The 115,343-nt window shown below is 59.9% G+C and carries 98 protein-coding genes, 2 pseudogenes and 1 riboswitch (2 of these 101 running past the window's edge); of the genes and pseudogenes, 46 read left to right on the forward strand and 54 right to left on the reverse strand.

Features of this window, described 5'->3' with window-relative positions; all coding sequences use genetic code 11:
- Positions 1-80: the end of an RNA polymerase sigma factor gene (locus LOY43_RS26175; RefSeq protein WP_095050274.1), read on the forward strand. 556 nt of this gene lie to the left of the window's left edge; only the last 80 of its 636 coding nucleotides appear in the window; the start codon falls outside the window, past its left edge; it ends in the stop codon at positions 78-80.
- A complete protein-coding gene (locus LOY43_RS26180) occupies positions 77-751 on the forward strand; it encodes an anti-sigma factor domain-containing protein (RefSeq protein ID WP_258708914.1) in 675 nt (224 codons plus the stop codon). The genes LOY43_RS26175 and LOY43_RS26180 overlap by 4 nt, the downstream gene beginning before the upstream one ends.
- A 252-nt stretch (positions 752-1,003) precedes the next feature.
- Here LOY43_RS26180 and fdhA read toward each other — a convergent pair whose 3' ends face one another.
- From fdhA to LOY43_RS26220, 8 genes are all read right to left on the reverse strand, one after another.
- Positions 1,004-2,203, reverse strand: coding sequence for a formaldehyde dehydrogenase, glutathione-independent (fdhA, locus tag LOY43_RS26185; protein WP_034155015.1), 1,200 nt, complete (start codon positions 2,201-2,203; stop codon positions 1,004-1,006).
- 199 nt (positions 2,204-2,402) lie between these two features.
- Positions 2,403-3,260, reverse strand: a complete 858-nt coding sequence (gene purU / locus LOY43_RS26190) for a formyltetrahydrofolate deformylase (RefSeq protein WP_064589552.1) — start codon at positions 3,258-3,260, stop codon at positions 2,403-2,405.
- Between the two features lie 213 nt (positions 3,261-3,473).
- Positions 3,474-4,106 (reverse strand): sarcosine oxidase subunit gamma, encoded by a 633-nt coding sequence (locus LOY43_RS26195; RefSeq protein WP_008086919.1) that lies wholly within the window; start codon positions 4,104-4,106, stop codon positions 3,474-3,476.
- 132 nt (positions 4,107-4,238) lie between these two features.
- Entirely contained in the window at positions 4,239-7,256 is a 3,018-nt protein-coding gene (locus LOY43_RS26200) for a sarcosine oxidase subunit alpha (RefSeq protein ID WP_258708915.1), read from the reverse strand.
- Positions 7,253-7,582 (reverse strand): sarcosine oxidase subunit delta, encoded by a 330-nt coding sequence (locus LOY43_RS26205; RefSeq protein WP_007913119.1) that lies wholly within the window; start codon positions 7,580-7,582, stop codon positions 7,253-7,255. Before LOY43_RS26205 ends, LOY43_RS26200 begins: the two co-directional genes overlap by 4 nt.
- Positions 7,583-7,596: 14 nt before the next feature.
- Positions 7,597-8,847, reverse strand: coding sequence for a sarcosine oxidase subunit beta (locus LOY43_RS26210; protein WP_034155011.1), 1,251 nt, complete (start codon positions 8,845-8,847; stop codon positions 7,597-7,599).
- A gap of 20 nt (positions 8,848-8,867) precedes the next feature.
- Positions 8,868-10,121, reverse strand: a complete 1,254-nt coding sequence (locus LOY43_RS26215) for a serine hydroxymethyltransferase (protein WP_007913117.1) — start codon at positions 10,119-10,121, stop codon at positions 8,868-8,870.
- Between the two features lie 285 nt (positions 10,122-10,406).
- Positions 10,407-11,117, reverse strand: coding sequence for a TraX family protein (locus LOY43_RS26220; RefSeq protein WP_220557094.1), 711 nt, complete (start codon positions 11,115-11,117; stop codon positions 10,407-10,409).
- A 126-nt stretch (positions 11,118-11,243) separates the two neighbouring features.
- Between LOY43_RS26220 and LOY43_RS26225 the strand changes: the two genes are divergently transcribed.
- The 3 genes from LOY43_RS26225 to LOY43_RS26235 all read left to right on the forward strand — a co-directional run bounded on the left by LOY43_RS26225 (position 11,244) and on the right by LOY43_RS26235 (position 14,246).
- On the forward strand, positions 11,244-12,284 hold the full coding sequence (locus LOY43_RS26225) for a low specificity L-threonine aldolase (RefSeq protein WP_093429910.1): 1,041 nt from the start codon (positions 11,244-11,246) through the stop codon (positions 12,282-12,284).
- A 309-nt stretch (positions 12,285-12,593) separates the two neighbouring features.
- Positions 12,594-13,127: an REP-associated tyrosine transposase gene (locus LOY43_RS26230; protein ID WP_258708916.1), complete on the forward strand. Its 534-nt coding sequence runs from the start codon at positions 12,594-12,596 to the stop codon at positions 13,125-13,127.
- A gap of 294 nt (positions 13,128-13,421) precedes the next feature.
- A complete protein-coding gene (locus LOY43_RS26235) occupies positions 13,422-14,246 on the forward strand; it encodes an NAD(P)-dependent oxidoreductase (RefSeq protein WP_095050269.1) in 825 nt (274 codons plus the stop codon).
- A gap of 209 nt (positions 14,247-14,455) precedes the next feature.
- Here LOY43_RS26235 and gbcB read toward each other — a convergent pair whose 3' ends face one another.
- Positions 14,456-15,556, reverse strand: coding sequence for a glycine-betaine demethylase subunit GbcB (gene gbcB / locus LOY43_RS26240; RefSeq protein ID WP_007911227.1), 1,101 nt, complete (start codon positions 15,554-15,556; stop codon positions 14,456-14,458).
- A gap of 297 nt (positions 15,557-15,853) precedes the next feature.
- On the opposite strand from gbcB, the gene gbcA reads away from it, so the two are divergent.
- A complete protein-coding gene (gene gbcA, locus LOY43_RS26245) occupies positions 15,854-17,149 on the forward strand; it encodes a glycine-betaine demethylase subunit GbcA (RefSeq protein ID WP_095050268.1) in 1,296 nt (431 codons plus the stop codon).
- Positions 17,150-17,272: 123 nt separating this feature from the next.
- On the opposite strand, the gene LOY43_RS26250 is transcribed toward gbcA, so the two are convergent.
- The 9 genes from LOY43_RS26250 to LOY43_RS26290 form a co-directional block, all read right to left on the reverse strand.
- On the reverse strand, positions 17,273-18,517 hold the full coding sequence (locus LOY43_RS26250) for a metallophosphoesterase (RefSeq protein WP_095050267.1): 1,245 nt from the start codon (positions 18,515-18,517) through the stop codon (positions 17,273-17,275).
- A 25-nt stretch (positions 18,518-18,542) separates the two neighbouring features.
- The gene (locus LOY43_RS26255) at positions 18,543-20,411 is read right to left on the reverse strand and encodes a hypothetical protein (RefSeq protein ID WP_258708917.1); all 1,869 of its coding nucleotides are present in this window, start codon (positions 20,409-20,411) and stop codon (positions 18,543-18,545) included.
- A 139-nt stretch (positions 20,412-20,550) separates the two neighbouring features.
- Entirely contained in the window at positions 20,551-24,003 is a 3,453-nt protein-coding gene (locus LOY43_RS26260) for an alpha/beta fold hydrolase (protein WP_258708918.1), read from the reverse strand.
- A gap of 1,129 nt (positions 24,004-25,132) precedes the next feature.
- Entirely contained in the window at positions 25,133-25,903 is a 771-nt protein-coding gene (locus tag LOY43_RS26265) for an electron transfer flavoprotein subunit beta (RefSeq protein WP_064119206.1), read from the reverse strand.
- A gap of 9 nt (positions 25,904-25,912) precedes the next feature.
- The gene (locus LOY43_RS26270) at positions 25,913-27,133 is read right to left on the reverse strand and encodes an electron transfer flavoprotein subunit alpha/FixB family protein (RefSeq protein WP_258708919.1); all 1,221 of its coding nucleotides are present in this window, start codon (positions 27,131-27,133) and stop codon (positions 25,913-25,915) included.
- On the reverse strand, positions 27,133-29,082 hold the full coding sequence (gene dgcB, locus LOY43_RS26275) for a dimethylglycine demethylation protein DgcB (RefSeq protein ID WP_095050262.1): 1,950 nt from the start codon (positions 29,080-29,082) through the stop codon (positions 27,133-27,135). Before dgcB ends, LOY43_RS26270 begins: the two co-directional genes overlap by 1 nt.
- A 163-nt stretch (positions 29,083-29,245) precedes the next feature.
- A complete protein-coding gene (gene dgcA / locus LOY43_RS26280; RefSeq protein WP_095050261.1) occupies positions 29,246-31,306 on the reverse strand; it encodes a dimethylglycine demethylation protein DgcA in 2,061 nt (686 codons plus the stop codon).
- Positions 31,307-31,321: 15 nt separating this feature from the next.
- Positions 31,322-31,852, reverse strand: coding sequence for a DUF5943 domain-containing protein (locus tag LOY43_RS26285; protein ID WP_008083165.1), 531 nt, complete (start codon positions 31,850-31,852; stop codon positions 31,322-31,324).
- A 214-nt stretch (positions 31,853-32,066) separates the two neighbouring features.
- Positions 32,067-33,044, reverse strand: a complete 978-nt coding sequence (locus tag LOY43_RS26290) for a dipeptidase (protein ID WP_007962626.1) — start codon at positions 33,042-33,044, stop codon at positions 32,067-32,069.
- Positions 33,045-33,278: 234 nt separating this feature from the next.
- Here LOY43_RS26290 and LOY43_RS26295 point away from each other — a divergent pair, with 234 nt between their 5' ends.
- Positions 33,279-33,680 carry a lysozyme inhibitor LprI family protein gene (locus tag LOY43_RS26295; protein ID WP_077574880.1) on the forward strand — a complete coding sequence of 134 codons (402 nt, stop codon included), beginning with the start codon at positions 33,279-33,281 and terminating at the stop codon, positions 33,678-33,680.
- Between the two features lie 47 nt (positions 33,681-33,727).
- Positions 33,728-34,144 (forward strand): DUF3010 family protein, encoded by a 417-nt coding sequence (locus LOY43_RS26300; protein WP_258708920.1) that lies wholly within the window; start codon positions 33,728-33,730, stop codon positions 34,142-34,144.
- Between the two features lie 94 nt (positions 34,145-34,238).
- On the opposite strand, the gene LOY43_RS26305 is transcribed toward LOY43_RS26300, so the two are convergent.
- The gene (locus LOY43_RS26305) at positions 34,239-35,183 is read right to left on the reverse strand and encodes a GlxA family transcriptional regulator (RefSeq protein ID WP_258708921.1); all 945 of its coding nucleotides are present in this window, start codon (positions 35,181-35,183) and stop codon (positions 34,239-34,241) included.
- A 207-nt stretch (positions 35,184-35,390) separates the two neighbouring features.
- On the opposite strand from LOY43_RS26305, the gene LOY43_RS26310 reads away from it, so the two are divergent.
- From LOY43_RS26310 to LOY43_RS26335, 6 genes are all read left to right on the forward strand, one after another.
- Positions 35,391-36,335 (forward strand): choline ABC transporter substrate-binding protein, encoded by a 945-nt coding sequence (locus LOY43_RS26310; protein ID WP_095050254.1) that lies wholly within the window; start codon positions 35,391-35,393, stop codon positions 36,333-36,335.
- 120 nt (positions 36,336-36,455) lie between these two features.
- Entirely contained in the window at positions 36,456-37,343 is an 888-nt protein-coding gene (locus LOY43_RS26315) for a 3-keto-5-aminohexanoate cleavage protein (protein ID WP_016983621.1), read from the forward strand.
- 158 nt (positions 37,344-37,501) lie between these two features.
- Positions 37,502-38,467, forward strand: coding sequence for an L-carnitine dehydrogenase (locus tag LOY43_RS26320; RefSeq protein WP_095050253.1), 966 nt, complete (start codon positions 37,502-37,504; stop codon positions 38,465-38,467).
- A gap of 226 nt (positions 38,468-38,693) precedes the next feature.
- A complete protein-coding gene (locus LOY43_RS26325; RefSeq protein ID WP_220557102.1) occupies positions 38,694-39,170 on the forward strand; it encodes a thioesterase family protein in 477 nt (158 codons plus the stop codon).
- A 23-nt stretch (positions 39,171-39,193) separates the two neighbouring features.
- Positions 39,194-40,357, forward strand: a complete 1,164-nt coding sequence (locus tag LOY43_RS26330; protein WP_095050251.1) for a gamma-butyrobetaine dioxygenase — start codon at positions 39,194-39,196, stop codon at positions 40,355-40,357.
- 396 nt (positions 40,358-40,753) lie between these two features.
- Positions 40,754-41,017: a hypothetical protein gene (locus LOY43_RS26335; RefSeq protein WP_095050250.1), complete on the forward strand. Its 264-nt coding sequence runs from the start codon at positions 40,754-40,756 to the stop codon at positions 41,015-41,017.
- Between the two features lie 125 nt (positions 41,018-41,142).
- Here the strand turns inward: LOY43_RS26335 and LOY43_RS26340 are convergent, their stop codons facing one another.
- Positions 41,143-42,246, reverse strand: coding sequence for a GlxA family transcriptional regulator (locus LOY43_RS26340; RefSeq protein WP_007949927.1), 1,104 nt, complete (start codon positions 42,244-42,246; stop codon positions 41,143-41,145).
- A gap of 514 nt (positions 42,247-42,760) precedes the next feature.
- A complete protein-coding gene (locus tag LOY43_RS26345; protein WP_034153599.1) occupies positions 42,761-44,137 on the reverse strand; it encodes an L-serine ammonia-lyase in 1,377 nt (458 codons plus the stop codon).
- Positions 44,138-44,573: 436 nt separating this feature from the next.
- On the opposite strand from LOY43_RS26345, the gene LOY43_RS26350 reads away from it, so the two are divergent.
- The 3 genes from LOY43_RS26350 (at position 44,574) to choV (ending at position 47,605) form a co-directional block, all read left to right on the forward strand.
- On the forward strand, positions 44,574-45,518 hold the full coding sequence (locus LOY43_RS26350) for a choline ABC transporter substrate-binding protein (RefSeq protein WP_007918300.1): 945 nt from the start codon (positions 44,574-44,576) through the stop codon (positions 45,516-45,518).
- Between the two features lie 66 nt (positions 45,519-45,584).
- A complete protein-coding gene (gene choW / locus LOY43_RS26355; RefSeq protein WP_016983941.1) occupies positions 45,585-46,430 on the forward strand; it encodes a choline ABC transporter permease subunit in 846 nt (281 codons plus the stop codon).
- Positions 46,427-47,605 carry a choline ABC transporter ATP-binding protein gene (gene choV / locus LOY43_RS26360; RefSeq protein WP_016772804.1) on the forward strand — a complete coding sequence of 393 codons (1,179 nt, stop codon included), beginning with the start codon at positions 46,427-46,429 and terminating at the stop codon, positions 47,603-47,605. Before choW ends, choV begins: the two co-directional genes overlap by 4 nt.
- 186 nt (positions 47,606-47,791) lie before the next feature.
- Here choV and betT read toward each other — a convergent pair whose 3' ends face one another.
- Both betT and LOY43_RS26370 read right to left on the reverse strand, forming a co-directional pair.
- Positions 47,792-49,789 carry a choline BCCT transporter BetT gene (gene betT, locus LOY43_RS26365; RefSeq protein ID WP_095050249.1) on the reverse strand — a complete coding sequence of 666 codons (1,998 nt, stop codon included), beginning with the start codon at positions 49,787-49,789 and terminating at the stop codon, positions 47,792-47,794.
- Positions 49,790-49,852: 63 nt separating this feature from the next.
- Positions 49,853-50,047 carry a hypothetical protein gene (locus LOY43_RS26370; protein WP_258708922.1) on the reverse strand — a complete coding sequence of 65 codons (195 nt, stop codon included), beginning with the start codon at positions 50,045-50,047 and terminating at the stop codon, positions 49,853-49,855.
- Between the two features lie 171 nt (positions 50,048-50,218).
- Here LOY43_RS26370 and betI point away from each other — a divergent pair, with 171 nt between their 5' ends.
- The 9 genes from betI (at position 50,219) to yccS (ending at position 64,083) form a co-directional block, all read left to right on the forward strand.
- Positions 50,219-50,812, forward strand: a complete 594-nt coding sequence (gene betI / locus LOY43_RS26375) for a transcriptional regulator BetI (protein ID WP_008085771.1) — start codon at positions 50,219-50,221, stop codon at positions 50,810-50,812.
- 88 nt (positions 50,813-50,900) lie between these two features.
- A complete protein-coding gene (gene betB / locus LOY43_RS26380; RefSeq protein WP_077574839.1) occupies positions 50,901-52,373 on the forward strand; it encodes a betaine-aldehyde dehydrogenase in 1,473 nt (490 codons plus the stop codon).
- A gap of 178 nt (positions 52,374-52,551) precedes the next feature.
- The gene (gene betA / locus LOY43_RS26385) at positions 52,552-54,255 is read left to right on the forward strand and encodes a choline dehydrogenase (RefSeq protein ID WP_095050248.1); all 1,704 of its coding nucleotides are present in this window, start codon (positions 52,552-52,554) and stop codon (positions 54,253-54,255) included.
- A 256-nt stretch (positions 54,256-54,511) separates the two neighbouring features.
- Positions 54,512-55,954, forward strand: coding sequence for a TldD/PmbA family protein (locus LOY43_RS26390; RefSeq protein WP_258708923.1), 1,443 nt, complete (start codon positions 54,512-54,514; stop codon positions 55,952-55,954).
- Positions 55,954-57,291, forward strand: coding sequence for a TldD/PmbA family protein (locus LOY43_RS26395; protein ID WP_095126240.1), 1,338 nt, complete (start codon positions 55,954-55,956; stop codon positions 57,289-57,291). The genes LOY43_RS26390 and LOY43_RS26395 overlap by 1 nt, the downstream gene beginning before the upstream one ends.
- Positions 57,292-57,441: 150 nt before the next feature.
- Entirely contained in the window at positions 57,442-58,869 is a 1,428-nt protein-coding gene (mdtD, locus tag LOY43_RS26400) for a multidrug transporter subunit MdtD (RefSeq protein ID WP_093429880.1), read from the forward strand.
- Between the two features lie 80 nt (positions 58,870-58,949).
- Entirely contained in the window at positions 58,950-60,335 is a 1,386-nt protein-coding gene (gene dbpA, locus LOY43_RS26405; RefSeq protein ID WP_008085781.1) for an ATP-dependent RNA helicase DbpA, read from the forward strand.
- Positions 60,336-60,466: 131 nt separating this feature from the next.
- A complete protein-coding gene (locus tag LOY43_RS26410) occupies positions 60,467-61,645 on the forward strand; it encodes an NAD(P)/FAD-dependent oxidoreductase (RefSeq protein WP_095050245.1) in 1,179 nt (392 codons plus the stop codon).
- 254 nt (positions 61,646-61,899) lie between these two features.
- Entirely contained in the window at positions 61,900-64,083 is a 2,184-nt protein-coding gene (yccS, locus tag LOY43_RS26415) for a YccS family putative transporter (RefSeq protein ID WP_095050244.1), read from the forward strand.
- 142 nt (positions 64,084-64,225) lie between these two features.
- On the opposite strand, the gene LOY43_RS26420 is transcribed toward yccS, so the two are convergent.
- The gene (locus LOY43_RS26420) at positions 64,226-64,963 is read right to left on the reverse strand and encodes an ABC transporter substrate-binding protein (protein WP_095050243.1); all 738 of its coding nucleotides are present in this window, start codon (positions 64,961-64,963) and stop codon (positions 64,226-64,228) included.
- Between the two features lie 255 nt (positions 64,964-65,218).
- Here LOY43_RS26420 and LOY43_RS26425 point away from each other — a divergent pair, with 255 nt between their 5' ends.
- Entirely contained in the window at positions 65,219-65,671 is a 453-nt protein-coding gene (locus LOY43_RS26425; RefSeq protein WP_034153611.1) for a GNAT family N-acetyltransferase, read from the forward strand.
- A gap of 187 nt (positions 65,672-65,858) precedes the next feature.
- On the opposite strand, the gene LOY43_RS26430 is transcribed toward LOY43_RS26425, so the two are convergent.
- The 3 genes from LOY43_RS26430 to LOY43_RS26440 are packed head-to-tail and all read right to left on the reverse strand — an operon-like array spanning position 65,859 to position 68,841.
- Positions 65,859-66,155 (reverse strand): helix-turn-helix domain-containing protein, encoded by a 297-nt coding sequence (locus LOY43_RS26430; RefSeq protein WP_008081019.1) that lies wholly within the window; start codon positions 66,153-66,155, stop codon positions 65,859-65,861.
- Positions 66,156-66,179: 24 nt separating this feature from the next.
- The gene (locus tag LOY43_RS26435) at positions 66,180-66,674 is read right to left on the reverse strand and encodes a M48 family metallopeptidase (protein ID WP_095050242.1); all 495 of its coding nucleotides are present in this window, start codon (positions 66,672-66,674) and stop codon (positions 66,180-66,182) included.
- Between the two features lie 43 nt (positions 66,675-66,717).
- Complete coding sequence (locus tag LOY43_RS26440; protein ID WP_258708924.1) at positions 66,718-68,841, reverse strand: bifunctional diguanylate cyclase/phosphodiesterase; 2,124 nt, start codon at positions 68,839-68,841, stop codon at positions 66,718-66,720.
- Between the two features lie 321 nt (positions 68,842-69,162).
- Here LOY43_RS26440 and LOY43_RS26445 point away from each other — a divergent pair, with 321 nt between their 5' ends.
- The 4 genes and pseudogenes from LOY43_RS26445 to LOY43_RS26455 all read left to right on the forward strand — a co-directional run bounded on the left by LOY43_RS26445 (position 69,163) and on the right by LOY43_RS26455 (position 71,764).
- The gene (locus LOY43_RS26445; protein ID WP_258708925.1) at positions 69,163-69,831 is read left to right on the forward strand and encodes a polysaccharide lyase family 7 protein; all 669 of its coding nucleotides are present in this window, start codon (positions 69,163-69,165) and stop codon (positions 69,829-69,831) included.
- A gap of 448 nt (positions 69,832-70,279) precedes the next feature.
- Entirely contained in the window at positions 70,280-70,642 is a 363-nt protein-coding gene (locus LOY43_RS26450) for a DUF6124 family protein (RefSeq protein ID WP_095050239.1), read from the forward strand.
- A 101-nt stretch (positions 70,643-70,743) separates the two neighbouring features.
- Positions 70,744-70,996, forward strand: a pseudogene (locus LOY43_RS28745) (helix-turn-helix domain-containing protein).
- Positions 70,997-71,401: 405 nt separating this feature from the next.
- Positions 71,402-71,764: a hypothetical protein gene (locus tag LOY43_RS26455; protein ID WP_095126244.1), complete on the forward strand. Its 363-nt coding sequence runs from the start codon at positions 71,402-71,404 to the stop codon at positions 71,762-71,764.
- 107 nt (positions 71,765-71,871) lie between these two features.
- Here LOY43_RS26455 and fba read toward each other — a convergent pair whose 3' ends face one another.
- From fba to tkt, 6 genes and pseudogenes are all read right to left on the reverse strand, one after another.
- A complete protein-coding gene (gene fba, locus LOY43_RS26460) occupies positions 71,872-72,936 on the reverse strand; it encodes a class II fructose-bisphosphate aldolase (protein ID WP_007913760.1) in 1,065 nt (354 codons plus the stop codon).
- Between the two features lie 252 nt (positions 72,937-73,188).
- On the reverse strand, positions 73,189-73,521 hold the full coding sequence (locus tag LOY43_RS26465; RefSeq protein ID WP_008081029.1) for an MliC family protein: 333 nt from the start codon (positions 73,519-73,521) through the stop codon (positions 73,189-73,191).
- A 57-nt stretch (positions 73,522-73,578) separates the two neighbouring features.
- Positions 73,579-73,799 (reverse strand): annotated as a pseudogene (locus tag LOY43_RS26470) (hypothetical protein).
- A gap of 34 nt (positions 73,800-73,833) precedes the next feature.
- Positions 73,834-74,997, reverse strand: coding sequence for a phosphoglycerate kinase (locus tag LOY43_RS26475; protein WP_258708926.1), 1,164 nt, complete (start codon positions 74,995-74,997; stop codon positions 73,834-73,836).
- 12 nt (positions 74,998-75,009) lie between these two features.
- Complete coding sequence (gene epd, locus LOY43_RS26480) at positions 75,010-76,062, reverse strand: erythrose-4-phosphate dehydrogenase (protein ID WP_064388120.1); 1,053 nt, start codon at positions 76,060-76,062, stop codon at positions 75,010-75,012.
- Between the two features lie 178 nt (positions 76,063-76,240).
- A complete protein-coding gene (gene tkt / locus LOY43_RS26485; protein ID WP_093429867.1) occupies positions 76,241-78,238 on the reverse strand; it encodes a transketolase in 1,998 nt (665 codons plus the stop codon).
- A gap of 259 nt (positions 78,239-78,497) precedes the next feature.
- Between tkt and LOY43_RS26490 the strand changes: the two genes are divergently transcribed.
- The 4 genes from LOY43_RS26490 to LOY43_RS26505 all read left to right on the forward strand — a co-directional run bounded on the left by LOY43_RS26490 (position 78,498) and on the right by LOY43_RS26505 (position 83,132).
- Positions 78,498-79,493 (forward strand): metalloregulator ArsR/SmtB family transcription factor, encoded by a 996-nt coding sequence (locus LOY43_RS26490; protein ID WP_258708927.1) that lies wholly within the window; start codon positions 78,498-78,500, stop codon positions 79,491-79,493.
- An 18-nt stretch (positions 79,494-79,511) separates the two neighbouring features.
- On the forward strand, positions 79,512-80,702 hold the full coding sequence (metK, locus tag LOY43_RS26495) for a methionine adenosyltransferase (protein WP_095049497.1): 1,191 nt from the start codon (positions 79,512-79,514) through the stop codon (positions 80,700-80,702).
- Positions 80,703-80,962: 260 nt separating this feature from the next.
- Complete coding sequence (gene ligB / locus LOY43_RS26500) at positions 80,963-82,639, forward strand: NAD-dependent DNA ligase LigB (protein WP_095049496.1); 1,677 nt, start codon at positions 80,963-80,965, stop codon at positions 82,637-82,639.
- A gap of 97 nt (positions 82,640-82,736) precedes the next feature.
- Positions 82,737-83,132, forward strand: a complete 396-nt coding sequence (locus LOY43_RS26505) for a DUF1090 domain-containing protein (RefSeq protein ID WP_095049495.1) — start codon at positions 82,737-82,739, stop codon at positions 83,130-83,132.
- A 78-nt stretch (positions 83,133-83,210) separates the two neighbouring features.
- On the opposite strand, the gene LOY43_RS26510 is transcribed toward LOY43_RS26505, so the two are convergent.
- A complete protein-coding gene (locus LOY43_RS26510) occupies positions 83,211-83,660 on the reverse strand; it encodes a cytochrome c (protein ID WP_095049494.1) in 450 nt (149 codons plus the stop codon).
- Positions 83,661-83,788: 128 nt separating this feature from the next.
- Here LOY43_RS26510 and LOY43_RS26515 point away from each other — a divergent pair, with 128 nt between their 5' ends.
- Positions 83,789-84,967, forward strand: coding sequence for a murein transglycosylase A (locus tag LOY43_RS26515; RefSeq protein WP_095049493.1), 1,179 nt, complete (start codon positions 83,789-83,791; stop codon positions 84,965-84,967).
- A gap of 120 nt (positions 84,968-85,087) precedes the next feature.
- On the opposite strand, the gene LOY43_RS26520 is transcribed toward LOY43_RS26515, so the two are convergent.
- Positions 85,088-85,471 (reverse strand): MAPEG family protein, encoded by a 384-nt coding sequence (locus LOY43_RS26520; protein WP_008081053.1) that lies wholly within the window; start codon positions 85,469-85,471, stop codon positions 85,088-85,090.
- Positions 85,472-85,509: 38 nt separating this feature from the next.
- Positions 85,510-86,343: an EamA family transporter gene (locus LOY43_RS26525; RefSeq protein WP_258708928.1), complete on the reverse strand. Its 834-nt coding sequence runs from the start codon at positions 86,341-86,343 to the stop codon at positions 85,510-85,512.
- A 212-nt stretch (positions 86,344-86,555) separates the two neighbouring features.
- On the opposite strand from LOY43_RS26525, the gene LOY43_RS26530 reads away from it, so the two are divergent.
- Together LOY43_RS26530 and LOY43_RS26535 are read left to right on the forward strand one after the other, a co-directional pair.
- Positions 86,556-87,725: an MFS transporter gene (locus LOY43_RS26530; RefSeq protein ID WP_095049491.1), complete on the forward strand. Its 1,170-nt coding sequence runs from the start codon at positions 86,556-86,558 to the stop codon at positions 87,723-87,725.
- A gap of 266 nt (positions 87,726-87,991) precedes the next feature.
- A complete protein-coding gene (locus LOY43_RS26535) occupies positions 87,992-89,257 on the forward strand; it encodes a sodium:proton antiporter (protein ID WP_093429858.1) in 1,266 nt (421 codons plus the stop codon).
- On the opposite strand, the gene LOY43_RS26540 is transcribed toward LOY43_RS26535, so the two are convergent.
- On the reverse strand, positions 89,258-90,145 hold the full coding sequence (locus tag LOY43_RS26540) for a formate/nitrite transporter family protein (RefSeq protein ID WP_095049489.1): 888 nt from the start codon (positions 90,143-90,145) through the stop codon (positions 89,258-89,260).
- Between the two features lie 174 nt (positions 90,146-90,319).
- On the reverse strand, positions 90,320-90,727 hold the full coding sequence (locus tag LOY43_RS26545; RefSeq protein ID WP_016984776.1) for an acyl-CoA thioesterase: 408 nt from the start codon (positions 90,725-90,727) through the stop codon (positions 90,320-90,322).
- Between the two features lie 198 nt (positions 90,728-90,925).
- Positions 90,926-91,024, forward strand: a riboswitch (S-adenosyl-L-homocysteine riboswitch).
- Positions 91,025-91,047: 23 nt separating this feature from the next.
- Between LOY43_RS26545 and ahcY the strand changes: the two genes are divergently transcribed.
- The 4 genes from ahcY to LOY43_RS26565 all read left to right on the forward strand — a co-directional run bounded on the left by ahcY (position 91,048) and on the right by LOY43_RS26565 (position 96,524).
- Positions 91,048-92,457, forward strand: a complete 1,410-nt coding sequence (gene ahcY, locus LOY43_RS26550) for an adenosylhomocysteinase (RefSeq protein WP_008083099.1) — start codon at positions 91,048-91,050, stop codon at positions 92,455-92,457.
- 156 nt (positions 92,458-92,613) lie between these two features.
- Entirely contained in the window at positions 92,614-93,459 is an 846-nt protein-coding gene (metF, locus tag LOY43_RS26555; RefSeq protein WP_095049506.1) for a methylenetetrahydrofolate reductase [NAD(P)H], read from the forward strand.
- A 146-nt stretch (positions 93,460-93,605) separates the two neighbouring features.
- On the forward strand, positions 93,606-94,418 hold the full coding sequence (locus LOY43_RS26560; protein WP_194935197.1) for an ABC transporter substrate-binding protein: 813 nt from the start codon (positions 93,606-93,608) through the stop codon (positions 94,416-94,418).
- A 222-nt stretch (positions 94,419-94,640) separates the two neighbouring features.
- Positions 94,641-96,524 carry a DEAD/DEAH box helicase gene (locus LOY43_RS26565; RefSeq protein WP_258708929.1) on the forward strand — a complete coding sequence of 628 codons (1,884 nt, stop codon included), beginning with the start codon at positions 94,641-94,643 and terminating at the stop codon, positions 96,522-96,524.
- Positions 96,525-96,783: 259 nt separating this feature from the next.
- On the opposite strand, the gene LOY43_RS26570 is transcribed toward LOY43_RS26565, so the two are convergent.
- Entirely contained in the window at positions 96,784-97,359 is a 576-nt protein-coding gene (locus LOY43_RS26570; protein WP_007913714.1) for a YceI family protein, read from the reverse strand.
- A gap of 31 nt (positions 97,360-97,390) precedes the next feature.
- Positions 97,391-97,942, reverse strand: a complete 552-nt coding sequence (locus LOY43_RS26575; RefSeq protein ID WP_095049486.1) for a cytochrome b — start codon at positions 97,940-97,942, stop codon at positions 97,391-97,393.
- Positions 97,943-98,262: 320 nt separating this feature from the next.
- Here LOY43_RS26575 and LOY43_RS26580 point away from each other — a divergent pair, with 320 nt between their 5' ends.
- A complete protein-coding gene (locus LOY43_RS26580) occupies positions 98,263-98,760 on the forward strand; it encodes a hypothetical protein (protein ID WP_258708930.1) in 498 nt (165 codons plus the stop codon).
- Positions 98,761-99,133: 373 nt separating this feature from the next.
- Here the strand turns inward: LOY43_RS26580 and LOY43_RS26585 are convergent, their stop codons facing one another.
- A complete protein-coding gene (locus LOY43_RS26585) occupies positions 99,134-100,897 on the reverse strand; it encodes a flavin monoamine oxidase family protein (RefSeq protein WP_095049485.1) in 1,764 nt (587 codons plus the stop codon).
- A 223-nt stretch (positions 100,898-101,120) separates the two neighbouring features.
- Here LOY43_RS26585 and LOY43_RS26590 point away from each other — a divergent pair, with 223 nt between their 5' ends.
- Together LOY43_RS26590 and LOY43_RS26595 are read left to right on the forward strand one after the other, a co-directional pair.
- Complete coding sequence (locus LOY43_RS26590) at positions 101,121-102,527, forward strand: adenosylmethionine--8-amino-7-oxononanoate transaminase (RefSeq protein WP_095049484.1); 1,407 nt, start codon at positions 101,121-101,123, stop codon at positions 102,525-102,527.
- Between the two features lie 132 nt (positions 102,528-102,659).
- The gene (locus LOY43_RS26595) at positions 102,660-103,379 is read left to right on the forward strand and encodes a 16S rRNA (uracil(1498)-N(3))-methyltransferase (RefSeq protein WP_007913710.1); all 720 of its coding nucleotides are present in this window, start codon (positions 102,660-102,662) and stop codon (positions 103,377-103,379) included.
- Positions 103,380-103,490: 111 nt separating this feature from the next.
- On the opposite strand, the gene LOY43_RS26600 is transcribed toward LOY43_RS26595, so the two are convergent.
- Positions 103,491-104,108, reverse strand: coding sequence for a PAQR family membrane homeostasis protein TrhA (locus tag LOY43_RS26600; protein WP_047596560.1), 618 nt, complete (start codon positions 104,106-104,108; stop codon positions 103,491-103,493).
- Between the two features lie 209 nt (positions 104,109-104,317).
- Here LOY43_RS26600 and LOY43_RS26605 point away from each other — a divergent pair, with 209 nt between their 5' ends.
- Positions 104,318-105,238: a LysR substrate-binding domain-containing protein gene (locus tag LOY43_RS26605; RefSeq protein ID WP_258708931.1), complete on the forward strand. Its 921-nt coding sequence runs from the start codon at positions 104,318-104,320 to the stop codon at positions 105,236-105,238.
- Between the two features lie 195 nt (positions 105,239-105,433).
- Here the strand turns inward: LOY43_RS26605 and madM are convergent, their stop codons facing one another.
- The 12 genes from madM to LOY43_RS26665 all read right to left on the reverse strand — a co-directional run.
- On the reverse strand, positions 105,434-106,198 hold the full coding sequence (madM, locus tag LOY43_RS26610; RefSeq protein WP_095049482.1) for a malonate transporter subunit MadM: 765 nt from the start codon (positions 106,196-106,198) through the stop codon (positions 105,434-105,436).
- A gap of 1 nt (position 106,199) precedes the next feature.
- Positions 106,200-106,616 carry a malonate transporter subunit MadL gene (gene madL, locus LOY43_RS26615; RefSeq protein WP_095049481.1) on the reverse strand — a complete coding sequence of 139 codons (417 nt, stop codon included), beginning with the start codon at positions 106,614-106,616 and terminating at the stop codon, positions 106,200-106,202.
- A 65-nt stretch (positions 106,617-106,681) separates the two neighbouring features.
- Positions 106,682-107,602 carry a malonate decarboxylase subunit epsilon gene (gene mdcH / locus LOY43_RS26620; RefSeq protein WP_258708932.1) on the reverse strand — a complete coding sequence of 307 codons (921 nt, stop codon included), beginning with the start codon at positions 107,600-107,602 and terminating at the stop codon, positions 106,682-106,684.
- Entirely contained in the window at positions 107,599-108,219 is a 621-nt protein-coding gene (locus LOY43_RS26625; protein WP_258708933.1) for a malonate decarboxylase holo-ACP synthase, read from the reverse strand. The genes mdcH and LOY43_RS26625 overlap by 4 nt, the downstream gene beginning before the upstream one ends.
- Entirely contained in the window at positions 108,213-108,998 is a 786-nt protein-coding gene (gene mdcE / locus LOY43_RS26630; protein ID WP_095049478.1) for a biotin-independent malonate decarboxylase subunit gamma, read from the reverse strand. Before mdcE ends, LOY43_RS26625 begins: the two co-directional genes overlap by 7 nt.
- Positions 108,995-109,846, reverse strand: a complete 852-nt coding sequence (locus LOY43_RS26635) for a biotin-independent malonate decarboxylase subunit beta (protein WP_258708934.1) — start codon at positions 109,844-109,846, stop codon at positions 108,995-108,997. Before LOY43_RS26635 ends, mdcE begins: the two co-directional genes overlap by 4 nt.
- A complete protein-coding gene (locus tag LOY43_RS26640) occupies positions 109,839-110,138 on the reverse strand; it encodes a malonate decarboxylase subunit delta (protein ID WP_007913697.1) in 300 nt (99 codons plus the stop codon). The genes LOY43_RS26635 and LOY43_RS26640 overlap by 8 nt, the downstream gene beginning before the upstream one ends.
- Positions 110,138-111,010 carry a triphosphoribosyl-dephospho-CoA synthase gene (locus LOY43_RS26645; protein ID WP_258708935.1) on the reverse strand — a complete coding sequence of 291 codons (873 nt, stop codon included), beginning with the start codon at positions 111,008-111,010 and terminating at the stop codon, positions 110,138-110,140. The genes LOY43_RS26640 and LOY43_RS26645 overlap by 1 nt, the downstream gene beginning before the upstream one ends.
- A complete protein-coding gene (mdcA, locus tag LOY43_RS26650) occupies positions 111,010-112,680 on the reverse strand; it encodes a malonate decarboxylase subunit alpha (RefSeq protein ID WP_007913685.1) in 1,671 nt (556 codons plus the stop codon). The genes LOY43_RS26645 and mdcA overlap by 1 nt, the downstream gene beginning before the upstream one ends.
- Before the next feature lie 302 nt (positions 112,681-112,982).
- Complete coding sequence (locus LOY43_RS26655; protein ID WP_123454276.1) at positions 112,983-113,345, reverse strand: DUF6124 family protein; 363 nt, start codon at positions 113,343-113,345, stop codon at positions 112,983-112,985.
- Between the two features lie 504 nt (positions 113,346-113,849).
- Complete coding sequence (locus LOY43_RS26660) at positions 113,850-114,320, reverse strand: chemotaxis protein CheW (RefSeq protein WP_038358796.1); 471 nt, start codon at positions 114,318-114,320, stop codon at positions 113,850-113,852.
- Positions 114,313-115,343, reverse strand: the end of a protein-coding gene (locus tag LOY43_RS26665) for an Hpt domain-containing protein (protein ID WP_258708936.1). Its footprint extends 4,867 nt past the window's final position; the window shows 1,031 of its 5,898 coding nt (coding positions 4,868-5,898); its start codon lies beyond the right edge, outside the window; the stop codon is at positions 114,313-114,315. The genes LOY43_RS26660 and LOY43_RS26665 overlap by 8 nt, the downstream gene beginning before the upstream one ends.

Consider the following 115,343-nt stretch of genomic DNA (forward strand, 5'->3'; position numbering starts at 1 on the left):
ATCTCGCCACGCCACTGGGGACAGTCAAATCTTGGATTCGCCGTGGCCTCGAACGTCTGCGCCGGTGCCTTGAATCATGAACTACCAGACCCCTGCCCTGCGCCGCGCCCTCGCCGCCGATTACGCGATTGGCCTGATGTCTGCACCTGCGCGGCGGCGCTTTGAACAGTTGCTGCTGGATGACGCGGCATTAAGGGCTGAACTGGCGCAATGGCAGGAAAGCCTCGTCTCTCTCACCGAAGCGCTGCCGGAACATCCGGTGCCCGACCGCGTGTGGCAAGGCATCACCGCGCGCATCGAACCGCAGGTGCTGCATGTGCCTGAGAAACGGCCATTCTGGAACTGGCTGCGACTCACCGCTGCGATCTGCTCCATTGCCGTGCTGGTGCTCCTCGGCTCGCTGTACAACCGCGACGACGCCCGCTACCGCGCCACGCTGCTGACCGCCGATGCGCAACCGGCGCTGAAGGTCGAAGCGCATGCGGATTATCTGCAAGTCGAGCCGCTGACGCTGGCGGCGGTTGATTCGGATCGTAGCCTGGAGCTGTGGGCGATTCCGGCGGATGGCAAACCGATTTCCCTCGGCGTTATTCCGGCGGGCGGCAAAGGCAAGGTTGAGTTGAACGAGGCGCAGAAGGTGTTGATCGGCAAACCGATTGCGCTGGCAGTGAGCCTGGAACCGAAAGGTGGTTCGCCGACCGGGCAGCCGACGGGGCCGGTGCTGTATCAAGGGACGTTGGCGGCCTTGTAAAGCCCCTCACCCTAGCCCTCTCCCAGAGGGAGAGGGGACTGACCGTGGTGTTCTCTCGAGTTTCATCGACCTGAATTACCGAGCCGATTATGGATTCACAGCGGTATTTTCAGGTCGGCGTAAATTGTGAGCATCCCTCGGTCGGCCCCCTCTCCCTCCGGGAGAGGGCTGGGGTGAGGGGTAGCTTTTGACCTTGGCTCTAAACAAAAAAACGGCGCCCCTGAAGTCGCCGTTTTGTATCGAACTTAAGCCTTACGCCGCACTAAACAACTTATGCGGATCAATCACAAACTTCTTCGGCACGCCCGCATCGAACTCGCCGTAACCTTCCGGCGCCTGATCAAGGCTGATCACCTGCACCCCCACCACTTCGGCGATGTTGATCCGATCCCACATGATCGCCTGCATCAGTTGGCGGTTGTACTTCATCACTGGGGTTTGCCCGGTGTGGAAGCTGTGCGACTTGGCCCAACCCAGGCCGAAGCGAATGCTCAGGCTGCCCATTTTTGCGGCGGCGTCCACGGCACCCGGATCTTCGGTGACGTACAGGCCCGGGATACCGATCTTGCCGGCCACGCGCACCACGCCCATCAGTGAGTTGAGCACGGTGGCCGGGGCCTCGGCTTTGACGCCGTCATGGCCGTGGCCGCGGGCTTCGAAACCAACGCAGTCCACTGCGCAATCCACTTCCGGCTCGCCCAGCAGTGCGGCGATCTGTTCGTGCAGCGGGGTGTCCTTGGACAGGTCGACGATTTCAAAACCCTGGGATTTGGCGTGAGCCAGGCGGATGGTGTTGACGTCGCCGACGATCACCACCGCCGCACCGAGCAGACGCGCGGAAGCGGCAGCGGCCAGACCGACCGGGCCGGCGCCGGCAATGTAAACGGTGCTGCCCGGGCCAACGCCGGCAGTGACGGCGCCGTGGTAACCGGTAGGGAGGATGTCGGAGAGGCAGGTCAGGTCGCGGATTTTCTCCATGGCCTTGTCGCGGTCCGGCAGTTTCAACAGGTTGAAGTCGGCGTATGGCACCAGCACGTACTCGGCTTGGCCACCGGTCCAGTCGCCCATGTCGACGTAACCGTAAGCACCGCCGGCACGGGCCGGGTTGACGGTCAGGCACACGCCGGTGTGTTGCTCTTTGCAGGAACGGCAGCGCCCGCAAGCCACGTTGAACGGTACGGAGACCAAGTCACCGATTTTCAGGTTTTCGACGTCGGAGCCTTTTTCGATCACCTCGCCGGTGATCTCGTGCCCCAGCACCAGACCGGTTTGCGCCGTGGTACGGCCGCGCACCATGTGCTGGTCGGAGCCGCAGATGTTGGTGGAAACCACTTTGAGAATGACCCCGTGCTCGATCTTGCGACCGCGCGGGTCCTGCATTTTCGGATAGTCGATTTTCTGTACTTCGACCTTGCCAGCGCCGAGATACACCACACCACGATTGCCAGACATGCTTTCACCTCGCTGTTGTTTTTATGGAACCGCGTTGCCCAGGCAGGCAGCGCGTTGAGTGCTCGGGTACAGATGCTGTTTATGTGTTGCCTGTCAGGGCCTCATCGCTGGCAAGCCAGCTCCCACAAGGTTCGGATTGGATTCAAATCCTGTGTACGACACAAATCCCTGTGGGAGCTGGCTTGCCAGCGATGGCGGCCTAAAGAACGACCGTACGATTGGCGTTGAGAAACACCCTCCGCTCAATGTGATACCCAACCGCCCGCGCCAGCGTCAGGCCTTCAATATCGCGCCCCTTGGCAATCAGATCCTCAGGGTAATGACTGTGATCCACCGCCTCGACACCCTGGGCAATGATCGGCCCTTCATCGAGGTCGTTATTGATGTAATGCGCCGTCGCGCCAACCAGTTTCACGCCCTTGTTGTATGCCTGGTGATACGGCTTGGCGCCCTTGAAACCCGGCAGCAGCGAGTGGTGAATGTTGATCGCCTTGCCATCGAGCTTGCGGCACAGCTCCGGCGACAGCACCTGCATATAGCGCGCGAGGATCACCAGTTCGGCGCCGGACTCTTCGATCACCTGCCACACCTGACGTTCCTGCGACGGTTTGTCGTTGGGGTCGAGGGGGAAATGGTAGTAGGGAATCTGGTGCCAGTCGGCCAGCGGTTTGAGGTCCGGGTGATTGGAGACCACCGCCGCGACGTCCATCGACAACTGGCCGATGCGCTGGCGGTAGAGCAAGTCGTTGAGGCAGTGATCGGCCTTGGAGACCATGATCACCACTTTCGGCCGGTAGTTCGGCGCGGTTAGTTCGAAGACCATGCCAAAGGCCTGACCACGTTCGGCTAAACCGGCGCGGAAGGATTGTTCGTCGAAGCCGTCGGGCTGACGGAATTCCACGCGAATGAAGAAACGCCCGGAGAGGCGGTCATCGAACGAGTGGTGCTCGGTGACGTAGCAGCCCTGCTCGAACAGAAAACGCGTCACCGCGTCCACGGTGCCGAGGACGCTGGGGCAGTCGGCGGTCAGAATCCATGTGTCTGGGGCGCGGCTCATGGTGCGGTGACTCCTGTTCTTTGTGCGGGGTGTCAGGTTTTTCCCTCACCCTAGCCCTCTCCCAAAGGGAGAGGGGACTGACCGAGGTGTTCATTCGAGCTACGCCGACCTGAAATATCGCGTCGAACTCAGGCTCGAAAAACACACAAATCCGCTCCCTTTCCCCCTCTCCCCCCTGGGGGGAGAGGGCTGGGGTGAGGGGGTGGCTTTTGATCAGGCCTGAACGCTCAACCCGTACTCAGCCGAAGCATCCTGCAACCACAACCACCAGTAATCCGAGAAGCTGCGACGAATCAGCAATTCCCAAGTGTCTTCAGCGGTGTGGCGAATCATCAGTTGCGACTTGGCGAATACCGTGCCGACCGCTTTACCCACCGGGAAATTGTTCGGGTGCACGTCATAGCTGGTCGATTTCATCAGCACTTGACGCACGTTCGGGCCGCTCAGTTCGAGCACCTGCTGGCCACCGCTGACGTTGACGATCGCGATGTGCAGATCGCCCAGGGCTTCACGCAGTTTCTGTTCGGCGGCGAATTCTTCACCGCTCGGCACGATCAGTAGCCACTCATCCGGGCCCATCCATTGCAGGCTGGTTTCGCCTTTGACGATCACGCTCAGAGCGCCGGGCAGTTCGATACCCAGGGCCTTGTGCACACCGGCGGCGAACGCGGCATCGTGGCCATCGCCACGAATGGTCAGGTGGCCGAGGAGTTTCTTTTCCCGCACGATCACGCCGGCGTTCTTGCGGCCCTTGCCGACCAGGCTGGCGAGGTCGGCATGGTGCAGCGACGACTCGGCCTTGGCGCCGGTGGTCGGGCGTTGTTGGTAAACATTGGCTGTGGTCATAAAGCACCTTCCTGAATTCTTGATCGTTCCCACGCTCTGCGTGGGAATGCCGCCATGGACGCTCTGCGTCCGCTCTTGGGACGCGGAGCGTCCCGGGATGCATTCCCACGCAGAGCGTGGGAACGATCAGTGTCAGATGTTCTGGCGATCACCCTTCGGATCAAAGAACACCGAAGAAACAATCTCCGCCTCGATCACGCTGCCATCGGCCAGCGGTGCAAACACCCGCTCACCCATGCGCTTCAGACCACCCTTGACCACACCCATGGCAAACGAATAACCGAGGGAGTTGTGCGCGTAGCTGGACGTCACGTGGCCGACCATGGTCATCGGGATCGCCTGCTTGGTGTTGAACACCAATTGCGCGCCTTCCGGCAGCCAGACATTCGGATCAATCGGCTTCAGGCCGACCAACTGTTTACGCTGATCCTTCACGCAGTCTTCACGGTTCATCCCACGCTGGCCGATCCACGAGAACGGTTTGGTGCGACCGACGCACCAGCCCATGTTCAAGTCATCCGGGGTCATCGAGCCGTCCGTGTCCTGACCGACAATGATGAAGCCCTTCTCGGCACGCAGGACGTGCATGGTTTCAGTGCCGTACGGGGTCAGGTTGTACTGCTTGCCGGCCTCGACGATTTTCTCCAGCACGCCCATCGCATAGTCGGCCTGCACGTTGACTTCGTACGACAGCTCACCGGTGAACGAGATGCGGAACACCCGCGCCGGCACGCCGCCGACCAGACCTTCTTTCCAGGTCATGAACGGGAACGCTTCGTTGCTCAGATCAATGTCGGTCACGGCGCTGAGCAGCTTGCGGCTGTTCGGCCCGGACAGGGTCATGGTCGCCCAGTGGTCAGTCACGGAGGTGAAGTAAACCTTCATGTCCGGCCATTCAGTCTGGTGGTACAGCTCCAGCCACTGCAGCACGCGCGCCGCGCCGCCGGTGGTGGTGGTCATGACGAAATGGTTGTCGGCCAGGCACGCCGTCACACCGTCGTCGAAGACCATGCCGTCTTCTTTGCACATCAAACCGTAGCGAGCCTTGCCCACGTCAAGTTTGGTCCAGGCGTTGGTGTACACGCGGTTGAGGAACTCGCGGGCATCCGGGCCTTGAATGTCGATCTTGCCGAGGGTCGAGGCGTCGAGCAGGCCGACGCTGTCGCGCACAGCTTTGCATTCACGCTTCACGGCGGCATGCAGGTCTTCACCGTTTTTCGGGAAGTACCATGGACGCTTCCACTGACCGACGTCTTCAAACTCGGCACCGTTCTTCACATGCCAGGCATGCAGCGCGGTGTAACGCACCGGCTCGAAGATGTGCCCACAGTGACGACCGGCCACGGCGCCGAAAGTCACCGGCGTGTAGTTCGGACGGAACATGGTGGTGCCCATCTGCGGGATGGTCACGTTCAGCGAGCGGGCCGCGATGGCCAGACCGTTGACGTTGCCGAGCTTGCCCTGATCGGTGCCGAAACCCAGCGCGGTGTAGCGTTTGACGTGTTCGACCGATTCGAAACCTTCGCGGGTCGCCAGTTCGATCGCAGCAGCGGTCACATCGTTTTGCAGATCGACGAATTGCTTCGGCGCCCGTGCGGTGTTCTTTTCATGCGGCACCTGGAACAGCGCCAGCGTCGGTTCTTCGTGACGGCTCAGGGCTTTTGGCAGCACGCCTTCGACAGTCTGGAAACCGGCTTCAGCGGCAGCGCGCACGCCACCTTCAAAACCGTCAGCGAGCGAATCGCCGAGACCGTACACGCCGTTGATGCCACCAACGCACACGCGCTTCTGCGGTGCTTCGCCCGGTACGAAACCGAGGATGTCTTCACGCCAGGTCGGCTTGCCACCGAGGTGCGAGGCCAAGTGAACGACCGGGCTGTAACCGCCGGAACTGGCGATCACATCGCAGTCGAGCCACTCGCCAGGACTGGTCACGGCGTGCGCTTTAACATCAATCGCCGCCACGCGGGCAGCAGTCACGCGCTTGCTGCCACGGGCTTCGATCACGGCGCTGCCGGTGAGAATGCGGATGCCTTTGGCGCGGGCTTCTTCCACCAGCGCACCACGCGGATTGCTGCGCGCATCGGCGATGGCCACCACTTGCAGACTGGCGTCGAGCCAATCCAGTGCCACGCGGTAGGCGTGATCGTTGTTGGTGCTGAGGACAAGCTTCTTGCCCGGTGCTACGCCGTAACGACGCACGTAAGTCGACACCGCACCGGCAAGCATGTTGCCCGGCACATCGTTGTTGCCGTAAACCAGCGGACGCTCGCAAGCACCGGTCGCCAGCACGACACGCTTGGCGCGAACACGGTGAATACGCTGACGCACCTGACCGATGGGCGCACGGTCGCCGAGGTGATCGGTAAGGCGTTCGTGAATGGTCAGGAAGTTGTGGTCGTGGTAACCGTTGACCGTGGCGCGCGGCAACAGCAGCACGTCCGGGGTGTTCTTCAGTTCCGTGATGACGCTGGCGACCCAGTCCATCGCCGGTTTGCCGTCGAGGCTTTCGCGGGAATCGAGCAGGCTGCCACCGAACTCTTCCTGCTCATCGGCCAGAATCACTCGGGCACCGCTGCGCGCAGCGGCCAGGGCAGCGGCCAGACCGGCCGGGCCAGCGCCGACGATCAGCACGTCGCAGTGCTGGTTCATGTAGTCGTAGGTGTCCGGATCATTCTCGGTCGGCGAACGGCCCAGACCGGCAGCCTTGCGAATGTACTTCTCGTAGGTCATCCAGAACGACTGCGGGTACATGAAGGTTTTGTAGTAGAAACCCGGCGGCATCAGCTTGCCGCCGACCTTGCCGAGAATACCCATCATGTCGTTGTTGACGCTCGGCCAGCCGTTGGTGCTGGTCGCAACCAGACCTTGATACAGTGCCTGTTGCGTGGCGCGCACGTTGGGAATCTGCGTGGCTTCGGTAGCACCGATCTGCAGCACCGCGTTCGGCTCTTCGGCACCAGCAGCGAAAATGCCGCGCGGACGCGAATACTTGAAGCTGCGGCCGATGATATCGACGCCGTTGGCGATCAGTGCGGCGGCCAGCGAGTCACCCTCGAAGCCTTTGTAGCTCTGACCGTTGAAGGTGAAGCTCAGCACTTTGTTGCGGTCGATCCGTCCACCGTTGGACAGGCGATTGGTCTGGCTCATACCTTCTCTCCCAGCGCCGTCGTGGCTGTTTTCGCCGAATCAGCCTTGTCGGTGAATTGCGGCTTGGTGCCGATCTTGTAGGTTTCGAGAATCTCGTAAGTCACGGTGTCGCGGGTGACGTTGAAGTACTGGCGGCAACCGGCGACGTGATCCCACAGTTCGTGGTGCAGTCCGCGCGGGTTATCGCGGAAGAACATGTAGTCGCCCCACTCCTCGTCGGTGCAGGCGCCTGGATCGAGCGGGCGCGGAATGTGCGCCTGGCCGGATGCGTGGAATTCCTCTTCGGAGCGCAACTCGCCGCAGTGAGGACAGAAGATATGCAACATGGGGATTTCTCCTGTTAGTGGGCGACGGCAGCAGCGCCGTGTTCGTCGATGAGTGCGCCGTTGTGGAAACGGTCGATGGAAAACGGTGCGGCCAACGGGTGCATTTCACCCTTGGCCAGACTCGCGGCAAACACGTTGCCCGAGCCAGGTGTGGCCTTGAAGCCACCGGTGCCCCAACCGCAGTTGAAGAACATGTTCGGTACCGGGGTTTTCGAAATGATCGGGCAAGCGTCCGGGGTGGTGTCGACGATGCCGCCCCACTGGCGGTTCATGCGTACGCGGGACAACACCGGGAACATCTCGACGATGGCCTGAATGGTGTGTTCGATCACCGGGTACGAACCACGCTGGCCGTAGCCGTTGTAGCCGTCGATACCGGCGCCGATCACCAGGTCGCCCTTGTCGGACTGGCTGATGTAACCGTGCACGGCGTTGGACATGATCACGCTGTCGATAATCGGTTTGATCGGCTCGGACACCAGCGCTTGCAGCGGGTGGGATTCGATCGGCAGGCGGAAACCGGCGAGTTTGGCCATGTGCCCGGAGTTACCGGCCGTGACCACGCCGACGCGCTTGGCGCCGATGAAGCCCTTGTTGGTTTCGACACCGATGCACACGCCGTTTTCCTTGCGGAAGCCGATCACTTCGGTCTGCTGGATCAAGTCGACACCGAGGGCGTCAGCGGCACGGGCAAAGCCCCAGGCCACGGCATCGTGACGGGCAACGCCGCCGCGACGCTGAACAGTCGCGCCCAACACTGGGTAGCGAGTATTTTTCGAGCAGTCGAGGTACGGAATCTCGTCAGCGACTTGCTTGGCGTTGAGCAGTTCGCCATCGACGCCATTGAGGCGGTTGGCGCTGACCCGACGCTCGGAATCACGGATGTCCTGCAGGGTGTGGCACAGGTTGTAGACGCCACGCTGGGAGAACATCACGTTGTAGTTGAGATCCTGCGACAGGCCTTCCCACAATTTCATCGCGTGTTCGTACAGGTGCGCCGACTCGTCCCACAGGTAGTTGGAGCGCACGATGGTGGTGTTGCGCGCGGTGTTACCGCCGCCCAGCCAGCCCTTCTCGACCACGGCGACGTTGGTGATGCCGTGTTCTTTGGCCAAGTAGTAAGCCGTCGCCAGACCGTGCCCGCCGCCGCCGACGATGACCACGTCGTAGACCTTCTTCGGCGTCGGCGTGCGCCACATGCGCTGCCAGTTTTCGTGGTGGCTGAGGGAGTGTTTGAAGAGGCCGAAGCCCGAATAGCGTTGCATAGTCAGTTACTCCAGAACACTCAGCGATAAACCGGGAAGTCTGCGCACAAGGCCGACACTTGCTGGGCAACATTGGCCTCGACATCGGCATCGCCGAGGTTGTCGAGGATGTCGCAGATCCAGCCGGCCAACACTTCGCACTGGGTCACCTTGAAGCCACGAGTTGTGACGGCCGGGGTGCCGATGCGCAGGCCCGAGGTCACGAATGGCGACTGCGGGTCGTTCGGCACGGCGTTCTTGTTGACGGTGATGTGCGCGCGGCCAAGGGCGGCGTCGGCGTCTTTGCCGGTCAGGCCCTGACGGATCAGGCTGACCAGGAACAAGTGGTTGTCGGTGCCGCCGGACACTACATCGTAGCCACGTTTGATAAACACGCTGGCCATCGCCTGAGCGTTGTCGATCACTTGTTGCTGATACGCCTTGAAGCCGGGCTCCAGCGCTTCCTTGAAGCACACGGCTTTACCGGCGATGACGTGCATCAGCGGGCCGCCCTGGGCGCCGGGGAACACGGCAGCGTTGAGCTTCTTCTCGATTTCTTCGTTGGACTTGGCCAGGATCAGCCCGCCACGTGGACCGCGCAAAGTTTTGTGCGTGGTGGTGGTGACCACGTCGGCGTACGGCAGCGGGTTCGGGTACAGACCGGCGGCGACCAGACCGGCAACGTGGGCCATGTCGACAAACAGCAGCGCACCGACCTTGTCAGCGATCTGACGGAAGCGCGGGAAGTCCAGCGTCTTCGAGTAAGCGGAGAAACCGGCGACGATCATTTTCGGCTTGGACTCAACGGCCAGACGCTCGACTTCGTCGTAATCGATCAGCCCGGTGTCGGTGTTGATGCCGTACTGCACGGCGTTGTAGAGCTTGCCCGAAGACGACACTTTCGCGCCGTGGGTCAGGTGCCCGCCGTGGGCCAGGCTCATGCCGAGGATGGTGTCGCCCGGCTGGATCAGCGCCAGGTAAACAGCACTGTTGGCCGATGAACCGGAGTGTGGCTGGACGTTGGCGTAATCGGCGCCGAACAGTTGCTTGGCGCGTTCGATGGCCAGTGCTTCAACTTTATCGACGTGCTCGCAGCCACCGTAGTAGCGCTTGCCCGGATAGCCTTCGGCGTATTTGTTGGTCAGGCCGCTGCCTTGCGCTTGCATCACGCGTTTGCTGGTGTAGTTCTCCGACGCGATCAGCTCGATGTGATCTTCCTGACGTTGCTCCTCGGCATTCATCGCCGCCAGCAGTGCATCGTCGTAACCCTGGATCTGGTCTTGCTTGCTGAACATCGCGTCTCTCCCAGCGGCATCTGTGCGCCATTCGTCTCGGTAAGGCACTGGCAATGAAGGCAGTGCCCTTTGATGCCGATGGTATGACCGGCGCAGACAGCTCAAATGCCTGCGCGCGCCACGCAAAGGTGCGTTTACGACATGGCTGGAAATGCCATTACCAGACTCGATCTCGAAAACACTGGAGAACCTTGTGGGAGCTGGCTTGCCAGCGATGGCGGCGGCACATCCGGCATTGATGGTGGCTGACCCACCACTATCGCTGGCAAGCCAGCTCCCACAGGGTTATGCGGCGACCTGGCGGATAAGTAGCAAGAGGAGAAAATGCGCGGGATAAAGGGTATAGGCCCAGCGCCGCATCGGTGTCGGCTGGAGATGTCGCCCATGTCGCAACAGGAACATTCCTAGCATTGGCGCAAACAGGCATGTCGCAATACCGAGAATGGCGACGCTACTGCCGAACCTCGCCGAGTCGTACAGCACTTGCCATTGATTCGCTGCGAGGCATATCAAACCCGGCAGCAAGCTGAAGTACCACGGACGGCGAAACACCAACAGCATTGCCAGCGGTAGCAGAATCCCGAAGAAACCGAACATCAGCCGTTCCGGAAACATGGCGGCCAGCACCAGCACAGCAACACCGAGCAATCGCGACATGATCGAGGGATCCTGCCACCCCCGCGCCACCAGCAAGCCCAACGCCAGCGTCGGCATCACGTTCAACGTATCGGGCTCAGGAATGTACAGCCGATAGGGAATCTCACTGACTGCACTGAACAGCATCAACCAGCCCAGATAGCGCCATTCCATCCTCCGCGACCCTGCGCGCGCCAGATTCGCCGCCATCGCCAGGCAAAACCACGGAAACGCCAGCCGCCCAGGCACATACAGCCAATCGGCGGAGAACCCGGCATATCGCAGGTGATCGAGCAACATGCACAGCAGCGCCAGCCACTTGAGCAGATCCAGTGCGCCGTCGCGTTTGCTCAAGTGCATAATCGTCCTACAAACTGGTAATTTCCTGAACGTGACATCCCGTGTGCTCCCCGGAAGATCTTCGGTAAAGTGCGCACCCTCATTGACCACGAGCCTTCACAAGAGTCTCGACCACGGAAGCCGGCCATGACCGACAAGAGCCAACAATTCGCCAGCGACAACTACTCCGGTATCTGCCCTGAAGCCTGGGCTGCAATGGAACAGGCCAACCACGGCCACCAGCGCGCGTATGGCGACGATGAATGGACCGCACGCGCGGCCGACCATTTCCGCCAATTGTTTGAAACCGACTGCGAAGTGTTCTTCGCCTTCAACGGCACCGCCGCCAACTCGCTGGCCCTGTCGTCGCTGTGCCAGAGTTACCACAGCGTGATCTGCTCGGAAACCGCCCACGTCGAAACTGACGAATGCGGCGCCCCGGAATTTTTCTCCAACGGCTCGAAACTGCTGATCGCCGGCACCGAAAACGGCAAGATCACCCCGCAATCGATCCGCGAAGTCGCGCTCAAGCGCCAGGACATTCACTACCCGAAACCGCGTGTGGTGACCCTGACCCAAGCCACTGAAGTCGGTAGTGTCTACACCCCGGAAGAAGTCCGCGCCATCAGCGCCACTTGCAAAGAACTGGGTCTGCACCTGCACATGGACGGCGCGCGTTTCTCCAACGCCTGCGCCTTCCTCGGCTGCTCGCCGGCGGATCTGACCTGGAAGGCCGGTGTCGATGTGCTGTGCTTCGGCGGCACCAAGAACGGCATGGCCGTGGGTGAAGCGATCCTGTTCTTCAACCACAAACTGGCCGAAGATTTCGATTACCGCTGCAAACAGGCCGGACAACTGGCGTCGAAAATGCGTTTCCTCTCGGCACCCTGGGTCGGCATTCTCGAAAACGGCGCCTGGCTGAAATACGCCCGCCACGCCAACCACTGCGCGCAACTGCTGGCCGAGCTGGTCAGCGACATTCCAGGCGTCGAACTGATGTTCCCGGTCCAGGCCAACGGCGTGTTCCTGCAACTGTCGGAACCAGCCATCGCCGCGCTGACCGCGAAGAACTGGCGCTTCTACACCTTCATCGGCAAGGGCGGCGCGCGCTTCATGTGCTCCTGGGACACCGAAGAAGAACGCGTCCGCGAACTGGCCCGCGACATCCGCGAAGTCATGTCCGCCTGATCCCCCTGCACTGATCGTTCCCACGCTCCGCGTGGGAATGCCTCCCGGGACGCTCCGCGTTCCCGCCTCACCACTGTCGACATGCTTAACACCGCTATGACGCAGAGCGTCGACGGCTGCCTTCCCACGCAGAGCGTGGGAACGATCTTCGATCGGGAATGATTTTTCCCACCGCAACACCAGACTTCTCTTCTAGCGAGAACATGCCACCCGCCTCATCCTGATCGCTCCCACGCTCCGCGTGGTAACGCATCCCGGGACGCTCCGCGTTCCATCTCCAATGCACCGCAAGATTCAAGGAAGAATCCCATGGGCCGCAGCCGCTACACCCTTACCGAAACCGAAAAGCCACATTTTCTGACCTGCACGGTCATGGAGTGGTTGCCGCTGTTCATCCGTCCCTACATCGTCGACCACCTGCTCAACTGCTGGCGTTATCAACAGACCCACCATGACTTGAAGCTGTACGGCTACGTGATTCTGGAAAACCATCTTCACTTCGTCGCTCAGGCGCCCGACCTGAGTAAATGCCTCAGCCAGTTCAAATCTTTCACCGCGCGACAAATCATCGATGATCTGCAAAGCAAAGGTGCAGACAAAGCCCTGCAACGTCTGCGCTTTAGCAAACGTGCGCACAAGCAAGACCGGGTTTACCAGTTGTGGCAGGAAGGCTCCCACGCAGAGATGGTTTATAGCGAATCGGTCATGCGCCAGAAGCTTGAATACATCCACAACAACCCGGTGAAACGCGGGTATGTGGATTTGCCAGAGCATTGGCGTTATTCGAGTGCCAGAAACTACACGGGAATGCCGGGGCTGACTGAGGTTCAGTGCTGGTATTGAAATGGGACGCGGAGCGTCCCGGGCTGCATTCCCACGCAGAGCGTAGGAACGATCAGATCCGACTCCACCCCACTGATCGTTCCCACGCTCCGCGTGGGAATGCCTCTCCGAACGCTCCGCGTTCCAGCCTCACCACTGTCGACATGCTTAACACCGCTATGACGCGGAGCGTCGACGGCTGCATTCCTACGCGGAGCGTGGGAACGATCAAACGCCTTCCTTCTGCCCTGAAAGACTTGGTCTACATTGTCTGTCGAGCCCTCCGCTCACATAACAATAAGCAGGAGCATCGGCATGTCGTTACAAGGCAAAACCCTGTTCATCACCGGCGCCAGCCGTGGCATTGGCCGTGAGATTGCGCTACGGGCCGCCAGGGACGGGGCCAATATCGTGATTGCGGCGAAGAGCGCCGAACCCCACGCAAAGTTACCCGGGACCATTCACAGCGTCGCAGCGGAAGTCGAAGCAGCGGGCGGCAAGGCTTTGGCCCTGCAAGTCGATGTGCGTGATGAAGACGCCGTACGCCAGGCACTGGCTCAGGCCAACGAACATTTCGGCGGCATCGATGCATTGGTGAACAACGCCGGGGCGATCAAACTCACCGGTGTGCAACACATCGAGCTCAAACGCTTCGACCTGATGCACCAGATCAACACCCGCGCGGTGTTGCTGTGCAGCCAGGCCGCCCTGCCTTATCTGAAAAAATCCGCCGGGCACATTCTCAACCTGTCGCCGCCGCTAAATCTGGCGAGCAAATGGTTTGCACAGTTCAGCCCTTACACCGTGACCAAATACGGCATGAGCATGCTGACGATCGGGATGAGCGAGGAATTTGCCAGTTACGGGATCAGTGTCAATTCGTTGTGGCCGCAGACGATGATTGCGACGGCGGCGATTGAATTTCAGTTGGGTAATCGGGAGTCGTTCAAGCAGGCGCGAACGCCAGCGATCATGGCGGATGCGGCGCATGTGATTCTGGATAGCAGCGGGCGGCAGATTACCGGGCGGTTGTTGATTGATGAGGAGATTTTGCGGGAGAGCGGTGTGACGGAGTTCGGTCAATATCGCTTTGATCGAGAAAGCGACGCGGCACTCATGCCGGATTTGTTTATCGACTGAAAAGCCCCTCACCCTAGCCCTCTCCCGGAGGGAGAGGGGACTGATTGGGAGATATTTGAGAATTACGCCGACGTGAAACTGCTTTACTGAATCCATAGTCGACTCGATCTTTCAGGTCGATGGATCCCTCAAGACACCTCCGTCGGCCCCCTCTCCCTCTGGGAGAGGGCTGGGGTGAGGGGCATGCCGTACGCAAAAATTCGCCCCACTCAAAAATCGATTCGCACATCCCCTTTAGGCACACTGCAGCACGACAAGATAAACCCTTCCGCCTCATCGTCCTCGGTAATCCCGCCGTTGTGCTCCATCTCCACTTCACCACCCAGCTTGAGCACCTTGCACGTCCCGCAAATCCCCATGCCGCACGCCTTCGGAATCATCAACCCCAGCTTGGCCGCCGCCGCATGCACCGTCTCGCCCGGTGCAACACGAATGCTCTTGCCCGACGAAGTGAATTCGACCTGATGCAGATCCGCTGCATCGATTTCTGGCGCATCGGCTGCCTGTTCGGCTTGCTCGACCGCATCGGCACGAGCTTCCGGTGGCGTAGCACCGAAGGATTCCTCGTGATAACGCGACATGTCGTAACCGGCCACTTCCAGCAGGCGCTTGACCGCGTTCATGTACGGCGTCGGGCCGCAGCAGAACACTTCGCGCTCAAGGAAGTCCGGCACCATCAACTCAAGCATCTTGTGATTGAGGTAGCCGCGATACCCGGCCCACGGCTCGCCCAAGCCGTGCTTCTCGCAAATCAGGTGCAGGCTGAAGTTGTCAATCCGCGACGCCATGTGTTCCAGCTCGCGGTGGTAAATGATGTCTTTCGGCGAGCGCGCGCTGTGGATAAAGGTCATGTCAACGTTGGCGTTGGTGTCGTAGAACCAACGCGCCATCGACATGCACGGCGTGATGCCGACGCCGCCGCTGAGGTACAGCACTTTCGGGCTCGGAAAGTCGATGGCATTGAACAGCCCGACCGGCCCGTGCACCGCCAGCTCCTGGCCTTCATGCAGCGTATCGTGCAGCCAGTTGGAAACCTTACCGCCCGGCACCCGTTTGATCGTCACCGAAAAGCTGTACGGCACCGACGGCGAACTGGAGATCGTGTACGAGCGCATGATCGGCTGGCCTTCGATTTCCAGCTCCAGGGTCACGAACTGCCCGGGCTTGAAGAAGAACAGGATCGGCTGATCGGCCATAAAGCAGAAGGTGCGCACGTCCCAGGTTTCCTGGATGACTTTGACGCAACGGACGATGTGTCGGCCATTGGCCCAGGTCTGGGTGGTGACCGGATTCAGGAAGCTGTTGGACATGCTGTTCTCCACGGCCGACTGTCGGCCTCATGTCGGCGATTCTGCGTATAGCGCGAACCGCCCGTTTACCTATCCGCGACATCGGCATACTTATCGCGACCAGCCCCCAACCACCGGGGGTTGCGCGTCGGGAACAGATTGCACCATGTCGCCCATGGATAAGGTTCGCGGCAGCGCCGGCCCCACACTCGCCCCAACACCAATACAGATTCTTTACACCTTGCGTAGCAACCGTTAGCAGCACACCTGATCAGCCACTTTTCGCCGGCCACGCAGATGGCCATGAGGATCACATCGATGGACGTCACCGCAAAAATCAGCCTGGGCGATCCGCTGGAACCCGCACGCAAGGCCACCGCACAAATGCTCCAGGAGCGCGAGCGCACGTTTTCGCTGCCGCAACCGTTCTATAGCGACGAGCGGCTGTTCGATATCGACATGCAGGAGATCTTCCAGAAAGAGTGGTTGATCGCCGGCATGACCTGCGAGATCCCGGCCAAGGGCAACTACCTGACCCTGCAGATCGGCAAAAACCCGATCATCGTTATCCGTGGCGCCGAAGGCGTGGTGCACGCGTTCCATAACGTCTGCCGCCACCGTGGTTCGCGACTGTGCACCAGCGAAAAAGGCAAGGTTGCCAAACTGGTCTGCCACTACCACCAGTGGACGTACGAGCTGGACGGTCGCCTGCTGTTCGCCGGCACCGAGATGGGCGCCGACTTCGACATGAAGCAATATGGCCTCAAACCGGTGAACGTGAAGACTGCTGGCGGCTATATCTTCATCAGCCTAGCGGAGAATCCACCGGCCATTGATGACTTCCTGGCGACGCTGAACCACTACATGGAACCGTACGACATGGAGAACACCAAGGTGGCGATCACCACCACCTTGATGGAAAAGGCCAACTGGAAACTGGTGCTGGAAAACAACCGCGAGTGCTACCACTGCAACGCGTCTCACCCGGAACTGCTGAAAACCCTGCTGGAGTGGGACGACGTCACCGACCCGCGCGCCGATCAAGCGTTCAAGGATCACGTTGCTGCGTCCGCCGCTGCCTGGGAAGCTGAGAAAATCCCTTACGCCCACGCCAGCTTTGGCCTGCGCAACCGCATCGTGCGCATGCCGCTGCTCAAGGGCACCGTGTCGATGACCCTCGACGGCAAACAGGGCTGCGCGAAACTGATGGGCCGGATCAAGAACCCGGATCTGGGTTCGATGCGCATCCTGCACCTGCCGCACTCGTGGAACCACTGCATGGGCGACCACATCATCGTCTTCACCGTGTGGCCGATCAGCGCGCAGGAAACCATGGTCACCACCAAATGGCTGGTGCACAAGGATGCGGTTGAGGGTGTCGATTACGACGTGGAGCGTATGCGTCAGGTGTGGGACGCGACCAACGATCAGGATCGTCGCCTGGCCGAAGAGAACCAGCGCGGGATCAACTCCACCGCCTACCAGCCCGGGCCTTACTCCAAGACCTATGAGTTTGGCGTGGTTAACTTCGTCGACTGGTACAGCGAGCGCCTGTTGAGCAACCTCGGCGCCGAGCCTGCGCCGTACCTAAAAGGTGTCCCGGTCCAGGGCTGATGTCTTCTGCTTGATCGTTCCCACGCTCTGCGTGGGAGTGCAGCCCGGGACGCTCTGCGTCCCAAAAGGCCGAACGCGGAGCGTCCGTTGAGGCGTTCCCACGCAGAGCGTGGGAACGATCAGTCAGTGTGATGACCACCTCACCGATCCATCCTCACCAATAAACTCCTCAAATATCTCCTCCCCCACCAACCTGATTTTCGCGTACCCGTTCAACACCCGCAGCGGATATGCCGGGTCCTTGGCATCCTGCGTCTCCGACCACAACACCCGCGAATGCCCGTCCAGCTCGCTGGCATTGCCATAGGGAATCGCCCCGTGCCCGGCACAACGCGCATGCAAACCACCCTGCTGCGCATACACGATGCCGTTGTGCAGATGCCCCCAATACCAATAATCCGGCTCGCGCCCCAGCGCATCGCACACCGGTTGATACAGCGCGGTCTTGTTGTGCCCGGAAATATCGAAGCCCTGATGATGGCTGAGCACCATGAGCTTTTTGCGTTTTGGCAGGCCTTTCATCCACGCGATCTGCGGCTCGTTCAAAGTGCCGTCCATGTACAAATTCATCGCATCAGACGCGTACGCAGAATCCAGCCCTACCACCAGCCAGTCATCGTTGATCAAGGCGAAGTAACTGGTGCCCTGCTGCCCCGGAAAACGCTTGGCCAGTTCCTTGAAGTAGCCGTGGGCGCCGCTGTACATCTCGTGGTTGGAATTGAGGGTAAACGAGCCATGCGTACCCATCGGCCAACCGGCCATGTCGACGTCTTCCTGGGAATGACTGCCGGCGTAATACACATCGCCCAAATGAATGGTGAAATCGGCCTGGGCCAGTTGCATCTGATTGGCCACCGACACCGCCGGCGCATGACTGTCGAACGGCCCGGTGCCCCAGTCGCCGGCAATCGCCAGGGTCACGTCGCGATCCATTTGCACCACCGCCGGGTCAGTACCGAAGGTCGCGTGATGGCGCAGGTTTTCGATCCACTTCAGCAGCGCCTCGCTCCACAGCAGATCCAGCAGTTCCCACTTGCGACAGCCGAGCAGGCTGCCGTCCTTGAGCACCCGGGTCGCCAGTTGATCGGTGGACTGCGGCAACGGTGCGGCGTTGCCGATGCGCAGGATCGACAGACCGTGGGACAGCTCCCAGGGTACGCTCGGTTCGTCGTCCGGCAACTCGCCGTTCTTCAGCACGTACTGCGCCTGATCATGCCCGCGTTGCAGCAGCTTGATGATCGCCTGAAACTCCTGCGGCTCGAGCTCGCTGATGAGTTTCATCCAGGCCATTTCCATGCGCGTGAACAAGCCGTGAATGCGCACTTTGACCTTGTCGTATTCGTGTTCCCAATGACTGACCAGTGACATGGTGTAATCCTCTCTCCGTAAGGGTTCACAGGGTTTTCATGAATTCGATCAATGCACGCTTGTCGTCGTCCGACAGGGTTGTGCCGTACAGGTGACCGCTGTTGTGGTTGCCCTCCAGCCGCGTGTCGTATTTGAAGTCCGCCGAGGCTTTGGCCTGGGCGCCGCTGGTGACGAAACCGACGTTGACCGGGTCGTAAATATCCGAGCCGGTGATGAACACCTGCGGACGTTTTTCCGGCGGTTGCAGTAAGTCCCATAGGGTCGGCACCGAGCCGTTGTGCAGGTACGGCGCGCGCAACCAGACGCCGTCGGTGGGCGTGTTGCTGTAGCTCTGGGTCTTGCGGTAGGCGCCGAAATCGAACGGCGGTTTTTTGAAGGTGTGGAACGCGGCCACCAGACCGGTGGTGAACGAGTCGAGCCGGTGCGGATCAGTGCCGAGCTGATCGATATTGGTCGTGACCTGCCCGGTATCGGTGCGCCCGAAGTCATGACAAGCCGCGCAGTTGGCCTCCCAGATCGGTTTGCCCTGGGCGACCTTGGCCTGATCCAGCGCCCACGGCCACGCAGGCGCCTTGTGCCCGAGCAGCCAGTTGGTCACGCGGTTGAAGCTCGGCGGCAACACCGATTCTGGCGTTGCGCCCACGGCCATCGCGGCGGCGTAGTTGCGTTCGTGGATCTTGTTGTTATTGCCGTCCCAGTGCAGGTACATCGATTCGCGGGGTTTCTGGTTCCACACTTGCGGCAGGTCGACGGTGCCGATGGTCGAGTCATCCGGGAAGCCGAACACCACCATTTTCGTCGGATTGAAGGTGTCGGTGCGGCCCGGGCCTTGTTGCGGACGCAGCTTTTGCCAGGCGTAAGCCTGCTTCTGCTTGAGCAGTGCGCTTTTGGCCATCGGCATGATCAGGTAGCGGTTGTAGAGCTTCTCAAAGAAGCCCAACTGAAACTTGCTGTTGATCGCCGCCATCACCGCGTCGGTGGTGAATTTCGGATCGCTGGCGCAATCGTAAGCGAACCACTGGAAGGCTTGCAGTTGCAGGGTGTTGGCCGGCGCGCTCGGCACATTGACGGCGACGTCGCTGGCATTGGCGCGGTAGGAGCCGGTATGGCACAGCGCGCAGTTCGGCTCTACCGTCGGGTAGCCGATCTGCCGCTTGGCCATGCCGATCGGCAGATCCTTGCCGTTTTCAAAGAGGAAACCGAAAACCTCCCAGCCACCGGGTTTGGGCATTTTCTCCGGGCACATCTGCGGCAGCACGGCGAACAGGTAATACGGGATGCGCGCTTCGATGCCGAGGCCGATGGCAGCGTACTTGTAGTGGTCTTCGTCGGAGGCATATTGCTGTTCAGGCACGACGCGGAGCATCTGATACCAGGTCTCGTAACCGATGAAACCGAGTACCGCGACGACAATCAGCGTGCCTACCTTGAAGGCGTGACTCTGCCATTGCCGCTGCCATGCCGCGCGCCACTCGCGCCAGCCATCGCAAAGCAATGCCCAAGGGCGGTTCTCCGGCGCGGTGCCGAGGTAGAGCAGAATGCCGAGGATCAGAAAGAAGCTCAGATCGCCCATCAACATCGGCACGAATACCGAGCCTTGAGAGCTGGTGTTGATCAGGTAAATCCAGAAAATCACCGCGATCAATCGCGTCAGCACACACAACCAGGAATGCACCACGTAACGCGGCGCGTTGAAACCCGACGGCATGTAAAACACGCTGATGCCAACCAGCAGCATCCCAGCGTTCTCCAGCCATGGGTCAGAGAGTTGCGGCGGCAGCCCGACCACCGATGTCAGCAACCCCGGCGCGAACAGCGCAGGGAGGGCGAACACCATGTTCATCGCAATGCCTATCCAGATGAAGCGTTGAAACCAGCGGATGTAGCTGTCCATATCAGTTCCCCTGATCGTTCCCACGCTCTGCGTGGGAATGCATCCCGTGACGCTCTGCGTCACACAAGCGGACGCAGAGCGTCCATGGCGGCATTCCCACGCGGACGGTTCGACGCCTCGACGTGGGAACGATCAGTGACTACCCGAGGGCGGTTTTCTCCAGGTGTGCAAGGATGATCGGGTAGACATCGACCACCGCGTTCTTGCCGAACATGCAGTCAATGTGGCCGTAGCCCGGCACCACTTGCCGGCTATAGCGCTCCGGCCCATGCATTTCGCACAAGCGCTGGTAGGTCTTGAGGGTGCTTTCCGGCAGGTAGCACTGGTTGTCGGCACCGCTGATAAAACAGATCGGCATGGTCAGTCGATCAAAGTGCGGCATGTACACATCGTTGCCTTTGAAATCCACCAGGTGCCCTTTGCGCACGATCAGCGCCAGGTGCTCGAAGGTTTCGATGTTCGACTCACCGAACAACTCGTGCAGGTTGTCGTGCAGGGTTTCGTTGAGGGTGTCGTGGCGATACAGCGACGCGTACATGAAGGTGATCCGGTGGCACACCGGATTGGTGCAATAGCCCTGCGCCTCGATCCGCGCGTAGCCGTTGAGGGCCTTGTCGTAGAGTCTGTTGAACCAGTTTTCCTTGCTGTCGGCGTAAGCGGTCATCGACTTGATGCCGATCGCATCGAGCATCCCCGGCAGGTGCAATCCGGCCTTCAGCCCTGTGGCAGTGGCAACTACGGTGTCAGCGGCAATCTGCGAGCAGACCACCGAACGCACACCCTGCAAACCGGCGAGCAACGACATGAAGAAGGTCGTTGCGCCGTAGCAATGCACCACGCACTGCACGTCCTTGGCCTGGGTCTGCTGCTGAATCTGCGCGATGGCAGCCTTGAAATCGTATTGGGCGATCTGGTCGCCGTTCCACTCTTTCTTGCTCGCCGGCAACAGGATACTCACGCGAAAATCCAGCAACCACACGTCGTAGTCGTGCTTGCACAGATATTCCAGCAGATTGGTCTGGATGGTGTCGGTGGAAAAGATATTCGAACCCACGCCCAAGCCATGCACCAGCATCACCGGGCCTTTGCTCCCGGCCTGATACCGGGTCAGGCGCAATTCAACGCCGTCTTCGGTGGGGAAGAAATGCACCGCCGGCGTCGGCGCATCCAAGGGCCGTTTCAACCGTGGCGGCGCGTCGGGATTGAAGTAGATATCGCCGGCAAACACCCCGCCGTAACTTTCCCAGAGGATCCCGGCGAAGAACTTGCCGAACCGCGCCAGGCCTTCAATGCGCTCTCGCTCGTTGCGCGCATTGAGGACTTTCATGGTGGTCATCTGTTTGGCGAAATCGGTCGGATGAATATGCATCACCCCGGAACCGATCACCTCACCGGTCTTGTCCGGCCCGCGATACAGCGTCACGTACAGCGTGCTGGTGTCATGCCAGATATTCAGCACGCCGTTGTCTTCCGGCACGGTTTTGAAGGCGCTGAAGAAATAGTCGTTACCGTCCTCGGCGGTCAGTTTCATGTCGTACTTCAAGTGGCGCGTATCGACCTGTTGCTCGAATTGTTCGAACAGGTTGAACACGCCGTTGCTCGCGGTCAGCGGCTGCGGTGACAGCGCTGGGGCGATGACAGTGCCAACGATGGTCGCCGCGTGCTCGGGTTCCTTGATCATGCGGTTGAGGTCGTTGGCGGTGATGGTCAGGGTGAAGTCGATCGGCGAATTGTCCGCCTCGCCGCGTTTGGCCGCTGCTTCGTAGACTTTCAGGTCGGTGCTTTGCGCCGCAGTGAAAGCCCGGGAGAAATAGCCCTTCATGGTTTCGGTGAACTGCACGCCGAGGGTTGGCGGTGCCACTGGTTTACGCGGTGCGGATGGCAGCGTGTAGTCGATCTGCCAGCCACGGTCGGCGGCAAGCAGGCCCATGTTGCGCTCACTCACAGCAGAGATGGTCAGCAGCGGATTGACCGCCAGCGAGGTCGGAATCACCGCACCGTCCGTCACGTACAGGTTGGCGTAAACATCGCTGCCACTGGCACCGCTGAACACCTGCCCCTTGTGATTGACCACGCCTTGCGCCGCGTCTTCACCCATCACGCAACCGCCCAACGGGTGGACTGAAACGATGCTGTGCTTGAGCAATTTGGTCCAGATCGGGTTCTCCACCCACACGCCGCCGAGCGCCTTGGTGCTCTGGTGCAAACGCTCGTTGCCGAGCTTGAAGTTCTCCTGCTCGCCAACGCCCGGCCAGTCGATACGCAGTTGATCCTTGTTGTCGAGGACCATCCGTCCCTGGCCGCTGTCGTGGCTCATGATCAGGTAAGTCTGCATGTTGTGCAGTGCGCCGTAATACGGGCCGCGCAGAAAGCTTTCCGCTTCACGCGCCTTGTATTTGACCTTGCCGCTGAAGCTGTCATCCGTGGCGACGCCGATCATCTCGGCAAACCCGGCCATGGCCGGCACCATCGGCCGGCCGAGCGCGCCGGGGATCGAGCCCTCCTCGATGACCATGCGGCTGCGCCAGTCGCCTTCCGTGCGCATGTCGATCACCGAGGTGATGCACGGGCCGACCGGGTGCAGTTCCTTGGCCGGGTGCGCACCGAAACCGATGCCGTTGATGGTCTGCTCGCAGTTGTGGCCGAAGCCGAGGATGTCGCCGTTGCCGCTCATGTTCTCGCCGAGCTGGGCGGACATCACCACGCCTTTGTCGCGCGTGCGCAGAAGAATTTCCGTGGAGCCGAGGGTGCCGGCGGAGACCACGACGATGTCGGCCTTCACGAACAGCGTCGGCGCGTTGAACGTCTCCCGCCCGCTGTCGAGGTACTGGAAGTGCACGATCCAGCCTTCACCATCACGCTCCAGGTGCCGCACTTCGGCCTGGCAGAAAATCTCCGCGCCGTAGTTCCAGGCGTCCGGCAGATAGTTCATCAGCGTGGTGTTCTTGGCCTTGTTGTTACAGCCCGACACGCAGTCGCCGCACTGGTTGCACGGCAGTTGCTCGACGCCGACATGGTTGAGGTTGTTTGGCAGCTTGTCGAAGGTCACGTTGATCGGCGGCTTGTAGAAATGCGCGCCCTGCTTGAGGTATTCCGCGGATTTCTTGTTGGCGTCGAGTTTGGGCAGGTTGGGTGCAGTGTTCGGGTAGGGATTGGGTTTGAGCATTTCCCGGGCGCGGGCATAACCGTCCTTGAGCAACGTATCGCGGTGCTCACGCACCGCTTGCGGCCAGCGCGGATCGTCGAATACGCCCGGCTCCGGTTCAAGGGCCACGTTGGCATTGATCAGCGACGTGCCGCCGAGGCCGCAACCGACCACGACGTTCTGCTGGGCATTCACATGCAAGTCGAACAGCCCGGTGCGCGAGCCGATATGGCCGTCCGGGTCATGCACCTGCAGTTCCTCGGTGGCGGCGATCATGGTGTTGGGGTATTCGCCGGGCTGGATTTCCCGACCGCGTTCGAGCAGGCACACACGTTTGCCGGCACGGGACAGGCGCGAGGCAGCAATGCCGCCGCCGTAGCCTGAACCAATGACAATCACATCGTAGTGTTCCTTGATCTCGCTGATGGGCGTTGCGATCCGTGTCATGAGGTGGTTCCTCTAATCAGGCAGATGGGGCAACTCTGCGGTTGCCTGCAATCAATGGGCGGACGGGCACCTGGCCACCGGATCAAGTCCGGCGACAGCACAGCGGTCTGGCGGGTGGGGCGCGCTACAGGCGAGCGTGCTGATTGGCGGCGCGCCGTAGCGTGCGCTTGCGTGGCGAGGGCGGGGGGCGGTGCGGCTGACTATCCATCATGCGTTCTCCCAGAACCTGATGTGGATAAGTGACGGCTGTCCTTGTGCCATTGCAGTGAAGACAGCGCAGGAATCGAAGTCAAGGCAACGTCTTAGAACTGTATGAAATGTGATCAATTGCCATTTGGACTATGCCGGACGGGGCTTGCGGGGTTTGACGAACAAGTTATCCACATAGCCACCCACAGCAAATGGGGGTAACTGTGGATGATTAAAAAAATAACTTGCTGATTTGTAGAGAAAAATCGTGACTTATCCAGAATGACGGTTTGCCAGACGTATTGGTTGTTTTTTGATCACATTCTTGCAAGCCACGTTCTGTAAGGCCTGTAGGGGATGGCAAACACGTTATCCACAGAAGCGCCAACAGAGATCGGGGGTAACTTTGGCCTTGCTGTGGAAAAGCGTTGGAGGCTGTGTGAAATCGAGGCTTGCGCGGGAATTAAGTGCGGAAACTGACGAATTGACTGTTTTTTGATCACCCCTTCGAAAGCCACGGTTTGTATGGGCTTCAGCGGATAGCGAACATCTTATCCACAGAAGCGCCAACAGAGATTGGGGGCAACTTATTCAGTTATCCAAGATAAAAAGCCCAGAAAATCCGTAACTTAGGCTGGTTGTTTTTTGATCGAAGGGCTGTAGGGCTTGATTGGCGCGGGGTGCAGGGATGGGCGAACACGTTATCCACAGATCCGCCAACAGGGATTGTGGGTAAACAGCCCCCCTCACCCCAGCCCTCTCCCTCCGGGAGAGGGAGCCGACCCAGGTGTATTGGAAATATGCAGCGACTTGCGACTTATGCGGTGTCCTTAGCTTGGCCAGACCTGAGCTCACGCCGATCTCTCAGGTCGATGTAACGCTTGAGTACGCCACCGTAGATCCCCTCTCCCTCTGGGAGAGGGCTAGGGTGAGGGGCTTTTCAGCGAACCACACCTTCTTCAATCAGCAACTTGAGGATCGCTTCAGCCCCGGCCTGTGCAGTAACACCTTTGAGCACTTGCCCCCCGCCCCCACTGGCCTTGGCCGTCGCGGCCTTCATCCGGTCCGCCCCACTCTTGGCCTTGATCACCTTCAAGCGTTTCGGCCGTGGCTTGGCCGGTTGCAAAGTAGCAACCGCGAGCAACTCATCGTCCACCACTTCGACGTCGTCAGCCTGCAAGACCCCGCGTCGCGCCGGCCCGTAGGCACTCTGCCGAGGTTTCGGCGCGGCGTTATCCACAGTCGCCAGAAACGGCAGCTTCACTTTCAACCGGCGCCGTTGCCCGCGCGGCAACGCTTGCAGCACCAGTGCTGAACCGTCATTGATCGACTCGACCTGCGCCAGTCCCACCACCAGCGGCCAGCCCAGACCTTCCGCCAGCAAGAACGGCAACATCCCCGAACCTTCACCGGTCTCTGCCTGGCTGCCGGTCAGCACCACCTGCGCACCGGCATCACGCAGATACGCGGTCAGCGCCGGCAGCGCATCGGCACCAGCCGGTTGCTCCAGCACATGCATCTGCTCAAGACCCATGCCCAGATAGGCGCGCAACGCCGGCTCCGCAACGTCGCCGGCATGCAGCACTTGCAAGTTATCCCCAGCCAGTTGCAAACCCAGTTCCACGGCGCGCGCGTCCTGATCAGCGCGGCGTGGCCGCCCGGAAGTAGGGTGAGCGCCGATTGAAACCAGACTGATTACTTTCGTGTTCATAGCGTTTCCTTAAGCCGCATCGCGCTTGGCTTCGTTGCGGTAAGCCGCCACCGCCTCGATCAACGCCTGAAGAATCTCTGCGCTCTCGCCGATCACAGAGAGGTCTGCACGCTTGATCATGTCGCAACCCGGATCGAGGTTGATCGCCACCACCTTGTCACAGGCACCAATGCCTTGCAGGTGCTGGATCGCCCCGGAAATCCCCACCGCAACATACACCCGCGCGGTAACCCAGGTGCCGGACGCGCCGACCTGGCGATCACGGGCCATGAAGCCATCGTCCACCGCCACCCGCGACGCACCTTCGGTAGCGCCGAGTGCCGCCGCCGTTTCGTGGAACAGTGCCCAGTCCTTGACGCCGTTGCCGCCGGAGAAAATGAACTCCGCTTCGGCCATCGGAATCGCTGCCGGGTCGACCGCAACGGCGCCGAGATCTTCAATCCGCGACAGGCTACGAGCGACACTTGTGGATAACTCCACCGGCAACGCTTCGTGACGGGTTTCACTGACCGGTTCAGCGCATTCGGCCGCCGCCAGAATCAACCGTGCGACGGGACGGGCAAGGTCTTGCAGCCCCGCGCCAGCGCGGCCGATGCATTCCTGATCCTTGACCTGCCAGACCCGTGTCGCCGGGCGCTCGCCCAATGCCGCGGCAAAGCGCCGGCCGAGTTCACCGCCACCGCTGCGACTGTCAGGGAGCAGCCAGTGACGCGGGTTGAACTGGTTATCCACAGCGCGCAAACCTTGCGCGCGTTGCTCCGGTGCATAACCACTAAAGGCTTCGCCCTCGAGTACCAGCAAGCGATCGACGCCTGCCGTGGCGAAGGCATTTTCCTTGTGCTCGCCAAAGACCACCGCCAGCACCGCGCCGTCATTGCCGGCGAGCTGATGAGCGAGGCCGAGCAAGTCGCGATCGTGGCTGCTCAGGCGGCCGCCGACCATGTCCGGCACCACACAGATATAGAACGCCGGGGCCGGCACCTGATGCAGCGGCAATTGCACTTCCACAGCCGCCGAGCGTTTGACCGCCCCGCCCTGTTGCGCGCCGCTGCGGTCGATACGCTTGATGCCGTTGGGGCCGATAAAACCGATGCCATGGAGGTTTTTGCGGATGATGCCGTTAGGTCCCATCCAGCTGTGTTGCGCTGGTTGCATGGCCGCGTGCAGCGGGTGCAGGCGGTTACGCGCAATCCATTCGGCGCGCGGGTCGCGGCGGATAATGTCGCTCATCAGTGGGCCTCCGCAGGTTCACGTTTGGCCGGAGTGGCAGGCTTGCTTGGCGCGGCGTCTTCGAGCAGCGCGTCGGCGACCAGTTCGGCGATGTCCTTGATCAGCGGACGCGGTTCGACCACGCCTTCGAGCATCGCCGTGCACTGTGGACAACCCACCGCCACCAGTTCGGCGCCGGTCTCGCGGATGTCTTCCATGCGCATATCAGGAATCCGTTGCTTACCCGGAATGTCAGTGATCGGCGCCCCGCCGCCACCGCCGCAGCAGCGCGAACGGAAGCCGGAACGTTGCATCTCTTTGACTTCAATACCGAGCGCACGCAGCACTTCGCGCGGCGCTTCGTACTCGCCGTTGTAACGACCGAGGTAGCACGGGTCGTGATAGGTCACGCTGTTGCCTTTGTGCTGACCGAGGTTCAACGCACCGGCCTGAATGATTTCCGCCATGTAGGTGCTGTGGTGTTGCACCAGATAGTTGCCGTCGAACGCGCCGTACTCGTTTTTCAACACATGGAAGCTATGCGGATCGCAGGTAACGATGCGGTTGAAGCTGTATTTGGCCAGGGTCTGGATGTTGCGCTTGGCGAGCAACTGGAAGGTTGCTTCATCGCCGAGACGGCGGGCCACGTCGCCACTGTCACGTTCTTCCAGCCCCAACACGGCGAAGTCGATTTTCGCCGCTTTCAGCACTTTGACGAACGCGCGCAAAGTGCGCTGGTTGCGCATGTCGAAGGCACCGTCGCCGACCCAGAACAGTACGTCGGTGGATTTCTTCTCGCTGAGCAGATTGAGGTTCAGATCCGCCGCCCAGTTCATCCGCCCGCCCGGGGCGAAACCGCCTGGGTTGTCGGTGGCGATCAGGTTTTCGAGGACCTCGGCGCCCTTATTCGGGGTCGCGCCTTTTTCCAGGGTCAGGTGCCGGCGCATGTCGACGATGGCGTCGACGTGCTCGATCATCATCGGGCACTCCTCGACGCAGGCACGGCAGGTGGTGCACGACCACAGGGTTTCGGCGTCGACCAGACCGTTAACGATCGGTTGATGTGGATTACCGCTGTGTTCGCCCACTGGTTTGCCGGGATACGGGCTGCCGGCGAACTTCGCATCGGTGCCACCGGCGAGACCGACGACCATGTCCTGAATCAGTTTCTTCGGGTTCAGCGGCTGACCGGCAGCGAACGCCGGGCACGCCGCTTCGCACTTGCCGCACTGCACGCAGGCGTCGAAACCGAGCAACTGGTTCCAGGTGAAATCCTTGGGTTTCTCTACCCCTAATGGTGCTGAAGGATCATTGAGATCCAGCGGTTTGAGGCCGGTGGAACGACCACCACCAAAACGTTCAGCGCGACGGTGCCACGCCAAGTGCAAGGCACCGGCAAAGGCGTGTTTCATCGGCCCGCCCCAGGTCATGCCGAAGAACAGTTCCGACACGCCCCACAACACGCCGATCCCGAGGATGACCGCGAGTATCCAGCCGCCAAAGTTTTCCGGAAGAATCCCGGCCACCGGCAAGGTCAGCAGAAAGAACGACGCCGAGAACGCCAGCAGGCTTTTCGGCAGGCGCATCCACGGGCCTTTCGACAGCCGCGCCGGCGGGTTGCGCCGACGCAGATAAACGAAGATCGCACCGACGAACATCACCGCCGTCATCAGCAGCAAGGCGTAACCGAGTATGCGGTTATGCAGGCCGAAACCGTGCACCAGCAGCGCCAGCACAATCGACGCCACCGCACCGCCGGCCGTGGCCACGTGGGTGTTGGCGATGTATTTGTCCCGCGCCACGACATGGTGCAAATCGACCATGTAGCGCTTGGGCATGGCGAACAGGCCGCCGATCAGATCGACCTTCGAGGCCCGGCCCCGGCGCCACATCGCTACCCGCCGCAACGCGCCGAGGACACCAAGCCCGATAGCTGCGAACAACAGGATTGGAAGAAGGGTGTTCAACATGGTGAAGCTCCCACCAGTACAACCTGGAGAAACACGGCGTTCAATGATCGTTCCCACGCTCTGCGTGGGAATGCATCCCGGGACGCTTCGCGTCCCAAGCGGACGCAGAGCGTCCATTGCGGCATTCCCACGCAGAGCGCGGGAACGATCGGTTCACTAGCCCTTAGAAATCCTTGCAGAGCCGCAGGGCGTCATAGATCGCGGCGTGCGTGTTGCGCTGCGCCACGCAGTCGCCGATGCGGAACAGCAAGTAGCCGTCGCCGGTGGTGCTCAGCGAAGGTTGCGGCTGGATCGCGAACAACGCTTCGACGTCGATCTGGCCCTTGTTGCGCGAACCCTCTTTGAGCGCGTAGTAGATTTCCTCATCCGGACGCACACCGTTTTCCACCACCACCTGATCGACCACCCGCTCCTCTTTCGCGCCGGTGTATTCGTTCTCCAGCACCGCGACCAGTTTGTCGCCTTCGCGGTAGACCTTTTCCAGCATCATGTCGCCGGTCATGATCACTTCTTTCGGGTACATGCTGCGGTAGTAGGTCGGGAACGACGTACCGCCGATGGCCACGCCCGGTTTGATGTCGTCGGTGACAATCTCGACCTGGCTGCCTTTGTCGGCGAGGAAGTCAGCAACCGACATCCCGGTGAACTCGCAAATGGTGTCGTAGACCAGCACGTTCTTGCCCGGCGCGACCTTGCCGTCGAGCACGTCCCAGCTGCTGACCACCAGCCCTTCGGCGGCGCCCCAGTGTTCGTTCTGTTCCAGGTACGGATGCCCGCCGACCGCCAGCACCACCACGTCCGGACGCAAGTCCATGATGGTGTCGGCATCAGCCGCCGTGCCCAGGCGCAGATCGACTTTCAGCCGCGCCAGTTCCAGTTGGAACCAACGGGTAATACCGGCGATCTGGTCACGCTGCGGCGCTTTCGATGCGGTGGTGATCTGTCCGCCGATGAATTCCTTCTTCTCGAACAGGGTCACGTCGTGGCCTCGCTCGGCAGCAACACGTGCCGCTTCCATCCCGGCCGGGCCGGCACCGACGATCACCACTTTGCGCTTCGGCCCGGTGGATTTCTCGATGATGTGCGGCACGCCCATGTATTCACGGGACGTTGCAGCATTCTGGATGCACAGCACGTCGAGGCCTTGATACTGGCGGTCGATGCAATAGTTGGCGCCGACGCACTGTTTGATCTGGTCGATCTGGCCCATCTTGATCTTGGCGATCAGGTGCGGGTCAGCAATGTGCGCACGGGTCATGCCGACCATGTCGACGTAACCGCCTTCAAGGATGCGCGTGGCCTGGTTCGGATCCTTGATGTTCTGTGCGTGCAGCACCGGCACCTTGACCACTTCCTTGATCCCGGCGGCCAGATGCAGGAACGGCTCCGGTGGATAACTCATGTTCGGAATCACGTTGGCCAGGGTGTTGTGAGTGTCACAACCCGAGCCGACAACACCGAGGAAGTCGAGCATGCCGGTGTCGTCGTAGTACTTAGCGATCTGCTTCATGTCCTCGTGGGACAAGCCGTCCGGGTGGAACTCGTCACCGCAGATACGCATGCCCACGCAGAAGTCGTCACCGACCTCGGCGCGCACGGCTTTCAGCACTTCCAGACCGAACTTCATCCGGCCTTCGAAGGTGCCACCCCATTCGTCGGTACGCTTGTTGACGCGCGGGCTCCAGAACTGGTCGATCATGTGCTGGTGCACCGCTGACAGCTCAACGCCGTCGAGACCACCGGCCTTGGCCCGACGCGCCGCCTGGGCATAGTTGCCAATCACCCGCCAGATTTCTTCCGGCTCGATGGTTTTGCAGGTGGCGCGGTGTACCGGTTCACGGATGCCCGAGGGCGACATCAGCGTCGGCCAGTTGAAGCCGTCCCAGCGCGAGCGCCGGCCCATGTGGGTAATCTGAATCATGATCTTGGCGCCATGCTTGTGCATGGCGTCGGCCAGATTCTGGAAATGCGGAATGATGCGGTCGGTGGACAAATTCACCGAGCTCCACCATTCCTGCGGGCTGTCGATGGCGACCACAGAGGAGCCGCCGCAAATCGCCAGGCCGATGCCGCCCTTGGCTTTCTCTTCGTAGTATTTGACGTAGCGGTCGGTGGTCATGCCGCCGTCCGTTGCGTAGACCTCAGCGTGCGCGGTGCTGAGCACGCGGTTGCGGATGGTCAGTTTACCGATCTGGATCGGCTGGAACATTGCTTCGAAAGCCATGGCGGGTTCCTCGACTTACAACGGCTTGACGGTGAACAGGCCGTCGTCGTGGCCTTCTTCGGAGCCACCGTAGACTTGCTCGGCGACGGTGCGAATCTTGCTGCCGCGAGCCTCAAGAATCTGATCCATGGCCCCGGCAAACCAACCGGTAAACATGTAATCGACTTTGCGCCCGACCTTGCCGTAGACGTAGACGAATGCCGAGTGTTCGAGCTTGACGCTGGCAGTGCCTTTGTCGAGGTCGATGTCCTGAATCTTGAACAGGCCCCAGCCGCGCTGCGACAGGCGCTTCATGTAATGCTCGAATACCGCGACGCCTTCCAGGCCGTGGCATTCAGCTTCTTTCTCGCACCAGTGCCAGGCGGACTTGTAGCCGGCCTTGTAGAGGATCTCGGCATAAGCTTCAGCGCCCAAAACCTCTTCGATGCCCATGTGGTTGTTGACGAAGAAGTGACGCGGTACGTACAGCATTGGCAGGGCGTCGGAGGTCCAGACACCGGTCTCGCTGTCGACTTCGATTGGCAATTGCGGGGCGATCTTGGCCATGGAAACTTAACTCCAGAAAAATTCGTGGTTGGTGCCGAGCAAAGCTTTTGCTCTGCTCTTATAAACAAGCCGTATGAATGACTTTGGAGCCGTAGCGAGCACGTCGAGAGCAAGGAAGGACCGGAGCGACAAGCGAGACAGTACGGGACGTACGGCGAGTTTGGCGCGAGGACCTGACGCAGCTATCGGTGAGCGGAGTAGGCTCCAGAGTTATTCATTCGCCCCAGACGTCTTTGAGGACGTTCACCCAGTTTTCGCCCATGATCTTGCGCACGACGCGCTCGGAGTGGCCGCGCTTGAGCAGGGTTTCGGTCAGGTTCGGGAACTCGCCGACGGTGCGGATGCCCAGCGGGTTGATGATCTTGCCGAAGCTGGTCAGACGGCGGGCGTAGCCCTTGTCGTGGGTCAGGTATTCGAAGAAGTCCTGACCATGGCCTTGGGTGAAGTCGGTGCCGATGCCGATGGCGTCTTCGCCGACGATGTTCATGGTGTATTCGATCGCTTCGGCGTAATCGTCAATGGTCGAATCGATGCCTTTGGCGAGGAACGGCGCGAACATGGTCACGCCGACAAAACCGCCGTGATCGGCAATGAACTTCAGTTCTGCATCGGACTTGTTGCGCGGGTGCTCTTTGAGACCCGACGGCAGGCAGTGGGAATAGCAGACCGGTTTTTTCGATTCGAGGATGACTTCTTCGGAAGTCTTGGAACCGACGTGGGACAAGTCGCACATGACGCCAACGCGGTTCATCTCGGCGACGATTTCGCGACCGAAACCCGACAGGCCGCCGTCACGCTCGTAGCAACCGGTGCCGACCAGATTCTGGGTGTTGTAGCACATCTGCACGATGCCGACGCCGAGCTGTTTGAACACCTCGACATAGCCGATCTGGTCTTCAAACGCGTGAGCATTCTGGAAGCCGAAGAGGATGCCGGTCTTGCCTTGTTCCTTGGCGCGACGGATGTCGGCAGTGGTGCGCACTGGCATCACCAGGTCGCTGTTTTCGCGGATCAGCTTCTGGCTGGCAGCGATGTTGTTCACGGTCGCCTGAAAGCCTTCCCACACCGACACAGTGCAGTTGGCCGCCGTCAGACCGCCCTTGCGCATGTCTTCGAACAGCTCGCGGTTCCATTTGGCAATGATCAGACCGTCGATAACGATGCTGTCGGCGTGTAATTCGGCTGGGCTCATCAGGCGTCCCCTTATTGGCGATTCATGCGCCGAATCGTCTGCCGGCGCTTTGGGGCCAGCATATGCCTCGGTGCCGGGGCGACCGGGTGCAAAAACGACAGGGGAATTGCCGAAAGCGTCAATCCGCGACAAAGGGTCGCCAGGCGCCCCGATCAGCTACCTGTTCAAGCCCGCGCGCTTGAGCCAGAATCTCCCGCATCTTGGAAACACCACTGGATTAGAGCGGCGACAACAATGAAATCGATCTTCCTGGCTTTGGCTTTGCTTGCGACCGGCGTACACGCCGCTGAAGAGTCCGACAACAACCCGTGCGACGCCGTCGAAAACGACGTCCAGACCCTGGAATGCTCGACCTACAGCCGCACTACTGCAGAAGACCTGCTCAAGGACAACTACGCCAGCCTCAACGAACGCATGCAGACGGCGTATGGCAAGAACCCGACGCAATTGGCGGACATTACCGCCAAGATCAAGACGGCTCAGCAGCAGTGGTTGAAGACGCGGGACGCGGATTGTGCGGTGGAGGCGTTCCCGGCTACGGCGGGGAGCAAGGCGTTCACGATTGCGCAGAATGATTGCGTGGCGCGGATGAGTGATGAACGGTCGGAGTTTTTGGAGTCTATTGGGCAGGAGTGAGTGTCTGAACTGTAAGCTGCCGTTCTATAGCTAATCTAGGTAATCACATGAAAATCTGCGGTATCGAAATCAAAGGCAGCGAAGCGATCATCGCCGTGGCCGCTCTCGACGGTTCGGCCTTGAGCCACGTTCCCCTTGCCACCAAGAAGATCGCCCTCGAAGACGATGACGAGGCGGCCAACGTGAAGATGTTTGCGGCGCAGGTGGCGTCGTTTGTGCGGGAGAATTCGGTTGACCGGATTGCGATCAAGAAGCGCAGCAAGAAGGGTGAGTTTGCCGGTGGCCCGACGACGTTCAAGATTGAGGGGATTTTGCAGTTGCTGGATGGTTGCGAGGTGACGTTGTTGTCGCCGCAGACGATCAATGCGCAGGCGAAGAAGCATAATTTCGAGCTGCCGGGGACGTTGAACAAGTATCAGCATGAGGCTTATAAAGCGGCGTGTTCGGCGTTGGTGAAGAAGTAACCAACAGCAAGATCAAAAGATCGCAGCCTTCGGCAGCTCCTACATTGGAATGCATTTCCCTGTAGGAGCTGCCGAAGGCTGCGATCTTTTGATTTCAGGCCTGCGCGGTACGGCGGTCCTCGCGGGGGCAGCGGGCGAATTTTGCGCGGTAGCTGCGGGTGAAGTACGACGGTGATTCGAAGCCGCAGGCGATGCTGACTTCAAGCACGCTCATGTCGGTCTGGCGCAGTAGCTGCCGGGCTTTTTCCAGGCGCAGACGCAGGTAGAAGTTGCTCGGTGTATCGTTCAGATGCAGCCGAAACAAACGCTCCAGTTGCCTCCGCGTCACCTTGATCGATTCCGCCAGTTGCAGCGTGGTCAGCGGCGGTTCGCTGTGCTGCTCCATCTCGCCGATCACCTGCACCAGTTTCTTGTTGCTGATGCCGTAACGCGTGGCGACTTCCATGCGCTGGTGATCTTTGCGCGGACGGATGCGCCCTAGCACAAACTGTTCGCTGACCTGAATTGCCAGTTGCGGCCCATGAGCCTGGGCGATCAGATCGAGCATTAAATCAATGGACGCCGTGCCGCCCGCTGAAGTGATGCGCCGCCGGTCAATCTCGAACAGCTCCTGGGTGACGCTGAGCGTTGGATAAGATTCCTTGAAGGCGTCAATGGCTTCCCAGTGCAGGGTCAGGCGATGGCCCTCGAGCAAACCGGCTTCAGCGAGGACAAAACTGCCAGTGTCGATGGCGCCAAGTGTGACGCCTTCGTTATCCAGCCGCCGCAACCAGTGTTCAAGGGTTGGCGTGGCGAACTTCAGCGGTTCAAACCCGGCCACCACCAACAACGTCGCGCCTTTCTTCAGCGGCTCCAGTGCCGCGTCGGCGTTGACCGACATGCCGTTGCTCGCCAGCACCGCCCCGCCGTCGGCGCTGAGCACATGCCAACGATACAGCTCGCCACGAAAGCGGTTGGCCACGCGTAGCGGTTCGATTGCGGAAATAAAGCCAATGGCGGAGAACCCCGGCATCAGCAAAAAGTAGAAGTCCTGGGACATGGGCGCACTCGATTCGCGGGTAACGAGAGGGAGGGGAGCGTGGCTCGTTGATACGCCGATTGTCGTCAGCGTTCAAGCGCACAGGTCGCTACAGTGCAAATGCCAGTCGCCGCAGTGCGCTTTTACGGGGGCATAGCTGCGTAACTTGGCATCACCGGCGCATCAGACGCCGGGAACCACAATAAACCACCTGCCGAGGAACCCGACATGAAACGACTGATCAGCAGCTGTGTTCTTGCACTCAGCGGTACCGCTTTCTTGAGCGCCAGCGTCATGGCGGCCGAACCCGCCTCGTGCCAGAACGTGCGCATGGGCGTGGTCAACTGGACCGACGTGATCGCCACCAGTGCCATGACCCAGGTCCTGCTCGACGGCCTCGGCTACAACACCAAACAAACCAGTGCGTCCCAGCAAATCATCTTCGCCGGGATCCGCGATCAGCGCCTGGACCTGTTCCTCGGTTACTGGAACCCGCTGATGACCCAGACCATCACGCCGTTTGTCGACGCCAATCAGGTCAAAGTCCTCGAAGCGCCAAGCCTGAAAGATGCCCGTGCGACCCTCGCCGTGCCGACTTATCTGGCCGACAAGGGCCTGAAAACCTTCGCCGACATTGCCAAGTTCGAAAAAGAACTGGGCGGCAAGATCTACGGCATCGAGCCAGGCTCGGGCGCCAACACGCAGATCAAAGCGATGATCGCCAAGAACCAGTTCGGCCTCGGCAAATTCCAGCTGGTCGAGTCGAGCGAGGCCGGCATGCTCGCCGCCGTCGACCGCGCCGTGCGCCGCAAAGAGGCCGTGGTGTTCTTCGGCTGGGCGCCGCACCCGATGAACGTCAACGTCAAGATGACTTATCTGACCGGCAGCGACGACGCCCTCGGCCCGAATGAAGGCATGGCCACCGTGTGGACGGTCACAGCGCCGAAATACGCCGAGCAATGCCCGAACATTGGTCGCCTGCTGACCAATCTGACGTTCACCGCCGAGGACGAGAGCCGGATGATGCAGCCGCTGCTCGACCACAAGGACGCCTTCGAGTCGGCCAAGCAATGGCTCAAGGATCACCCGGAAGACAAGCAGCGCTGGCTGGAAGGTGTGACCACGTTCGATGGCAAACCGGCGGCTGAAAACCTGCAGCTGACCAGCAAATAACCCTCTCATTTAAAAGCCCCTCACCCTAGCCCTCTCCCAAGGGGAGAGGGAACCGGACGAAGCTTCGCAGCCCCGAAAAGGGCTGCGGACAGACCCATCACGCCTGAAGGAAACCGCACCATGAACCACGACGTCATCATCACCTGCGCACTCACCGGTGCTGGCGACACGACCGCCAAGAGCCCGCACGTGCCGGTCACCCCGAAACAAATTGCTGCTGCTGCGGTGGAAGCGGCCAAGGCTGGCGCCACCGTCGTGCACTGCCATGTGCGCGATCCGCAGACCGGCAAGTTCAGCCGCGACGTGGCGCTGTACCGCGAAGTGATGGAGCGCATCCGCGAGGCCGACGTCGACATCATCGTCAACCTCACCGCCGGTATGGGCGGCGACCTGGAGATCGGCGCGGGCGAGAACCCGATGGAGTTCGGCCCGAACACCGATCTGGTCGGCCCGCTGACCCGTCTCGCCCACGTTGAAGAGTTGCTGCCGGAAATCTGCACCCTCGATTGCGGCACGCTGAACTTCGGCGATGGCGACACCATTTATGTCTCCACTCCGGCGCAACTGCGTGCCGGCGCCAAGCGTATTACCGAGCTGGGCGTGAAGGCCGAGCTGGAGATTTTCGACACCGGTCACCTGTGGTTCGCCAAGCAGATGATCAAGGAAGGTCTGCTCGATAACCCGTTGTTCCAGCTGTGCCTGGGCATCCCGTGGGGCGCGCCGGCGGATACCACCACGATGAAAGCCATGGTCGACAACCTGCCCGCCGATGCGGTGTGGGCCGGGTTTGGCATTGGCCGTATGCAGATGCCAATGGCAGCGCAAGCGGTGCTGTTGGGCGGCAACGTGCGGGTCGGGCTGGAAGACAACCTGTGGCTGGACAAGGGCGTGCTGGCGACCAACGGCCAACTGGTCGAACGCGCCACCGAAATCCTCAGCCGCCTCGGCGCCCGGGTGCTGACCCCGGCCGAGGGCCGCAAGAAAATGGGCCTGACCCAGCGCGGTTAACCCTCAGCTCAAAAAATGGGGCTCTAACTGCCCCCCAAATTTCACCTGTAGGAGCTGCCGAAGGCTGCGATCTTTTGATTTTGTTTCTCAAGATCAAGATCAAAAGATCGCAGCCTTCGGCAGCTCCTACAGGGATTACCTTCCACGGGAAAATTCCTATGAGCTTTATCACCGAAATCAAAACCTTCGCCGCGCTGGGCAGCGGTGTCATCGGCAGTGGCTGGGTCGCGCGCGCCCTCGCCCATGGCCTCGACGTGGTGGCCTGGGACCCGGCACCGGGCGCCGAAGCGGCACTTCGCAAACGCGTAGCCAATGCCTGGGGCGCACTGGAGAAAAACGGTCTGGCACCGGGTGCTTCGCAGGATCGTCTGCGCTTTGTCGCGACCATCGAGGAGTGCGTACGCGATGCCGACTTCATTCAGGAAAGCGCCCCGGAACGCCTGGAACTGAAACTCGAGCTGCACAGCAAAATCAGCGCCGCGGCCAAGCCTAATGCGTTGATCGGTTCGAGTACCTCGGGCCTGCTGCCAAGTGAGTTCTACGAGAGCTCAACGCACCCCGAACGCTGCGTGGTCGGCCACCCGTTCAACCCGGTTTATCTGCTGCCGCTGGTCGAAGTCGTGGGTGGCAAGAACACCGCGCCCGAGGCCGTTCAGGCAGCGATGAAAGTCTACGAATCCCTCGGCATGCGTCCGCTGCACGTGCGCAAAGAAGTGCCCGGTTTCATCGCCGACCGCTTGCTTGAAGCGCTGTGGCGTGAGGCGCTGCACCTGGTCAACGATGGTGTCGCGACCACTGGCGAGATCGATGATGCGATTCGCTTTGGCGCCGGCCTGCGCTGGTCGTTCATGGGTACGTTCCTGACTTATACCTTGGCCGGGGGTGATGCCGGCATGCGCCACTTCATGTCGCAATTCGGCCCGGCGTTGCAGTTGCCGTGGACGTATCTGCCAGCGCCGGAACTGACTGACAAGTTGATTGATGATGTGGTTGATGGCACCAGTGATCAGCTTGGTCGTCACAGCATTTCGGCGCTGGAGCGCTATCGTGATGATTGCTTGCTGGCGGTGCTTGAGGCGGTGAAGACCACAAAGGAAAAGCATGGGATGGCGTTCAGCGAGTGATATGTCTGCCGTGACATTGCAGTCCCTCACCCTAGCCCTCTCCCGGAGGTAGAGGGGACTGACCGTGTTGATTGTTCGAGTTACGCCGACTTGCACCACCGAGCCGAACTCAAGTTTTGAATAGCATAAAGATCGGCTCCCTTTCCCCCCGCCCCCTTGGGGGAGAGGGCTGGGGTGAGGGGGTAGCTCTTGATCCTAACGACCCGCCCACTGCCGGAACCCAATCATGCCCACTCTCACCACCTACCAAACCACAATCATCCCCGACTGGGTCGACTACAACGGCCACCTGCGCGACGCCTTCTACCTGCTGATTTTCAGCTACGCCACCGACGCCCTGATGGACCGCCTCGGCATGGACAGCAACAACCGCGAAGCCAGTGGCAACTCGCTGTTCACCCTCGAACTGCACCTCAATTATCTGCACGAAGTGAAACTCGATACCGAGGTGGAAGTACGCACGCAAATCATCGCCCACGACAGCAAACGCCTGCACCTCTATCACAGCCTGCACAAGGTCGGTGACGAGCAGGAACTGGCCGGCAACGAACAAATGCTCTTGCACGTCGACCTCGCCGGCCCGCGTTCGGCAACGTTCAGCGCGGACACCCTGAGCCGCCTGCAAAGCATCGTCGCCGAGCAGAAAGACTTGCCCGCTCCCGCTTACATCGGCCGCGTTATCGCACTGCCACCCGCCAGGTAATCCATCGATCACAAGGAGCCGCCATGAACACCGCTGCCGCTGTTGCCGATTTCCGTACTTATCCGTTGATCAGCGCGCTCGGTGGCGTGCAGACCCTGGCGGATCGCGTTGCCATCGCATGGGCTGACGGTCGCATCAGCCCGTTTCACCACGTCTGGTTGCGGGATAACTGCCCGTGCCCGCAGTGCGTCTACAACGTTACCCGCGAGCAGGTGTTCGAGATTGTCGATGCCGCTGAAGACCTCAAGCCTGCCGCCGCCCATATCGATACCGACGGCTGCCTGCGCATCGACTGGCAGGACGGTCACCTCAGCCGTTTCGATCCCGGCTGGCTGCGCGCTCATGCCTACGACGATGATTCCCGCGCCGAACGTCTGGCTGGCAAACCCAAGCCTTATCTGTGGCGCAGCGACTCGCAGCTGCCGGTGTTCGAATACGCGGCACTGATGAACGACAACGCCGCCCTGCTGCAATGGCTGCTTGCCGTACGCGACATCGGCCTGACGCAAGTGCGCGGCGTGCCTACCGAGCCCGGTTCACTGAAGCTCATCGCGCAACGCATTTCCTTCATTCGCGAGAGCAACTTCGGTGTGCTGTTCAACGTGCAATCCAAAGCCGATGCCGACAGCAATGCCTACACCGCTTTCAACCTGCCGTTGCACACCGATCTACCGACCCGCGAGCTGCAACCGGGGCTGCAATTTCTGCATTGTCTGGTGAATGACGCCGAGGGTGGCGAGAGCATTTTTGTCGATGGTTTTGCGATTGCCGATGCGTTGCGCAGTGAAGACCCGGAGGCGTTTCAGGCGCTGTGTGAAATCCCCGTGGAGTTTCGCAACAAGGATCGCCATAGCGACTATCGCTGCCTGGCGCCGATCATTGCTTTGGACGCCTTGGGACGTGTGGCGGAAATTCGCATGGCGAACTTTTTGCGCGGAGCGTTCGATACGTCGGTAGAGCAGATGCCACGGTTGTATCGGGCTTATCGACGCTTTATCGCGATGACACGCGAGCCACGGTTTCGGCTGATGCAGCGGCTTAATTCCGGTGAGCTGTGGTGCTTCGATAATCGCCGTACGTTGCACGCGCGTAATGCCTTCGATCCGGCGACCGGGGCGCGGCATTTTCAGGGCTGCTATATCGACCGGGATGAGTTGTTGTCGCGGATCCTCGTGTTGCAAAGATAGACCGCGTCATCGTTCATCGCGGGCAAGCCCGCTCCCACAGGGTTCGGCGGCGTTTCACAAATATGCGACCAGACTCAAAACTTGTGGGAGCTGGCTTGCCAGCGATGACGTCGGCAGGAACAACAAATTTCTAACTGATTCACAGACAAAAAAAGCCCCGATACCAGCCGTGACTGGATCGGGGCTCAAGCTACTGTTGAGGAGCTGCCAAGCGAGGGTGACCAAACCTTCGTGTTGCAAGCTGAGTTCAGTGTGCCCACTCCCTTGAGCGGCGAGTTAGCCGAAAACGACCTGTTCATAGCCGTCGCAGCCACTGCGACAAAACGCCCTTGCCGTGCCCCGACGTGGCTACCAGAATCGAGCCACGACCTCCGTTACCGAAGAAGGATGCGCGTCATGATGTATGCCGATTTGATCGATCAGGAAGATTTGTTGGGCCAGCTCAAGGCGTTGGGTATTCAAGTGCCCAGTGGCACTACTGCCGATAAGGCTTGCGAGTGCGCGGTGCGCGGTCTGGATAATGTTCGCGCGTTTGAACTGCGCAAAATGGTCAAGGACATGTACACCAGCGGCGCCAGTATCCAGCCGGCGGTGCGCCAGGCGATCGACAAACAATTACTGCCGGCATTGGCGGACTATCAGCAAAGCCATAGCGCCTGACGTTGCTCACCTGATCGTTCCCACGCTCTGCGTGGGAATGCCTCAACGGACGCTCCGCGTTCGGCCTTTTGGGACGCAGAGCGTCCCGGGCTGCGTTCCCACGCAGAGCGTGGGAACGACCCTCATCAGAGCCTTACGCTGGCAAACGTCGACTCATTCCGAGCCTGACTCAACGCCGACATCGGCCCCGACAGCGGCGACATCACGATGGCCTGCGGCAGTGGCAACATCGCCACTTGTTGAGTGGTGTTGGAACCCACACGCTCGTCACGCGGCGGAATGCCGAAGTATTCGCGATAGCACTTGGAGAAGTGCGGCGTCGAGACGAAACCACACACGGACGCCACTTCGATGATCGACATCGGCGTTTGCTTGAGCAACTGCCGGGCGCGGATCAGGCGCAGCTTCAAGTAGTAACGCGACGGCGAGCAGTGCAGGTATTTCTGGAACAGGCGCTCCAACTGTCGACGCGACACGGCGACGTACACCGCCAGTTCATCGAGGTCGATCGGCTCTTCGAGGTTGGCTTCCATCAGCGCCACGATTTCCTGCAGCTTCGGCTGGTTGGTGCCGAGCATGTGCTTGAGCGGCACACGCTGGTGATCCTGTTCGTTGCGGATTCGTTCGTAGACGAACATCTCCGAGATCGCGGCGGACAGTTCACGGCCGTGATCGCGGCTGATCAGGTGCAGCATCATGTCCAGCGGCGCGGTACCGCCGGAGCTGGTGAAACGGTTACGGTCGAGGGTGAACAAACGGGTGCTCATGGCCACGCGCGGGAAGGCTTCCTGCATCGCCGCCAGACATTCCCAGTGCACGCTGCAATCGAAACCATCGAGCAACCCGGCGCAGGCCAAAGCCCAACTGCCGGTGCACACGGCGCCGAGGCGCTTGGACTGACGCGCCTGGCTTTGCAGCCAGGAAACGTGTTCACGGGTAACGGTGCGTTGAATGCCGATGCCGCCGCAGACAATCACAGTGTCCAGTGGCGGGGCTTTGTGCATGGAAGCGTCGGGAGTGATTTGCAGACCGTCACTGGCCCACACCTGGCCGCCATCGACGGTGAGGGTACTCCAGCGATACAGCTCGCGACCGGACAATTGGTTGGCCATGCGCAGGGGTTCTACTGCGGACGCCAGAGAAATCAGCGTGAAATTGTCCAGCAGCAGAAAGCCGATGGATTGAGGCGCACGGTTCTGGGGTTGGGCCCCGGAGTTGAACGACGTCATCGCGGTATCTCCTCACACAAAGCGGGTGATGGCCTCAGGCGGAGGCTCTTGTTATTGCCAGCGTTCTCGCGTGGGAGACGGGCTTTGTTATGACAGAGCAAATGCCATGCCTAAAATTGAATGGCTGTTCAATAACTCCTGAAAACGACGTCGCGACGTGTCTATACGAGCCGTCCGACGAAAGGTGTTTCGAAGTGCCATCAGCGTTGCTGAACGCCCTGCCCCCAGGGGTGTGAGCAAATCGGTAGCACTTGTGGGAACTGGCCTGCGCGCGATTGTCGGACAGTGTCACCGCAAGCACGGGTGACGGACGGTAGGAGAGCTGAGCGCGTGTAACAGGTGGGAAAGACTCTTATCTGATTGCGACGCGCTAAAAGGTGGCGTGATTTATTGTCTGTGTTCACTTGGTGAGCAGTTTTGACTGGTCTGGCGCTATCGCGAGCAGGCTCACTCCTACATTTGGAATGCGTTCCCCTGTAGGAGCGAGCCTGCTCGCGATGGAGGCGACTCGGTCTCAGCACTCCACAGCGCTGACCGCCAACCCACCACGCGATGTCTCTTTATATTTGTCATGCATATCAGCGCCGGTATCACGCATGGTGCGGATCACCCGGTCCAGCGAGATAAAGTGCTGACCATCGCCACGCAACGCCATCTGCGCCGCATTGATTGCTTTAACCGCCGCAATCGCATTGCGCTCGATGCACGGCACTTGCACCAGGCCGCCAACCGGATCGCAGGTCAACCCGAGGTTATGTTCCAGGCCAATTTCGGCCGCGTTGCACAACTGCTCCGGCGTGGCACCAAGAATCTCCGCCAGCCCCGCCGCCGCCATCGCACACGCCGAACCGACTTCGCCCTGGCAACCCACTTCGGCGCCCGAGATCGAAGCATTCTTTTTGCACAGAATCCCCACCGCCGCTGCACCGAGGAAGTAATCGACCACGTTGGCGTCAGTCACCGCTTCACTGAACTTCATAAAGTAGTGCAATACCGCCGGAATGATCCCTGCGGCGCCATTGGTCGGCGCCGTGACCATGCGCCCGCCCGCCGCGTTTTCTTCATTAACCGCCAGAGCGAACAGGTTGACCCACTCCATCGCGCTCAACGTTGAACCGATCACATTGGGCTTGCCCAGTTCCTGCAGGCTGCGATGCAGCTTTGCCGCGCGCCGACGCACATTCAGTCCGCCGGGCAAGATGCCTTCGTGTTTCAGGCCCTGCTCGACGCAATCCTGCATCGCCCGCCACAACTTCATCAGCCCGGCGCGGATCTCTTCTTCACTGCGCCAGACCTTTTCGTTGGCCATCATCAATTCGGCGACGCGCAGGTTGTTTTTCTTGCACAACTCCAACAGTTCAACCGCACTGGAAAAGTCGTAGGGCAACTCAGTGCGATCCAGATCGACCACGCCGCTGGACGCCTGCGCTTGATCCACGACAAAACCGCCGCCCACCGAATAGTAGGTGTCGCGATGCAGTTCGCCGTGATCACCCTCGGCAACGATAGTCATGGCATTGGGGTGGAATGGCAGGTTCTCGTCGATCAGGCGCATGTCCCGTGCCCAGACAAACGGCACCGACAAACGACCATCCAATAACAGTGTGTGAGTTTCACGCAGGGCCTGTATGCGCGGGCCGATCTGCGACGGGTCGATTGCGTCCGGCCACTCGCCCATCAAACCCATGATCACCGCGTTGTCGCTGCCGTGACCAATGCCCGTGGCCGACAGCGATCCGAACAATTGCACTTCTATACGGCGCACCTGTTCCAACTGGTGCTTGTCCCGTAGCGACTCGACGAACAACGCCGCGGCGCGCATGGGCCCGACGGTGTGGGAACTGGAAGGGCCGATGCCGATTTTGAACAGGTCGAAAACGCTGATAGCCATTGCTGCAGAGCTCCTGAGGATGCCGGTCCGGGGCGTGAAGCGCCCGCTGGCGGAGCTGCTACGCTCAAGCTGCGATCCGCCGGAATGCCCGCATCATCAGGCTTTTGTCGGAGCGCACGGCGTCTGACACCGACGCACTCATGTCCACCAGCGCCGCGCCGTTTTCGCCCCGGTTTTTCGCCGTTTTTGTGCGGTTCAGATGGCCATTCGGGGCTGAAAAAAGCTGTAAACGACGTCACTGACACTGGATGCGACCATCCCTGTACTGGATACGACCCCCCCTGTAGGCGTCAGATTTTCACTGGTACATGATCGTTATGACTCGATTGCAAGGCGCCGTGGTAGAGCTGTCTCCAGAACGCCATCCAACCGCAACCTATAAGTGCGGTGGTCCACAGTCGGAACACTGCCAAAAAAAACACCAAGGAGTCCATCCATGAAAGGTTCCCCGTCGTTGTTGTTGGCCGCCATGCTGAGTCTGCCGTTACTGGCGCAAGCTGCAGAACCGGCACAGTGCAGTACCGTTAACTTCTCCGATGTCGGCTGGACCGACATCACCGCTACCACCGCTACCACCTCTGTTGTGCTCAACGCCCTCGGCTACAAGACCAAGACCACCATGATCTCCGTGCCCGTGACCTACAAGTCGCTGGCCGACGGCAAGAACATGGACGTGTTCCTCGGCAACTGGATGCCGACCATGGAAAACGACATCAAGGCTTACCGCGACGCCGGCACCGTGGAAACCGTGCGCACCAACCTCAAGGGCGCCAAGTACACCCTCGCCGTGCCGCAAGCCCTGTATGACAAAGGTCTGCATGACTTCGCCGACATCGCCAAATTCAAGAAAGAACTCGACGGCAAGATCTACGGCATCGAGCCTGGCAACGACGGCAACCGTCTGATCCAGAGCATGATCGACAAGGACGCCTTCGGCCTGAAAACCGCCGGTTTCAAAGTCGTCGAATCGTCGGAAGCGGGCATGCTCTCGCAGGTGGATCGCGCGCAAAAACGCGACACCGCCGTGGTATTCCTCGGCTGGGCGCCGCACCCGATGAACAAGCGCTTCAAGATTCAATACCTGACCGGTGGCGATGATTTCTTCGGCCCCGATTTCGGTGCTGCGACCGTGGCGACCAATACCCGCAAGGGTTATGCCGAGGAATGCAGCAACGTCGGTCAGTTGCTGAAGAACCTGGAGTTCACCGTCGACATGGAAAGCGAACTGATGGGCAACATCCTCGACGACAAGATGAAGCCTGACGCGGCCGCCAAGGCCTGGCTGAAAAAGAATCCACAAGTGCTCGATACCTGGCTCGCTGGCGTAACCACCATTGACGGTAAACCTGGCCTGGAGGCCGTTAAAGCCAAGCTTCAGTAATCGCTTATGCCGGGTGGGCTCGCCCACCCGGGCTGTTTATTTCCTTGCATGCGGACGTTCACTACCATGCTGATTGATCAGAAAATACCTTTAGGCCAGTACATCGCGGGCTTCGTTGAATGGTTGACGCAACACGGCGCCAACACCTTCGACGCAATCGCCGTGACACTGGAAACGATGATCCACGGCGTGACGTTCGCGCTGACCTGGTTCAACCCACTGGTCTTGATTGGCCTGATCGCCCTGCTCGCGCACCTGATCCAGCGCAAATGGGGATTGACCGCTTTCGTGATCGCCTCCTTCCTGCTGATCCTCAATCTGGGGTACTGGCAGGAAACCATGGAAACCCTCGCCCAGGTCATGTTCGCGACCCTGGTCTGCGTGGTCATCGGCGTGCCGCTGGGCATCGTCGCCGCACACAAACCGATGTTCTACACTGTCATGCGTCCGGTACTCGATCTGATGCAGACCGTACCGACCTTCGTTTACCTCATTCCTACCCTGACCCTCTTCGGGCTGGGTGTGGTCCCGGGCCTGATCTCCACGGTGGTGTTCGCCATCGCTGCGCCGATCCGCCTGACCTATCTGGGCATCCGCGATGTCCCGCAAGAACTGATGGACGCCGGCAAGGCCTTCGGCTGCTCGCGTCGCCAACTGCTCTCACGGATCGAACTGCCTCACGCCATGCCGAGCATCGCGGCCGGCATCACCCAGTGCATCATGCTGTCGTTGTCGATGGTGGTGATCGCGGCACTGGTAGGCGCCGACGGACTCGGCAAACCGGTGGTCAACGCACTGAACACTGCTGATATCGCCCTGGGCTTCGAAGCGGGCCTGGCGATCGTACTGCTGGCGATCATGCTCGACCGTATCTGCAAACAACCCGACGCCAAAGTAGGGGGTGACGCATGAGCATAATTCGCTTCGAAGACGTCGACGTAATCTTTTCCAAAGATCCACGCGAGGCACTCAAGCTGCTGGATCAGGGCATGACCCGCAACGAAATCCTGAAAAAGACCGGACAGATTGTCGGCGTGGAAAAAGCCACGCTGGACATCAACAAAGGCGAGATCTGCGTGCTGATGGGCTTGTCCGGCTCGGGCAAGTCGAGCCTGCTGCGCTGCATCAACGGCCTCAACACCGTGAGCCGCGGCAAGCTGTTCGTCGAGCATGAAAACCGTCAGATCGACATCGCCTCCTGCACCCCGGCCGAGCTGAAAATGATGCGCACCAAACGCATCGCCATGGTGTTCCAGAAGTTCGCCCTGATGCCGTGGCTGACGGTGCGCGAGAACATCAGTTTCGGTCTGGAAATGCAGGGTCGACCGGAGAAGGAACGCAAGAAACTCGTCGATGAAAAACTCGAACTGGTCGGCCTGACCCAATGGCGCAACAAGAAGCCTGATGAACTCTCCGGCGGCATGCAGCAGCGTGTCGGTCTGGCACGAGCGCTGGCGATGGACGCCGACATTCTATTGATGGACGAACCGTTCTCGGCCCTCGACCCGCTGATCCGTCAGGGTCTGCAGGATGAACTGCTGGAACTGCAACGCAAGCTGAGCAAGACCATCGTGTTCGTGAGCCACGACCTCGACGAGGCGCTCAAATTGGGTAGCCGCATCGCGATCATGAAAGACGGCCGGATCATCCAGTACAGCGTGCCGGAAGAGATCGTGCTGAACCCGGCGGACGACTATGTGCGCACCTTCGTCGCACACACCAATCCGCTCAACGTGCTCTGCGGCCGCAGCCTGATGCGCACGCTGGACAAGTGCAAACGCATCAACGGTTCGGTGTGTCTCGATCCGGGCGGCGATTCGTGGCTGGACCTGGCCGAAGGCAACACCATCAAGGGTGCGCGGCAGAATGGTTCGGTGCTGAACCTGCAGAACTGGGCACCGGGGCAAGCGGTGGAAGGACTGGAGCGCAAGCCGACGCTGGTGGATTCGAACATCGGCATGCGCGATGCGTTGCAGATTCGTTATCAGACCGGCAACAAGCTGGTGTTGCACGATAACAATCATGTGGTGGGGATCCTGGGCGACAGCGAGTTGTATCACGCGTTGCTGGGCAAGAACCTCGGTTAAGGGGGATAAAAAAAGGGATCGCGGTGAGCGATCCCTGATCGTTCCCACGCTCCGCGTGGTAATGCAGCCCGGGACGCTCCGCGTCCCACAACAGCGGACGCGGAGCGTCCATTGAGACATTCCTTTGCTGAGCGGGGGAACGATCATGCAAAAGGGGCTCAATCGAGCCCCTTTTGTTTTAGCGGTTTAGCTGTACACCCGGCCAAGGAGCTGCCGATGGCTTTCAAACTGATCGAGCACATCGCGTGTGATCTGATCCTGCGTGAAGCCCATCAGGTCGTAATCCTGGCTGCCATTGTGCAGATACACTTCAGCGCGGTAGTAACGCTGGCGCGCTTCATCGGACTGCGCCGATTCGGTCGGGGTCGCCAGATAGCCATCCAGGCTCACTTCGTAAACGAAAGGGTTGCCCTCTTCCATCTCGACGCGCACGCCCATGCAGCGCTTGGATTTACCCAGCAGCGTCTGCACTTCCAGACCCTGCGCACGCATCTGCGCGGTGGCATCTTCCAGCGCCGGGCTGACCTGCTTATCCATGAAACGCTGCACCACCGATTGGCTCGGTTGCAGATCCAATTGCGTCAGACGCTCGCTGAAACCACGACGACCGCGCTCCGCCAGCTGCGCCTGCTCCTGTTCGATCTGCACGTCCTGACGCATGGCCTTGTGCAGGCCGAACATGAAGAACACCAGCACCACCGAGAACGGCAGACCCGCCAGCACCACCATGGTTTGCATGGCTTCGAAGTTACCGGCAAACAGCAGACCAATGGTCACCAGGGTGATCACCACCGACCAGAAGATCCGCAGCCAGTGCGGCGCATCTTCATCGACGTTGCCGCCCTTGCAGGACAGATTCGCCATCATCACCGCGCCGGAGTCAGCTGGGGTCAGGAACAGTACGAAGCCAACAAAAATCGACACACCGATAACGACTTTCGACGCCGGGTAGTGTTCAAGCAACTGATAAATCGCCATCGACGGCTGTTCCAGTGCCGTCTTGCCAAGCTCCACAGCCCCCTGGTTCATCACCAGATCCAGCGCCGAGTTACCGAAGATCGACAGCCAGGCCAAGGTGAAGCCCAGCGGAATCAGCAGCACGCCGGCGACCAGTTCACGCACGGTACGACCACGGGAAATACGCGCGATGAACATGCCTACGAATGGCGCCCAGGAAATCCACCAGGCCCAGTAGAACAGGGTCCACAGGCCCATCCAGCGCTCGGACTTGGCGTTGTCGCCTTCGTACACATAAAGGTCGAAGGTTTTCAGTACGATGCCATTGAGGTAGTCGCCGATGTTCTGCACGAAGCCGTTGAGCAGGTGCAAAGTCGGGCCAAACAACAGCACGAAAATCAGCAGACCGCTGAACAGTACGATGTTCAGGTTGGACAGACGACGGATGCCGTTTTCCACGCCGGACACGGCAGCGATGGTCGCCACGGTGCTCATCACGATGATCACGATCAACAGGTTAGTGTTGCTGTGCTCCATGCCGAACAGGTTTTCCAGGCCCGACGACACTTGCAGCGAACCAATCCCCAGGTTGGTCACCAGACCCAGCAGGGTCACGAACATGCCGAAGCCGTCCACCGCGTGACCGGCCGCGCCCTTGACCCAACGCTCGCCCACCAGCGGATACAGCGCCGAACGCAGGGCCAGCGGCTGGTTATGCCGGTAAGCAAAGTACGCCACGGCCAGACCGACCAGTGCGTAGATCGCCCAGCCGTGCAGGCCCCAGTGCAGGAAGGTCAGTTGCACCGCCTGACGCGCGGCCATGTTGGTAGCCGATGCGCCTTCCGGCGGATTGAAGTAGTGATCCAATGGCTCGGATGCGCCGAAGTACAGCAGCGAAATACCGATACCCGACGAGAACAGCATCCCCGCCCAGGCGCCGTAACTGAAATCCGGGGTGTCGTCCTTGCTGCCCAGTTTGAGTTTGCCGTACGAGGAAAACGCCAGACCCACCACAAACACCAGGTAGGCGGCGATGACCACCATGTAGTACCAGCCGAAGCTGCGCGACAACCAGGCCTGAGCGATACCCAACAGTCTGCCGGCCTCTTGCGGGGCGATAATCAGAATGGCGGTCAACAACAGAATCAGCGCGGTAGAGGTGTAGAACACCCAACCGTTGACCGTCACCTTCTCGGGCGGGGTCTTTATAAGCGAGGCAGAACTCATGGCACAAATGCTCCAGGCAGTGCGAGAGAAGAACACAAGGCAACACGGAACCCGACCAATCGGTTAGTTGGCAGCCGACCAGCGGGTGATATAAAGACACCCCGAAAAATGCCCGAACCTGCCGAAATGGCGCTGCGAATCGCTTTCGTGGCCGAAGGTGGACGGACGTTCATCCGAAACCTGGCCCTGAGCGTCTTGCCCTTTCAACACGTCCATCGAATCGCGAACCGCGCCATGCCCCACGCAGGTTTCGAGCATTTTTGGATGTCGGTTTTATCGCCACTTACACGTAGGAAAAATCTGTAGGCAGCGACGATTTGTCGCAGATCTTATTCTTTGTTGATTGAACGTTCAATCAAAACAAAATAGACTGGCCGCTAATCCGATAGGCGTGATTCGCCGCTCGGAAGGCCTAAGGAGATGTGCAAGATGCCCAAGGTCGGTATGCAACCCATCCGCCGCCAACAACTGATCGAAGCCACATTGCAGGCGGTCGATCAGGTCGGAATGGGGGACGCCAGCATTGCGCTGATCGCCCGTTTGGCCGGTGTCTCGAATGGCATCATCAGTCATTACTTTCAGGACAAGAACGGCCTGATTGCCGCCACGATGCGGTATCTGATGACCGCCCTCAGCGAGAGCGTCACCGCGCGCCGGCAGGCGCTGGCAGATGACAGCCCACGGGCGCATCTGCAGGTGATCATCGAAGGCAACTTCGACGCCAGCCAGGTCAATGGCCCGGCAATGAAAACCTGGCTGGCCTTTTGGGCCACCAGCATGCACCAGCCGTCTTTGCACAGGTTGCAGCGGATCAACGATCACCGTCTGTATTCCAACCTGTGCTGCCAGTTCCGCCGTGTGCTGCCGCTCGAAGATGCGCGCAGCGCAGCGCGGGGGCTGGCAGCGTTGATTGACGGCTTGTGGTTGCGCGGCGCGCTGTCGGGAGACGCTTTCGATACCGCGCAGGCGCAACAGATCGCTTACGAATACATGGATTTCCAATTGGCCAAGAAGGTGAGCTAGAGCACACAGAAAACGCTCGGCCCCTGAACGCCACCGCAGCCTCACCGCGGTGGTCAACGCCAACCACCAATGCACTTGCGAGGACACTATGGCCCGTTTCGAACTGCAAAAACTTTACATCGATGGCGCGTACTCCGACGCTGGCAGCGATGCCACCTTCGAAGCCATCAACCCGGCGAACGGTGAAGTCCTCGCACTGGTGCAACGTGCGACCAAGGAAGACGTCGAGCGCGCCGTGGTCAGCGCTGAAAAGGGCCAGAAAATCTGGGCTGCGATGACCGCCATGGAGCGTTCGCGCATTCTGCGTCGTGCCGTCGACATCCTGCGCGAGCGCAACGATGAACTGGCCGCGCTGGAAACCCTGGACACCGGCAAATCCTTCTCCGAAACCAAGTACGTCGACATCGTTACCGGCGCTGATGTGCTGGAATACTATGCAGGCCTGGTGCCAGCGATCGAAGGCGAGCAGATCCCGCTGCGTGACACTTCGTTCGTCTACACCCGTCGCGAGCCGCTGGGCGTGGTCGCCGGTATCGGCGCGTGGAACTACCCGATCCAGATCGCCCTGTGGAAATCCGCGCCAGCCCTGGCGGCCGGTAACGCGATGATCTTCAAGCCAAGCGAAGTCACCTCGCTGACCACCCTGAAACTGGCCGAGATCTACACCGAAGCCGGCGTTCCAAACGGTGTGTTCAACGTCCTGACCGGCAGCGGCCGTGAAGTCGGCACCTGGCTGACCGAGCACCCGCGCATCGAAAAAATCTCCTTCACCGGCGGCACCGACACTGGCAAGAAGGTTATGGCCAGCGCTTCGGCTTCGTCGCTGAAAGACGTGACCATGGAACTGGGTGGCAAATCCCCGCTGATCATCTGCGACGACGCCGATCTCGATCGCGCTGCCGACACCGCGATGATGGCCAACTTCTACAGCTCGGGTCAGGTCTGCACCAACGGCACTCGCGTGTTCGTACCGGCGCACCTGAAAGCCGCTTTCGAAGCCAAGATCGTTGAGCGCGTTGCACGCATCCGCGTCGGCAACCCGGAAGACGAAAACACCAACTTCGGCCCGCTGGTCAGCTTCGCGCACATGGAAAGCGTGCTGGGCTACATCGCCAAAGGTAAAGAACAAGGCGCCCGCGTGCTGTGCGGCGGCGACCGTCTGACCGACGGCGAATTCGCCAAAGGCGCATTCGTGGCTCCAACCGTGTTCACCGACTGCACCGACGACATGACCATCGTTCGTGAAGAAATCTTTGGTCCAGTGATGGCGATCCTCTCCTACGAGACCGAAGAAGAAGTGATCCGCCGCGCCAACGACACCGACTTCGGCCTGGCCGCCGGTATCGTCACCAAAGACCTGAACCGCGCACACCGCGTGATTCATCAACTGGAAGCCGGTATCTGCTGGATCAACGCCTGGGGCGAGTCCGACGCAAAAATGCCGGTCGGCGGTTACAAGCAGTCGGGTGTTGGCCGTGAAAACGGCATCAGCTCGCTGAACAACTTCACCCGCATCAAATCGGTACAGGTCGAGCTGGGCGATTACGTTTCGGTGTTCTAACCCGAGATTTGCATTGCCCGCGAAGGCCTCTTCGCTGGCAAGCCAGCTCCCACAGTTTTGGGGTCGTCCATCAAATCTGTGGCAGCCCCCAATCTTTGTGGGAGCTGACTTGCCAGCGATTCGAGTGCGCAGCACTCGCCGAGGTCAGACCTGACCACATCTAAAGAGGGTGCATTCAATGTCCCAAGAATTCGATTACATCATCATCGGTGCCGGCTCGGCCGGTAACACCCTGGCGACCCGTCTGACTGAAGACGAAGGCGTCACCGTTCTGCTGCTCGAAGCCGGCGGCCCTGACTACCGTCTCGACTTCCGCACGCAAATGCCCGCTGCCCTGGCATTCCCGCTGCAAGGTCGTCGCTACAACTGGGCCTACGAAACCGATCCAGAGCCACACATGGACGGTCGCCGCATGGAATGCGGTCGCGGCAAAGGCCTCGGCGGTTCTTCGCTGATCAACGGCATGTGCTACATCCGTGGTAACGCTATGGACTACGACGGCTGGGCGAAACTGCCAGGCCTGGAAAACTGGTCGTACCTCGACTGCCTGCCGTACTTCCGCAAAGCGGAAACCCGCGACATCGGCCCGAACGACTACCACGGTGGCGAAGGTCCGGTCAGCGTGACCACGCCGAAGGCGGGCAACAACCCGTTGTTCCACGCCATGGTTGAAGCCGGCGTACAGGCCGGTTACCCGCGCACCGAAGACTTGAACGGTTACCAGCAGGAAGGTTTCGGCCCGATGGACCGCACCGTGACGCCAAATGGCCGTCGTGCTTCCACCGCCCGTGGCTACCTTGACGTTGCCAAAAAGCGTTCGACCCTGACCATCGTCACTCACGCCCTGACCGACAAGATTCTGTTTGAAGGCAAGCGTGCGGTCGGCGTGCGTTACCTGGTCGGCGACGCCGAAGAGCGCGTTGAAGTCAAAGCGCGCAAAGAAGTCCTGCTGTGCTCCGGCGCCATCGCTTCGCCGCAGATTCTGCAGCGCTCCGGTGTCGGCCCTGCCGAACTGCTGAAGTCGCTCGACATTCCGGTCGTTCACGACCTGCCGGGCGTCGGTGAAAACCTGCAGGATCACCTTGAGCTGTACCTGCAATACGCGTGCACTCAGCCGGTTTCGCTGTACCCGTCGCTGCTCTGGTACAACCAGCCAGCCATCGGTGCCGAGTGGCTGTTCAACGGCACCGGCATCGGCGCCAGCAACCAGTTCGAAGCCGGCGGTTTCATCCGTTCGCGTCCGGAATTCGAATGGCCGAACATCCAGTACCACTTCCTGCCGGTAGCGATTAACTACAACGGCAGCAACGGTGTGAAAGAGCACGGTTTCCAGGCGCACATGGGTTCCATGCGTTCGCCAAGCCGTGGTCGCATCCAGGCCAAGTCGAAAGACCCGCGCCAGCACCCGAGCATCCTGTTCAACTACATGGCCACCGAGCAGGACTGGCAGGAATTCCGAGACGGCATCCGCCTGACCCGTGAAATCATGCAACAGCCAGCACTGGACGCTTTCCGTGGCCGTGAAATCAGCCCGGGCATCGAAGTGCAAACCGATGAGCAGCTGGACAAGTTCATCCGCGAGCACGCCGAAACTGCGTTCCACCCGTCCTGCTCGTGCAAGATGGGCACCGACGAGATGGCTGTAGTGGATGGCGAAGGTCGCGTGCACGGCATGCAGAGCCTGCGTGTGGTCGATGCCTCGATCATGCCGATCATCACCACTGGCAACCTCAACGCGCCAACGATCATGATCGCCGAGAAAATCGCCGACAAGATCCGTGGCCGCCAGCCGCTGCCGCGCAGCACCGCGCCGTACTACGTCGCGGGTGATGCGCCGGTGAAGGGCAAACCGATGCGTGATATCACCCCGGCTGCGCAGTAGCCTGAAGTGATCGTTCCCACGCTCTGCGTGGGAATGCATCCCGTGACGCTCTGCGTCACTCAGCGGACGCAGAGCGTCCATGGCGGCGTTCCCACGCAGAGCGTGGGAACGATCTCCTGCCTCGCACAGTAAATCCCCCTACACCCCCTCTTCACTTGATCCTACCCCCACGCAGGCCTACTCTAGACCTCGCGCAACCGTTTCACCCCCTCCCCGCCGCTGCTCTACCGCTTCCCCCTGACAAGGAGGTTCCCGAATGTTCGATTTCCACCCCCAGCTCAAGCAGCGCTTTGCTGCCTTGCGCACGGGCGCTGAGTTTTTTTCCCTGCGGTATGTACGCGAGTCCGGGCAATATCTGTCGGTGCGCAAGAATGTCGCCGAGCCGCCGAGCCTGAGACGCGACGAAGGCGCGATGCTCACCGTGCGCGTCAATGGCGTTGAGGCCTACGCGGCGACCAACGACCTGTCGCAACAAGGTCTGCAAGCCGCCCTCGAACGCGCCGAGCAGCAAGCCCGTCGCCTCAAGCCGCACGCCTTGCTCGACCTGCGCGATCAGCCGGTGTCCAGCGATCGCGCTGATTACTTTTCACCCAATCTCGACCAAGCCTTCCCGTCCCTGAGCGAATGTTTTGAGCTGCTCGGCGCGGAATCCGCCTCGGTGCCAAAGGATGAGCGCCTGGTGAACTGGCAGGTGAGCATTGGCATTACCCACGTCGAACAGATTTACCTGAGCAGCGCCGGGGCTGAATTGCGCCAGGCGCAGCGCTTTGTCTATCCAGGCCTCGACGTCACCGCCTACGACGGTAACGACAGCCAGACCCGTAGCCTCGGCCGCGAGAACTTCGGCCAACAGGGCGGCGCTGACGTGATCAGCCGCTGCGGCCTGATCGGCGCCGGCCCGCAAGTCGCCGATCAGGCCTTGCAACTGCTGCTCGCGCCGAACACCCCGCAAGGCCCGCGCGACCTGCTGTTGATGCCGGATCAAATGATGCTGCAAATCCACGAATCCATCGGCCACCCGCTGGAACTCGACCGCATCCTCGGTGACGAGCGCAATTACGCCGGCACCAGTTTCGTCAAGGCCAGCGACTTCGGCAGCCTGCAATACGGCTCCAAGCTGCTCAACGTGACCTTCGATCCGGGCATTCCCGAAGAACTCGCCAGCTACGGTCATGACGACGACGGCAGCAAGGCCAGCAAACAATTCCTGATCCGCGATGGCCTGTTGTTGCGCCCGCTGGGCGGTGCGCTGTCGCAGTTCCGCGCCGGTCTCGATGGCGTTGCCAACAGCCGCGCCTGCGGCTGGAACCGGCCGCCGATCGACCGCATGGCCAACCTCAATATCGAACCGGGCGATCAGCCTCTGAACAAACTGATCGAAGGCATCGAGAACGGCATCCTGATGAGCACCAACCGCTCATGGTCGATCGACGATGCGCGCAACAAATTCCAGTTCGGCTGCGAATGGGGCCAGTTGATCGAAAACGGTGAACTCAAAGGTGTGGTGAAAAACCCGAACTATCGGGCGATTTCCGCGCACTTCTGGAAAAGCCTGCGCGCCGTCGGCGATGCCAACACCGTCAAGGTGCTGGGCACGCCGAACTGCGGCAAGGGCGAACCGAACCAGGTGATCCGCGTCGGCCACGCTTCGCCGGCCTGCGTATTCAGCAACGTTGATGTGTTTGGGGGAGACGCCTGATGAGCATTTCGAAGAGTCAGTCCGACGCCTTCAAGGTCATGGTCGAGTGGCTGCGCGACAGCGTGCGCGAGCCGGAACAGTTCACCCTCAGCTTTGCCGCCGAATCCTCGGCGTTCGTGCGTTTCAATCACGCCAAGGTGCGTCAGGCCGGGCAAGTGCAGCAGGCCAATATCGTTCTGAAACTGATCAACGACGGTCGCCACGCCGACCTGCAGGTCACCCTGTCCGGTGATCAGGAAGGCGATCTGCGACGCCTCGCCGAAGGTCTGCAACAACTGCGCGAAACCCTGCCGCTGCTGCCGCAGGATCCGTACCTGTTGCTCAACCACAACGGCTGGCAGAGCAAAAATGTGCAGGAGCATCCGCTGCCGGACACCGAGCAGGTTGTCGATGAAATCTGCGCTGCCGCTGAAGGTCTGGATCTGGTGGGCTTCTATGCGGCCGGCCCGATCAGTCGTGGTTTCGCCAGTTCAGCGGGGGCGTTTGGCTGGCATCAGGCGAACAGCTTCAACTTCGATTTCAGCCTGTTCCACGAGAACGGTGAAGCGGTGAAAGCCAGCTACGCCGGGCATGACTGGAGCAGCGAAGGCTTCGCCAAGCGCTTCGGCCAGGCTCGCGAGCAACTGGAGTTTCTCGGCCGCCCACTGCGCACCTTGGCGCCGGGGCAGTACCGCGCGTATCTGGCACCGGCGGCGCTGGAAGAAATCATGGGCATGCTGAGCTGGGGCGGTTTCTCGGCGCAGTCGATCGCCAGTAAGAGCAGCCCGTTGCAGAAGCTGTATGTCGGCGATCAGGCGTTCAGTCCACTGCTGTCGCTGGATGAGAAAGTCAGCGAATCGCTGAGCCCGGCGTTTTCCGGCGAGGGGTATCCGCGCAGTGATTTGCGCCTGATCGTCGAAGGCAAGGCTGGCGATCAACTTGTCGGCTCGCGCAGTGCAGCGGAATATGGCCTGACCGCCAACGGCGCCGGTGGCGGTGAAATGCCAAGCGCGTTGAACATGGCGGCGGGTGATCTGGCGCAAGCAGAGATCCTCAAGCAATTGGGTACCGGGCTGTACATCAGCAACCTGTGGTACCTGAACTTCTCGGATCAACCGGCGGCGCGCATGACCGGCATGACCCGTTTCGCGACCTTCTGGGTCGAGAACGGCGAGATCCAGGCGCCGGTCAGCACCATGCGCTTCGACGATAGCGCTTACAGCCTGCTCGGTTCGCAGCTGGAAGCGTTGACCGCCGAGCGCGAGTTGCTGCTGTCGGCGAGTACCTACAGCCAGCGCAATACTTCGTCGGCGTTGCTGCCGGGGGCGCTGGTCAGCCGTTTGACTCTGACCCTCTGACGGCGATCGTTCCCACGCTCTGCGTGGGAATGCAGCAGGGGACGCTCTGCGTCCCAGCCAAAAGCGGACGCGGAGCGTCCGTGGAGGCATTCCCACGCAGAGCGTGGGAACGATCATGGATATGCATTAACTCCAACGACAAGAGGTTCCATGCCCAACCGCCCGCCTCTCGACGCCATCACCGCCCGCTGGTTGCCGTGGGTCGTCGCCATCGCTTTCTTCATGCAGTCCCTCGACGGGACCATTCTCAATACCGCCCTGCCCGCCATGGCTCGCGATCTGGCCGAAGATCCCTTGCGTATGCAGGGCGTGATCATCGCCTACATGCTCACCGTGGCTTTGCTGATTCCGGCTTCGGGCTGGATCGCCGACCGTTTCGGCACCAAGAAAATTTTCTTCGGCGCGATCTTGTTGTTCAGTTTCGGCTCGCTGCTCTGCGCCTTGTCGAGCAGTCTGAGCATGCTGGTCGGCGCCCGAGTGATTCAGGGCCTGGGCGGTGCGCTGATGCTACCGGTCGGGCGACTCGTCGTACTGCGCGCCTATCCGCGATCCGAACTGGTGCGGATCATGGGCTTCATCACCATCCCCGGCCTGCTCGGTCCGCTGATCGGCCCGACCATGGGCGGCTGGATGGTCGAGTACCTGACGTGGCACTGGATTTTCCTGATCAACCTGCCGGTCGGCGTGATTGGTTGCTACGCGGTGTGGAAATTCATTCCCGACCTGCGCGGCACCGAGCGCACGCGTTTCGATAGCCTGGGTTTCCTGCTGTTCGGCGCGGCGATGATCCTGATCACCATCGCCATGGAAGGCCTTGGCGAACTGCACTTGCCGCATCTGCGGGTGATGTTGCTGCTGTTCGCCGGTCTGGCGTGTCTGGCGGCATACTGGTTGCGCGCCGGGCACATCGAAAACCCGCTGTTCGCGCCATCGCTGTTCAAGACCCGCACGTTTGCCGTCGGCATTCTCGGCAACCTCTTTGCCCGCCTGGGCAGCGGCGCATTGCCATTTCTGGTGCCGTTGCTGCTGCAAGTGGCGCTGGGCTATTCACCGTCGCAAGCGGGGATGAGCATGCTGCCACTGGCGGCGGCGGCAATGTTTGCCAAGTGGATGGCACGGCCGCTGATTGAGCGGCTTGGTTATCGCATCGTGCTCACCGGCAACACCCTGGCACTGGGGATCATGCTGGCGAGCATGGGCCTGGTCAGCGAGCAGACGCCGTACTGGTTGCTACTGTGTCTGCTGGCGATTCTCGGCGCGATCAACTCGCTGCAATTCACCGCGATGAACACGGTGACGCTGATCGATCTCGACGATGCGAGCGCCAGTAGCGGCAACAGCTTGCTGTCGGTGGTGGCGCAATTATCGTTGAGCCTGGGGGTGGCGTGCGCCGGTGCTTTGCTCGGTGGGTTTACCGCAGAGATCGGTAACGATGGCGTGGAGACCGTGCTGGGTGCGTTCCAGCTGACCTTCGTCACCGTCGGCATCATGGCGATGCTGGCCGCGACGATCTTCTCGCAACTGTCGAAAGAAGACGGGCGCCGCGCCAAACGTCCGGAAGAACACATCGAACATTAACCACTGTTCGTCCAGAACTTTCGAAGAAAGTGGCACGGGGCTGCTACACTGCGCGACATTTTGTTTTGCAGGCCAGTCCCGTGACCACCATCGCCACCGCTTTTAATACTCTGCCGCTGTCCGCCGCCATGCTGGCTAACCTCGAATCCCTCGGTTATGCCCAGATGACGCCGATCCAGGCGCAGAGCTTGCCGGTGATCCTCAAGGGGATGGACCTGATCGCCCAGGCCAAGACCGGCAGCGGCAAGACCGCCGCGTTCGGCATCGGCCTGCTCAACCCGATCAACCCGCGCTATTTCGGTTGCCAAGCGCTGGTGATCTGCCCGACGCGTGAGCTGGCCGACCAGGTCGCCAAGGAAATCCGTCGTCTGGCCCGTGCCGAAGACAACATCAAAGTCCTGACCCTGTGCGGCGGCGTGTCCTTCGGCCCGCAGATCGCTTCGCTGGAACACGGCGCGCACATCATCGTCGGCACCCCGGGGCGTATCCAGCAGCACTTGCGCAAAGGTTCGCTGGTGCTCGATGGCCTGAATACGCTGATTCTCGACGAAGCCGACCGCATGCTCGACATGGGTTTCTACGACGCCATCGAAGACATCATCGTCAAGACCCCGGAACGTCGTCAGACCCTGCTGTTCTCCGCGACGTACCCGGTGGGCATCAAGCAACTGGCGTCGAAGTTCATGCGTGATCCGCAAACGGTGAAAGCCGAAGCGTTCCACGATGACACGCAGATCGAGCAGCGTTTCTACGAGATTTCCCCGGAAGATCGCATGAGCGTGGTGACCAAAGTCCTGCACCACTTCCGCCCGGCGTCGTGCGTGGCGTTCTGCTTCACCAAGCAGCAAGTGCAGGAAACCGTTGATCACCTGACCGCCAAGGGCATTTCCGCCGTCGGCCTGCACGGCGATCTGGAACAGCGTGACCGCGATCAGGTGCTGGCGATGTTCGCCAACCGCAGTACCTCGGTACTGGTTGCCACCGACGTCGCCGCCCGTGGTCTGGACATCGATGCGCTAGACATGGTGATTAACGTCGAACTGGCGCGCGATTCGGAAATCCACATTCACCGCGTCGGCCGTACCGGTCGCGCTGGCGAAAAAGGCATCGCGATCAGCCTGGTTGCACCGGGCGAAGCGCATCGCGCGCAAGCCATCGAGCAGCTGCAGAAGTCGCCGCTGAACTGGGATCAGGTCGATAACCTCAAGTCCCAGGGCCTCGCCCCGCTGCAACCGCCGATGACCACGCTGTGCATCGGCGCGGGCCGTAAAGACAAGGTTCGCCCGGGCGACATTCTGGGCGCACTGACTGGCGATGCCGGCATTCCGGGTGCGCAGGTTGGCAAGATCGCGATTTTCGACTTCCAGGCTTATGTAGCCGTGGACCGCACCGTGGCCATGCAAGCCTTGCAGCGTTTGAACGACGGCAAGATCAAGGGCCGTTCGCTGCGCGTCCGCATCCTCTGACCTGATCGTTCCCACGCTCTGCGTGGGAATGCATCCCGTGACGCTCCGCGTCACATAACAACGGACGCAGAGCGTCCATGGCGGCATTCCCACGCAGAGCGTGGGAACGATCATTGTGTGAGGACACCGTTTTGCGCTCTACCGAAGTCGTGATCATTGGCGCTGGCGCCGCTGGGTTGATGTGTGCACTGACCGCTGCCGGACGCGGGCGTCAGGTGTTGCTGCTCGACCACGCGAACAAGGCCGGCAAGAAAATCCTGATGTCGGGCGGTGGTCGCTGCAATTTCACCAACATGTACACCGAACCGAGCAATTTCCTCTCGCAGAACCCGCACTTCTGCAAATCGGCACTGGCGCGCTACACCCAGTGGGATTTCATCGGCATGGTCGGCAAACACGCCGTGCCGTACCACGAGAAGAAACTCGGCCAGTTGTTCTGCGATAACAAATCCAGCGACATCCTCGAAATGCTCCTGACCGAGTGCGATCAGGTCGGTGTGGAGCTGCATCTGGACACCTCAATCCAGACCATCGAGAAGATCGAAAGCGGTTACCTGCTCGACACCACACTGGGCCAGATCCAGTGCCAGTCGCTGGTGATCGCCACCGGCGGTCTGTCGATCCCGACGCTGGGCGCCACCGGTTTCGGTTATCAAGTGGCCAAACAGTTCGGCCATGAACTGCTGCCGACCCGCGCCGGGCTGGTGCCGTTCACCATCACCGATCAGCTCAAGGAACTGTGCACCGAGCTGTCCGGCACTTCGGTGGATTGTCTGGTGAGCTGCAACGATCAGAGCTTTCGCGAGAATATTCTGTTCACTCACCGTGGCCTCAGTGGCCCGGCGATTTTGCAGATTTCATCGTTCTGGGAATCCGGCGACACGGTTGAGATCAACCTGCTGCCGGATCACGACGCGGCGAGCTGGCTGCAGCAGCAAGTGGCCGAGCGTCCGAACAGTGAATTGAAAACCCTGCTCGGTGAGATTTTCACCAAGAAGATGGCCAATCTACTGGCGGACAACTGGTTCGTGTCCAAGCCGATGAAGCAGTACACCCACGCGGAACTGGCGGAAATCGCCGACAAGCTGGGCAGCTGGAAAGTGGTGCCGGCGGGGACCGAAGGTTATCGCACGGCCGAGGTAACGCTCGGTGGCGTCGATACCCGCGAGGTGTCGTCCAAGACCATGGAATCACTGAAAAGCCCTGGCCTGTATTTCATCGGCGAAGTGCTCGACGTGACCGGGCATCTGGGCGGTTTCAACTTTCAGTGGGCCTGGGCCTCCGGCTACGCTGCCGCGCAGTACGCTTAATTCAAAGCTAAATACAAAAACCTGTGGGAGCTGGCTTGCCAGCGATGAGGCCGGCAGATCCAACATCATTGTTGACTGTCATGCAGCCATCGCTGGCAAGCCAGCTCCCACAGGGTTCCGTGCCCAATTCAAGATTTAGTTCTACACAAGATCTCAAAGGAACACTTTTTGCTGTCAGATGTGATCGGCGCCATTGCGTCGGCGTCATTACTGGCTCAATTTAGCGGCATCGCCTCGGAAGGCCTTCGCACTTCATGTCCTCGACCTCGTTTCGTCAGTCTTTGCGGCGCCTGTGGGCGCTGGATAAATTCAGCTACAGCGTGCGGGTGTTCATCGCCCTGACCGGCAGCATGGCGCTGTGTTGGTATCAGGATGAAATGGGCCTGCTGATCCCGTTGTTCCTGGGGATTATCGCCAGCGCCCTGGCCGAAACCGACGACAGTTGGCAGGGCCGCCTCAACGCCCTCGCCGTGACACTGGTGTGTTTCAGCATCGCCGCGCTGTCGGTGGAATTGCTCTTCCCTTACCCCATTGTGTTTGCCATTGCTTTGGCGCTGGCCAGTTTCGGCCTGACCATGCTCGGGGCGCTCGGCGAGCGCTATGGCGCGATTGCCTCGGCGACGTTGATTCTGTCGGTATACACGATGATCGGCGTTGATCAGCGCGGCGGTGCGGTCACCGATTTCTGGCACGAACCGATGCTGCTGGTCGCCGGTGCGGCGTGGTACGGCTTGCTCTCGGTGTTGTGGCAGGCAATGTTTTCCAACCAGCCGGTGCAGCAGAGTCTGGCGCGACTGTTCCGCGAACTGGGGTTTTACCTGAAGCTGAAATCTTCGCTGTTCGAGCCGATCCGGCAGATGGACGTCGAAGCCCGGCGGCTGGAACTGGCCCAGCAAAACGGTCGCGTGGTGGCGGCGCTGAACAGTGCCAAGGAAATCATTCTGCACCGCGTCGGCAATGGCCGCCCCGGCTCGAAAGTCAGCCGTTATCTGAAGCTGTACTTCCTCGCTCAGGACATCCACGAACGCGCGAGTTCTTCGCACTATCCGTACAACGCACTGGCCGAAGCGTTCTTCCACAGCGACGTGCTGTTCCGCTGCCAACGCCTGTTGCGCCAGCAAGGCAAGGCCTGCCGCGCTCTGGCCGAATCGATCCAGATGCGCCAGCCATTTATTTATGACGCGAGTTTCGCCGAAGCCCTCAGCGACCTCGACGCCTCCCTCGAACACCTGCGCATCCAGAGCAATCCGGCCTGGCGCGGATTGCTGCGTTCGCTGCGCGCCCTGGCGGCCAACCTCGGCACCCTCGACCGCTTGCTTAGCGACGCGAGCAACCCCGACGCCTTGGCCGATGCGACTGACAGCAGCCTGCTCGACCGCTCACCGCGCAACCTCAAAGACGTCTGGGTGCGCCTGCGCACGCAACTGACGCCGACGTCTCTGCTGTTCCGGCATGCCCTGCGCCTGCCATTGGCGCTGAGTATCGGTTACGGCATGGTGCATTTGATTCACCCGTCGCAGGGTTACTGGATCATCCTCACCACGCTGTTCGTCTGCCAGCCGAACTACGGCGCGACGCGGCGCAAACTCGGTCAGCGGATTTTCGGTACCGCCATCGGCCTGACCGTGGCGTGGGCGCTGTTCGATCTGTTCCCGAGCCCGTTGGTGCAGTCGTGTTTCGCCATCGCTGCCGGCGTGGTGTTCTTTACCAACCGCACCACCCGCTACACCCTGGCGACAGCGGCGATCACCATCATGGTGCTGTTCTGCTTCAATCAGGTCGGTGACGGTTACGGACTGTTCCTGCCACGGTTGTTCGATACCTTGCTTGGCAGCCTGATTGCCGGTCTGACGGTGTTCCTGTTCCTACCGGACTGGCAGGGCCGACGCCTTAACAAAGTGCTGGCCAACACCCTGACCTGCAACAGCATCTACCTGCGCCAGATCATGCAGCAATACGCCGCCGGCAAGAGTGATGACCTCGCCTATCGGCTGGCCCGCCGCAACGCGCACAACGCCGATGCGGCGCTGTCGACAACGCTGGCGAACATGCTCATGGAGCCGGGGCATTTCCGTAAGGAAGCCGATGTCGGCTTCCGCTTTCTGGTGCTGTCGCACACCTTGCTGAGTTATCTGTCAGGGCTGGGCGCGCATCGCGAGACGCAGTTGCCGGCGGATGTGCGCGAGCATTTGATCGAAGGCGCCGGGGTGAAACTGGCGACGAGTATTGATGAAATCGCCCAAGGGCTGGCCAACAAGCAGCCGGTGGCGATTCAGAGTGATGAAGAAGAAGCGCTGGCCAATGAGCTGGAGCAGATGGCCGATGAGATCGATGAGGGGCAGCGGTTGGTGCAGACGCAACTGGCGTTGATTTGCAGGCAGTTGGGGCCGCTGCGGACGTTGGCGGCGCATCTGATCAAGGACACCGCCGAAGTTTGAGTTGCCTTGGCGGGCCTCATCGCTGGCAAGCCAGCTCCCACAGGATTTGTGTACACCGCAAAACCTGTGGGAGCTGCGGTGCGACGATTCGACTTGCCAGCGATGAGGCCATCAGCAACAACGCAACTCTGAAATCAGAAACTCACATCCCATGCTGCCTCAACAACTTGTCATAACTCCCATCCGCCTTCATCGCCGCAATCGCCTTATCAAACCCCGCGACAATCTGCTCATGCTGCGGATTCTTCAGGCTCACCAATATATGCAGGCTGTTCTCACTCAACGGCTTGGGTAAAAACTCCACCGAATCGCGCACCTTGGCGGATTCCCGCGCCAGGTAATACTTCGCCACATATTCATCCTCCAGCGTCAACTTGACCCGATCTGCCGCGAGCATGCGCACGGCCATGGCGAAGTTATGCACAGGGACTTTCTGCAACGCCGTGTCGGCATCGAACGGCGCCGAATAGGCGTAGCCGCGCACCACCGCAATCGGATAGGTGTGCAGTTGCTGCAGATTGGAATAGTCGAGTGGCGTGTCTTTGCGCTTGAGAAAGCGGATGCGGTTGAGCAGGTATTCCCCGGAGAACTGGCCGAACCTGGTGCGTTCGTCGTTGTACCAGGCGTTGACCAACACATCGTAGCGGCCCTCGCCGACGCCAAGCAGCGCCCGCGCCCACGGCACCTGCTCATAACCGCTGGCATAGCCGGCCCGGGCGAGTGCGGTGGTGACAATGTCGGTAGCCAGACCGCCGTTGACTAGAGTGTCGTCGGTAAAGGGTGGCCAGATATCAAACACCAGCCGCAGCTTCTCCGCTGCAGCGGTCTGAGCCAGCAAGAGCAATCCGGTCAAAGCAACGGCTCGATGCAAACGCGGCATGCTTGAAAATCCTTAGCGGGCGAGTTGCCCAGCATGTTTTCAGCCAAAACCCCAAGGCCCCTTACCGGCAAAACCCAGGCCCTAACATTAGCTCATTGCAGCCAGTGCACAGGGCTCTCCAGCAGATTACACAAAGTCACCGAGGCTGCGAGAAAGGAATGATGGCATTTTGACCTTTGTCACAGACTCTTACGCCATACAGACATCTTTGCCGTGGGCGCTTAGTATCGGGCGACACGTTCAAGGAATCGGCAAATGACAATCGAATGGGTCTGCAAACATCACAGTGATCTGGGCAAGGAACAGCTATACGCGCTGTTGAAGCTGCGCTCGGACGTGTTCGTCGTCGAGCAGAAATGCGCCTATCCGGACCTCGATGGCCAGGATCTGGAAGGCGACACCTACCATCTGATGGGGTGGGAGGATGACCAGTTGATGGCGTACCTGCGCCTGCTGGATCCGGAATCCCAGGGGGGTGACGTGGTGATCGGCCGCGTGATTACCGCACCGCAAGGGCGCGGCAAAGGGCTGGGGCACGAAATGATGGAGCAGGCGTTGAAACAGGCGGAGAAGCATTGGCCGCAGGTGCCGATCTATCTGTCAGCGCAGGCGCATTTGCAGGGGTATTACGGTCGGTACGGGTTTGTTGTGGCGGGTGAAGAGTATCTGGAGGATGACATTCCACACATTGGGATGCGTCGGGCCTGAACAGCCCTCACCCTAGCCCTCTCCCAGTGGGAGAGGGGACTGACCGAGTTGTCTTGCGTCAGACATCGACCTGAAAAACCGCGTCGATTATGGATTCACAGCAATTTGTTCAGGTCGGCGTATCTCTCCAATATCCCCCAATCGGCGCCCTCTCCCTCCGGGAGAGGGCTGGGTGAGGGGCTCTTTTTCAGGGATACTCCAGAACTGCCTTGATCTGCCGCAAATTACGCTCGATCCACCCACGATCAATCGCTCCCCACTCGCGAATCCGATAGCGCCCGGCGTGATTGCGCGCGCCCTCTTCCTGCTCGAACTCACAAACGATATCCAGATCGGCCAACGCGGCAATCGTGTCCTGCGCCGTGCGCCGGGGCATGCCGGTCACGTCGGTCAGCGTCGGTACACTCGGCGCCAGACCGCTGTCGATCAGGTACGCCACATATAAGCGACGGTAGAAACTGCTTTTGGTCTTGCTGACGTCCATCCACACCTTCCTGGTTGCGTACTGTTAAGCCTGCATATCGCGCCACGTCAGATACACACGCAGATCAAACTCGACCTGGTGATACCCCGGCAGCATGTGCTCGCACAATTTATAGAACGCCTTGTTGTGATCCGATTCCTTGAAGTGCGCCAGTTCATGCACGACGATCATTTTCAGAAAGTCCGGCGCGGCCTCCTTGAACAACGAGGCGATACGAATCTCTTTCTTGGCCTTGAGCTTGCCGCCCTGCACTCGCGACACCGTGGTGTGCAGACCCAGTGCGCGGTGGGTCAGGTCAAGGCGGTTGTCGAACAGCACCTTGTCGATGGCCGGGGCGTTGCGCAGGTATTCCTGCTTCAGGTCCAGCGCGTAGCTGTACAAAGCCTTGTCGCTCTGCACGTCGTGGCGCCCCGAATAGCGTTGATTCAGGTAATCACCCAGACGCCCTTCGGCAATCAGTTGACGCACCTGATCCTGTAATTGCGCGGGATAGGCCTGGAGGTACTTCAACACAGTCATGGACGAGCGACACGGTTCGAAAAGGTGCGCCAGTGTAGCGAATTCAACCGGGCAGTGCGCTCCAGTCAAACGGCTCGGCGAAGCTGACCGCGTCCTCGGCCATCAGCGGCCGCGCGACGAGGAAACCCTGCACGTATTCGCAGCCATGGGCTTGCAGCCATTGGTATTGCTCGATGGTTTCCACCCCCTCGGCAATCACCAGCAAACCGTATTGTTTGCACAGACTGATCACCGTACTGACCAGCGAGGCGTCGCGTTTGGAGTCCGGCAACCGCGCAATAAGATGGCGATCAAGCTTGAGGGTATCCAGCTCCAGATCACGCAGATGCGCCAGCGAACACGGCCCGGAACCGAAGTCATCCAGCGCCACCCGCACGCCCAGATTGCGCAGCAACCGCAGTTGTTTGCGGGTTTCGTCGGGATTCTGCATCAGCGCTTCTTCGGTGACCTCGACCTCCAGTTGCCGAGGCTGCAAGGCGTGTCGCTCCATCACCTGACGCAACTCGGTGACCAGATTCGGCAGACTGAACTGGGTGTTGCTCAAACTCACGCCAAGCACCAGATCTTCGGCAAACAGGGTTTCCCAGGCTTTGCGCTGGCCGGCGCCACGATGATAAATCCAGCTGCCGAGGCGACTGATCAGCCGCGCCTCTTCCAGCAGCGGCAAGAACAACCCCGGCGGCACATCGCCGACACTCGGGTGCTGCCAGCGCAACAACGCTTCAAAGCCACGAATCTGGCCCGTGTCGATAGCCACTTGCGGTTGATAGACCAGATTGAAATCGCGATTCTCGATGGCGGCACGCACGCTCTCTTCGAGCATCAACCGCGAGCGCGCCCGGCCATTCATTTCATGATCGTAGAAACGATATTGCTGACGTCCGGCACGTTTGGCCTCGTACATGGCGATGTCGGAAGCACGCAGCAATCCGTCGAGGTTCGAGCCGCAGTCCGGGTAAGTGGCGATGCCGATGCTGGCGCCGAGGGCGATGTCCAACCCCTCGATCTGCTGACAGATTGACACCCGCTCGATGAGTTTCTCGGCAATCTTCGCCGCTTGCTCGGGGAACTCCAAATCCAGCAGCGCGGTAAATTCATCGCCGCCCATGCGCGCCAGAATGTCGAACGGTCGCAGACAGGCTTTCAATTGCTCGGAAACCCAGCGCAACACGCGATCGCCGGCATCGTGACCGAGTGAGTCGTTGACCCGTTTGAAGCCATCAAGGTCCAGATACAGCAAGACCCAACTGCTATCACTGCGCTCACCACGCAATAGCAGATTTTCAACGGTCTGGTAAAAACCGCGCCGGTTGAGCAACCCGGTCAGTGGATCGGTCACCGCCTGGAATTCGAGTTGCTGGTGCAAGTGCCGCACCACCGACATGTCCAGCACGGTGACCACCATCGCGTGTTGCTCGGCAGGCAACGCCGCACAGGACAGCGCCACCGGCACTTGCTGGCCGGGCGCGGTGCGCAGCAAGGCATCGTGCAGTCTTAATGTTTCGCCACGTTTATAGCTGGCATAAAACTCGGAATCGGCCCACAGCGGAATATGCGGTTTCTGCAGATAGTCGAGAAATTCCTTACCTTCCAGTTCCTTCACCGGGGCGTTGAGCAACCGCGAAATAGCCGGATTGGCAAAGCGGATCAAACCGTCCTCGCCCACCACCAGAATGCCTTCGGCGGCGTTATCCAGCACCGAGGCATTGAAGGCGCGTGCCACTTCCAGGTCATGACTCAGGCGCTGCAAGGCCCGGCGATTGCGCTGGTGTTCCAGCAACGCCTGCACTTTGGGCTTGAGTATCTGCGGGTCGAACGGCTTGAACAGGTAATCCACCGCGCCACTGGCATAGCCCTTGATCACAGCGTCCTGGGATTGTTCGTTGGCGGTCAGAAAGATGATCGGCGTCAGGCGCGTGCGCTGGCTGCCACGCATCAGGCGCGCGACTTCAAAGCCGTCCATGCCCGGCATCTGCACGTCCAGCAGAACCAGATCGACGTCATGCGAGAGCAGAATATTGAGCGCTTCGAAACCGGAGGCTGCGGTGAGGACGTGCCAATCCTGACGCTGCAGCAACGCGCGCATGCTGATCAGATTTTCAGGGTAATCATCAACGATCAAAAGGACAGAGCTGCCTTCGCCTGGCTGGGGTTGCGCGCATTCCATGCTGCTTCTCTTGTCGGGACTTTTGGTCGGCTTCCGGTAAAAACCGCACACATACTGAGCCTTCACTCTAGTACTGGATCCAAGAAAGCAGAAGCTGTCATCAGGCCATCATTTAACCAAAGCGTGAGTTTGCCGACTAACGGTCACCGCTGAAGCCCCCGGAAACCGGCAGAGATGGCATTTCGACAGGATGTTGACGTCAATCATCTGCCAAACGGGCATTAACAAAAAATCCCTCTACGCTTATAAAGGCCGCCCCAAAACGTGCGGGCTAGAGCTTCTGGCACGTACGTGCAGTGAATTTTGAGTGGAAGAACCGACATGATCGATCTCGCAACCTGGAACCTCAGCGTTCCCGTTGGCAGCCCGCCATACACCGTCGAAACCTCCAAACTGGTGAACGGCTTCAAAGATCAGTACTTCCATTCCGACACCGGCACCTTGTTCTTCTGGTCACCGGTTACCGGGTCAAAAACCGAAAACGCCATTTATCCGCGCACCGAACTGCGGGAGACCTACAGCAACGGCAGCCTGCGCAACTGGTATTACCCGGATGCCGACAACCTGCTGCGGGCGACCCTCACCGTCAACAAAGTGCCCAGCTCGGGCAAGATCGTCATCGGCCAGATTCATGCTTATGAAAGCCAGAAGCCGATGGTCAAACTTGAATATCAGTACAAGACAAAAACAGAAACCGGCAATCTGGTGATCAAAGTGCGCATGCACCCGGATGATGACGAAAGCCGCGTCATCACCCTCGCCACCGGGGTCAAACTGGATCGCGAATTCAACTACCTTATTCACCTGAGTCCTGGCGGTGCGTTGGGTGTCAGTGCGGCGGGTTATCAGTGGGACTCACAGATCAGTGCGACGTGGCGGAATAAGCCGCTGTATTTCAAGGCTGGGGTTTATGTGCAGGACAACACCGGGTACACCAGCGAAGGTGGCCAAGTGACCTTCTCCAAACTCGACATCGATCACGACAAATAACCCAATCCCCACGGTAGGAGCTGCCGAAGGCTGCGATCTTTTGATCTTGTTCTTGATTCTGAAAAGACAAAATCAAAAGATCGCAGCCCTCGGCAGCTCCTACCTTTAAACAGTGCTGTTTAGATCTGTCGGCGGTTACTTCCGGATGCCTACAACAGCTTGCGTCGTTGCCTACCACTACGCCAGAATCCGCCGGCTTGTGCGCCTGGCGGGCCATCGGTAACTTGATTCGCGTCACTGATTTCCAGTGATCGGGTTTAGTAGCCCGTGGTTACGCGATGCGCATTGGCACCATTCAGTCGGGCATAACCCGCGCTTGATGGTAGCTGTTCGCAGGGCGCCTTCGGGTGCGCCGGTCGCGTCTCCCCGGTCTACTAACCTGCGTTCAGCTGCCACCCTCTTCGTTTAGTAGCGATCCGGTGTCGGCTCCATTTACCGGAGACGAAACATGATCAGATCAACGCCACACCCGCCAGAAACAGATCTCGCATCCCCTTACGAATCCCTCGATTCAAAAAAACTCAACGACGCCGCCGAGCGCGCCCTCGACCACTACCTCAAACCGTCCGCCTTCATCATGGCAAGTACGCATAAACCCGAGCCCATGTACCTCGCCAACCCGAAGTACAACACCGAATCCCTGCTGGCCAACGCCAGCGAGACCCTGGGTTCAGCCAGCGAAATGCTCAACAACTTCGCCGCCATGCTCGATACCTCACACCGCAAGACTGCCCTAGGCATTGCGCAAGTGGTCATGCTCGGTGAATTGGCGGTAAATCAGGCACTGGATCACGTTGAACTAAAGGAGTAGTCGTTCACAAAGAAGCCCGTCTCACGACGGGCTTCTTGAGCCAAATAGATTAAATGTTCCGCATACGCCACATTGAGATCAAAATGTTACGGTAGCGCAACATGGATTACTCTCTTTTTAATTACCCGTCTGGGCATTCAATTACGTGAAAAACGTATAAATCGTGGCCTGACGCAGGCTCAGCTTTCCGATCTGGCGGGACTGACGCGATACAAAGTCATAGCGGTGGAGAAAGGTACCCTTTCTGTTGGCATGATCGCTTACGCGCGCGTTTTGGCTGCGTTGGACTGCGAACTCTCGGTGGTTCCAGCAACGATGCCAACCTTTGAAGAGATTAGAGATTTATTCAAATAAAAGGGAAAAAGGGGACAGACTTATCTAGTCCATTGACGGGCAGTCCGCGTTTCACAGAAGAAATTGAAAACATCACGAGAATGCGGATTTCACAACGCTCTAGAGGTAACCTGGAGATTTAATAAATCTGTCCCGTTTTGTGCTCAACTGGAAGGGTGACGGATGGCGGGCCTTTTGGTGTTACGTCCTTAGTTGCCATTGATAAATAAATCGTCGCCTTTTTCTACTAAGCCCCTTTTTCTATAGATCATATTGCACAGATCATTATTTCAAAAGCATATAAAAACCTGTCACTTTTTACAGGTGACAACGAATAACGCTGAAAACTAGTCTGTTCTCGCAGCAACGGCTCCTTAGGGACAACTCAAAGGAACTGAATTCAATAATTTACAGCGGAGGCTTCAAATGTCCCATTCAAATATGAAAGGTACTTACAACTCGTTTCCGAAAGGCCATCAACTTGTAATCACTACCATGGATGAATCGGCTGGTCGCTTTACAGGTACTTTTCTCACCGCTGCTGGCAAGGAAAACATCAGCGGCGGATTTCACTTTAACAACGCAGCCAAGAAAACTGATTTGAGCTTTTCAACATCCGACGCAAATTGGGCGTTCGAGGCTAAATACAACAACGATGGTCCAGACTTCGAGGAGTGGAACGGTCTTAAAAAAGAAAAATCCAACCCCGAGGCCACTGCGCTATGGCCATTTTATAAGGACTTGTCGGGGGGTACTGCAGGACTGATAGTTGACGGAAATTTAATGTAGGCGAAATATCCAAACAGCTCAGCGAGTGTCGATTCTGAGTTGACCATTCCTAATGCACTAAAAAACCGCCCGACGGCGGTTTTTTAGTGCATCTACAACTCGAAGGCTCAGTTAACCTTAGCGTTCAACTCACCCTTCAGATAACGCTGGTACATCGCTTCCAGCGAGATCGGCTTGATCTTCGAAGCATTACCGGCAGTACCGAACGCTTCATAACGAGCGATACACACGTCACGCATTGCAGTAACAGTCGCGCCGAAGAATTTACGTGGGTCGAACTCGCTCGGGTTGGTGGCCATCAGGCGACGCATCGCACCGGTGGATGCCAGACGCAGGTCGGTGTCGATGTTGACTTTGCGCACGCCGTACTTGATGCCTTCGACGATTTCTTCAACCGGTACGCCGTAGGTTTCTTTGATGTCGCCGCCGTACTGGTTGATGATCGCCAGCCATTCTTGTGGCACCGACGAGGAACCGTGCATCACCAGGTGGGTGTTCGGGATGCGTTTGTGGATTTCCTTGATGCGGTCGATCGCCAGCACGTCACCGGTAGGTGGCTTGGTGAACTTGTAGGCGCCGTGGCTGGTGCCGATGGCGATGGCCAGAGCATCCACCTGAGTGCGCTTGACGAAGTCAGCGGCTTCTTCCGGGTCGGTCAGCATTTGGCTGTGATCCAGAACGCCTTCAGCGCCGATGCCGTCTTCTTCACCGGCCATGCCGGTTTCCAGCGAACCCAGGCAGCCCAGCTCGCCTTCAACCGATACGCCGCAGGCGTGAGCCATGGCTACAGTTTGTTGGGTAACGCGGACGTTGTAGTCGTAGTCGGTCGGGGTCTTGCCGTCTTCGCCCAGCGAGCCGTCCATCATCACCGAGCTGAAGCCCAGTTGGATCGAGCGCTGGCAGACGTCAGGACTGGTGCCGTGGTCCTGGTGCATGCACACCGGGATGTGCGGGAATTCTTCGATCGCGGCGAGGATCAGGTGACGCAGGAAAGGCGCGCCGGCGTATTTACGGGCGCCGGCCGAAGCCTGAACGATCACCGGGGAGTCAGTCTTGTCAGCGGCTTCCATGATGGCGCGCATCTGCTCAAGGTTGTTGACGTTGAAGGCTGGAACGCCGTAGCCGAATTCGGCTGCGTGGTCCAACATCTGGCGCATGCTGATAAGTGCCATTGTGTGTGTCTCTCCCGGTTGAGGGTCGTTAATCGTGCCAGCCTGCCGGAGCGGCGGCGGCTATTCAAGTGATTGCAGATCGGGGGTTGAGGCCCGGTCTGGTGATTCGATAAAGCCAATTCTTCAGAACTGCGCAGAACCCCTGTAGGAGTGAGCCTGCTCGCGATAGCAATCTTTCAGTCAATATTGCAGCGACTGTCAGGCCGCTATCGCGAGCAGGCTCACTCCTACAATGGGCCTGCGGTGTTGCAATTACTCGGCTTTGCAGCCGCGGCCGATCAGGTCATTGGTGGCGACCCAGTACACCAGGCCTTCCTCTCCCTTGACGTGAAACGCCAGCATGCCGTCGCTGTACAGCGTGCCCGAGGCGCCCGGTTCTTCTTTCAGGCGATAGACCTGATCACCGCCACCCAGTCGAACATCGACTTCCTTCTGGCCGGCATCGGCGTAGCGCCACAGCACTTTGGCCTGGCTGTCGCAGGTCCAGGTGGTCCAGTTGTCCGCCGGGGCAGAAGACTGAAACAGGTTCAACTGCGCGCAACCGCCCAACAATGCCAACGCCGCAATGGCGATCAAGCCTTTCATCCGTGTTCCTCGACTGACAGCACACGCCGCCAGCCCTGAGTTAAAGAGTCAGACCCGTCAAGGACAACCATGTTCCTTGGCCGGGTTTGCGTCTCGTATTTGTCCAGGCCATCCGGCCCCGAGCGCTTATTCAGCACCGGGTTGGTTTCGGCCTGCCAGTCGGCCTGATAACAGCCCTTCTGCGACTCGCTCGGCGCCGGCGTGGCTTCGGCCTTCGGGTTACTCCCGCAGGCCGCCAGCGTACCGGTCAGCAACAACAGTGCTAACGACTTGACCATGTAAACACTCCTTTGCCTGGCCAAACGGGCGGCCTTAGGCCTTGGCCCGGCTTTCCAGGACTTCTACGGCTGGCAGCACTTTGCCCTCGACGAATTCGAGGAACGCGCCACCACCGGTGGAAATGTAGGAGATTTGCTCAGCCACGCCATATTTATCGATCGCGGCCAGGGTGTCGCCGCCGCCGGCGATGGAGAACGCCGAGCTTTCAGCGATGGCCTGCGCCAGCACTTTGGTGCCGTTGCCGAACTGGTCGAATTCAAACACGCCGACCGGGCCGTTCCACAGAATGGTTTTCGAAGATTTCAGCAGTTCGGCGAAGTTGGCTGCGGTTTGCGGGCCGATGTCCAGAATCATGTCGTCAGCCGCGACGTCAGCGATCAGCTTGACGGTGGCTTCTGCGGTTTCAGCGAATTCTTTGGCAACCACTACGTCAACCGGCAGTGGCACGCTGACTTTGGCAGCGATAGCGCGTGCGGTGTCGAGCAGATCCGGTTCGTACAGCGACTTGCCGACCGGGTGACCGGCCGCCGCGAGGAAGGTGTTGGCGATGCCGCCGCCGACGATCAGTTGATCGCAGATCTGGCTCAGGCTGTTCAGCACGTCGAGTTTGGTCGAGACCTTGGAGCCGGCAACGATGGCCGCCATTGGCTGAGCCGGCGCGCCGAGGGCTTTGCCCAGTGCGTCCAGTTCAGCGGCCAGCAGTGGACCAGCAGCCGCAACCTTGGCGAACTTGGCCACGCCGTGGGTCGAACCTTCGGCGCGGTGAGCGGTGCCGAAAGCGTCCATCACGAACACGTCGCACAGAGCAGCGTATTGCTGGGCCAGTTCGTCAGCGTTCTTTTTCTCGCCTTTGTTGAAGCGCACGTTTTCGAACAGCACGATGTCGCCGGCCTTGACGTCAACGCCGCCCAAGTAATCAGCCACCAGCGGCACTTCACGGCCCAGGGCCTTGCTCAGGTAGTCAGCGACAGGCTTGAGGCTGTTCTCGGCGGAGAACTCGCCTTCGGTCGGACGGCCAAGGTGCGAGCAGACCATCACGGCCGCGCCTTTTTCCAGGGCCAGCTTGATGGTCGGCAGCGAAGCCAGGATTCGCGCATCGCTGGTGACAACACCGTCCTTGAATGGGACGTTGAGGTCTTCGCGGATCAATACGCGCTTACCTTGCAGATCGAGGTCGGACATCTTCAACACGGTCATGGGTCGCACTTCCTACGGTTTTTTTGAAGTTGCTGTTTGCAGATAGTGTTCTGCAACGTCCAGCATTCGGTTGGCAAAACCCCATTCGTTGTCGAACCAGGCCAGGATGTTCACCAGCTTAGGGCCGGAAACACGGGTCTGACTGGCATCGACGATGGCCGAATGTGGGTCATGGTTGAAATCACAGCTAGCGTGCGGCAACTCGGTATAGGCGAGCAGACCTTTGAGCGGGCCGCTGGTGGCGGCTTCGCGCAGGATCCGGTTGACCTCATTGGCATCGGTCGCGGTGGCGGTCTGCATCGTGATGTCGAGGCAGGACACGTTGACCGTCGGCACGCGTACGGCTTTGGCCTGAATTCGCCCGGCAAGTTCCGGCAGCAGGCGCTCGATACCACGCGCCAGACCGGTGGACACCGGGATCACTGACTGGAATGCCGAACGGGTGCGGCGCAGGTCTTCGTGGTGATAGGCGTCGATCACCGGCTGGTCGTTCATTGCCGAGTGAATCGTGGTGATCGACACGTAATCGAGGCCAATGGCCTTGTCGAGCAAGCGCAACAGCGGCACGCCGCAATTGGTCGTACAGGAGGCGTTGGACACCAGCAGTTCGTCGCCGGTCAGGCAATCCTGATTGACGCCGTAAACGATGGTGGCGTCGACATCCGCCTCGCTGGCCATTGGCTGCGAGAACAACACACGTGGCGCGCCAGCGTCGAGAAAACGCTGGCCGTCTTCACGGGTGTTATAGGCACCGGAACACTCAAGCACCAGATCGACGCCCAGTGACGCCCAATCGATGCCTTCGGGGGTGGCACTGCGCAGGACCTTCACGCAGTCGCCATTAATATGCAGACAATCGCCTTCTACTCGCACCTCGCCCGGAAAACGGCCGTGAGTGGAGTCGAAGCGTGTCAGGTATTCGATGCTGGCCATGTCCGCCAGATCGTTGATCGCGACAATTTCAAACCCGGCTTTCTCGCCTCGCTCAAACAACGCACGCAAGACGCAACGACCAATGCGGCCGTAGCCGTTGAGTGCAACTTTGAAGGGACGCGGTTGAGGCATGGGGTTCTCGATAGTACGCAGGCAGACGTAATGTTTGTTGCAACACAACCCCTGTGGGAGCTGGCTTGCCAGCGATAGGGCCATTCGCTTCAACATATATGCTGACTGAACGGACGCTATCGCTGGCAAGCCAGCTCCCACAGGGATTGCGGTGACCCTGAGGCCACCGCGCTGTGCCTTAGTCTTCCAGCAGCTCTTCAGCCTGACCGAGGATGTTTTCCAGGGTGAAGCCGAACTCTTCGAACAGGGCCGAAGCTGGAGCCGATTCGCCGTAAGTGGTCATGCCAATCACGCGACCTTCCAGACCCACGTACTTGAACCAGAAGTCGGCGTGTGCCGCTTCGATCGCGATACGCGCGCTCACCTGCAACGGCAGCACGGCTTGCTTATAGCCCGCGTCCTGAGCATCGAACACGCTGGTGCAAGGCATCGAAACCACGCGCACTTTGCGGCCCTGCTCGGTCAGCTTGTCGAAAGCCTGAACCGCCAGACCGACTTCCGAACCGGTGGCGATCAGGATCAGCTCAGGCTCGCCTGCGCAGTCCTTCAGCACGTAACCGCCACGGCTGATGTCGGCAATCTGGCCGGCATCGCGCTCCTGGTGTTGCAGGTTCTGACGCGAGAAGATCAGCGCCGATGGGCCGTCCTTGCGCTCCAGCGCATTTTTCCAGGCCACGGCCGATTCAACGGCATCGGCTGGACGCCAGGTGTCGAGGTTCGGTGTGGTACGCAGGCTGGTCAGTTGTTCGATCGGCTGGTGCGTCGGGCCGTCTTCGCCCAGACCGATGGAGTCGTGGGTGTAGACGTGGATGACTTGTTTCTTCATCAGCGCGGACATGCGCACGGCGTTGCGGGCGTATTCCATGAACATCAGGAAGGTCGCGCCGTAAGGCACCAGACCGCCGTGCAGGGTCACGCCGTTCATGATCGCGGTCATGCCGAATTCGCGCACGCCGTAGTACATGTAGTTGCCGCTGGCATCTTCAGCGCTGACGCCCTTGCAACCTTTCCACAGGGTCAGGTTGGAACCGGCCAGGTCAGCCGAACCGCCGAGCAGTTCCGGCAGCAATGGGCCGAACGCGTTCAGGGTGTTCTGGCTGGCTTTACGGCTGGCGATGGTTTCGCCTTTGGCCGCAACTTCAGCGATGTAAGCCGAAGCTTTTTCGGAGAAGTCAGCTGGCAGCTCACCGCTCAGACGACGTACCAGTTCGTTGGCTTCGGTCGGGAATGCAGCGGAGTAGGCAGCGAAACGCTGATCCCACTCGGCTTCGGCCGCGCGACCTTTTTCCTTGGCATCCCACTCGGCATAGATGTCGGCCGGGATTTCGAACGGGCCGTGGTTCCAGTTCAGCGCCTGACGGGTCAGGGCAATTTCTGCGTCACCCAGTGGGGCGCCGTGGCAGTCTTCTTTGCCCTGCTTGTTCGGCGAGCCGAAACCGATGGTGGTCTTGCAGCAGATCAGCGTCGGCAGCGGGCTCTTGCGCGCGGTTTCGATGGCGGTCTTGATCTCTTCCGGGTCGTGACCGTCAACGTTGCGGATCACTTGCCAGTTGTAGGCTTCGAAACGCTTCGGCGTGTCATCGGTGAACCAGCCTTCGACTTCGCCGTCGATTGAAATGCCGTTGTCATCGTAGAAAGCGATCAGTTTGCCCAGACCCAGCGTACCGGCCAGGGAAGCGACTTCGTGGGAAATGCCTTCCATCATGCAGCCATCACCCAGGAACACGTAGGTGTGGTGGTCAACGATGTTGTGGTTTGGACGGTTGAACTGCGCTGCCAGGACTTTTTCTGCCAGAGCGAAACCGACGGCGTTGGCCAGACCCTGACCCAATGGGCCGGTGGTGGTTTCAACGCCCGGGGTGTAGCCGAATTCCGGGTGGCCCGGGGTGCGGCTGTGCAGTTGACGGAACTGTTTGAGGTCTTCGATCGACAGGTCGTAACCGGTCAGGTGCAGCAGCGAGTAGATCAACATCGAGCCGTGGCCGTTGGACAGCACGAAGCGGTCACGGTCGGCGAACGATGGATTGCTCGGGTTGTGCTTGAGGTAGTCGCGCCAAAGCACTTCGGCGATATCTGCCATACCCATAGGGGCACCGGGATGGCCGCTGTTGGCTTTTTGCACGGCATCCATGCTGAGGGCACGAATGGCGTTGGCACGCTCACGACGGCTAGGCATCGCTGATCTCCTGGGTGTGAATAGATTGAAACGGAAAAAAGGAGGGCATTTTCCCTCACCGGGGCGCCTCGGGGCAATGACAGATAGTCATCGGGGGGCGTTTTTCCAATGGATAGCGGCGCTTTCTGTTGGTGAAACCTTTCCGCTACTCGTTTGTAGAGTTAACCGCCTGGTGAGAAGTGCCATTTATCGAGCAATATCAAAACTTTTTGATATTGCCCTTGCGATGAATTGCCCCCCTCTCTAGACTGCCAGCCCTATGAACTTACGCGTGCCTTCCATTCGCCATGACGATTGCGACGAGCTGGCGGCCCTGTGCAAGGCCGGCGGCGATCCGTTGCGGCTGAATGTCCTGCGCGCATTGGCCAACGATTCGTTCGGTGTTCTGGAACTGGCGCAGATTTTCGGCATTGGCCAGTCCGGCATGAGCCACCACCTCAAGGTACTGGCACAGGCTGATCTGGTAGCAACCCGCCGTGAAGGCAACGCGATTTTCTATCGCCGCGCCCTGCCCCACACCGAACTGCTCGGTGGCAAGCTGCACGCGGCACTGTTAGAAGAAGTCGACAACCTGGATCTGCCTGACGACGTGCAGGCGCGCATCGAACAGGTTCACGGCCAGCGTGCCGCGGCCAGTCAGGACTTTTTCACCCGGGTGGCGGAGAAATTCCGTGCCCAGCAAGACTTGATCGCAGGCCTGCCGCAGTACCGCGAAAGCGTGCTGGCCCTGCTCGACAAACTGAACTTCAATGGTGCTGCCACGGCCATTGAAGTCGGCCCCGGCGATGGTGCTTTTCTGCCGGAACTGGCCCGCCGCTTCGGCACCGTAACCGCGCTGGACAACAGCCCGGCGATGCTCGAACTGGCGCGTCAGGTATGTGAACGTGAACAGCTGGCTAACGTCAGCCTGCAATTGGCCGATGCATTGAACGGCACCAGCCTTACGGCCGATTGCGTAGTGTTGAACATGGTGTTGCACCATTTCGCCGCGCCGGCCGATGCGCTCAAGCACATGGCCGACCTGCTGCAACCGGGCGGTAGCCTGCTCGTGACAGAGTTATGTAGCCACAACCAGAGTTGGGCCAGGGAGGCCTGCGGTGATCTGTGGTTGGGGTTTGAACAGGACGATTTGGCCCGTTGGGCCACCGCTGCGGGACTCGTTCCCGGGGAAAGCCTCTATGTAGGCTTACGTAATGGTTTCCAGATCCAGGTCCGCCATTTTCAGCGACCGGCTGGCGACACTCACCATCGGTAAATTCAGGAAAACATCGAGATGAGCGAATACTCCCTCTTCACCTCCGAGTCCGTGTCCGAAGGACATCCGGACAAAATCGCCGACCAGATTTCCGATGCGGTGCTGGACGCCATTATTGCCCAGGACAAACACGCACGCGTTGCCGTGGAAACCCTGGTCAAGACCGGCGTGGCCATCGTTGCCGGTGAAGTGACCACCAGCGCCTGGGTCGACCTGGAGCAGATCGTCCGTGACGTCATCTGCGACATCGGTTACACCAGTTCCGAAGTCGGCTTCGACGGCGCGACTTGCGGCGTGATGAACATCATTGGCAAGCAGTCCCCAGACATCAACCAGGGTGTTGACCGTGCCAAGCCTGAAGATCAGGGCGCCGGCGACCAGGGCCTGATGTTCGGCTACGCCAGCAACGAAACCGAAGTGCTGATGCCAGCGCCGATCACCTTCTCGCACCAGTTGGTGCAGCGCCAGGCCGAAGCCCGTAAATCGGGTCTGCTGCCTTGGCTGCGCCCGGACGCCAAGTCGCAAGTGACTTGCCGTTACGAAGGCGGCAAGGTTGTCGGTATCGACGCCGTTGTTCTGTCGACCCAGCACAACCCTGAAGTGTCGTACAAAGACCTGCGCGAAGGCGTGATGGAGCTGATCGTCAAGCACGTGCTGCCTGCCGAACTGCTGAGCAAAGACACCCAGTTCCACATCAACCCGACCGGCCAGTTCATCATTGGCGGCCCGGTAGGTGACTGCGGTCTGACCGGTCGCAAGATCATCGTCGACAGCTACGGCGGCATGGCCCGTCACGGCGGCGGCGCATTCTCCGGTAAAGATCCATCGAAGGTTGACCGTTCGGCGGCCTACGCTGGCCGTTACGTGGCCAAGAACATCGTCGCGGCCGGCCTGGCCGAGCGTTGCGAGATTCAGGTTTCCTACGCGATCGGCGTGGCTCAGCCTACCTCGATCTCGCTGAACACCTTCGGCACCGGCAAGATCAGCGATGACAAGATCATCAAACTGGTGCGTGAAGTGTTCGACCTGCGTCCATACGCAATCACCACCATGCTCGATCTGCTGCACCCGATGTACCAGGAAACTGCAGCGTACGGCCACTTCGGTCGCGCGCCAGAGACCAAGACCGTTGGCGAAGACACCTTCACCACGTTCACCTGGGAAAAAACCGACCGCGCCGACGCCCTGCGTTCTGCTGCTGGTCTGTAAGACTCCCTGGCGGTACAAAAAAGCCCCGCACGGTTCGCCCCGTGCGGGGCTTTTTCATGCCTGAAACCGGGAGTTCAACTCAGAACGCTCAGGTCGATGCATATCCAACAAACCACTCGGTCAGTCCCCTCTCCCCCCGGGAGAGGGTTAGGGTGAGGGGCTGTTTTCACGGCCCAGAAACAAGCCGTAAAACACCCTTCCGGCGGAGTAAATATCTTCGCCTAACCTTCAAGCATTCCCCTTGAGCAAGGACGCTCACGATGCTTGCCACGCTGCGCCTGTTATTTATTTTCCTGCTGATGCCCGCAACATTCAGCGCGCAAGCCACCTGCCCAAACTGGCCCGCTGCACACGCCCAACGCGAAATCACCGCCCTGCAAAACCAGATCAATCAATGGGACGACGCCTACCACCGCGAAGGCCGCTCACTGATTGCCGACGAACTCTACGACCAATCCCTTGCGCAACTGAACGATTGGCGAGCGTGTTTCAAAGTGCCCTCGCCACCCGATCCTTTGCACACAGTTTCAGGCTCAAACGCGCACCCCATCGCCCATACCGGCCTGGATAAAATCCACAAAGATGAGGCCGTGGAGGCCTGGCTACATGATCGCAAGGATGTCTGGATACAACCCAAGATCGACGGCGTCGCAGTAACGCTGATTTATCGCGCGGGCGTTTTGCAACAGGTCATCAGTCGCGGTGACGGGGTTCGCGGGCAAGACTGGACGCCATCAGCACAGAAGATCGGCGCCATTCCTCAACACCTGACACAACCGCTGGATATGCTGGTGCAGGGCGAACTCTATTGGCGCTTGAACGAGCACGTGCAAGCTCGATCCGGCAGCGTTAACGCTCGCTCCACCGTCGCGGGACTGATGGGACGCAAAACCCTGGATGCCGCGCAAGCCGCCGGTATCGGACTGTTCGTCTGGGACTGGCCACAAGGCCCAGCGCAATTGCCCGAGCGAATCGCCACGTTGGCGACGCTGGGTTTCGCCACGATTGAACCGTACAGTCATCCTGTCGCCGACTTTGCTGCAGCACAGAAATGGCGCGATCACTGGTATCGCTCACCCCTGCCCTTTGCCACTGACGGCGTGGTACTGCGCCAGAGCCAACGACCACGCGCCGAACGCTGGCAGGCTCGCGCTCCGTATTGGGCAGTTGCGTGGAAGTATCCTTTTGCTCAAGCGCTGGCCGAAGTGCGCAAGGTCAACTTCAAGATCGGGCGCACCGGGCGCATCACGCCAGTACTCGAACTCAAACCCGTCATGCTCGATGACCGGGAAATCAAACGGGTCAGCGCCAGTTCCTTCAAACGCTGGCAAGACCTGGATATCCGCCCCGGCGACCAAGTGGCAATCAGCCTCGCCGGCCTGACCATTCCACGGCTCGACAGCGTGGTGCTGCGCGCCGCCGAACGCCCAGACCTCAACATCCCCAACGCCGACGACTTCCACGCATTGAGTTGCTGGCAACCCTCGCCCGGCTGCGAAAGCCAGTTTCTCGCTCGCCTGACCTGGCTCAGTGGCAAACAAGGGCTGGCGCTGCAACATGTCGGTCGTGGCACTTGGGAGAAACTTCTCGAAACACGCCGCGTGAACAACCTGCTGGATTGGTTGACCCTCGACGCACCGGAGCTTGCTAACATTGCCGGCTTTGGCGAGCGCAGCAGCGAACGCCTGATGAACAGCTTTCACAGCGCCCGCCAGCGACCGTTCACTCAATGGCTCAAAGCCTTGGGCTTGCCGCCAACCGGTCAGGCACAACTGCCTGATTCATGGCAGGCGCTGGCACAACGAGACACCGAACAATGGCAGGCAGAACCCGGTATCGGCCCCGGTCGCGCAGCGCAATTGAGCGCCTTCTTCCGCGACCCGCAGGTGTTAGCCTTGAGCGATACCTTGCGGACCGCCGGCATCGACGGTTTCTGAGCACGCAATCCCGGTACCCCGGGAACCCAACCACCACCGAGGCGCTCCAACAGCGCAGTGCCGCCCCGACCCGATTGCCTTTGCACATGGAGCTTTTATGAAATTTCTCGCACCGCTCGCCATGCTGACCCTTTGTGGCGTGATGGCCACCCCTGTCATGGCCGACGAAGACGCCCCGGGCCTGACCGGTTGCGCGGCCAAGAAGCAAGGCATCATGAACCAGATCGAACAGGCCAAGTCGCGCGGCAACGCTGATCAGCAGGCAGGCCTGGAAACTGCCCTGCGTGAGGTGACCGAACACTGCACCGACGCGGGCCTGAAGAAAGAACGCGAAAACAAGGTGCTCGACGCCAAGCACGAAGTGAGCAAGCGCCAGGCTGATCTCGACAAGGCGATGAAGAAAGGCGATCCAGAGAAGATCAACAAGCGCAAAGACAAACTCGCCGAATCGCGCAAAGAACTTCAGGACGCGCTGGACGAAATCGATAAGTAAAAATCAATAGATCGCAGCCTGCGGCAGCTCCTATATTGATCAGGGTAGGAGCTGCCGCAGGCTGCGATCTTTTAAATATCAATGATCGCGAAACTGTTTATGACAAGCGCTGCAGGCATCTTCGACTTTCTGCACCGCAGGCCCGAGGTTGCTGGCCTTGTACGGTTGAATCTGACTGGCAATCACCAATTCACCGGTGGCAGCTTCGAGAGTGCGGGCCATTTCCTGAAACTTCGCCTGCTTCTGCCAGACATCGTCCTTGGCGCTGGTGTGATCTTCTTCGCGAACCTGCGGGAAATGCTTCCACGGCTCATGGGACAACGCATTGAGTTTGACCGCGCCTTCGGCGAACTTCGGCCCGTCGAACGGGATGCGTCCACGCAACATACCGCCGAGGTCTTCACCAGTCTTGAGCATCTGTTTGAAAATGGCCTTGCGCTGGCCCAGTGGAGAATTCGGATCGACACCGCCACAGGCGGACAAGGTCAGACAGGCCAGCAATACAACAGAAATGCTTTTAAGAGTCATGGTGGCTTCAGGTCACGGAATTCGGCGGCCAGTATCCTCGCGTCACCGCCAAACACCAATAGCCCTATTAAAAATACGGGTTGTTCGAGCGCATGGAGCACTCGGTCAACCGGCACAGGAATTACTCCATGAACAGCCCTTTCAAGGCCTGGCGTCACCCGCTGATCGCATCCCTGCCTCTAATGGCGATTCTCGCTGGCTGCACCGGCGGTGATAGCGCCAAACCAAAAACCCACGCACTGGCCACTTATTCCAGCGCCACCTGGGAAGCACTGCCGGCAGTATCCGATAGCGATCTGGTCGCCGGTTTCGGTTCGTGGCGTAGCGCCTGCACCCGACTCAAAGCTGATGCCGTATGGGGCTCCACCTGCGCCGCTGCGGCCAACGTACCGCAAAGTGCTGGCGAGATTCGCGCTTTCCTTAAGCAAAACCTCGACGTTTACGGCCTGCGCGCTGAAAACGACAACCCCAACGGTTTGATCACCGGTTACTACGAACCGGTCTACCCCGGCAGCCTGACGCCCACCGACACGGCCAATGTGCCGGTGTACGGCGTGCCCGAAGACATGATCATTGTCTCGCTGGACAGCATTTACCCGGAGCTGAAAGGCAAACGCTTGCGCGGCCGCCTCGAAGGTCGCGTGCTCAAGCCTTACGACGATGCCGCCACTATTGAATCCAAAGGTGTAAAAGCCCCGGTGGTTGCCTACCTGACCGACCCGATGAATCTGCAATTCCTGCAGATCCAGGGTTCCGGGCGAATTCAGACCGATGACGGCAAACAGTTGCGCATCGCGTACGCCGATCAGAACGGCCATCCGTATCGCCCAATCGGGCGCTGGCTGGTCGAGCAAGGCGAGCTGAAGAAAGAAGACGTGACCATGAGCGCGATCAGCAACTGGGCCAAGGCCAATCCTTCGCGCATTCCGGAACTGCTGGGCAGCAACCCGAGCTACGTGTTCTTCACGCGCAACCCGGACAGCAATGAAGGCCCGCGCGGTTCGCTGAACGTGCCGTTGACTGCCGGTTATAGCGCGGCAGTGGATCGCAAGGTGATTCCGTTGGGCAGCCTGCTGTGGCTGTCGACGACAAAACCGGATGGCACGGCACTGGTTCGCCCGGTGGCGGCACAAGATACCGGAGGTGCGATTGCTGGCGAAGTGCGGGCGGATCTGTTCTGGGGCACCGGTGATGCGGCCGGACAACTGGCCGGGGACATGAAACAGCAGGGGCAGATCTGGATGCTTTGGCCCAAAGGCGCAGCGCTGCCGCAAGTGCCGCAGGTGGCTGATACAGAGAAGAAGTAACCCTTGGAATCTGCTGAGGTAATCAGATAGCTATCGCGAGCAGGCTCACTCCTACAGGGGAACGCATTCCTAATTTAGGAGTGAGTCTGCTCGCGATGAGGCCATCAGCAACACCGATAATCAAACAGACACAAAGAAGAACGAAGCAATCAACCCCATCCCCACAAACCACACCAGCGAGCGCAAGATCGCCCAGTCCGCCAGGTAGCAAATGATGTAAAGCAGGCGACTGGTGATAAACAGCACCGCCAGCACATTGACCGTTACCAGTTCCGCCGTCCCAACCAGGTGCGCAACAATCACTGCCGCCGCAAATGCCGGCGTCACTTCAAAGCTGTTCATCTGCGCGGCATGCGCACGCCTCGCCACGCCGTTGAGACTTTCGAGAAAGTCGCGCGGATCGTGGTTATCACTCAGCCGGTAGCCGCCCACGGCTTTCGCCACGCCGGTGCAGATATACGGCAGAAAAATCGCAATCAACACACACCACAGAGCCACCGTCATAACGCCGTCCTTTTTCGAGTTATAGAGTTCGCGAGCAGTCAGAACTTCATTACCAGCATGCCGATCAGTACCAGCCCACAGGCTAAGAGCCGCGGCCGGCCAAAAGGTTCTTTGAGGTAGCGCATACCGAACAGCACCACCAGAATTACGCTGATCTCGCGCAATGCCGCCGCTTCCGCAATCGAACCCAACTGCATCGCCCACAGCACCAGAGCGTAGCTGGCCAATACGCAGAAGCCCACCGCCAACCCCAGCTTCCATTGCTCACGCCAGAACAACATGAACGCCGGACGCTTGGCGACCCATGCCAACAGCGGAAACGGCCAGGCGCTGAGCAGCGTGACCCAGACCAGATAATCCAAAGGATGGGACCAGCGCCGCAACGCCTGGCCATCGATGTAGGTGTAGCAACCGATACACAGGCCGATCAGCGCCACCACCGGCAACATCGACCATGGCAAATGCTTGCCACCGCCACCCTGCCACAGCAGGCAAACCATGCCCAACGGAATCAGCATGATGCCGAATATCTGCTGGGTGGTGAGCACCTCTCCGGCGAAGATCAGGGTCAACGCCAACACCACCAATGGCGACAAGCCGCGCATCAGTGGATAGACCAACCCGAGATCGCCGACCCGATACGCCTGAATCAGCAGGTAGCGATACAGCAATTCAAACGCTGCCGACGCCAGAATCCATGGCCAGATTTCCATGGGCGGCAGGCTCACGAATGGTAACGCGATGGCGACGACCAGCAGCGCCACGCTGTCCATGCACGCCACCACCAGCAACCGTTCGGCGCTGAACTTGATTAACGTATTCCACGTCGCATGCAACAGCGCCGCCATCAATACCAAAGCTGTCGCCAGCACATTCCACTCCTTGTTGTTGTTAGCGAGCCAATTAGTCAGATTATTGATTCGCGATGTGTCAGCAGCTGTTTATACTGCAAGCGACCACGCCGCACTCAGTTGCGCACAGAAAAATACCAACAATTCCTGCCTGCCCTGCTCTCATTCGAAAGCGGTCGTCGGCCTGCGTATGCCTGATCAAAGCGTCAAGACTACCGACAGAGACCTTGCGCATGCCACTCGCCTTGCTTGCACTCGCTGTTGCCGCGTTCGGCATCGGCACCACCGAATTCGTCATCATGGGCCTGCTGCCCGACGTCGCCCGGGACCTCTCCGTGAGCATTCCCCATGCGGGCCTGCTGATTACCGGCTACGCCCTGGGCGTGGTGTTCGGCGCCCCGATCCTGGCGATCGGCACCGCGAACATGCCGCGCAAAGCGACGCTGTTGGGAATGACGCTGATGTTCATCCTTGGCAACGTGCTCTGCGCACTCGCGCCGAACTACGCGACGCTGATGGCCGCTCGCGTGGTCACCGCGCTGTGCCACGGCGCGTTCTTCGGCATTGGCTCGGTGGTTGCCGCCGGGCTGGTCGCACCGAACAAACGCGCGCAGGCGATTGCAATGATGTTCACCGGCCTGACCTTGGCCAACGTTCTCGGCGTGCCGCTGGGCACGGCGCTCGGACAGTATGCCGGCTGGCGCTCGACGTTCTGGGCGGTGTCGGTGATTGGTGTGATTGCGGCGCTCGCGCAATGGTTGTGGCTGCCAAAACACATCCCCATGGACAAGGCCAACCTCGCCAGCGAATTCAAGGTACTGGGTAAGGTCAACGTGTTGCTGGCTCTAGGCATGAGTGTGCTCGCGTCGACCAGTCTGTTCAGTGTGTTCACTTACATCGCGCCGATCCTGCAGGACATCACCGGCGTCAGCCCGCATGGCGTGACGGTGATGTTGCTGTTGTTCGGCGTCGGCTTGACCGGTGGCAGCATGCTCGGCGGGCGCCTGGCGGATAGCCGTTTGTTGCCGTCGCTGGTTGGTGTGGCCTTGGCGGTGGTGGTGATTCTGGCGGCGTTCAGTCAGACCAGTCGCTCGGTGGTACCAGCGGCAATCACGCTGGTGCTGTGGGGGATTTTCGCTTTTGCGCTATGCCCGATTCTGCAACTGCTGATCATCGATCAGGCGCATGAAGCACCGAACCTGGGCTCGACGTTGAACCAGAGTGCATTCAACCTTGGCAACGCAGCGGGTGCGTGGATCGGCGGGCTGGTGGTGGCCAGTGGCGCGGATCTGGCGGACTTGCCGTGGACGGGGGCGCTGGTCGGTGTATTGACGGTGCTGACGGCGCTGTTTTTCATCTATCTGCAACGTCGCGAAGCGGCTGCGGTCAATGTGTCCGGCTAGCCCTCACCCTAACCCTCTCCCAGAGGGAGAGGGGACTGCCGGGGGATGCTTCAGAAGTACGCCGACCTGAACGCGCATTGCCGAATCCATAATCGACTCGGTTATTCAGGTCGATGCATGCCGCAAGACAATAAGGTCGGCTCCCTCTCCCTCCGGGAGAGGGCTGGGGTGAGGGAAGCTTGTGCCCTCTGTCGCTCTCAGCCCATCAAACCCCTGCGCCCAAGCATCGGGCGCGCTCCACTCACCCCTCATCCAAAGGACCCCGGATGCTTGAACTTGTCGCCGCTTTCATCTGCCTCACCACCCTCCTCACCTTCGTCAATTTCCGCTTCATCGGCCTGCCGCCGACCATCGGCGTGATGGTCACCGCGCTACTGTTCTCGCTGATCCTGCAAGGCCTGAGCGTGCTCGGTTACCCCGGTCTCGAAGAACGCGTGCAGCAACTGATTGGCCAGATCGACTTCGGCGATCTGCTGATGAACTGGATGCTCTCGTTCCTGCTGTTCGCCGGCGCCCTGCACGTCAACCTCAATGATTTGCGCAGCTACCGCTGGCCCATCGGCCTGCTGGCGACCTTCGGCGTGTTGATTGCCACCACGGTGATCGGCAGTCTCGCCTATTACATTTTCGCCCTGTTCGGCTGGCACGTGAGTTTCCTGTATTGCCTGTTGTTCGGCGCGCTGATTTCGCCGACCGACCCGATTGCGGTGCTCGGCGTGCTGCGTACCGCCAATGCCTCGAAACCGCTGAAAACCACCATCGTCGGCGAGTCGCTGTTCAACGACGGCACGGCCGTGGTGGTGTTCACCGTGTTGCTGGGCATCGCCCAACTCGGCGAAACCCCGACCATCAGCGCCACCGCGATGTTGTTCGTTCACGAAGCAATTGGCGGCGTGCTGTTTGGCGGCCTGATCGGTTATCTGGTTTATCGAATGATCAAAAGCGTCGAGCAGCATCAAATCACCGTGATGCTGACGCTGGCGCTGGTCATTGGTGGTTCGGCGATGTCTACCGAGATTCACGTTTCAGCGCCGATTGCGATGGTGGTCGCCGGTCTGATCATCGGCAATGTCGGGCGCAATCTGGCGATGAATGACATGACCCGTCGTTATCTGGACGGTTTCTGGGAATTGCTCGATGACATGCTCAACGCGCTGCTGTTCGCGTTGATCGGCATGGAGCTGTTGCTGCTGCCATTCAACTGGTTGCACATGGCCGCGGCAGGTTTGTTGGCGGTGGCGATTCTGCTGTCGCGCCTGCTCACTGTGGCCCCGGCGATTCTGCTGCTGCGCCGTTGGCGGACGGTGCCGGCCGGCACCATCCGGATTCTGACCTGGGGCGGTTTGCGCGGCGGTGTTTCGGTGGCACTGGCCCTGGCCCTGCCGCTGGGTCCGGAGCGCGATCTGCTGCTGAGCATCACCTATATCGTGGTGCTGTCGTCGATCCTGTTGCAGGGCCTGACCATCGGCAAACTGGTCAAGTACGCAACTCGCAACGAGCCCGTGACCATCAGCGAAGCCGCTCACCACTGATCATTTTTTGATCTCCTGCGGATCAGGTTTCCCGGCCTGATCCGCCGTTTCCTTCGGCGCGCCGCTCTCGCTGCGGATCTGCGCATGGCTGATCAGCGCAAAGATAAAGCTGCCGCCAATGATATTCCCCGCCAGCGTGGGGCCTGCGAATACCGCCCAGAAATCACTCCACGGCAATTCGCCGGCGAACACCAGATACGAGACCTCCGCCGAACCCACCACGATGTGAGTGAAGTCGCCGAGCGCCATCAGGTAGGTGATAAGGATGATGATCCACATCTTCGCGCTCTCCATGGACGGGATCATCCAGACCATGGTGGCGATCATCCAGCCGGAAACGATGCCCTTGGCGAACATCTGGCTGGCGTGGTTTTCCATGACCTTGCGACCGATTTCGAGGAAAGCTTGATCGGTTTTGGTGTCGAAGATCGGCAATTCGAGCATCACGTACGCGACCAGAATCGTCCCGCACAGATTACCGACCAAAACCACTGTCCACAGGCGGATCAACCGGCCGAAATTTTGCAGGGTCGGCTTGGTCATGACCGGCAATACGGCGGTCAAGGTGTTTTCGGTGAACAGTTGCTGGCGGGCGAGGATCACTGCGAGAAAACCCGCGCAGTAGCCGAAACTGGCGATCACCTTGAATTCGTCACCGTCGGGCAGGCGCGAGTTGAGCAGGCCCATGCCCATCAGTGACAGGCCCATGGTCAACCCGGCCGCCAGCGCCGACCACCAGAGTGCGGCGATACTGCGCTCCAGTTCCTGATCGCCTTGGCTGCGGATGATTTCGTGCAGGACAGCCGCGCGGGGCGGCTGGTTTTTCTCGACTTCGTGCTGTTCTTTGGCCGAGAGGTCGGGGGTCTTGCCGTCGGTGGGAGTGGTCATGGCGTGGGAACCGTGGGGGTGGTGTTTACCTACGACCCCGGCGGTTCATGGCTGTTCAGTGGGCAGATGATTCTTCGCTGACTGAACAACCGCTTTCGCGAGCAGGCTCGCTCCCACAGGTACAGCGTGATCCTTGTGGGAGCGAGCCTGCTCGCGAAGAAAGCGCCGCCGATGTCACTTGGTAACTAACTCATCTTCCTGGAACTGATCTTTCACATATTTGATTTCAGTGCGCCCGTGCGGTGCGGGCAAGCCGTCTTCGCCCAGATTCACGAAAACCATCTTCTCAACCGTCAGAATACTCTTGCGGGTGATTTTGTTGCGCACTTCGCAGGTCAGGGTGATCGAGGTGCGGCCGAACTCGGTGGCAGTGATGCCCAGTTCGATGATGTCGCCCTGGCGCGAGGCGCTGACGAAGTTGATTTCGGAAATGTACTTGGTCACCACGCGCTGATTGCCCAACTGGACGATCGCGTAAATCGCCGCTTCTTCGTCGATCCAGCGCAACAGGCTGCCACCGAACAGGGTGCCGTTGGGGTTGAGGTCTTCGGGTTTTACCCATTTGCGGGTGTGGAAATTCATCTTCACTCCTGAGTGTCTTACCGAACGATGGACGGTATCTTGGCAGACTGAGCGGTCAGGCTCCATGCAGCTACGACTATGGTCGCCATTAACGATCTTCATCTGGCCGACAGAAACCCTTTGGAAGATCAGTCTAGACAGCTATAATCGCCCCCGTTTCAAAACGGTAACGTTCACTTGCTACCGTTTTCCCGCCACCTGTCCGAGGGGCGCTGCAGCAGGTTCAACCTGTCAGGCTCGGATGGGGCGTTGACTGGCTCAGGCCGGACACTAAACGCACAACGGCGCCCATTCGCATACATTACGAATGGAGGCTCTTCATGAGCGCTGTTATCACGCCTGCAGATTTTAACGATTACAAAGTTGCCGACATGTCCCTGGCTGCCTGGGGCCGTCGCGAAACCATCATCGCCGAATCGGAAATGCCGGCCCTGATGGGTCTGCGTCGCAAGTACTCCGGCGAACAGCCGTTGAAAGGCGCCAAGATCCTCGGCTGCATCCACATGACCATTCAGACTGCCGTGCTGATCGAAACCCTGGTTGCCCTGGGTGCCGAAGTACGCTGGTCGTCGTGCAACATTTTCTCGACTCAGGATCAGGCTGCTGCCGCTATCGCTGCTGCCGGTATCCCGGTTTTCGCCTGGAAAGGCGAAACTGAAGAAGAGTACGAGTGGTGCCTGGAGCAGACCATCCTGAAGGATGGCCAGCCATGGGACGCCAACATGATCCTCGACGACGGCGGCGACCTGACTCAGCTGCTGCACGACAAGTACCCACAAGTACTGGATCGTGTTCACGGCGTGACCGAAGAAACCACCACCGGCGTACACCGTCTGCTGGACATGCTGGCCAAGGGCGAGCTGAAAATCCCGGCCATCAACGTCAACGACTCGGTGACCAAGTCCAAGAACGACAACAAGTACGGCTGCCGTCACAGCCTGAACGACGCGATCAAGCGTGGTACCGACCACCTGCTGTCCGGCAAGCAAGCGCTGGTCATCGGTTACGGTGACGTGGGCAAGGGTTCGGCTCAGTCGCTGCGTCAGGAAGGCATGATCGTTAAAGTCTCCGAAGTTGACCCGATCTGCGCCATGCAAGCATGCATGGACGGTTTCGAACTGGTTTCGCCGTTCATCGACGGTATCAACGACGGTTCCGAAGCGAGCATCGACAAAGCGCTGCTGGGCAAGATCGACCTGATCGTGACCACCACCGGTAACGTCAATGTTTGCGACGCGAACATGCTCAAAGCCCTGAAGAAGCGCGCTGTTGTCTGCAACATCGGTCACTTCGACAACGAAATCGACACCGCTTTCATGCGCAAGAACTGGGCATGGGAAGAAGTGAAGCCGCAGGTACACAAGATCCACCGTACCGGCGCTGGTGCTTTCGACGCGCAGAACGACGACTACCTGATCCTGCTGGCCGAAGGCCGTCTGGTCAACCTGGGTAACGCCACTGGCCACCCAAGCCGCATCATGGACGGTTCGTTCGCCAACCAGGTGCTGGCGCAGATCTTCCTGTTCGGCCAGAAGTACGCCGACCTGTCGCCAGCCCAGAAAGCCGAGCGTCTGACCGTTGAAGTACTGCCGAAGAAACTTGACGAAGAAGTGGCCCTGGAAATGGTTCGCGGCTTCGGCGGCGTGGTCACGCAACTGACCAAGCAACAGGCTGACTACATCGGCGTGACCGTCGAAGGCCCGTTCAAGCCGCACGCTTACCGCTACTAACAGGCGCTTGCTCGCTCTCCCTGTGGGAGCGAGCCTGCTCGCGAAGGCGTCTCAACGTTCAACATCCGTGTTGTCCGACCCAGCGCTTTCGCGAGCAGGCTCGCTCCCACACGGGATTGCAGCGCCTCGAAGGTTCTTGTTTCCAAGGGTATGACCATGTCCCAAGACCGTCGCTACAGCTTCGAGTTCTTCCCGACCAAGACCGATGCTGGGCATGAAAAGCTGCTCAACGTTGCCCGTCAGTTGGCAACGTACAATCCCGATTTCTTCTCCTGCACCTATGGCGCTGGTGGTTCGACACGTGATCGCACCCTCAACACCGTTCTGCAACTGGAAAGCGAAGTCAAAGTACCGGCCGCACCGCACCTGTCGTGCGTCGGCGACAGCAAGGACGACCTGCGCGGCCTGCTGAACGAGTACAAGGCTGCCGGCATCAAGCGTATCGTCGCCCTGCGTGGCGACCTGCCATCCGGCATGGGCATGACCAGCGGTGAGCTGCGTCACGCCAATGAACTGGTTGAATTCATTCGTGAAGAAACCGGTGATCATTTCCACATCGAAGTTGCCGCTTACCCGGAGATGCATCCGCAAGCGCGCAACTACGAAGACGATCTGGCCAATTTCATCCGCAAGGCCCGTGCCGGCGCCGACAGCGCCATCACCCAGTACTTCTTCAACGCCGACAGCTACTTCTACTTCGTCGACCGTTTGCAGGCGCAGGGTGTGGATCTGCCGATCGTTCCGGGGATCATGCCGATCACCAACTACAGCAAACTCGCGCGCTTCTCTGATGCCTGCGGTGCGGAAATCCCGCGCTGGATCCGCAAGCAACTGGAAGCCTACGGCGATGACACGCAAAGCATTCAGCGCTTTGGTGAGCAAGTTGTCAGCGAGATGTGCGAACGCCTGCTGCAAGGTGGCGCGCCGGGTCTGCACTTCTATTCCATGAACCAGGCTGAGCCTAGTCTGGCGATCTGGAATAACCTGAAGTTGCCGCGTTAAGCATCATAGAAAGATCAAAAGATCGCAGCCTTCGGCAGCTCCTACAGGGGGTGTCGCAGTTGCGATCTTTTGCTTTTAAAGGCCCGAAACAGAGCTTGTGCAGGCACTTTCTGGCTCTTTCGCGTTTCTCGTCGTAATCTCAAGCCATGCCTTTGATCACGCAGTTATTCGCCGTGCTGGTTTTTGCTTGCCTGAGCTTCGCCGCTCGAGGCGAGAAGTTGCGTATTGTCACCGAGCCGTGGGCGCCCTATGTCTACGAAGAGAACGGTAAAAACCTCGGGCTGGATTACGAAACCACGGCCATTGTCTTCAAACGTCTGGGCATCGAAGTCGAATGGCAGTTCTTGCCGTGGAAGCGCTGCCTGTCGATGCTTGAGACCGGTCAGGCCGATGGCGCGCTGGACATTTTTCACAGCGACGAGCGCGACGCGACCCTGCTTTACCCGAGCGAGCCGCTGTCGGACGTCGAGTTCGTCCTGTTCTACGCCAACGACCGGCCACACCCGTTCAGCAAACTCGAGGAACTCAAAGGCCTGACCATAGGCACCTCGCCGGGTTATCTGTACAGCCCCGATTTCAGCGAATCAACACTGTTTACCCGTGAACCGGCACCGACCCACGAAGCCAACTTCGGCAAACTGGTGCGCGGTCGCATCGACTTGCTGATCACCGATCGCCGTGTCGGTCAGCACTTGCTCGATGAGCTGAATATTCGCGATCAGATCACCGAAAACCCCACTGTCATTAGCCGCCAGAGCCAGTTTCTCGCGGTTAGACGCAATGCCGGCATGGATTTGCTGGTGCAGCGATTTGGCGCCGAGCTCAAGCGATTCAAGCGCGAACCGGCTTACGCCGAGCTGAGCGCACGCTACGGCGCGGCTCCCGCCATGGCTGCGCCGCTGGGCAATGCCACGGCCAGCGGTAAAACCGTTGAGCAGCAGGAAAGCAGCGCGCAGTGATTGCTCTGTTATACTCCGGCGTTCCCGCCAGGCTCACGCCCGGACGCCCGGAACCGTAACAGGCCTCTCGACCCGCTACAGCGCAGCTTTGCAGCCCGCGCGAGCACTCCAGACGTGCCTTCGGAACCGCAGCAGGACCGGACGGGATTGCGTCCTCTTAAACGCCATTCGCGCCAGGCAAGACTCCCATTGGGCCAAGCCCTAACTAAAACAGGATTACTCATGTCCTTTGCTTCCCTCGGTCTCTCCGAGGCTTTAGTCCGCGCCATCGAAGATGCGGGCTATACCGAGCCTACTCCGGTGCAACAGCGGGCCATTCCCGCCGTGTTGCAAGGTCGCGACCTGATGGTTGCGGCACAGACAGGTACCGGTAAAACCGGCGGTTTCGCCCTTCCGATCCTGGAGCGGTTGTTCCCCAACGGTCACCCGGACAAATCCCAGCGTCATGGCCCGCGCCAACCGCGCGTACTGGTCCTGACCCCGACCCGCGAACTCGCGGCCCAGGTTCACGAGAGCTTCAAGATCTACGCCCGTGACCTGAAATTCGTCAGCGCCTGCATCTTCGGCGGCGTCGGCATGAACCCACAGGTTCAGGCCATGTCCCGCGGCGTCGACGTACTCGTTGCCTGCCCGGGTCGCTTGCTCGACCTCTGCGGCCAGGGCAGCGTTGACCTGTCCCACGTGGAAATCCTCGTCCTCGACGAAGCCGACCGCATGCTCGACATGGGTTTCGTGCACGACGTGAAGAAAGTCCTCGCGCGCCTGCCGTCCAAGCGTCAGAACCTGCTGTTCTCGGCAACCTTCTCCAAAGACATCACCGACCTCGCCGGCAAGCTGCTGCACAACCCGGAACGCATCGAAGTGACGCCGCCGAACACCACGGTCGAGCGCATCGAACAACGCGTATTCCGTCTGCCGGCCAGCCACAAGCGTGCGCTGCTGGCACACCTGATCACCGCCGGCGCGTGGGAACAGGTGCTGGTCTTCACCCGCACCAAGCACGGCGCCAACCGTCTGGCCGAGTACCTGGACAAGCACGGCCTGCCGGCTGTAGCGATCCACGGTAACAAGAGCCAGAACGCGCGCACCAAAGCGCTGGCCGACTTCAAGGCCAGCCAGGTACGCATTCTGGTTGCGACCGACATCGCCGCACGCGGTCTGGACATCGATCAGTTGCCACACGTGGTCAACTTCGAACTGCCGAACGTCGATGAAGACTACGTGCACCGTATCGGCCGTACCGGCCGTGCCGGTCGTTCGGGCGAGGCGATCTCGCTGGTTGCCCCGGACGAAGAGAAACTGCTGAAAAGCATCGAACGCATGACCAAGCAGAAAATCGCCGACGGCGACCTGATGGGCTTCGATTCGAGCACCATTGAAGCCGAGAAGCCGGAAGTGCGTGAGCGTCCGGACGTGCGTAACCCGCGCAATCCACGTGGCCCACGCGGCGACGGCCCGAATGGCGGCGGCGGTGGCGGCGGTCGTAAAGACAAAGGCAAAGACAAGGGCAAGGAAAAAACGGCCGGTGAACGTGGCGAGCGCCCTGCCCGTCAGCAAAAACCGCGCGAAGGCACCCCTGCCCGCGAACAGCGCCCGAGCCAACCGCCACGTGCGGCGGCTGATCGTGCACCGGACGAGTTCCTCGACGACGATATCGATAACTTCGGTAACCGCGTTGATTACGTACCAAAACCAGCCCCTGCCGGCGGCCGTGGCCGTCGTCCAGGCGCACCGGCTCAAGGTGCAGGCGCAGGTTCGGGCGCACCACGTGGCGGTCAGTCGCAGGGTCGTCAGAACGGTCCGCGCAACAGCAACGGTTCGAGCACCGGCACCCCGCCAGCCAAGCGCAGCGGCCCGCGCAACGGCGCACCGCGTGATGGTCAGTCGGGTCGTCGCGACGATTCCGCCTCGTCGTCGCGCAACCGCCGTCCGGCCCGTGACGATCAGCCACGTAGCGAACCAGCCGTGCAGAACCCGCGCAGCAACGGCCCGAAGATCATGCACAAGGAATCGAAAGCCGACCGCTTCCCGACGCCTGAGCAGCTCGATCAACTGCCAAGCCGCCCGCGTGGCGAAAAACCAGCATTGCTGACCCGCAATCGCTGAGTTAACGCCGCCATAAAAATGCCCCGTCTCGCAAGAGCCGGGGCATTTTTTTATGCCGCCACAAATACCCCTGAATCACCGCATATCCCCTGTGGGAGCGAGCCTGCTCGCGAAAGCGGTCATTCGCCAACATCATTGCTGACTGACCCGCCGCCTTCGCGAGCAGGCTCGCTCCCACAGGGGATGCTTATGTGTCGTAGGCAATAAAAAACGCCCCCAGCCTTTCGACGGGGGGCGTTTTTGTGTGGCAGAGCGAAAGTTATTTAACTTTCACGCCTTCCAGCGAGATGTCCAGATCTGCGGTTTGCGAGGTAGGACCTGGGCCCTTGATCCCGAAATCGTTCAGGTTGAGGGTGGTCTTGGCGTTGAAGCCAGCGCGTTCGCCGCCCCATGGATCCTTGCCTTCGCCGTTGAACGTAGCCTTGAAGGTCACAGGCTTGGTCACACCGTGCAGGGTCAGGTCGCCAGTCACGTCAGCAGTCTTTTCACCGGTCGATTTAACGGCGGTGGAGACGAACTTGGCATCAGCAAATTTGCCAACGTCGAGGAAGTCTTTGCTGGCGATGTGCTTGTCACGTTCAGCGTGGTTCGACCACAGGCTGGCGGTTTTCACATCAACCGAGATCTTGCTGGCTTCAGGCTTGGCCGAATCCCACGAGAACGTACCGTCGAAATCTTTGAAAGTACCGTGAATGAAGCTGTAGCCCAGATGGCTGATTTTCCAGTCAACGAAGGCGTGCTGACCTTCCTTGTCGATTTTGTAGTCCGCTGCCATGGCCTGGGCCGAGAGCAGTGCAGAACCGATTGCCAGAGCGGCCAGAGTCTTTTTCAACATGCTTTCTTTTCCTTTGAGTCGAGGTTGAATTTCAGGCTTTGCGACCGAGCATTCGCGTCAGGGTCGCATCACGATCGATAAAGTGGTGCTTCAATGCTGCCAACGCATGGAGGCCGGAAAAAATTACCAGTGCCCACGCGAGCCAGAGATGAATCACCCCAGCGGTATCTGCCTGATCCGGTAGCCCGGAAACCAGTGCAGGAACTTCAAACAGGCCAAACACCGGGATCCCGACACCGTCTGCGGTGGAAATCAGGTAACCGGCAAGCATCACAGCGAACAGCCCCAGATACAGAAACCCATGGCCGAACTTGGCGCCGATGCGGGTCATCCGGCTGTAGCTTTGCAGCGTCGGCGGCGGCGGGCTGATAAAGCGCCACAGCACCCGCAACACCATCACACCCAACAGCACCAGACCGATACTCTTGTGCAGATCCGGCGCCTCTTTGCGCCAGCTGCTGTAGTAATCCAGCCCGACCATCCACAGGCCCAGCGCGAACAGCCCGAAGACCACCAGCGCCACACCCCAGTGCATGAAGATGCTGACCCAACCATAGCGCGAAGAAGAGTTACGTAGCTGCATTGCCCAAATCCTGTGAGAACTGCGAACCAAGACTAGCGAGTTATCTATCGAATTAAAGCGGAAAATTTTGCTTTGAAATATCGAGAAATACGATCAAGAGTCTGGAAGTGGCGTGTTAAGGAAAGATTAAAGGCGATTCTACCGCGCAGCGCTCGGACCACGGGGCGCGATTCTCCTTCTGCTCCGGCGCGCCGCGGAGCAGGCAGTGATCACAAAAAATTCGCAGAAAAAGAAAATTCATTTAATAACTATGTATCGCTAGTTGGCCGCTTGCCCCTGATCAAATGATGACTCAATCATTCATTGAAAAGGTGAAAAACATGGCGCTTCGTTATAGCCCATTTCAAGCAATTGGCACTTCCGAGTTACCACCAAACCAGACAATGTCTCCGGGCCAATACCTGCAATCCGAGAACGGTCGATATCGGTTGTTATTGCAGAGCGATGGCAATCTGGTGATAAAAGAAGGTGAAGCATTAGTCTGGATTGCCGACAACAATCAACCTTACAGTGCAACTCTGCATCCAAAGAAGATGCGTGAACCACTACAATTTGTCGTCAGTAATAACGGATTTCTCTTCGACCCTTCCAGACGGCGACTATGGATTGCCGAAAGTACCCACAGCCTCGAAAAGTCGCTGTGGTACAACACTTACCTGACGATGCAGGACGATGGCAATCTGGTCATTTACGATCAGCGCAACGGCAACCTGCGTTGGGCTCGCTTCGGTTTTATCCCCGGGCGGATTCGAAAACCCAAGCAGCGCTGGCTCAGAAAGTTACCGAACGGCACCGAGTTCTATAAATGGGACTTTTAACAAGCCAACGCTCTTTTGATTGATTAGTTGGTGAAAACTGGCGGCGGCTGCAAGCAATCGGCACTGTAGGGATCAATCTTGCATTGATACGCAAGTTCTGCGTTATATCCACCTGGAAAGAAACGCCCATTGGCACAACCGGAAAGTGTCATCAACAGAAGTATTACAGTAAGTCTTTTCATCGAGCGACTCCAATTTCTTCAAGCATAAAGTTGGAGCTCAGGCACCCGCTATCATTTCGTTCCGATTGTTTTGTGGGAAGTGTCCTGCGCAAAGGTAAGCCTTGAGACTGCACCGGGAAGGATCGAAGTGCGCGCTTCTGGCAAAAAAAAACGCGGCCCGTGTGGCCGCGTTTTTTTATTGAAGCAAAGGCCTACTGCGCCTTGGTCTCAGTGGTGGCTGCCGGCTTGGCCGCTGGCTTCTTCGCCGGCTCAGCCTTCTTCGCTGCCGGTTTCGCCGCAGGCTTTTTCGCCTCGGTTTTAGCCGCTGGTTTCTTCACCGCTGGCTTGGCCGCTGCTTTCTTCGCCGGTTCAGCTTTCACTGGTGCCGCAGGCTTCGGCGGTTCCACCGGAGCTGGCGCAGGTGCCGGAGTCGGCGCTGGTGCGACCGGAGCAGGAGCCGGCTCTGGCGCCTTCACTGGCTCAGGCTTCTTCTCGTCATCCGAACCACCGAACAGGTTGCTGAAGAAGTTGCCCTTCTTCGCCGCCACGGCACCCGCCGCGCCCGCCGCTGCTGCAGCCGGCACTACTTTGGCTGGCTCAAACGATTTGCCTGCCGCCAGATCTTCAACCTGACTCGCCGCCCGCTGACCGGTGCGCAGCGCGCCTTCCAGGGTGCCCGGGTACAAGGTGTCGGTGTGTTCGCCGGCGAACGTCACGCGTTGCAGCGGACGCTCCCACAGACGCCAGAACTTGCTGATCTGGCCCGGGCCGTAAGCCAGGTACGCGCCGCCCATCGACGGGTCGGTGCTGTAGCGGCGGATTTCATAACCGGTGAACGAACCACGGGCCTGTGGATAAAACGCGTGCAGACGAATCAGCACCTGATCGACCATTTGCTTGTCGCCAAACGCCTGCATCACACGAGCGTTGTCGCCGGACAGGTTGATCACCACGTTGGCGCCGCCCTTCAGGGCTGGCTCGATCCACAACATGCCGAGACCGGTGTTGCTGTAGATCTCGCCGGACATGCGCGCCTTGCTTTCCCACACCGGCGTCTTGAACTTCAGCATGATCTGGTCGCGCCAGCCGTAGTTGGTGCCCTTGATCGCCGCCAGATGCTGAGCGTCCAGCGCCGGGGTCAGGGCAATCTTGTTCAATGCACGCAGCGGCACAGCCAGCACAACGTAGTCGGCCTGATAGCCAACACTGCCGACCTTGACGGTCACGCCGTCCTTGTCCTGAGTGATCGCCGACACCGGCGAGTTGGTCTTGATGGTTTTGATCTGTTTGACGAACGCCTGCGCCAGCACTTGGCTGCCGCCGACCAGACGCGAAGCGCGCAGGTCACGGTCGGAGATGCCGCGATACACGCGGTTCTGCTGCGCGAAGTACAGCAGCGACAGACGCGAAGGCTCGTCGTAGTGAGTGCGGATGTCCTGGTTGATCAACTGGCGCGCAGTGGCTGGCAGGTTCTGCTTGTCGAGCCAGCTCGATACGGTGATCTGGTCCAGCGCGTGCAGGGTGCTGGTTGCCGCCGGGTTTTGCGGGTCGTCAATCGAACGCGCCAGATCATCGAGGGTTTTCTGGTAGCGCTTCAAGGCATCGGCGGTGGCCGGCTGCTTGGTCGCCAGATCGGCGGCAGAGAAATACTCGCCGTCGATCAGGTAGCCCGGGGTACGCACGAATTCCGGCGCCGGCGTGGTGCCCAGCTTGAACGTCGAGACGTACTTGTTCAGCACTGGCTGGGTCTTGTCGTTGCCGATCCACTCGCTGGTGGCCATGCCCGAGCGCCCCCCCAGGCTCGGTTTGGCTTCCAGCAGGGTGACCTGCCAGCCTTTGTTTTGCAGCTCATAAGCGGCGGTCAGGCCCGACAGGCCGCCGCCGATCACGATTGCAGTTTTATCCTTGGCCAGCGCTGTAACGCTGAACAGCCCCAACATCACCAGCGCACAGGCGCGCAGCCAACCGACAGACATTCAGCGAACTCCGGAAATACACGTAGGAAAAAGCAGTTTTGCGGGTCAGACGACCCAAAGAACCGCGAAGAATACGTTAGCCATCAAAACGCCGCCAGCGACGTCTATCGGCTCATACAAAGTAGCTCAATCGACACAATGGGTTGTCCCCGCGCGACGCATTGCATAGGCTTGCGCGATTGTTTGCCCGCGCCTGACGCGAGCCGCCTCGAGGAGACTGTAAATGGGCCTGAATAACCAGTGGATGCAACGCGACCTCGCGGTGTTGTGGCATCCCTGCACCCAGATGAAAGACCACGAACAGCTGCCGCTGATCCCGATCAAGCGCGGCGAAGGCGTCTGGCTCGAAGACTTCGAAGGCAAGCGCTACCTCGACGCCGTCAGCTCGTGGTGGGTCAACGTGTTTGGCCACGCCAACCCGCGCATCAATCAGCGCATCAAGGATCAGGTCGATCAGCTGGAGCACGTGATTCTGGCTGGCTTCAGCCATCAACCGGTGATCGAACTGTCCGAGCGTCTGGTGAAGATGACCCCGGAAGGCTTGAACCGGGTGTTCTACGCCGATAACGGTTCGTCCTGCATCGAAGTCGCGCTGAAAATGAGCTTTCACTACTGGCTCAATCGCGGCCAACCAAACAAGAAGCGCTTCGTCACCCTGACCAACAGCTACCACGGTGAAACCATGGCAGCGATGGCGGTCGGTGACGTGCCGCTGTTCACCGAAACCTACAAAGCGCTGTTGATGGACACCATCAAGGTGCCGAGCCCGGATTGCTACGGGCGCCCCGAAGGCATGAGTTGGGAGGAACATTCGCGCAACATGTTCGCGGCCATGGAACAGACCTTGGCCGAGAACCATGACAGCGTCGCGGCAGTGATCGTCGAGCCGTTGATTCAGGGTGCCGGCGGCATGCGCATGTATCACCCGGTGTATCTGACGTTGCTGCGCGAGGCCTGCGACCGTTATGGCGTGCACCTGATCCTCGATGAAATCGCCGTCGGCTTCGGTCGCACCGGGACGATGTTTGCCTGCGAGCAGGCCGGTATTCGTCCGGACTTCCTCTGCTTGTCGAAGGCGCTGACCGGCGGCTATCTGCCGTTGGCGGCGTGCCTGACCACCGATGAGGTCTACAGCGCGTTCTACGACGACTATCCAACCCTGCGCGCCTTCCTCCATTCGCACAGCTACACCGGCAACCCTCTGGCGTGCGCGGCGGCACTGGCGACGCTGGATATCTTCGAGCAGGACAACGTCATCGAGAACAACAAGGCCCTGGCCCAGCACATGGCCTCGGCGACGGCGCATCTGGTCGATCACCCGAACGTCTCCGAAGTGCGTCAGACCGGCATGGTCCTGGCCATCGAGATGGTCAAGGATAAAGCCACGAAAGAGGCCTACCCTTGGCAGGAACGTCGCGGTTTGAAAGTGTTCCAGCATGCGCTGGAACGTGGCGCGTTGCTGCGCCCGCTCGGTAGCGTGGTGTATTTCCTGCCGCCGTACGTGATCACCCCGGAGCAGATCGACTTCCTCGCCGAAGTGGCCAGCGAAGGCATCGACATCGCTACGCGTGACAGCGTCAGCGTCGCCGTGCCGAAAGACTTCCATCCCGGCTTCCGTGACCCAGGCTAACCGTGACCGCTCGTTCCCACGCTCCGCGTGGGCATGCAGCCCGGGACGCTCCGCGTCCCAAAGCGGACGCAGAGCGTCCATTGAGGCATTCCCACGCAGAGTGTGGGAACGATCTAATCTGAGAGACCCGAAATGAGACTGTCCCGCTTCTTTATCGACGCCCCCCTGAGCACCGGCGAACACGAATTGCCCGAGGCCCAGGCGCATTACATCAGCCGCGTACTGCGCATGGCCGAGGGCGATGCGGTGCAGCTGTTCGACGGTTCCGGCCATGAGTTTCGCGGCGCCCTGCTGGAAGTCGGCAAGAAACGCGTGACCGTGCAGATCGACGAGCAATTCGCCGGTCAGGTCGAATCGCCGCTGCACATCCACCTCGGTCAGGGCCTGTCCCGTGGCGAGCGAATGGACTGGGCCATTCAGAAAGCCACCGAACTGGGCGTGAATGAAATCACCCCAATCTTCAGTGACCGCTGCGAAGTCCGCCTCAAGGACGAACGCGCCGACAAACGCCTGCTGCACTGGCGTCAGGTGGCGATCAGCGCCTGTGAACAATGTGGGCGCTCGCGGGTGCCGGTGATTCATCCGCCGGTGTTGTTGGCAGACTGGATCAAGCAGACCGAAGCCGAGTTGAAACTGGTGCTGCATCCGGTGGCAGAGCCGTTGGTGAGTCATGCCAAACCGGCGACGCTGGCGTTCTTGATCGGGCCTGAGGGCGGTTTGACGGATGCCGAAGTCGAGCAAGCCAAAGGCAACGGTTTCCACGCCGCCCGCCTCGGCCCGCGCGTGCTGCGCACTGAAACTGCGCCGGTGGTTGCACTGGCGGTGGCCCAACAGCTTTGGGGTGACTTCTAAGGCCCCATCGCTGGCAAGCCAGCTCCCACAGGATCTTTGTTGGCCACAACATCCGTGAACAACGCTAAACCCTGTGGGAGCTGGCTTGCCAGCGATTAGCCGCGCCTCGGTCTATAGGACGTAAAACAAGATCGCGACAAAGTGCAGCAAACTCCCCGCAATCACAAACAAATGCCAGATCCCATGCGCATGCCGCAGCCGGTGATCCAGGGCAAAAAAGATAATCCCCACCGTGTACAAAACCCCGCCCGACGCCAGCCAGGCAAAACCTGTCGTACCCAGCGCCGCAATCAGCGGTTTGACCGCCACCAACACAATCCAGCCCATCACCGCATAAATCACGATCGACAGAATCCGCGCTTCCGAACGCGGTTTGATCTCCTGCAGGATGCCAATCAGCGCTAACCCCCAGACAATCCCGAACAACGTCCAGCCCCACGGTCCGCGCAGGGTCACCAGGCAGAACGGCGTGTAACTGCCGGCGATCAACAGGTAGATCGAAAAGTGATCAACCTTCTTCATGATCGCTTTCTTGCGCCCGCGCACGCTGTGGTACACGGTCGAGGCGCTGTAGAGCACCAGTAAGGTAAACGCGTAGATCGCCACACTGACAATCTTCCACGGGCTGCCGTCGAGGCTGGCGATCACCAGCATCCAGACGCCGCCGATAAACGCTGCCACTGCCCCGACCAAATGCGTCCAGGCGTTGAGTTTTTCTCCGTGATACATGTATCGCTCACCTCAATATTCGTTACCGCAGCGCGCAAGGCTCGGGCCTTGAGCGTAAAAGCGCAATGTTTCTGTTCAACGCCAAGATCAAAAGATCGCAGCCTTCGGCAGCTACTACGGGTGATCGCATTCCAATGCAGGAGCTGCCGAAGGCTGCGATCTTTTGATGTTCAAGGCACAATCGACGCATTCCAAAAAGAGTCCGCGCCATGCTGATCGACGAAGAATTGACCCTGAAAAAACTCGAGGTGTTCCTCGCCTTCATGCGTACCGGCAACCTCACCCGCGCCGCTGCCGAGTTGCAGACCAGCAACGTCAGCGTGCACCGCGCAATCCACTCGCTGGAAAGCGCCCTGCGCTGCCCGCTGTTCAAACACGAAGGGCGCAACCTGACGCCGCTGGAAAGCGCTTATGTACTCGAAGAACGGGCGCAGAAGCTGATCAATGACGTCGTCGAAAGCGTACGCCTGACCCGCGAAGCCGCCGGGTTCTCCGCCGAACGCTTCAAACTCGGTTCGCTGTATTCACTGACAGTGAAAACCGTACCGCAACTGATCATGGGCCTGAAGATCCGCCGCAGCGAACTCAACATCGACCTGATCCTCGGCTCGAACATCGACCTGCTCTACAAGCTGAAAAACATGGAAGTCGACGCGATTCTGGTATCGCTGGACGACAGCATCAACGACCCGGATTGCGAGCAGATTGCGCTGTTTTCCGACGACATCTTCCTCGCCACACCGGCGGATTCAAAGTTCGCGCAACGCAGTGAAGTGGATCTGGCTGAAGTGCGCGATGAGACTTTCATCACCCTGACTCAGGGTTTTGCCACGCATCAGGACGGTAACCGGGTATTCAGGCAGGCGGGGTTTGAACCGAAGGTGGCGATGCAGGTGAATGACATTTTCACGCTGTTGAGCATGGTCAGTTCGGGGGTGGGTTATGCATTGCTGCCGGGGCGGATTGCGGCGGTGTATGAGAATCGGGTGAAGTTGATTCCGTTGCAGGAGAAGTACCGGTTGCAGCAGCACATTGGCGTGGTGTTTTTAAAGGCCAAGGAGCGGGATCCGAATTTGTTGGCGTTGTTGGCGGAGTGTCGGATGTATGCCAATCGGCAGGCTGGGATTTAGAGCAAAATCAAGATCAAGAGCTACCCCCTCACCCCAGCCCTCTCCCCCAAGGGGTAGAGGGGAAAGGGAGCAGATCTCCATGGGTCTCAAAGCCTGAGTTCGACTCAGGACTTTCAGGTCGATGTATAACGCCAAAACACCTCGGTCAGTCCCCTCTCCCTCCGGGAGAGGGCTAGGGTGAGGGGCTTTTGATCTTCAACCCACAATCCCGCGAACAATGAAGAACAACAGCGATGGCCCCAGCAAGCAACCAAGCCCGGTGTGGAACGTAGCCGTCAACGCCCCATAAGGCACCAACCGCCGATCCGTCGCCGCCAACCCAGCTGTAACGCCGCTGACAGTCCCGGCCAAACCACCAAACACCATCGCCGAACGCGGGTTATCCAAGCCCATCCAGCGCGCCGCGACCGGCGTGCCGACCATCACCAGAATCGCCTTGATCAACCCGGTGGCAATCGACAAGGCCATCACATCCGACGTCGCGCCAATCGCCGCGCCCGTCACTGGCCCGACAATGTAAGTCACCGCGCCCGCGCCAATAGTGGTCATGCTCACCGCATCGCGATAACCAAACGCCCAGGCCATGCACGCGCCAACAATAAACGGCAGGATCGTGCCCAACAGCAGCGCAATCACACCAATCAACCCGGCCTTCTTCGCCTCGGTCGCCTGCACTTCAAACGCCGTGGCCACAATCGCAAAGTCACGCAGCATCGCCCCGCCCATCAGGCCGATGCCGGAGAACAACGTCAGATCCGCCAGGCCTTTCTGCCCGCCAGTCATGGTGCCGCCGACCCACGCCAATACCAGACCGATGACGATGGCAATCGCCGAGCCGTGAATGCGTCCGAACGTCAGGCGTTTGGACAGAATCACCGACACCCACATGATCACGCCGACAAAAGCGAAGGCAGTGACCAAGCCGTTGTGTTCCAGACCTTTCTCGATGAGATCCCACATATCAGCGGCCTCCTACTGGCGTGCCGACCGGGGAGATTTCCACCGGCTCGTCAGGCAGTGGCTCGCCCTTGTGAGTGCGGCTGATCAGGGCAATCGTAAAACCGCAGACCACCACCGAACCAATCGCCGCCAGCACTGCGACCGTGCCGCCGTGCAGCGCGGTGACGACGTTCTGTTGCGCGGCCATCGCCACCACCACCGGAATGTACATCGCGCCCCAAAAGCCGACGCCCATCTCGCAATCCTTGGTCATGCCGCCGCGTTTCTGCATCCACAACCGCGCGCAGATCAGCAGAATCATGGCAATGCCGACCCCGCCGACATTGGATTTGACGCCCAACAACACGCCGAGCATGTCACCCATGATCACCCCTGCCAGCGTACAGATCGCGAGCAGCGCCACACCGTAAATAATCATTGTTGTAGTCCTCAAAGTGCATCGTCGAATGTTGTTTTTGTTGTTCGAAGCTTGAGTCGGCGGTTTTAGAGTTGGCGGCCACCCTCCTCACGCAACAGCGCCTGCAAGGTGTCGAGACGCGCACTGTCGAAGGCCGTGACCGTGCCCTGCTCGAACACCCGGCGCGCCAGCCCGGTCAGCACCGCACCGGGCGGCAGTTCGATTTGTAGACGCACACCGCGCTCGTAGGCGCTTTGCACGGTGCCGCGCCAGTCCACCACGCGGCACATGTTGAAGGCGAGGTCGTCGCGCAGGGCTTCTACTTTGCTCACAGGACGTGCGCGGCTGCCGCTCAGGTAAGCGATTTTCGCGGTTTTCAGTTCGACCTTGGCAAAGGCTTCGGCGAGGGTTTGCGCCGGTTTTTCCAGCAGCGGGCAGTGCGACGGCACGCTTACCGCCAGACGTTTTGCCAGACCGGCGCCACGACTGCGCGCCAGTTCGGCCACCGCTTGCATGGCCTTGTCACTGCCGGCAATCACCACCTGATTGTCGGCGTTGATGTTGGCCAGATACACCGGCGCATCCTCGCTGTGCACCTGCGCCAGCAGCGTTTCGACTGTGGATAATTGCAGGCCGATGATCGCGGTCATGCCGTAGCCTTGTGGATAAGCCTGCTGCATCAACTCACCGCGCAGGCTGACCAGATGCAGCGCATCGCTGAAGCTCAACGCCCCCGCAACCACTGCTGCCGGATAAGCACCGATGGACAGACCGGCGACGTAATCCGCCGTGAGTCCGTCCTGCAACAACTGCCGTGAAGCCGCGACGCCGGCGATCAGCAGGCACAGCTGAACCGCCCTCGTCGTGCGCAACGCTTCGCTAGAGTCGAGTAGCGATACGTCTTCACCGAGCACATCGCTGGCCTCGGTCAACGTTTCCCGAGGCAAGCGCTGCAGCATGCCCGCCTGCTGCGCGCCCTGGCCGGGGAACACCAGCAGACTGCTCACGCTGCCTGCTCCTGCGGGTTCCACGGATCAATCACCAGGCAAGCCTGATGAGCATTTTTCAGCAGCACGCGTGCCGATCCGCTGGCCCACTCGCGCAATGCGACCGCACCGAACGGCGTCTGCAACTGCATGTCGATCCGGCACTCGGCTTGATCAAAAATCTCTACGAATTTACGAGCCTGATTACGCGTGATCAGCTGCGGTGTACGCAGAATCAAATCGAGGTCGCTGGCCGCGTGCATCGCGGTAAAACCGCTGGCCAATTCAAACCCGACACTGCCGCTGACACCCCAGACCCAACCGCAATCGTCGAGCATCGGCCGCAGCTGTTTGAGCGCCTGCATGACCGGCAGATCGCGCTCGCAGTCGACGTGACACAGCGCTTCGGGGCTGACCCGACAGGCAATCGAATCGAGCGCCATAAACGCCGCCAGCCGCTGCTCGCGCAACACACCGCGAACGCCCACCGCGACAAAACCTTCAGCACTCAACGCCCGCCGCACTGCCACCGGTTGCCCGGCGGCCAATGACTCGACTGCCCACAGCGGCGCATCTGCCGGCAACTGCGCCGGGGTCATACCCCAGAGCAGATCGTGGGCCAGAGGCGTGCTCACCACTGCGCCCTCAACAGTTCGCGCACACGGCTGGAAGCAGCACGATTTTTAGCGCCGAGGCGATTGCTCAAGTCAGTGCTGGCGATATCTCCGATGGCTTGTTTAAGGCACTCGTTAACTCTCGATAGATCCTCCGCCGTCGGCTGCTCAATCTGTTGCACCGACAGGGTTTCCCAGAGCAAACCGAGACTCGCATAACTGTCGATGTCATAAGCCATCGGCGGCACACTGGCGGCCAGCGCTTCCAGCTCTTCAACACTGCGCAACGTCACTCGCGCCGCCGACGCCTTGCCCATCGCATGCACCATCACGCCGGGATCGCGCAACGCAATCAAACGGTTGGCCTGATAACCATGCGCCAGAAACGCCCCGGACATCGCCTTGCCCACCAGCAATGCAATCACCGGATGCCCGGCCAAACGTGCGCGGGCATAACTGTCCGCCGCACCGGCCAGCGCCTGATGAATGCCAAGCGCTTCTTCGCGCCGACCATAAGCCTGGCTCGGCACATCGACGATGGCGATGATCGGGCGTTTCTGCGCTTTGTCGCGGTCAGCCGTGATCGCGTCATCCACAGCCTTGGCCAGCCCCCAGCCTTCAAGCAAGCCGACTTCGCCATTGCGAGCACGTGGAAAACGATTGTCCGGGTCAGCGACCACAGCGATAAAACGCCCCAAATCACCGTCAGCAACCTTCAACGAGGCCGGCAGACCTTCAACCACCACAGCGCCCGCGCTCAAGGCGTTGAACCAGTTCAAACCGCGCAGCGAATAACCGCTCATGAGCGCTCTCCTTGATACAGATCGCGAACCACCGACGGTTCGATTTGCGGGTCAGTGTTCAGACTGCCGAGGCGTTGCAGAAACCATTCGGCGCGCTGGCTACGCGGTTGCGCCGGCAAACCTTGCTGCAGCAATTCGCCGACCTGCTGACGAATCCTCGCCACATCATCGGCGACATACCGATCCACCAGACCACTGGCGAAACGCTGCTCGCCACCGGTCAGGCTCCAAATGAACGGCCGGTCGCGGGAGTCGTATTCTTCGATCCCGGCTTCTTGCTCGATCACTTGCGGGCCGTTCAAACCGAGGCGTGCTTCCTGAGTCACCAGCAAATAGCTGCACAGCGCCGCCGCAATCGACATACCGCCGAAACAACCAACGCTGCCCGCCACCACCCCAACCACCGGTTGGTACTGCTGCAAATCGACAATCGCCGCATGAATATCAGCAATCGCCGCCAACCCAAGATTGGCTTCCTGCAAACGCACACCACCGGTTTCCAGCAACAACACCGCGCGCGTCGGGATGCCCTTGCGGTTGTCTTCAGCCGCCAGCTCCAGCGCGCCGGCAATCTTCGCCCCGCCGACTTCGCCAAGGCTGCCGCCCTGAAACGCGCCTTCAATCGCGGCAATCACCACCGGCAACCCGTCGAGGCTGCCCTTGGCAATCACCACGCCGTCATCGGCTTGCGGTACCACGCCCTGACGTTCGAGCCATGGCGACATTACCCGTTGAAACGGATCGAGCAATTCGCGAAAGCTGCCGGCATCGAGCAGGGCTTGCGCCCGTTGCCGCGCGCCGAGTTCGACAAAGCTGTGTTTGTTGAGCAACGCTGCGCTGTCAGTCATGGCCGATCTCCTCGAAACCTTGTTCCAGACGCAAACGCACCACCCCCGGCGTCGCGCCGAAGTCGTGGATATCAATAGCCATCGCCGGCGGCGTGGTGCCGTCGAACATCCGCGCAAACAGGTGCTGCCAGCGCAGTTGCGCGCCGTTCACCGAGGTCTGCACATTGATCGTCAGCTTGCCGGCCAGACCCGGCTCGATCAGCACTTCCAGATCACCCGAGCCGACACAACCGACCAGCGCGCGACCGCGTGGCGGCTGCCCGGCGGGGAATTCAAACGATAGGGTTTCCATCAAAACGCTCCCTGAGAGATGCCGTCGCGCTCGATACGGTCGAGCAGCAGCGTGGCGGCGAGCAAGTCGGCGGCGCCACCGGGCGAGGCATTCAATGCGATGAGTTGTTGATCGAGTTCGTGCAAGCGACGGCGTCCGCTGAGGCTGGCGCTGCCACCGGCATCGAGCACCGCTTGCGCGCCGGACTGCATGGCGTGCAGGCCCTCTTCACCAGCGCGGTAGAGCACGCAGGTGTCGGCCAGATTCGTCATGATTGCGAGCAAGGCGTCGAGCCGAGCGTTCTGCTCGCCATGGCCGTTGGCGCGGCTGCGCTTGAGTTGCGGCAGGCCGCGTTGCAGCACCGAGGGGAAGCCGAGTTGCGCTTCTTCACGCGCGCCGCGTGCGCCGTAACGCAGGGCGACCTGGGCGCCGTGGCTCAATGGTTTGGGTGCGTAGCGGTCCTCCAGTAAGGCCAGACGTGCGGCGCGGAGGGTCACGGCGTTAGCGCTGGAGGATTGCGGCTCCAGCGCAGCAGCCGTCACCAATAATCCCAGCGCCCAAATGGCGCCGCGATGCGTGTTCACGCCGTTGGTGGTCGTGAGCATCGCTTGCTCGCCTTCTCGACCGATGCGGCCAATCGCTTCGCGCAACGTTGAATCGACTTCGCCGATTGCAACCGCCGCTTCGGCCATTTCCTTGAACGCCGGCCACAACGACAGCGCCGAAGCGTGCATCAGGCCCAGGTGCAGATCGGTGTGCGCGCCATTGCCGCGACGGTCGACCAGCGCCGGTTTCGGCGACAGATCCGCTTCGTCGATCAGCGCGTCCACCGCCAGATCAGCCAATCGATCAGCCAGAGACAGCGGTTGCGCTTGCAGGTTAAGTGCGTGCATTACCAGCTCCTGAATTTGGCGGGCGGGTTGTACAGGCCGCCGGACCACTCGACCAGATCGGCCACGCTTTTTGCTGCGAGCAGTTCGCGGGTGGCGTCGGTGCGGCGGATGCCGAGGTCTTCGGGCAAAGCGATCAGGCCTTCGCGGCGCATGCGTTCGGTGTCTTTCGGGTTGTGGCGCAGGCCGATGGCGGTAACGCCGGCGACCGCGGCGATCATTGCCTGGCGCTCTTCCAGCGAGCGCGCCTTGTACAGGTAGGCGATGCCTTCTTCGGTGAGCAAGTGGGTGACGTCGTCGCCGTAGATCATGATCGGCGCCAGCGGCATGCCACTTTTCTTCGCCACTTCGACCGCGTCGAGGGTTTCGACGAAGGTCGGTTTGCCGCCTTCCTGGAAGGTCTCGACCATTTGCACCACGAGTTTCTTGCCGCGTTCGAGCATCGGTTGCTGCGAATCGTCGTGGCGCATGTCCAGCCACGCCGGGGTGCCGTGACGCCGACCGCGCGGGTCGTGGCCCATATTCGGCGCGCCACCGAAACCGGCGAGACGGCCACGGGTGACGGTCGAGGAATGGCCATCGCCATCGACCTGCAACGTCGCGCCGATAAACAGATCCACCGCGTACTGCCCGGCGAGTTGGCAGAACATCCGGTTGGAACGCAACGAGCCGTCGCGGCCGGTGAAGAACACGTCCGGACGCGCGGCGATGTAGTTTTCCATGCCCAGTTCGGTGCCGAAGCAATGCACGCTTTCGACCCAGCCGCTCTCGATCGCCGGGATCAACGTCGGGTGCGGGTTGAGCGTCCAGTTGCGGCAGATTTTGCCCTTCAAGCCAAGAGACTCGCCGTAGGTCGGCAGGATCAATTCGATGGCGGCGGTGTTGAAACCGATGCCGTGGTTGAGCGACTGCACGTTGTGTTTTTCGTAGATCCCACGGATCGCCATCATCGCCATCAACACGTGCACAGGCTTGATATGGCGCGGGTCACGGGTGAACAACGGTTCGATGTAGAACGGCTTGTCCGCCACCACGACGAAATCGACCCACGACGCCGGGATGTCGACGCGCGGCAGTTCGCTGACGTCGTCGACCAATTGGTTGACCTGGACGATGACGATGCCGTCGCTGAACGCCGCCGGTTCGATCAGTGCCGGCGTGTCTTCGGTGCTCGGGCCGGTATAGATATTGCCGGCGCGGTCGGCCATGAACCCGGCGGAGAGCACGACATTGGGGATCAGGTCCACCACCAGCCGCGCGTAGAGTTCGATGTAAGTGTGGATCGCGCCGACTTCCAGCAAGCCGTCTTCAAGCAACTGGCTGATGCGCAGGCTCTGGGTGCCGGCGAAGGAGAAATCTAGCTTGCGGGCGATGCCGCGTTCGAACAGGTCGAGGTGCTCGGAGCGACCGACGCTGGGCATGATCATGTGCAGGTCGTGGAGCTTTTCCGGGTCGGCTTTGGCTAGCGAGCGCGAGAGGAAGTCCGCCTGCTTCTGGTTGTTGCCCTCCAGCACCACACGGTCGCCGGGATGAATCAGCGCTTCGAGCGCGGCGACGATCTTGTCGGTGGGCAACACCACACCGTCGGCCAGCCCGCGCACCTTGTCGAGCCGGCGCTGCTTCTCATCGCGCCGCCGCGTCCAGCGCGAGTCGGGGGAAATTGTTGTTGTCATGCTCACTCCACGGGTTCGCTGTCGTGGAGCTAAGGTAGGCGTGTGGGGTGGGGGCATCAATCAAGCGCGGTGGTGAATCATTACGCTGAGCGTAACGTTCGCCGACGCCTGCGCGAGCAAGGTTTTGAGTTGTTCACCCAAATTCTGTAGGAGCTGCCGAGTGAAACGAGGCTGCGATCTTTTGATCTTCAGAATCAAGATCAAAAGATCGCAGCGTGCCGCAGCTCCTACAGGAGAACGCATTCCAAATGTGGGAGCAAGCCTGCTCGCGAAGGGGCCAGTGAGATCACCACATTACTCAGTCATGTCGGCACTAGCCTGTCCAACACACGATTCACAGCCATCTCCGCCACCATCACCACCTGTGCAATACCTTGCACAGTCTTGCGGTGCGTGCCGTCCACCGTTGCCGCATGGTTGTTGAGCATGACCGTGGCCGAGCCAAGGGTTTCACTGGCGTCGGCCAGCAGGGATTCGGTGTCGGCATGGGGGTTGGCCATGTACAGCGTGTTGGGGGTGTAAGGCGTGGCCATCAGGTCGGCGTTGGTAGGGCCGAGGTAATGGTCGAGAGCGCGTTCGGCGGCTTCGTGGAATTTCTTGGAGTCGGGGGATTCGTAGGGGGATGCCGGGTCTGCGAGCGGGGGGTTAGGCGTTGGTTTAATCATCTTCAGGTTCCGAGATAAAGCTGGAACCGCTTCTCTGCTAAAAGAAGGGGTGGCAGCTGAACGCAGGTTAGCAGACCGGGGAACCTAAGGAAGCCGGCGCGCCGAAGCGCCCTGCGCACAGCCGCCATCGAATGCAGGCGCTGAGCCTGACGATGATGTATGTGCACCCTTAGATTAACCACGGGCTGCTAAACCCGATCACTGGAAATCAGTGACGGAATCAAGTTACGCAGCATGCCCAAGGCGCACAAGCCGGCGGATTCTGGTGCATGCGTAGGCAGCGGCGCAAGGATTTGTAGGCTAGGGAGCCGTAACACCGGGTATCTTTAAACAACGCGACTAGAAGGCGTTTATTGCGCACAGAGATTGAGGATTTGTCTGTCGGATTTTGGTGGATGCCGCAGGCGCTATCGCGAGCAGGCTCACTCCTACAGGGGAATGCATTCCAACTGTAGGAGTGAGCCTGCTCGCGATGAGGCCAGTCAGGCCAATGAACATTCTGGATCAGTGAACCAGCCCAGCATCCACCAACAACTTCTCCAACCCCAACAAATCCGGCACCTTCGCCACCTGCTCCCCGACCTGCACCGCCGCCTGCTCCAGCCCACACAACGGCACATCGACATAACTCAACTGACTATCAAGCTTGTACGACCGCGGAATCCCCTGCACCAGCAGGGCAATGAACTTCAACTCCGGCAACCCACCGAGGGCATTCAAAATCACGATTCGCGCACGCTCGCCAATAACGATTTTCTGCCCGCAGGCCGATTCAAAACTCAACAACGGAATCTGCCGCTCACGCCACTTCACGCGCCCCAGGTACCACGGCGGCGTGTCCAGATCGAAGGCACTGGCCTGGTAATCGATCAACTCAGCGACAGCGACGTTAGGCAGGATCAAATTGCGATCCGCCAACGGCAACAACAGACCAGTGAGTTGGCTGCTGCGCTGATTATGCCGGCGCTCATGCATGTTTCTTGCTCCAGTGGGCAATGCTTTCAAGCAGCACCGACTCTTGATACGGCTTGCCGAGGTAGTCGTTGACGCCAATCGCCATGGCGCGGTCGCGGTGTTTCTGCCCGGTACGTGAGGTGATCATGATGATCGGCAGGTGTTGCAGGCGTTCGTCGTTGCGCACTTGGGTGGCGACTTCGAAGCCGTCCATGCGCGGCATTTCGATGTCGAGCAGCATCAGGTCGGGCATGTGTTCTTCGAGCAGCAGCATGGCGTCGACACCGTCCTTGGCCGTGAGCACGTTCATGCCGTGACGTTCGAGCAAACGGCTGGTGACCTTGCGTACGGTGACCGAGTCGTCGACCACCATCACCAGCAGCGGTTTCTGCGGTTCGCTGTCGATCTCCGGCACCGTCGGTGTCTGCGCAACCCGCGCTTGCATCGCCCGAATCGGTGCGAGCAAATCGAGAATCAGCACCACCCGGCCATCGCCCAGAATCGTCGCCCCGGACACGCCCTGCACCGCCGCGAATTGCGCGCCAAGACTCTTGACCACAATCTCGCGGGTGCCGGCCATGGTATCGACCAGCACCGCGATGCGCCGGTCGTTGTAGTGCACCAGCAGCACCGGCAATGGCAGATTCTGGCCGAGCAGTTTCGGCCGTGGCGTGGTTTTCAGCAGTTCGCCGAGATAGCACAGTTCGTAGGTCTGGCCGCCGTACTGATAGCGCGGCGGATCAACCCGGAAGTGAGCTTCCAGATCATTCGGCAACACGCGGACGATGCCTTCGATGGTGTTCAGCGGAATCGCGTATTGATCCTCGCCACACTGCACCATCAACGCGCGGTTGACCGACACGGTGAACGGCAGCCGAATGCGGAAATGCACGCCCTGCCCCGGCACCGAGTCGATGCTCATGCTGCCGCCGAGTTGCCGCACTTCTTCGTGCACCACGTCCATGCCGACGCCACGTCCGGAAATCTGCGTGATCTTTTCCGCTGTGGAAAACCCCGGCTGAAGGATGAACTGCAACACGTCGC

Origin of the sequence: Pseudomonas sp. B21-041, from assembly GCF_024748675.1 — a bacterium.
GTDB classification, from domain to species: Bacteria; Pseudomonadota; Gammaproteobacteria; order Pseudomonadales; family Pseudomonadaceae; genus Aquipseudomonas; species Aquipseudomonas neuropathica.

Coding starts and splice junctions, on each gene's coding strand:
- LOY43_RS26180 (WP_258708914.1), top strand. CDS start 77: ATGAACTACCAGACCCCTGCCCTGCGCCGCGCCCTCGCCGCCGATTAC.
- fdhA (WP_034155015.1), bottom strand. CDS start 2,203: ATGTCTGGCAATCGTGGTGTGGTGTATCTCGGCGCTGGCAAGGTCGAA.
- purU (WP_064589552.1), bottom strand. CDS start 3,260: ATGAGCCGCGCCCCAGACACATGGATTCTGACCGCCGACTGCCCCAGC.
- LOY43_RS26195 (WP_008086919.1), bottom strand. CDS start 4,106: ATGACCACAGCCAATGTTTACCAACAACGCCCGACCACCGGCGCCAAG.
- LOY43_RS26200 (WP_258708915.1), bottom strand. CDS start 7,256: ATGAGCCAGACCAATCGCCTGTCCAACGGTGGACGGATCGACCGCAAC.
- LOY43_RS26205 (WP_007913119.1), bottom strand. CDS start 7,582: ATGTTGCATATCTTCTGTCCTCACTGCGGCGAGTTGCGCTCCGAAGAG.
- LOY43_RS26210 (WP_034155011.1), bottom strand. CDS start 8,847: ATGCAACGCTATTCGGGCTTCGGCCTCTTCAAACACTCCCTCAGCCAC.
- LOY43_RS26215 (WP_007913117.1), bottom strand. CDS start 10,121: ATGTTCAGCAAGCAAGACCAGATCCAGGGTTACGACGATGCACTGCTG.
- LOY43_RS26220 (WP_220557094.1), bottom strand. CDS start 11,117: ATGCACTTGAGCAAACGCGACGGCGCACTGGATCTGCTCAAGTGGCTG.
- LOY43_RS26225 (WP_093429910.1), top strand. CDS start 11,244: ATGACCGACAAGAGCCAACAATTCGCCAGCGACAACTACTCCGGTATC.
- LOY43_RS26230 (WP_258708916.1), top strand. CDS start 12,594: ATGGGCCGCAGCCGCTACACCCTTACCGAAACCGAAAAGCCACATTTT.
- LOY43_RS26235 (WP_095050269.1), top strand. CDS start 13,422: ATGTCGTTACAAGGCAAAACCCTGTTCATCACCGGCGCCAGCCGTGGC.
- gbcB (WP_007911227.1), bottom strand. CDS start 15,556: ATGTCCAACAGCTTCCTGAATCCGGTCACCACCCAGACCTGGGCCAAT.
- gbcA (WP_095050268.1), top strand. CDS start 15,854: ATGGACGTCACCGCAAAAATCAGCCTGGGCGATCCGCTGGAACCCGCA.
- LOY43_RS26250 (WP_095050267.1), bottom strand. CDS start 18,517: ATGTCACTGGTCAGTCATTGGGAACACGAATACGACAAGGTCAAAGTG.
- LOY43_RS26255 (WP_258708917.1), bottom strand. CDS start 20,411: ATGGACAGCTACATCCGCTGGTTTCAACGCTTCATCTGGATAGGCATT.
- LOY43_RS26260 (WP_258708918.1), bottom strand. CDS start 24,003: ATGACACGGATCGCAACGCCCATCAGCGAGATCAAGGAACACTACGAT.
- LOY43_RS26265 (WP_064119206.1), bottom strand. CDS start 25,903: ATGAACACGAAAGTAATCAGTCTGGTTTCAATCGGCGCTCACCCTACT.
- LOY43_RS26270 (WP_258708919.1), bottom strand. CDS start 27,133: ATGAGCGACATTATCCGCCGCGACCCGCGCGCCGAATGGATTGCGCGT.
- dgcB (WP_095050262.1), bottom strand. CDS start 29,082: ATGTTGAACACCCTTCTTCCAATCCTGTTGTTCGCAGCTATCGGGCTT.
- dgcA (WP_095050261.1), bottom strand. CDS start 31,306: ATGGCTTTCGAAGCAATGTTCCAGCCGATCCAGATCGGTAAACTGACC.
- LOY43_RS26285 (WP_008083165.1), bottom strand. CDS start 31,852: ATGGCCAAGATCGCCCCGCAATTGCCAATCGAAGTCGACAGCGAGACC.
- LOY43_RS26290 (WP_007962626.1), bottom strand. CDS start 33,044: ATGAGCCCAGCCGAATTACACGCCGACAGCATCGTTATCGACGGTCTG.
- LOY43_RS26295 (WP_077574880.1), top strand. CDS start 33,279: ATGAAATCGATCTTCCTGGCTTTGGCTTTGCTTGCGACCGGCGTACAC.
- LOY43_RS26300 (WP_258708920.1), top strand. CDS start 33,728: ATGAAAATCTGCGGTATCGAAATCAAAGGCAGCGAAGCGATCATCGCC.
- LOY43_RS26305 (WP_258708921.1), bottom strand. CDS start 35,183: ATGTCCCAGGACTTCTACTTTTTGCTGATGCCGGGGTTCTCCGCCATT.
- LOY43_RS26310 (WP_095050254.1), top strand. CDS start 35,391: ATGAAACGACTGATCAGCAGCTGTGTTCTTGCACTCAGCGGTACCGCT.
- LOY43_RS26315 (WP_016983621.1), top strand. CDS start 36,456: ATGAACCACGACGTCATCATCACCTGCGCACTCACCGGTGCTGGCGAC.
- LOY43_RS26320 (WP_095050253.1), top strand. CDS start 37,502: ATGAGCTTTATCACCGAAATCAAAACCTTCGCCGCGCTGGGCAGCGGT.
- LOY43_RS26325 (WP_220557102.1), top strand. CDS start 38,694: ATGCCCACTCTCACCACCTACCAAACCACAATCATCCCCGACTGGGTC.
- LOY43_RS26330 (WP_095050251.1), top strand. CDS start 39,194: ATGAACACCGCTGCCGCTGTTGCCGATTTCCGTACTTATCCGTTGATC.
- LOY43_RS26335 (WP_095050250.1), top strand. CDS start 40,754: ATGATGTATGCCGATTTGATCGATCAGGAAGATTTGTTGGGCCAGCTC.
- LOY43_RS26340 (WP_007949927.1), bottom strand. CDS start 42,246: ATGACGTCGTTCAACTCCGGGGCCCAACCCCAGAACCGTGCGCCTCAA.
- LOY43_RS26345 (WP_034153599.1), bottom strand. CDS start 44,137: ATGGCTATCAGCGTTTTCGACCTGTTCAAAATCGGCATCGGCCCTTCC.
- LOY43_RS26350 (WP_007918300.1), top strand. CDS start 44,574: ATGAAAGGTTCCCCGTCGTTGTTGTTGGCCGCCATGCTGAGTCTGCCG.
- choW (WP_016983941.1), top strand. CDS start 45,585: ATGCTGATTGATCAGAAAATACCTTTAGGCCAGTACATCGCGGGCTTC.
- choV (WP_016772804.1), top strand. CDS start 46,427: ATGAGCATAATTCGCTTCGAAGACGTCGACGTAATCTTTTCCAAAGAT.
- betT (WP_095050249.1), bottom strand. CDS start 49,789: ATGAGTTCTGCCTCGCTTATAAAGACCCCGCCCGAGAAGGTGACGGTC.
- LOY43_RS26370 (WP_258708922.1), bottom strand. CDS start 50,047: ATGCTCGAAACCTGCGTGGGGCATGGCGCGGTTCGCGATTCGATGGAC.
- betI (WP_008085771.1), top strand. CDS start 50,219: ATGCCCAAGGTCGGTATGCAACCCATCCGCCGCCAACAACTGATCGAA.
- betB (WP_077574839.1), top strand. CDS start 50,901: ATGGCCCGTTTCGAACTGCAAAAACTTTACATCGATGGCGCGTACTCC.
- betA (WP_095050248.1), top strand. CDS start 52,552: ATGTCCCAAGAATTCGATTACATCATCATCGGTGCCGGCTCGGCCGGT.
- LOY43_RS26390 (WP_258708923.1), top strand. CDS start 54,512: ATGTTCGATTTCCACCCCCAGCTCAAGCAGCGCTTTGCTGCCTTGCGC.
- LOY43_RS26395 (WP_095126240.1), top strand. CDS start 55,954: ATGAGCATTTCGAAGAGTCAGTCCGACGCCTTCAAGGTCATGGTCGAG.
- mdtD (WP_093429880.1), top strand. CDS start 57,442: ATGCCCAACCGCCCGCCTCTCGACGCCATCACCGCCCGCTGGTTGCCG.
- yccS (WP_095050244.1), top strand. CDS start 61,900: ATGTCCTCGACCTCGTTTCGTCAGTCTTTGCGGCGCCTGTGGGCGCTG.
- LOY43_RS26420 (WP_095050243.1), bottom strand. CDS start 64,963: ATGCCGCGTTTGCATCGAGCCGTTGCTTTGACCGGATTGCTCTTGCTG.
- LOY43_RS26425 (WP_034153611.1), top strand. CDS start 65,219: ATGACAATCGAATGGGTCTGCAAACATCACAGTGATCTGGGCAAGGAA.
- LOY43_RS26430 (WP_008081019.1), bottom strand. CDS start 66,155: ATGGACGTCAGCAAGACCAAAAGCAGTTTCTACCGTCGCTTATATGTG.
- LOY43_RS26435 (WP_095050242.1), bottom strand. CDS start 66,674: ATGACTGTGTTGAAGTACCTCCAGGCCTATCCCGCGCAATTACAGGAT.
- LOY43_RS26440 (WP_258708924.1), bottom strand. CDS start 68,841: ATGGAATGCGCGCAACCCCAGCCAGGCGAAGGCAGCTCTGTCCTTTTG.
- LOY43_RS26445 (WP_258708925.1), top strand. CDS start 69,163: ATGATCGATCTCGCAACCTGGAACCTCAGCGTTCCCGTTGGCAGCCCG.
- LOY43_RS26450 (WP_095050239.1), top strand. CDS start 70,280: ATGATCAGATCAACGCCACACCCGCCAGAAACAGATCTCGCATCCCCT.
- LOY43_RS26455 (WP_095126244.1), top strand. CDS start 71,402: ATGTCCCATTCAAATATGAAAGGTACTTACAACTCGTTTCCGAAAGGC.
- fba (WP_007913760.1), bottom strand. CDS start 72,936: ATGGCACTTATCAGCATGCGCCAGATGTTGGACCACGCAGCCGAATTC.
- LOY43_RS26465 (WP_008081029.1), bottom strand. CDS start 73,521: ATGAAAGGCTTGATCGCCATTGCGGCGTTGGCATTGTTGGGCGGTTGC.
- LOY43_RS26475 (WP_258708926.1), bottom strand. CDS start 74,997: ATGACCGTGTTGAAGATGTCCGACCTCGATCTGCAAGGTAAGCGCGTA.
- epd (WP_064388120.1), bottom strand. CDS start 76,062: ATGCCTCAACCGCGTCCCTTCAAAGTTGCACTCAACGGCTACGGCCGC.
- tkt (WP_093429867.1), bottom strand. CDS start 78,238: ATGCCTAGCCGTCGTGAGCGTGCCAACGCCATTCGTGCCCTCAGCATG.
- LOY43_RS26490 (WP_258708927.1), top strand. CDS start 78,498: ATGAACTTACGCGTGCCTTCCATTCGCCATGACGATTGCGACGAGCTG.
- metK (WP_095049497.1), top strand. CDS start 79,512: ATGAGCGAATACTCCCTCTTCACCTCCGAGTCCGTGTCCGAAGGACAT.
- ligB (WP_095049496.1), top strand. CDS start 80,963: ATGCTTGCCACGCTGCGCCTGTTATTTATTTTCCTGCTGATGCCCGCA.
- LOY43_RS26505 (WP_095049495.1), top strand. CDS start 82,737: ATGAAATTTCTCGCACCGCTCGCCATGCTGACCCTTTGTGGCGTGATG.
- LOY43_RS26510 (WP_095049494.1), bottom strand. CDS start 83,660: ATGACTCTTAAAAGCATTTCTGTTGTATTGCTGGCCTGTCTGACCTTG.
- LOY43_RS26515 (WP_095049493.1), top strand. CDS start 83,789: ATGAACAGCCCTTTCAAGGCCTGGCGTCACCCGCTGATCGCATCCCTG.
- LOY43_RS26520 (WP_008081053.1), bottom strand. CDS start 85,471: ATGACGGTGGCTCTGTGGTGTGTGTTGATTGCGATTTTTCTGCCGTAT.
- LOY43_RS26530 (WP_095049491.1), top strand. CDS start 86,556: ATGCCACTCGCCTTGCTTGCACTCGCTGTTGCCGCGTTCGGCATCGGC.
- LOY43_RS26535 (WP_093429858.1), top strand. CDS start 87,992: ATGCTTGAACTTGTCGCCGCTTTCATCTGCCTCACCACCCTCCTCACC.
- LOY43_RS26540 (WP_095049489.1), bottom strand. CDS start 90,145: ATGACCACTCCCACCGACGGCAAGACCCCCGACCTCTCGGCCAAAGAA.
- LOY43_RS26545 (WP_016984776.1), bottom strand. CDS start 90,727: ATGAATTTCCACACCCGCAAATGGGTAAAACCCGAAGACCTCAACCCC.
- ahcY (WP_008083099.1), top strand. CDS start 91,048: ATGAGCGCTGTTATCACGCCTGCAGATTTTAACGATTACAAAGTTGCC.
- metF (WP_095049506.1), top strand. CDS start 92,614: ATGTCCCAAGACCGTCGCTACAGCTTCGAGTTCTTCCCGACCAAGACC.
- LOY43_RS26560 (WP_194935197.1), top strand. CDS start 93,606: ATGCCTTTGATCACGCAGTTATTCGCCGTGCTGGTTTTTGCTTGCCTG.
- LOY43_RS26565 (WP_258708929.1), top strand. CDS start 94,641: ATGTCCTTTGCTTCCCTCGGTCTCTCCGAGGCTTTAGTCCGCGCCATC.
- LOY43_RS26570 (WP_007913714.1), bottom strand. CDS start 97,359: ATGTTGAAAAAGACTCTGGCCGCTCTGGCAATCGGTTCTGCACTGCTC.
- LOY43_RS26575 (WP_095049486.1), bottom strand. CDS start 97,942: ATGCAGCTACGTAACTCTTCTTCGCGCTATGGTTGGGTCAGCATCTTC.
- LOY43_RS26580 (WP_258708930.1), top strand. CDS start 98,263: ATGGCGCTTCGTTATAGCCCATTTCAAGCAATTGGCACTTCCGAGTTA.
- LOY43_RS26585 (WP_095049485.1), bottom strand. CDS start 100,897: ATGTCTGTCGGTTGGCTGCGCGCCTGTGCGCTGGTGATGTTGGGGCTG.
- LOY43_RS26590 (WP_095049484.1), top strand. CDS start 101,121: ATGGGCCTGAATAACCAGTGGATGCAACGCGACCTCGCGGTGTTGTGG.
- LOY43_RS26595 (WP_007913710.1), top strand. CDS start 102,660: ATGAGACTGTCCCGCTTCTTTATCGACGCCCCCCTGAGCACCGGCGAA.
- LOY43_RS26600 (WP_047596560.1), bottom strand. CDS start 104,108: ATGTATCACGGAGAAAAACTCAACGCCTGGACGCATTTGGTCGGGGCA.
- LOY43_RS26605 (WP_258708931.1), top strand. CDS start 104,318: ATGCTGATCGACGAAGAATTGACCCTGAAAAAACTCGAGGTGTTCCTC.
- madM (WP_095049482.1), bottom strand. CDS start 106,198: ATGTGGGATCTCATCGAGAAAGGTCTGGAACACAACGGCTTGGTCACT.
- madL (WP_095049481.1), bottom strand. CDS start 106,616: ATGATTATTTACGGTGTGGCGCTGCTCGCGATCTGTACGCTGGCAGGG.
- mdcE (WP_095049478.1), bottom strand. CDS start 108,998: ATGAGCGGTTATTCGCTGCGCGGTTTGAACTGGTTCAACGCCTTGAGC.
- LOY43_RS26635 (WP_258708934.1), bottom strand. CDS start 109,846: ATGACTGACAGCGCAGCGTTGCTCAACAAACACAGCTTTGTCGAACTC.
- LOY43_RS26640 (WP_007913697.1), bottom strand. CDS start 110,138: ATGGAAACCCTATCGTTTGAATTCCCCGCCGGGCAGCCGCCACGCGGT.
- LOY43_RS26645 (WP_258708935.1), bottom strand. CDS start 111,010: ATGCACGCACTTAACCTGCAAGCGCAACCGCTGTCTCTGGCTGATCGA.
- mdcA (WP_007913685.1), bottom strand. CDS start 112,680: ATGACAACAACAATTTCCCCCGACTCGCGCTGGACGCGGCGGCGCGAT.
- LOY43_RS26655 (WP_123454276.1), bottom strand. CDS start 113,345: ATGATTAAACCAACGCCTAACCCCCCGCTCGCAGACCCGGCATCCCCC.
- LOY43_RS26660 (WP_038358796.1), bottom strand. CDS start 114,320: ATGCATGAGCGCCGGCATAATCAGCGCAGCAGCCAACTCACTGGTCTG.